This is a genomic window from Candidatus Poribacteria bacterium (assembly GCA_028820845.1).
GTDB lineage: Bacteria > Poribacteria > WGA-4E > WGA-4E > WGA-3G > WGA-3G.
This window is the reverse complement of the sequence record JAPPII010000013.1, coordinates 57,672-155,488: the sequence shown is the minus strand read 5'-3', so window position 1 is coordinate 155,488 and position 97,817 is coordinate 57,672. Positions and strand designations below refer to the sequence as shown.

Sequence of the window (97,817 nt, the reverse complement as noted above, 5' to 3'; positions counted from 1 at the left end):
TTACTTTCAACACATATATCACTCAATACCTGATGACAAAATATTTACACACCCGTATTTCAAAAGGAGTTGCTTTTTTTCTGCTATTTTCGGTATAATAGCAGCAGTGTTGTCTAAAGCAACTCAGCTTTGGATTTAAGGGGTGTTGGTAGCACCCCTTTTAACTGATAGTATTATACCATTTTCTCACATTTTAAACAAGTCAAAAACCCTTGTATTCACTGGGTTCACCGCACTCTTTCAACCAATTTTTCAAATCCCAAAACTACTTATTGCGAAAGAAAATACCTTTGTAGGAGATACAAAAGCTGCTATTATACAAAATATGTGTGGTGATATATTTTCATTGTATCGAAGTTTGGGAACCAGCAGATATCTGATTCGAGTGTTTTTCTTCCTCTAGGAGTCGTTGTATGCGTTCCGCTAACACGGTAGATTTTGCTGCTACCCGTTTCATCCCTTCTTCATAACCATAGTTAGCGATCATTTCTCTTGCCCAGAGTTCAAGTTCTTGTCGTTTTTGCTTTACTGCTTCTCTGAGATGTAGAGAAGTTTTCGTACAACAAGCACATTTTTTCTTTGATGTAGATGTCGCGATAGGGAGATCGCTCCCATGGGCGGAGGCATTTGTAGACTTCTGTGTTACAATAGAACTATTCTCTGAGTTTTGTCTGGAATCACTGGGTGTTGAAAGCGGGGTCGTTGCTGCCGAACGGACAGGACGATTATGAAAAATAAGGAAAAAAGTAATCCCACAAACAACAGCGATGCTAAAATCGTAAGAAACGATTTTCATTTTCTACTTTTCTCCTACAGAAATGTTGAAGGTAACTGTCGCCTTCCCCCCTTCGGCTTGAAATGCTTTGAGTTCGTACAAAAGTTCGAGTTTCTCAGACATTTGATCAATCACGATGGTCTGATCTGCCGGCATGATTTTTAAAGTGGATGTCACCATGGCAATTGCATCGTCAACTGTTAAGGTTCTCTCATTTGCACGTTTAATGCTTTCAACAATGATATCAATTTCAGGATGATCCCCATACATCTCTCGAAAGCCTTCAGCAAGCCGTGTGTAAGCAGAGGAGGAATCGACTGCCAGGAGATCGTTGTAATCCTGCCAAGCCTCCTTTGTTCTCCGAAAGTCAGTCGTTTCAAGGAGATTTTCTTCTGATATTTCCGGGAGTTCGACTGTAGAAACAGATAGGGGATCCACTTCCAAATCAAGTTCAGACATCTCCGTTTCCTCCAGAACTAGCTTTTCTGCTTCCATATCAGGCACTTCCGTGGCTATGTGCTGCCCTTCCAAACGCTGGGGTTCTACTGCTTCCGCAGGAGGGTCCAGCCCTGGAAGTTCTTTCCTAATCATCTCCCTTTGTTCTACGGTCTGTGAGGTAACCTCAAAGTTGGGTAATTGTGGAAGTTCTGACACAAAACGCTGATTATCCCAGCGAGCGTAGAAAAAAATACCAGCACAGAAGAGAAGTGTCAAAAGACTCCCTATACCTAATACTCTCAAATTATATTGCGTATTCATATAACGTTCCTTTCAGGGAAATAGGCGAAGCGTAACCGCTATTATCCATAAGAACAAAACGCCAATCACTTTGAAGAAAAAATACCTGGCATTTCATAAATTTCCAGATTTTCGCCTTGTTTTTCAAGCATTCTGCCTATGATTTCAAGTTGCTTTAGCCCGTTTTGTAAGTTTTCAATCGTTTTTATATCGTGTTCAATACGCTTTTCTGGGTCAATATCTGTTAGCATCTGAAGGTACCATTTCGTATAACGTTCCATATCTCGAAAGGTGCCTTTTTTCTCCGAAACGAGACGATGAATGAGCTTTAACCATTTCTCAGCAAGCGGATGGTCCTTGAATCGAAGCTTGGCATACTTGGAAAGTTCACTGATTGCTGCTTCCGGATCCGTTCCGCTGAGCGAAGCAAATGCATTATAATGTTTCTCGGCATCACTGATTTGGGTATCAATCTGCACATTACTTGGCACATCTCCAGCCCCCCCTTGTGCTTGATCTATACTGACAGCATTGTCAGTAGGTACAGGACCTTGCTCACTCTTGGTGGGCGACTGTACTTGACCTGGTTTTTTTATTTCACTTCCTGTACACCCAATAACAATCATCGATAAACATAAGAGGCCAATAATGATAAATCGCATCCTTATCTCCATAGTTATCGGAGGATTTGACATCTGTCTGTATTTTACCAAAGTTAGAGAGGTATCTTATTCTCCTGTAATGTTTTATAGAACTTGAATTGTGAAAATTACTTTTCTGCAGAAGGACTGTTTGTAATTATACACCTAAAAAGATTTTTTTGGTGAAATTAAAATTCAAAAAAATATATTTTTTTTAAAAATGCACAGATTTGATGAATTTTGCCGATGTTTTTACGGTGCCATCACCACAAGTCCTGCTTTGATTGTCTCAATCGTTACGGGTGTCTCGGACATTGGTTCGCCGTCGGCGTAAAGGCGTAGCGGGGTCTCTGCTTGAATGGTTATCCCACGGGTCTGATGTATGGAGACGGCTGGATGTGAAACGTGTCCGCCCCAGAAGAGTGTCACTAAGAGCCGAAGTACCGTCAACGAGGAGACCGGACGGATAATACAGACATCAAAAAGTCCGTCGTCCATACGTGCGTCTGGAACAATTTGAAATCCGCCGCCGTACCGGTTTGTAATGCCGGTCGCAGCAAGGAGCAAAGAGCCCTCGTAAGTCCCGAAATCGCCTTCGATATGCACAACAGGCGGGTCGTAGTAAAAGAGGGTCTCTACGGCGGCGAGGGCGTAGGAGGCTGTGCCTGCAAATACCGGTGTCCCTTTGGCAGCGCGGCGGCTGACTTCGGCATCGTAACCGCACGTGGCGATTGTGGTAAAATAGTGTTCATTGGCTTTCGGCTTTCGGCTTTCGGGAACCTTCAGTAAAGAGAGTTCCGGTGAAGTTCCACCTTCTTGCTGATGGCTGACCGCTGACTGCTGACCGCTATGATAGCACCGTCCTAAATCTACGTGGATAGGGGTGCCGGATAAAAGGGTTTGGATTGCTGCCTCCGGCTTCAAGGGTACGCCGATAGCGGCGGCGAAATCGTTACCGCGTCCACATGGCAGGACTCCGAGAACTACATCTGGAATGGTCGCTATGCCGTTCACTACCTCGTGCAGCGTTCCATCCCCACCGCAAGCAATTATGAATCGGACACCATCGGTGACGGCTTCGTGTGCGAAACGTTTTGCGTCGCCAGCTGCTGAAGTGAATACCAATTGCCCTTGCTGCCCGGATTCAGTGAGGGCGGCGTGTGCCTGTTCAGCAGTGCTTTTCGCTCTGCCTCTCCCGGAAATTGGATTTGCGATGAGGATGAAGTGGTTCATTTAATCACCGCGATTTTTCCTATTTTTTTTAGTGTATCAAATTCCAAGACGTAGATGTAGATACCGCTTGAAACATCCGCGGTGTTATTACTTGTAAGCCACCACTCTTTGCGGTTGTGATCCTGTTCGGTTACGTTCAGCGTTTCGAGCAATACACCTCTGACATCAAAGAGCTGGATACGCGTTCCGACAGGGAGCCTGTCAAAAGTAATTACGCCTTTATCAGTCCTGTTCGGTCGTACCGGATTTGGATAGACGCGCACCTGTGTCAGATCCGACACGGCTGCGCCGACAACATTGGGTGGAATTTCAAGGGGGCGCGTGGCGGCGCGGATCGGGTTCTCGTCAATATCGGTTACGTTAGAAACGGTAATCTCGTATCGGTCAGGTTCAGCTGTCAAGGGTTGCCCGAAGTGTGCAAGCAGGCTATCTGCGTCAAATACTAACAGTGCGCGTGTGCCCATCCGATCACGGATAGCAGATTTCGGGGTTACACCATCAATGCGTTTCGTTACTCGTAGGATATACCGGTTTTCGTCCCCAACATTGAGGTCCATCCGCCGGTCAAACGTCACAATCACCCAGACATTTCTCTGTAGAGATTCATCGGACATGTCAATTTGCGCGTCAACTTGTAAAGCGGACATCTCTCCTTCGGGACGGTGATAAACGGCGCGAACTAATTGCGGTGGTTCTCGCGGGGTCGCAGCGACAGCATCGGTGCGGCGGGTTTCGGACTCGTCAACCTGCGTTGTGACGGTGTACCAGTAGGTGTTGCCTTTCGTCACGCGGCGGTCAATGTATCTTGTGACCGTGAGATCTTCAGCGACTTTCTGAAAGTCGCTATCTGGCGGTGCTTTCTCTTTTTCGCCCTGTGCGCGGTAGACAGAAAAAAGGAGAGTTTGCTGCGAGAGCGGGCGGGGAGACCCCACCCCTACGGTTGTGTCGTCTGCCTGAGCGTCCCACGTAACTTGCACTGCCTTTTCAGTCAAGGGTCTCGCCTCAACGTTCCACGGTTTGCGGGTGTCAATAGAATTTGGATCTGTCGCGAAGATGGATTCAAAACGATAAATTCCATCTTCAAGGTTGACATAAAATTCGTTAAAGTCGTTCTGATTGAGTTCCGCTGTTAAAAGCATTGGGGTCTCTTCCATCCTTCGATGCCAGAAGGGTCGCAACGTTGTGCCGTTCCATCTCATAACATAGAGGTTTGGATAGGTAGCGACAATGAGCTCATTATAGCCGTCTCGATCAAGATCTGCGATTGCGAGACTGTTCCCATACAGGCGATGTGGTGCGACTGCGACAGTGGCATCACGCGCCCCGTCCGATAGCACAGCGTAGCCATTTGACGTGTGTGTAAAAACAAAGAATTTCCAGATCAGCGGTCCCGATGAGGGAAGATCGGGTAACGAGAGGAGTCCACCAACCACAAATTCCGGTTTGCCGTCTCCAGTGAGATCCCCCGAAGCGAATTGGGTGATGTCTTTGAGTGGGAGTTGCGTTTGCCATTCCAAGCGGAAGGTATTGCTGATAGTGGTAACTTCATAAAGAAAAAGTTCACCTTCGCTATCGCCTGCTACCAATTCTGTTCTCCCATCTTCATCGAAATCTGCAATAGCGAAGGTCTGCGCGAAGACATTAGAACCCGGGGACTCGTTAACTAGTACGGCTTTTTCGACATGCGCGTTTACGGTCGGGTCATATTCAAAAACGAGGAGCCGATCGTTGTTGTTATCCGCGCCAATGATCTCCTTTTGTCCATCACCATCTAAATCAGCGATAGTACCGCCAGAGAGAAAAGGGGATTCCCATATAATTCGGTTTGGATATCCGTGTGGTACCGTGCTCTCAACGAGGAAGGTTCGCTCATCGTCGGTAGCAAGGATTTCAAGGAGGGCATCACCGTCCGTATCATCTACCCTCCACGTGATGAACTTTTCGAGATTAGAGAGTCCATCTACACTTTCAACGGTGTGTGCCAACTCATATTTACCCGTCGGAAGCCGTTCATAGATTGCGAGGATAGCGGTTTGCAGGTCGGTGTCGGTTCCATTCTCTAAGTCGAGCGGACTCCCGACGAGTTCCAATAGCCCGTCGGCATCGAAGTCGGATGTGACACTTGCGATGTGGAGGGGTGGGATGTCGAGCGGTTTTTCAATGAACCCACTTGGTGAAACATATCCACCGACGACATCAATATCATAAAAAGCCCCGCCGTTGTCCTCCCGTGCTTTGAGGTTCGTCATATTCTCCGCTTCAACAAAGAACTGGTAAATCCCGGTCTCCAAGCCTAAGGAAAAGAAATGCTCTATGCCGAGATCGGTGGCTGTAACAGGTGCAAACGGAGCGAGGCTGCCTTTTCGGCGGTAATAGAGGGTGTTCTGAGTGATGTCGTCCGTTGCCCATGTGAAGACCGTAAGTCCGCGTTCACCATAAAGCGTCTCTGTTGCAGTAAGGGATATAATATGCGGAGGAGTGCGATCAACACTCAATACAACTTGGTCGTGTGTCTCTTGTCCATCCGTAGCAGTTGTCGTTAAACGGACGGTATAGATACCTTCAGGAACGGTCGTGGTATCCCAGACAGTAAGAATCTCACTGATTTTCTGTGCGACGGAAGGTTGGGTGAAAGGCGTAAAGACGGTTGGTACAGTAGATGCGCCATAGCTGAGTTGCCACGAGCGGAACTTATAGCCGCCAGCGGTGCCGATAACGGTAATAGCATCTGCGCCGCCGCTATTGGTTTCGGGGGCGAGAATGCGCGCTTGCAATGCGCCACTGGCGAGGAGCGCGCGTTCGGCATTGACAGTGCCGGCACCAACAAATCTCTCGTCTAATTCATCGCTATCTTCTCGATAAACTGGGTCGGCGGTGTTAATAAGTATATGTCGGACTTCCTCGTGTGTCAGCCCAGGTCGCTTAGCGAGCATCAATGCTGCAACACCAGCGACATGTGGGGAAGCCATTGAGGTTCCTGTAAGCAGCCGATACTGATTATTAATCTGTGTGCTGAGAATTACATTGCCAGGGGCACCGATGTCTATAGCAGCACCGAAATTGGATTGGTAGAACCGCTGCTGATTCTGTTCGGTAGACGCGACGGCGATGACTTTGCGATAGGCAGCTGGAAAGATTGCCTCTGGTTTCTGGGAGTTGCCTGCAGCGGCGACCAATACCACACCGCGTGCATAGGCATAGTCGATTGCGTCTTGAATAACGAAAGAGCGATGCTCACTCCCCCAACTCATATTGATGACGCTTGCACCGTTGTCAGCGGCATAGACAATTGCGGCAGCGGAGTCGTCATCCTGCATTCGTGAACTACCACCGAGTGAAAGTCCGGCGCGTATCGCCATAAGCGGGCATTCCCAAGCGACTCCAGCGATACCGATGCCATTATCGGGGAGGGCACCAGCAATACCAGCGACATGTGTGCCGTGTCCGCTTTCATCAATCGGTTCGTTATCACCCTCAATATAATCCCCCTCGGCTTGTAAGTTAGGAGCATCGGTAAAATCCCAGCCGTAGATATCGTCAACGTACCCGTTGCCGTCATCGTCAAGACCATTGTTTGGAGCCTCGCCGGGATTTATCCACACTTTGGGTGCCAAATCATCATGTCTGTAATCAATCCCAGAGTCGATGATAGCGATCACGACCTCCCGATTCCCTTTTTCAATTGCCCACGCCTGTGGTAATTTCATGAGTGGCAGACTCCACTGCTCAGGATATTTGGGATCGTTTGGAAAAACAGCGTCTGCCAGCGTTGGACGGAGATAGTTGTACGCGACGCCCTCAACGAAAGGGCTCTGCTCATAAGCGGCTTTCAGTGCTTCAAGAGGGACATCAAGGGCAAAACGCAACAAATAGATACGCTTCAAATTTGGATTAAGTGAAGGGCGTGCAAGGTAAGGGAACAACGGGTGCAGCGATTCGACGTTATGTTTTGCGTGGAGAGCAGTGATCGGAGCGTTGGCGTGTAACCGTTCAAGATCTGCCGCTGCCGCTGGTGTCAAACGAATTAGCAACTCACCGGGGGTTATTTCGGCAGCGACAGCAGTGAAAGGCAAATTCTCCGGTTTCATTTGAGAGAACACAGAACAGACTGCCATTATTAAAAGTAGGATGGTAATCAACAAAACCTTGCGGTGTTTCATAATGGCTGTCAGCAGAGAAGTCTGAACGATGAGAGCACCTGTCATCAGTGCACGCACGACTGATGACAAGGCTCCGGTTATGTTGATCTGACGATAGGCTATTCAAAGAGTTGGAATTCCCCATCTTTGACCCTCAGGACAATCGGATCATAGACCGCTTCCCCATTGGGATCGAAAGAGAAATTGCCCAAAATCGTTGGAAAATCCATCGTCTGCGCGAGTGCGTCACGAATCGCAGCGGCATCTGTCGCTTGCGCAGTATCAATGGCGTTTGCGAGAATATAGAGGGTCGCATACGACTGTGCTGCCCAGGGTTCGGGTTCAATACCGTATTTTGCCCGATACTTCTGGATGAAGTCTTGGTTCCTGTGGATATTAGACAGGGTTGTCCATCCTGTAAAAGTGATTGCTCCCTCAGCGGCACCGCCGGCATCTTGGACCTCTTTTGCAGTCAAATCCGGTAGAATAAGTTGAACAGTGTCGGGAATACCGAGTTCTCCGGCTTGAATGATAACCTGCGTCAACTCGACCGACAGTGCAGAGATAAAGAGGGCTTCAGGTGCCATCTCCATAATATTGGTGAGTTGCTCCGTAACATCAGTATCGCCGGTTTGGAAAGTTTCCTCTACCAGAATCTCAATACCGATGGCATCGAGCGCGTTTTTTATTTCAGTATTGCTGCTTGTGGAGTAGGTATCGGCGGCATCGTATATTAATGCCACTTTTTCATAACCGAGTTTCTCGTGCGTGAGCGTCACGCCACTGGGATTCACGATGTCTACAGCGAGCCCAGTGCGGAAGACAAAATCTCCAATCGAGCTTAGACCGGCAGCGGTGGAAACCGAACTAAAAGCGACCACGCCACTGTCTTGTGCAATCGGAAACGCGTCTTCAAGGTAATCTGAGATAGCGATGCCGACGATAGCAGGTACGCCTTGATCGACCAAGTGCTGGACGGCTGCGATCGCGCCTTCCTCCGAACTGTGATCGTCCGCGGGGACGAATGTGAGGGGCGTAGTCCTGAGCATGTTAAGCTCTTCTCGTGCCAATTCAAAGCCGCGCTGCATTGGAAGTCCATAAGGTTCGGCATCTTTTCCTGTGAGGGATACGACCATACCGATGGGAATCCCAGTATCCATCATTTCAGGTGCTGTTGCTTCAAAGGGGTGCAGCGTACCGTCTTTGACCATCAAGACGATTGGGGCATACATCGCTTCGCCGTTGGGGTCAAAAGAAAAATCGCCTAAGATCGTCGAAAAGTTCATCGTCTGGGCGAGTGCGTCACGAATCGCAGCGGCATCTGTGGATTGTGCGGTATTGATAGCATTTGCGAGAATATAGAGGGTCGCATACGACTGTGCTGCCCAGGGTTCGGGTTCGATGCCGTATTTGGCTCTGTAATTTTGAACGAAGGCTTGGTTTCCGGGGGCATCAGACGCGCTGGACCAGTTCGTGAAAGCTATCGCGCCCTCGGCAGCAGTTCCGGCTTTTTGTGCCTCGTCTGCGGTCAAATCGGGAACAATAAAACGAACAGAAGCAGGAATACCGATTTCTCGCGCTTGAACAATAATCTGCACCATTTCCGGTGCCAGTGCAGAGATAAAAAGTGCTTCAGGTGCACTGTTCATGATACGGGTTAATTGTTCCGTAAAATCCGTATCACCGCTTTGGAAGGTTTCCGCCGTCAGAATTTCGACACCGCTCGCTTGAAGTGCTTTGGCTATCTCCTCATTGCTACTCATGGCGTAGGTATCCGCGGCATCGTATATCGCCGCCACTTTTGTATAGCCGAGCTGCTGCTGCGTCTGGCGCACACCATTGGGATGCAATATATTCGTAGCGAGACCGGCGCGGAAGATATAATCCCCGAGTGCACTGAGCCCGGCAGCGGCGGAGATCGAACTAAAAGCGACCACCCCATTCTCTTGTGCAACGGGAAACGCCTCTTTGAGATGTGTTGAGACACCAATTCCGACGATGGCAGGCACGCCTCCATCGACCAATTGCTGGACGGCTGCAACCCCGCCCGCTACGGTGCTTTGTGCGTCTACAGTGACGAATGTGATGTTGGCGTCAGTATGTGCATTAATCTCTGCTTGTGCCAATTCAAAGCCGCGTTTCATCGGCAGCCCATAGGGTTCGGCGAAGGGGCCTGTCAGTGCTACCGCCATACCGATGGAAATCTCCCCCTCCATCATTTCAGGCATTGTGGTTTTGCTGTCAGGCATCATCGTAGCCATCTCGTCGCAGCCGGTAAGTCCGATAGCCAAAGCAGCAATTGCTAATACAAATGCGGAGGCTATAATTCCTTTTACTTTCATTTTCAACTTCCTTTATTTTTTTCGTAAATTAAGGGTAGTTCGTATGGTGTTCTCAAACTAACAGTTTACAGTACAAAAATACTGCGAATAATGAACCCCCTCAATAAATTGTAAAAATTAACTACACACCATAAAACAAAACTTAAATAGGTCACAGAAAATAAAAACGTTTCCACGGCTAATTAGATACGTTATTATTAACAGGATTTACGCAATTTTGACCATAGCCCGCTCTGTGAGATGGAGACCCCTGAAAAACACAAGCATTCTGGTGGCACAACCTAACAGGTTATGCTACAAAAGAGCATTCTGCGTAAGTCGTAATTAAAAATTAATACCTTAAAAACTGCTTCGAGATAAGTCTGCTGACCTAACGAGTGTAAAAAGTTTAACCGACATCCATTGTTTCATACTTGGAAGTTAGGGTCAACTCAAAAATAGGTTATCTGGTTAAAATACCTCCAATACTTTGGCAGTTTTTCCATCAACGATTGCGACTGCGATATTCCCTCGACTGTGATTAGAGAAATGGACTATCCACGCGAATCCTTGAAAGGTTGCATGAGAATGAACAGCACGCTGACCTGCCAAAACGACTTTGACTCGGGCATCCGACTTCGCGATTTGAAGGACGACTTCTGCTTTTTGCGGAGAGGGGTCATCCTGAATTGCGAGCGAATCCGCTATCCGTTTGCCTTGGTCTACCAGTGATGGCAATGCCTTAGGATCTTGCTGTGCGAGGCTTCGGAGATACGCAGCGTATTGACGATACGCGTCTCGATGTTTCTCGTAGTTTTTAAGTCCGTAAGCAACTGGAATTCGTTCATATTGTGCCGCACACATCTCCGCTGCGTCCGCTTCAAGTTGAAGTACTTTTACATAATCGCTTCTCTGCTCCACTAATTCCCGTTGTTTTCTGAAAAAGGTCGGATAGATACCAAACTCGTAGAATCGATCGGGATAGTGAGGGAGCCATGTTGTGATGAATTTTTTGATATTTTCGGATTCCGTATCCAGCACCGAATGGGAGTCGGAGTTGCGAGTCTCTTCTACAAGCTTCTGCCTCGCGATTTGGGCGCGTGTGCGGTGAAACTGAAACTGTTTCTGAATTTCCTGTGCTTCCTTTTTCGCCCGCGCTGCCCACTTTTCGTATCCATTTCGCTTGTAGTAGTCGTACGCAATCTCGTTCATCGGAACAGAAATGTGCTTAAGGCATTCGGCGGCGGCTGCGTGCCAGCGGGCGAGTCTCTCAAAGTCACCGGACTGCGTATAGCGTCTGATAAAGAGCTCGGTGGTGGCTGTGCCTTGACGGATTGCCAAACACGGCTCTGTAAACGTGAGCAGAGTTGGTAAAAGTAATAGGACGATAATTCTCATGGCAGAAGCATATAGACGGCAGAGCGGAGTCTGCCTACTACTTTAACATAAAGCGGACGGTTCCAGAGAAGGTTTCATTTGGTGCAAGCACGATCACGCCTGCCGGAATATCTCTCGCCTCTAAATTGATGGCATCCGTTGGACACGTGTAAGGTTCAAAACAGATAGCATCTCTACCGGGTGGTGTGTAGACGACGAGTTCTCTGAATATCGCGTCTGACTCCATCACCATGGTGTGTCCAGTGTCTTTATTCTCAATAAGGCATCGACTTACATCATTAACAAGTTTTACGTCCGTAAAGACATGATCGAGCTTTAGTTCTCCAAACGGCTGTCCGTTGCGTAGATCCAGCGTTCCAGCGACATCGTTCTGCTTACCGGTTGGAACGAGGACATCGTCCAATTCCCAATACTTCGCGGCGGGGACAGTAATCAGTGCTTGTGACGCATCGGCTGATCCGGTTAAGTTCGTACTAAAATAGGGGTGGATACCGAATCCTATTGGCATATTTCGGTCACCAGTGTTTTTGATGGAAATCCCCATCGTTAGTACTGCGTCTTTGAGGGTATAGGTAATCTCAATTGTGAAAGGGAACGGATACTGACGGATAACATCTGGAAAATGTTCGGAATTGAGCGAACAGACTAACGTTGCCCCGTTTTCGTCAGCGGCGTGTTTATCGACCTGATACGGTTGATTTAGCAACAAGCCGTGGATTGTTGTTGGCGACTCAGGTGCTTTGTCAAACTGATAGGTTTCACCCTCAAATTGCCATCTACCGTTGCGGATTCGATTTGGAAACGGAAACAGAATCGGGTTCCCGTAAGCAGTTGGACGTTCCTCCAGTGTAGCGAGATCAGGTGGTGGGTCTATCAGGTTAATCCACATCTCTCCATCCGCCACTTTAAAGACGTAGCAGTTATTTCCGAGTGCTGGCACGATCTCAGCAACGGCTTTTCCTTCTTGGTGTAGGGTGTAAACGTCGTATTTTGACTCAAGGGCATCAACTATTCTTCCATTGACTGCGTACCGTGTTTGCGCCATCGCTTTCCCCTTATCTGCGTTTGTGAGTATCGTTAAAAATAAGCAAAAAACACAAGTTATGCCTATATGGCGTGTGCGTTTCCAAGTCCCTCTAAATCGAGGGAGAAAAAAAATACAATGCATTGCTTTACCCTGTAAATTGGCACAAACTAACAGTTTGTACCACAATGCACAGCCTAACAGGCTATGCTACAAAATAGTTTTGGCGCACCAGTGAATGCCACGGCGGAGCACTTCTCGGAAGTTTGGGTTAGAAAAAGTAACATCGTCGTGTCCGCTCTGGAAGCAGAAGATGCGAGAATTACCGTACGCACGCGCCCAAGCGAGGACATTCATGCTGTTCGGATGATCAACGGTTAAGAGACAGGAGCTATCCTCATCTGCGGATTTCATGGTATAGGTTTCGTCACCCATCTCCCAATCCATCAGTCCTTCGGTAATCGGGTGGTTTGCATCAGCGACCTGTACGTGGAGTGTTTGCCGCGGATGCCATCCGAAGTCTCGGTCATGAATGCCGCACATATCGGAATAGACATCCCATTCGGGAAAGGCGAGAATGGCGTGATGCAAGATAACGATTCCCTGTCCGCGTTCGCTGAGACCGAGGATGGCGCGGGCCTGTGGATCTGTAGGATAAGGACGGTGGAAGTTGTAAAAGACGACGGTGTCGTAGTCCTTCTGGTTCGGGTCCGCTACAAAGGCGTCAAGGTCTTCACGGACGAATTGGATTCCATTCATACTTTTGAACACGGCATCAAATTCTTTTTCTTGAAATCCGTGTTCGCCGGTTACAACTGCGATTTTCATTATTGTTCCTCCTCATCTAATCAACAATTCCCTGATACGTGAGCACTCGGAATTGGGCATGGAATGGTGAGTCGCCAATCAATTGCGTCATCAGAATGCCGATTAACGCTTCGACAGGATCAATCCAGAAGGTTGTGCTTGCGAGGCCGCCCCAGCTGTAGGTACCTAAGGAACCGAGACTGTGCGTGTCAGCAACATCCGTGACAACAGCGAATCCGAGTCCGAAACCGCAGCCCGTTCTCTCAAGCGGTTGCCACTCGTCAGAGATATGATTCACTCTGATGAGTTCGACGGTTTTTCTGCCAAGGAGCCGCTCGCCGTCGAGTTCGCCATCGTTGAGTAACATCTGACAAAAACGGAGATAATCGGCAGCAGTTGATTGTAGTCCGGCACCACCGGAATGAAAGAAGCTTAGCGGGCCGCTTGAAACAGGGGCGTTTTCAATCACCTGAATACCGCCATCTTCCGCAGGTTCGTATAAGGTCATATATCTATCGGCTTTCTCGTCTGGCACCGAGAAAGCGGTATCGCTCATCCTCAAAGGATCGCAAATGCGGGTTTCCAAAAATTCCGCAAACGACATACCCGATACGACTTCTACGAGATAGCCGAGTACGTCAGTAGACATACCGTAATTCCACGCGCTACCCGGATGACAATAAAGTGGGATTTTTCCAAGTTCTTGCGCCATGTATGCGAGATCGCCGCGGTAGTAATTCGCGTCTCTATACCGCTGATTAATTGGATGCTCCCCGTCTCCGCCATAGATAAGTCCAGAGGTGTGTGTGAGCAGATGCTTTATTGTCATTTCGGTTTCTGCGTCAACAATATCCTCACCGTTTTCCGTGTAGACCTGCATATCTTTGAAAGCGGGGATAAGTTCGGAGACAGGTGTGCCGAGTTGAAAATGCCCCTCCTCATAGAGCATCATTACAGCGATGCTCGTAATCGGCTTTGTCATTGAGTAGATACGGAAGATGGTATCGAATTCTATGGGTTTGGCAGACGCTACATCTTGGGTGCCAAATTTTTCAAAATGGACAAGCCTGCCTTCACGAGCAATCATAGTTAGTGCACCGGGGATTTTTCCATTGTCAACCCAGCGTTGCATGATTGGTGCAATACGTCCGAGTCGCGATGTTGACATGCCGACATCTTCAGGCACGGCGCGTGGTAATCCTTCGTATAAGGTCATTAAAAAAACTCCTATATTAGCGGTCAGCAGTCAGTAGTCAGTAGTCAGCAAAGAGACCTTGTGACAAACACATGACGCGTGCCTGCCATATACCGAAAACCGACAGCCGATAACTATTATTCCGTGAGTGCTTGATAGGTTAAAGTTCGGAATTGGGCATGGAATGGACAATCGACATTAACCACTTGCGTCATCAGAATGGCGATTAACTCTTCCACAGGGTCAATCCAAAATGTGGTGCTTGCCATGCCGCCCCAACTGCAAGTACCTATGGAACCGAGACTACCTGTGTCAGCGACATCTGTAATAACCGAGAATCCGAGTCCGAAACCGGTACCTGTTCTTTCTGGGGCTAACCAATTGGGTGGAACGTGACTCATCTTAATGAGTTCGGCGGTTTTTCGCCCCAAGAGTCGCACGCCATCGAGTTCACCGTCGTTGAGTACCATTTGGCAGAACCGAAGATAATTCGCGGCGGTCGATTGTAGCCCTCCGCCACCAGAGTGGAAAAAGCTTAGGGGTCCAGTTGCAGCATGGACCTTCTCAATTCGCTTAAGACCACTACCCTTCACGTAATCATATATTTTTGAGTATCGGTCAGCATCTTCAACACGCACGGAGAAACCGGTGTCTTGCATACCCAATGGATCAAAAATACGGGTTTTTAAAAACGTCGCAAAGGGTATCCTCGATACGATCTGTACAAGATAGCCGAGAACATCGGTAGACATACCGTACTTCCATGCGCTCCCTGGCTGGTGAATAAGAGGGATACTTCCGAGTTTTTCTATCATGTTCGCGAGGTCACCCCCGTAGAGATCGGCATCTTCATATTGCTGATCAATCGGGTGATCATCCTTATTGCTATCATAGATGAGTCCAGTGGTATGTGTCAGTAAATGTTTTATTGTCACCTCGCGTTCTGCGTCTACAATATCCTTGCCATCTTTCGTGTAAACCTTCATATCTTTGAAAAACGGCACAAATTCGGAAACAGGCGTGGTGAGTTGAAAATGCCCTTCTTCGTAGAGCATCATCACAGCGATGCTCGTAATCGGCTTCGTCATTGAGTAGAGGCGAAAGACGGTGTCAAATTCTATCGGTTTGGCGGCGGCGATATCCTGCATACCAAACTTTTCAAAATGGACGAGCCTGCCACCGCGTGCTATCATCGTCAATGCGGAAGGGATTTTCCCATTGTCAACATAGCCTTGCATGACGGGTGTCATACGCGCTAATCGCGATGTTGACATGCCCATATCTTCAGGGATTGCTCGCGGCAGTCCATCATATATTGCCATTCAGGTCTCCCATGTTATTCTGTAAGTGCCTGATAGGTTAGGACTTTAAATTGTTGCTGGAAAGAGTAGCGGTTATTGAGAAGTTGCGTCATGAGCAAGCCAATCAATTCTTCCTCCGGGTCAATCCAGAAAGTAGTTGCGGCAGCACCGCCCCAACTGAAGTTCCCGACGGATTCAAGAATGTTAGGGGGTTCCTCATCTGTAACAACAGCGAAACCGAGTCCAAACCAATTATCGTGATGCGGATAGCGCATCAGTTCAACGGTTTTCTTTCCTAATATGCGGACACCGTCGAGTTCACCACCGTTGAGCAACATCTGAGAAAACCGCATATAATCTGCAGCCGTTGAGGCGAGACCGCCACCGCCTGACGGGAAAAAATTGATTTCACCGTTCGCGAGTCGGGTGCCTCTATCTTCTATTCGTTCCATACCATTTTTTTTGTTAGGTCTATACAAAGCTGCGAACCGGTCCTGTTTCTCTCGTGGGACTGAAAACCCGGTGTCTACCATACCGAGGGGTCCAAAGAGTCGGGTTTGGAGGAATTCTTCAAACGGCATACCGGATACAACCTCTACAAAATAGCCGAGTACATCAGTAGAGACTCCGTAGGTCCACTTCTCTCCCGGTTCGTGAACGAGAGGGATAGTGCTGAGTTTTTCCACCATATTGGCGAGTTTTTCACTCGGTGTCAAATCCATGACGGTATCAAAAATTTTCAGTTCCTTATAGCGTTCATCAACCGGTTTTTTGCCCCACCCGTAAGTGAATCCGGCGGTATGCATGAGGAGGTGCTTGATAGTTATCTTTTTCTTTGCATCCAAAACTTCTGTCTGATCTTCGTTGTAGACCTTCATATTTTCAAATTCAGGGATGAACTTGGAGACGGGTGTGCCGAGTTGAAAATGCCCCTCCTCATAGAGCATCATCACAGCGACACTGGTAATCGGTTTCGACATGGAATAAATGCGAAAGATGGTATCCGGTTCAACAGGTTTGTTGTTCTCAACATCTTGCATGCCGATGGTCTCAAAATGGACGATTTTTCCTTGCCTCGCTACGACTGTTAGGAATCCGGGTAGTTGTCCTGAATTGACGTACCCTTGCAGAAGAGAGCGGATGCGCTTTAGGCGTTTGGTAGAAACACCAACCGCTTCTGGTATCGCCGTGGGGAGTCCTTGGACCGCGGCACCATCAACATTTTTTAACGTTGCTGTCTGAATATCTTGTTCGGTGCCAAGGTTAACTGTTCCGCAGGCGAGTAGGGTGAGGCAAAAAAGCAGTAAAGATGCGGACGATAATTTTTTCAATCTGTGCTCCTTTTGTGTATGGTGACTGAGATTGTCATCTTTTTTTATTTTTATGGGGTAGGCACGAGATCTACCCCTACAGTGGCGTTGGTGTATCTAAATGTCCAGAATCTGTCAGGTAGCCAGTTGAACTATGGGACGTGTTTAAGATATGCCCAACGTGTTGAGAGTTTGCCGCCGGGTTCAATGCTGAGAATTTGTGCTAACCCGACATTCATTGCTTCTTGGATTTCTTCCTCGGTGCGTGCGGTATTGGAGATGCGTATCTCTTCAATGATACCCTTCAACCCGTTTGCGTTATTAAGATTTGGCACGCCAATAGTAATTGGGTCTGCGCTCTGGAATGTAGCATCGTTGGGTGCCTCGTTCTCCAATTCGCCATCAACGTAAACCCGTCCCATCTTGCCGTCAAAAGTAAAGGCGAGATGATGCCACTTATCGTCTGTAATATCGGTCGTGCCATCAATACTAAAGGCACATGCCCCATTCGCCCCGATCTGTGCGTGCAGAACACTCTGATCAACATGAACCCAGATGCCGTAGTTACGATTGCCACAGCCCGCTTGTTGTTTGCAAACCATTCCTTGCCATTTACCTGTGGACTCTTCGACTTTGACCCACGCTTCAATGCTGAGTTCCTCTAACTCCAGCTGCTTGGTAGAATTCACGACGACGTAACCACTGGAATCGCCTGGGAACTCAAGTCCTGTTCCAAATTTCCCTTTGACCCATTTAGGACTGCCTTCAAATTCGCCGTCATGACCGTTGCCAGAAGCGTCTTTCACGACGTTCCCGGCACCTTCTTCAAAAAGCCAGACGGCGACAGTATTTTCATCAACAGCGGCATCTGCTTGTATAGCACCAATGAAGGTCGAAACTATGAATACAACCAACAGACACAGAAAACTATAGAAAAGCTTCATACCAGTGATATGCATAGCCATTTTTCTTCCTCCTTTATTTTTTTATTCTATCAGAAAAGAGATTTTAAAGTCAATAGATGCATTCAGTTGGACGTACAGACAAAAATATTGACAGAGGACTGTGTATCACATATAATTTCGTGTATCCTGATGTAGGCGTACGGTGGACGTGCGCGAATTGTGAGTAGGATGCATAAGGAGGTCTACATGGCAGAACGGATTAAAATGGGTTTAGTCGGTTGTGGCGGGATGTCCGGCGCGCACATGAGGGCATACCAAGAACTCTGGTCTAAAGGGTTGCGGGACTATGAAATCGTAGGGGCGTGCGACATCGTATCCGAACATGCCGAAGAACGTGCCAATCAGGCACACGCGTTTCAAGGTGGTACGAAACCGGCAGTTTATACAGAACTTGATGAGATGCTGGAGAAACACCCGGATTTGGCGTGTGTTGACATCTGCGCGCTTCACAGTGTGCATCACACGCTGGCTGTGCCTGCGCTTGATGCGGGGAAGCATGTTATTATTGAAAAACCGTTTGGCATTACGATGCGGGCATGTAAACTGATGATGGAAGCAGCGGATCGAAACAATAAGATTGTCTCTGTCGCTGAGAACTATCGTCTAGCACGCATCCAGCGGACGAGGAGTTGGGCAATTGCGCAAGGGCGTATTGGTGACCCGCGGATGTTTTTCTGGATAGAGGCTGGCGAAAACTTGGGGAAATGGGGGTGGCGCAACTTCAAGATGGATGCAGGCGGGGGTTGGGCATTAGACGGTGGTGTACATTTCACTGATCTGATGCGCTATATTCTCGGTATGGAAGCTGAAGAGGTTTACGCCATTAACAAGGCTTATGAACCCTATCGTTACGATAATCCGGCAGAAAGAGAGGGGGGGTATGCCGTTGATGTTGAAGACGCGATGATTGCTACCATCAAGTTCGAACAAGGCGTTACAGCACAGTGGACATGGGTTGGTTCGGCACCAGGGCACCACTTCCGTCAGCACACCGTTTACGGCAGTGAGGGGGCGTTGGATTGGAACCTCGGGTTAGTACCACGTGGCGGCGAACCGATTTCTAACGACGATTTGATGAAAGAATTCACAGATAACCTCAGCGATTCGGAACAGGAATACTACTTCCCCGGCGGCGTTGAAGATACCGTGGCGATTGAGTTGAAATACTTCGCCGATGCGATTCGGAGTGGCGATAAACCTGAAGTGGACGCTGTCGAAGGCATGCGTTCTGAAGCCATCTGTATGGCAGTGTACGAATCGGGATGGTTCGGCCGCCCTGTGACAATCGCAGAGATTGAAAACTGCGAATTGGAAGGCTACCAGAAGGAAATTAACGATAAACTGGCGATTAGCGATTAGCAGTTGGCTTATGGCTGTCAGCCGTCGGCAGTCGGCAATCAGTTGTGAGTTATGGGTATGGGAAAGCGTGTTGATTGTTACTCCATCCCTTTTAACCCACTACCCAAAACATAGACTCATAATCCATTGCCAATAGCCAATAGCCAACAGCCAATTACCATTTATGATGGATTAAAACTATGGATCGATTGAACGGGAAGGTTGCGATTGTTACGGGTGCTGGCAAAAAGGGTGAAGTTGACGGTACCGGCTATGCGACATCCATGCTCTTTGCGAGAGAAGGGGCAAAGGTGCTGCTGGCTGACATCTCACCAGAGAACGCTAACGCGACCCTTGCAGAAATTGAGGCAGCGGGTGGTGAAGCCGCTATATTTATCGGGGATTTGTCAACAGAAGCAGCGTGTGCGGGGATGGTGGAAGCCGCGGTTGCACATTTCGGTAAAGTGAATGTGCTGTTTAATAACGTCGGACTCGGTGGCTCTGGAATGGTCACACAGGTTGACGCAGAGAAGTGGGACAGAGTGATGGATGTCAACCTCAAAAGCATGATTATGGCGTGCAAACACGCTATCCCGCGAATGGCTGAGGCAGGTGGTGGTTCGATTATCAATGTTTCGTCAATTGATGCATTGCGTGCGGGTTCATCAAGAAATGTACCTTATGCGGCTGCGAAAGGTGGGATGATCTCTGCGACAAAAGTCATGGCAGTTCACCACGGACGCGACAACGTCCGTGTGAATTGTATCGCGCCTGGACACCTCTATGCCTCGTTTCCTGCGCCGTATCTGAGTGAAGCAGAACGAGAACGACGGCGGCGCATTGGGCCGCTTGGAACCGAGGGAACCGCCTGGGATGTGGCGTGGGCAACCGTGTTTCTCGCCAGTGACGAATCGAAATGGATTTCTGGCGTTATCATTCCCATTGATGCAGGTTTACTCGCGGCGACCCCGCTTGCTGTTGTGCATCAACTTGATGAGTGAGGCCCTCTTAAGATGCGGTTAGAATGCACGTCGCATAAATCAAAATCAACGGTATGAATGCCGTATGGCATGAACCGGGGGCGAGTCCGCCGCAAAACTGCACCTAGGGGTCTTTGCGTGCACAAGTCCTATTAATCTTGAGATTTCAATCCTGCCCACCGAGTGGTGAGTTTGCCATTGGCAGAGATTGTCCCCTTGAGCCGACTGGTAACTAAGATTTGTCGTTCTCCGGCAAAAGATACGTCCTCAATCTGGTAATAGTAGACAACATTTGGCTTGGCAGTTGTGTCTGTCCAGATATAGATATTCCGTTCTGCTGTTGTACCTGCACCGGGGATCAGTTGTGTATTGATAATTTTGAACACACCCGTTTGGGTTTGACTCCGTAGGATATTGAATCCGGCGTTGTCCACCTCGGATTCGGTGGTCCACTTGATGAGAACTGTCCCCATCGCCGTGCGTTCGGGTCGGAAGTGAGAGAGTTGGACAGGAAGTGCCCCGCCGGCGTGGATACCGGGACTGCCGTAGTCGTTACTGAGACCGTACCAAGTTTCAATTTTCTTTTTAGATAGGTACGAGAAGTTGGTTTCCGCCGCGGGTATCCATCCTTTTCGCTGGGTGCCATCGCGGCCTATCCCGCTGCCCGAATATCTTCGGACGATTGAAGTGCGGTCGCCATCTTTTGTCCAGCCATTGGGCAGTTGCCATGTGGGTTTATCAGCAGTCCGGATTCTTCCATCCAGGTTTCCGACTTTGTCGGCGAGTTCATTTTGCCCATCAACGAGTTGGATGTGGAATCCTTTGGTTGGATGCAAAAAAGGGTCGCGCCGGCTGTTCATACCAAATTCAGTTGCAAGTTCTGCATAGACATCGAAGACGCGGGTAGATTTAAAGTGCGTGTTATCTGAATTCCTACCGCGTGCCGAGACGATTAGCATTGTCTGCCTCGGGGGAATGGTTTTGACGTTGCCCTTATTTTTAAAATTAATCGTCCCGAAGCGCGAAATCGTGGTCCACTCTGGATCGTTATAGTTTTCAATAATCAACTCCCAACCGTCATCAGCATCAAGGACAACAGTTTCGGTATCAGAGTTGTTAAAAATTTCGATCCACTGGATTTCGTTTACCCCTTCATCAGTAGCGAACATAATCTCGCTGATAGTTACTTTCCCATTGAGGTCTCTAACGCTTCCTTGCCGAATTGTTTGGGGGCCCACGGTATACGTGCCTTTCCGGAAAATATAGGTACCAGTAGGTGTCGGATCAATTACGACCACTTTCACATTTGGCCCGGGGACGATTGTCACCGTCCAGACTTTTTTCGTGGCATCGGATGAGAGCCCATCCGTTGGAATATATCCACCCTTGACATCAATATCTGTGCGCGTCAGCGTGATGGCTTTCGTTGAGGTTAAGGTAACGGTAAAGGGGCCCTGACCGCTAATAGACATATCGTCGGATAAGGTGAGGGGTGGTGCGGCACTCCGCACTATGTTGACGATTATTATGTCAGCGGGATCAGTAGCTTCCAGCCCCTCGACGCTCTCACCGACTAATCTACCAGGGGTCTTCGCAGCATTGCGTACCACCCCTATGCGGACCCTCTCAATATTTTCTTCGGCAATGATTGTCACTGTGTAGACACTACCATCAGCATTAGAGGAAACAGACGCGGCACTTGCTCCGCCCTCCACAATGTTGCCGCTGCTATCTGCGGCAAACAATTCGATATCATCAACACCAAAGCCGGTTACCTCAGCATTCGTACCTTGATCCTGAAACGTGACAGTTAACTCGAAGGGAACCGACTCAGCTCTGATGCCGTATACCTGTATACCCGTTGTGTCCTCATCCACATCTGTTACCGACAGTACTGGTGTCACAACTGCTGTTGCGGGTATTGCGAAGAAAGCGAGTCCGGAGATGAGTAACACAGCAAAAACGAAAGCGTACAGTGATTTATTAAAGAACACGATAATTTTCCTCCTCCAAGCAAGATCGACGCAGAAATGTGTTTTGGACTTTGGCTTGGTGGTCTTTTCTCGTTAAGGGCTGTTCTCAGTGAGTTACGAATTTGGAAAATCTTTCCTTAAGAGGAAACGTTATTTTTCGTAAGGGGGTTACAAAAAATGCTCCGATGGATGTGTTAATATTTTGTTGGAAGTTCGGAGGGCAGTGTGATAGAAAAGGATTATTGTTGCGATTTCCACAAGTAGTTTATGTTGAATTTTGCTGTCTCATCAGCATCGACTACCCCTTCGAGTCGCACTTTTAGGTCTAAAAGTTCTGCGGACTGCGTTGGATAGAAAAACTGAATGCCTGTTTCGCCACCGGTGCCGATGAATTGTGCGAAACCGGTTATATCGCTATCTGTTAACTGTTTTCCATTGATCGTAACCGTTACGCCGCTCTCGCTAAGGGTCGGTGGTGCTTCAGGATTCGTTCCCTCTGGGTAGTATACCCAGATAATCCATCCGTGTCCATCATCTGAACTCCCATTATTATCGTTGTTGTTATTATTGTTTCCATCGTTTCCGTTATTGCCGTTGTTATTACTGTTTCCATCGTTTCCGTTATTGCCATTGTTATTATTACCGACGCCATTATTATTGCCGTTGTTATTACTGTTTCCATCGTTTCCGTTATTACCGTTGTTATTATTGCCGCCGTCGCCGTTATTATTATTATTATTTCCATTGCCCCTGTTATTGCCGTTGTTATTATTATTATTTTCACTACTTCCGTTTGCGCCCGTTAACGCCTGGGTAATCGTGGCTCTCTCTGCGCGCAAAATAGGGTTCCCTTCATGATAGAAGACATAAACGCGTCTCTGAGGATAGATATGAACAGCATGCGGATTGATGGCATTCACGCCGTTTCCGGCTTCAGGTCTAAGTCTTATGCAGGTAGAGTCGAGGTCGTCCTGAAAGCAGACGACATTTCCATCCGTTGCGACAAGATAACGGTCTACCTCGTGATCCATCAGCACGGAACCTATATAAGGCATATCGGAGCAGCCTGTGATACTGAAAAGGGTAATGAGAATGCCGAGGCTGAATTTTAACGCTTTACGCATTTCTAACTTTATTTTTTCCATAACGTCACTCCCATTAGATATTATTGCAGTGGATATAACTTGAGGATATTTGTGGCACCGTTAGATTCTACACTCTCGGCGTTGATGTGGAATGTTGCTATATTGCCTGGAACTACCCCCACGACTTGAATCGTTATCTCAGGGGTCTCAGTTTCAGCAGAAAATTGGACACCGCGCTTGCCGTCATAAGTGTCAATTTGTGCGAAGTTGACGATTGGTATATCTCTTCGCCTATTTGTCCCAATTGTCGATCCTTCGACGATCCTGATGTCGAGTCCACTGGTTCGAAGGGTTTCCCCACGATTTGCTTCCCGGAATGTGTTTGGGTAGTATATTTGAAGAGTCCAGCCTTTTGGAACAGCGTTTCGATTAGTATTGTTCGGATTACTCACATTTGCGGGCAGTTGTGCTCTGCCGGATTCAACCAATTCCTGCACGATTTGGGTGGTATCCATGAGTCTCTTCGCTTCCAAAAGCGTGCGCCCTTGGTAATCAAACACATAGACGATGTTTGTTGGATGCACATGAACAGTAGGTGTATAGTCTATATTCATCGGATCAATTTCTGTCTTATCTAACAAAAGTTTTACACAGACGGTATCAAACCCATCTTGAAGACAGACGGTATCTTGTTCAATTGCGTTAAGATACTGGTCTACATGCCCGACAGTGAGCATTGGACCGGTATACGGGACATCGGAACAACCTATTATACTGACAAAAATAATTAAAATACTGCTGACAGAACTTAGAAGTGTGGCTAAGGTATGCGTGTGTACTTTATCGCAATCTTGAGAAAATACATTGCTAATTTTCATATCTATTTTTTCCATGATGCTGCTCCTTTATTGAACAATCGTATCTACACAAAAGGCACATAAGTGAACCCAAACGCTATAAATAAACGATGGATACCGATGTTAGGTTTCATTAAAACCAAGGGGGCGTTTTGTGCTTGACTTGACTCGTAAGGAGTTTTATACTGTATGTGAGGATAGACTCGACTTTAGTTGGCGAAACTTTCCACCGTGCTGGCACGGTGTAGTCAAGCAATGCCAACGTGAGTTTAAAAATAAAAATGCAAGAGGTAATTTTTTGTGAATAGCCGATTCAGATACACAGTAATCGTTGCCAGCCTGACGCTGTGCTTCATCGCGTCCGGGTGTCAACAAATTCAGAAAATAATTTCACCTATCCCCCCTGCAATGCGGGAAGCCGATGGGAGTGATAAACGGATTGTCAATGTCGGTTTTTATGCCCATTTCGCGCCAATCAGTTACAGCACTAACTCGGATCCAGTTTCTGACGGTTTCAATACCCACCTCGGTTATGAGTCAGATTTGTTAACGGCAATCGAAGCCATGGAAGGGACAGCTATCTGTTTTTCTCGAAAGGGGATCGCCGAGTGGTCAAACATCTGGCTGAAGGCTGCCGAGCCGGGATACGATCTGATTGCTGGCGGTATCACGATCTTGGATTCTCGGAGACACGATGTAACTGGTACGCCGCGAGTTGCGTTTACATCGGGACATATCGTGTTCCGGCAATCGCTGTTAGTTCGTGCCCAAGATGCGGATCGATTGTCCACCTACGCTTCACTTCGGCGGGATGTCAAGGTAGGGGTGCTTTCGGGGACAACAGGTGAATCCCGTTTACTTGAAATCGCTGGTATTGTTGATGTCAGAGGTGTTCTTGTCGCGGGGACACGTATCGAGACACTACAAGGCACCCTTATCGCCGATGGCACAGACGCTTACCAGATTACTGCAGCGGGTGCTTCCGCAAGTTTAGCGGGTAGACGCATGCTTTATCCACCGTCAGATAACATGCCGCAGGTGATTTATCTTGGCGATGCTGTCGGTGAAGCGGCATTATTTGAAGCCCTTGCAGATGGTAGCATTGACGCGATCGCGAGAGGCGAAATCGGTAATCGAGAAGGTGCCTCGGTGTCCGATGGTGCATTTGTTGTCACTGCGCTTGATGAGCAAGTAGAATACGGGGGGTTTACACTTGCGCACGGAGACACAGCGTTGTTGGCGGCTCTTAACACATGGATCAATTATCTCACCGATGACCAAAACATTGGATACGCGCAGTGGTCAACGGATCCGAAGGTGTTTCTCCGTCGCGCGGAGATGTGGAATGCTTCAGGGAAAGGTAAGGAAAACGAGAAGATAAGTGCGTAGCATGCGTTGCTATTTCACGCCGACCTGTCTTCGGAGCAAGTTTCGCGATCTCTCACTTTTGAATGGGTACAAGAAGACTCCAGTAAATTTCCGCATGAGTCCCGGTTCAAACACGGCTTTTGGATTTGAAAAAGTTTTATAGCCAATGAAACCGCCTTTATAGCGTCCCATGCCGCTATATCCGACCCCGTTGTTGCCTGCTCAGAACTGTGCGGGGAAGTTACCGCGGGCGGCATCCATAACTTCACCTGTAATTTCGTCATGCCCGTTTTCTTTTGCAAAACTTTCAATTCCCATCTTCGCCATCGGACGGACGAAACTCGGTATCCGCTCCAAACGTTCTAATGCCTCCACACTCCAGACGGGACCGGTCGATTCTTTAGGCGGGGACTCCTCCTCGAATGCCTCGGAGATGACGGAAGTGAAGGGACATTTTCCACCTTCAGCGGTTTCGCCTGAACTGGTTTCTGGCGAAAACATATTAGGCATTCGTTCACCCTTTGCCGTCTCTAATTGTGAACGCACCAACTGCATCGGTTGTGCTGCTTCATTGGAACCACCGAGTTGGAGGTCCAAGGACTTTAGCATTTGTGTCTCCGATGGATTGAGGAACATGGCGATCTCAGTAAAACAATCAGGACATTCAAAAAGTGCCGTCACAGAACCTTGCTCCGGTCGGGTTACGTCTTTAAATTTCATTGCTGTGTCACAGTCTGTACATAAAAATTTCATTTTTTATCTCCTTCAGCTACAACGGACAACCACAAGGGTTGCCTCTACGCAAAAAATTCTTGGATTTTTTTAGCGACTTGCAGGAGTGCCTTGCTTGCAGGTGCATCTGGATATTCATTAAGATAGACGGTTCCGTTGTCGTTGGCACGTGCGAGGCGTGGATCAAAGGGAATGTTGCCGAGGATCATTTTTTGCAATACGTTATCAAGAGACTTCTCGGTATCAAAGAGACGTTCCTCCTCGCCGCAGTGCTGACAGACGTAGGAAGCCATATTTTCGACAACGCCGATAATGGGAACCTTAAGAATATCCCTTGCCATCGTCACCGACTTTTTAACAATCAACTGTGAAACTTCAGAGGGGATTGTCACAACAACGACTCCGCCGAGGTTCGGGATAAGTTCTGCTACATTTGGAAGCCGGTCCGTACCGGGCGGCAGATCCAGGAGGAGATAATCTAATTCACCCCATTCGGTGTCAGCGATGAATTCCCTAAGTGCGCCAACCTCCATGGTGCTGCGCCACGTAAAAGCGTCCTTTTGGGTATGTGCATTCCAGAGTACAGGTGCATCGTCTTCCGCTAAGAGCAGGTCCATGGAGATAAGTTTGGTGCCGAGGGGGGTGATCGCCGGTTTGACCCCTGCAGGCGTGTATTCCACCGTAGCATCTCGGACCCCCATCATCTTCGCCAATGTCGGCCCATTGATGTCAGCATCAACCACACCAACTGTGTTCCTCTTCAATGTGAGCGCGGTGGCGAGATTGGCAGCGACTGAACTTTTACCAACTCCTCCTTTTCCACTCATAATCGCGATCGTGTGTCTGACAGCGGCGAGGCGTTTCTGGAGACGGTCTGCTTGTGCTGTGACTTGCCCGATAATATTGGAACCGGCATCGTTCGGCAACTCGTTATACGTCTTCATCTTGGTTTTCTAAAATTAGTTAAAGAACCTGCTTTAGGTTTGAAAAAGTTTCTTAATGATTGAACATCTGCAAGGACAACGGACGCAGCAGCTCATATTGAAACGTTAGAAAATCATTCGCCGCTACCGATTGCATAGAGTGCTTGATAAGTACGCAGATAGAGTGTCTCGTCAGTAATGACAGGAGATGCAGCAATAACTTCGTCCAGAGAATTGCTGGCGACGATTTTAAATTCCCGTCCGGTTTTGACAACAGTGATAACCCCATCTCGAGAGGTGAGGTAGATATATCCATTCGCATAGACAGGTGAGGCGCGGTGCCGATGTCGATGCGTTCGTTCGCGATAGAGTTGTTCACCGGTTTCGGCATCAAGGCATATCAGGTCTCCATTCTCTCGACAGAGATAAACCAAACCGTCGTGGATAACGGGAGACGGCACATCGGGTGTCCCTTGTCGGAGTTTCCAGCGTTGCCATTTACTGTTCGTGACATCCCCTTGTGCAGCCGGATCAATGCCGACAACGGGTCCATTTTTCGCCGATGGCACGACGATCAATCCTTCAGTTGCGACAGGGGTAGCGACGAATCGGAGCGAATAATTATAGCTGGCTTTCGGATTTAAGTCGCCACACCGCCAGATTTCGCCGCCGTCTTCAAGGCTGTGTGCGGTTACATAATCCGCACCGTGTACAACGAGGTATTCACGTTCTGCGTCCCGGTAGAGAATAGGGGAAGTATAAGCGTGTTCGCACTCCTCAGTTGCGTCGCTTTTGCGGTTATGTTTCCAGACCTCTTCACCGGTCATTTTGTCGAGCGCAAGGACAAGCCAAGCGTTGCTGTGAATGAGGTGCATATAAAGTCGGTCTTTGTCAAGGAGTGGCGTGCTTGCCATGACAAAATAGAGGTTGAACCTGCCATAACGTTTCGCAATATTGGTGTGCCATACCTCATTGCCTTGAAAATCATAACAGACGAGATCCCCTGTTCCGAAGAATGCCCAAACGTGTTCGCCATCGGTCACTGGAGAGGGTGCAGCAGAATTGCCTTCACCGCCACGGACAATCCGGTTGCCGTGTGCTATCGTCCGCCTCCAGAGTTCCTCGCCTTTGGTGCTGATACACATCAAAACAAGGGCATCGCCTTCTGCTGAAGTGAGAAAAATTTTGTTTCCCGAGACGACAGGCGTGGAACCGGCTTCACCGGGAAGTGGCAGTCGCCATTGGACATTTTCGGTTTGACTCCAATGGAGAGGCACCTCAGTGGCTTGGCTGATTCCGTCGTTGTTTGGGCCGCGCCACTGGTGCCAGTTACCGGCAAAACTGTTGGCGACAAAGACAAGAACCGCGAGTAGGCATATTAGCGTATTTTTTAACGTCTGATACATGGTGAGCCTCCATTTTAATGGCTTATGGTAGATGGTGATTAGCGGTTAGTAAAAGTTTTAATGACTCTCGTCCGTCCATAAGCCACGCTCGTGCCCGTTCCATTGGTATGGAACTATTTTCGATAAAGCACCTATATTGTATTCTGGAAATCGATAGCCTGCCTCTATCACATAGCCTTCGTTTGTGAAAACAGGAAATTCGAGTTTCGTGAGGGTATCAAAAGGTTCAATTTCCAGCCATACATCGAGTTCACCTTCCACTGTTTTGTAGATTAAGTCAGCGGAATGGCTTTCATGCTTGAGGATCATTATCGTCCCCGACTGTCTGACTTCTCCGTTAGACGAGCGGACCTTCAAAGCGACGACAAGATCTTCTGGTGGCGGCGGACTTGACTGGATTTTGAACCATAACCCTCGGTGTGAACCTTCTGCAGCACCTTCAATTGGGCCGAGAATTTGGAATGTGACCGTTGGAATTTCGCTCATCATTTATCTCCCGTTTTAAACAATAAATAATCTTGACTACACATCAATACCAAGAATGAGGACCGGGATATCAATATCAGCAACGCCTCGCTTTTCTAAATCCCACACGAACTGCTCAAAATACGAAACTCCGGTAGACATATCATCAGCAAAAGATTTCACTGGGACAATCTCAATTCCGGCATCAATGAAGCCTAAGTTACGAAAAATAGTCATTTTGGCACACACGTTATAAACCATAAATGCATACTTTCCAAACTGTACCTCTATCCCAAGACGCTCTTTTAGAAAGTCTATTTCTCGATATGCGGAGCGCATCTGTTTCGGTAAATATCCAGGGCGGTAGTAGTCTGTTGAATAGTGGCATGTTACGCGTTTCTTCTGCCACCCCTTGGATCCAAAACTGTGGGCAAAAGCACGATTAAGGTTAGCAGGACTATACAACATTTTACCCGGCATGGTGATCTCCTTACTTTCTTTAATCTTGTGGTGTGCAGCATCAACAGAAGCAATAATATCCTCAACCTCTTGTAACAGGTAAGGGTGCGTCCGTTGGATGGAATCTCCATCATTGAATGAATATTCAGCAGCAATAATCACGATCATTCCGCCCTTGCTATCTATTTCCAATCTAAAGGCAACTGTGCGACACGTTCTTTTCCTGTTGGCTGGTGAATGGGCTTTCCTAACGGACGGAGCGGTAATGTGCCTTGGGTAAACTTTTGTATTCTCTCACGAGTAATAGCCACATAGGTCGAATCCTGTTCAGCAGCAATCGCCCTTCTGTTATGTTGTAAGGCTCCGATGACCGTCGATCCGACACCACAATACGGATCTAAAACAACACCTTTTGGCTGTGTAAGTGCTAAAACACACCGCTGGACTAATTCAACCGGGAACTGGCATGGATGTTCAGTTTTCTCTGGGTGGTTCGCCTTTACGTTTGGAATATCCCAAACTTCATCTTCCCAATCCTGTTTGACCACATCCCAAATATCAGAAGGGTTCTTCCCAAGTGGGTTTCCCGAAAGCTGACCGCGTTTTGGACCTTTGAAGTGTCGTTTGCCGGGGTATTTCGCGGGAATTCGCACTGGATCAAGATTAAAGATGTATTCGTCAGTTTTGGTAAACCATAAGATGACCTCATAGCGACCCGAGAACCGCTTTTTGCAGTGTAAACCGTGATTAAATCGCCAAATAATTCGATTCCGCAATTTTAAGTCAAAGTGTTTAAAAATTTCATAAAAATAAATATCAAGCGGAAAAACCTCACCTTTTTGGACGTAATTGCCAACTTGCCAACAGAGACTTCCAGTAAGGGCAAGTACCCGCTCTATTTCCGCAATTATAGGTTCCATATCTTTTAGATATAACGCTAAGGACGTTCTTTTTTCGTATTTTTTTCCTATGTTGTATGGCGGGGATGTGATGACGAGATCCACTGAACTTGATGGAATATTTTTGAGGAGGTCGTTACAATCCCCATCAAAGAGGACAACATCCACATCCGCGTGATATGTGTCTGAAACTGTAATCTGACGGGGTTCATTTAAGAAGACATCCGTCGTAAAGTCAGCTGTCTTACTACGAGAATCTTGGGATCCCATGTAAATCTCCTAAAAAAGATGTATCAATCGACAAAAACTACTTATAACCCAAGTTGCTACTTACAAGAATTTAGACAGGCACACTTCGTTTTTCACTGAAAACTGCCGAGGATCCAAGCATTTTGTAGCGTAAACTTTTAGTTTGCGCCCTGAGATGCACAATCTATGAAGATTATGCTACAGAGTGGCAACCTGCGTTATTTACTAAAGTTTGGACACTTGTAGCATAGCCTATTAGGCTGTGCATCCGTGTTCCTGATTTTTTCGCAAGGTTGTTCGCAAAAATCAAACCCGTAAGAAAAGAACCCAAGGACACCCTCTCGGACCACAGCCTAACAGGCTATGGTACAAAAGAGATGATCTGTTTAACAAACAATCTGGGACATCTGCAAAAATTGTCCAAAGTTTAGTATTCAATATAGACTAACAAATGATTTAGAGGATATCAATCCTGATTTGATTGCTGATAGTACTGCCCAAGGACTTCATTTGCCAGACTTCTGCCGTCCTCAATGACGTGAGCGGCGAAATCAAGCGTAACTTCGGTGACATTGTTCTCTTGTGCTCGCTGTTCAATGCGCGTCTGGGTGATATTCCGCATGAATCCAGCAGGTACTAAGTTCAAACGTTCAATGGCTTCTTGAGTCCATTGCACTGGACTCTTAAAACTTTGTCCGACCTCAGCAGCGTTCTGGGAGTCTGCTGTCTGTGACTGCACGGCCCTGAGTTCAGGGGCATCCTCACGCACAGCTGCGGCTTCACCCATACTGTCGTTAATGATCTCGGTTGCAAAGGCGTTGGTAATCGTCCCAATCTTTTGGGAACGTGCCGACTTCTCGATTCGCGCTTTGACGTTTCGGCGCATATAGCCGCGGGGTACACGACGAAGTGCTTTTTTCGCTTGTTCTGACCACTGGAGCCGCACACCATCAAATGTTTCCTCTTCCGCAGCACCACCTTCATCCACAGCGATATTTTGGAGTGAACCTTTATCCACCATCTGGAACCGTTCTGGCGCAGCACTACAGACGGGACACTGGACGGGTTGTTGGTTGTGGGCAGCGTAGCCGCATTCGCCACAAATGTACGTCTGCACGGCCTCGGATTCCAAGACTTTCTGCTCGGCGATTTCCTTTGCGACGCGTGTCAGTCTCTCAGAGGCACGCTGTGGCATAATTGCCTCCATCGCCTTGTCAATGACGCTTTCGGTGATGACCGAATGCCCGCGTTCGATGGCAAACCGATGAACAGCGGTCTTCGCGATACCTCGCACGAGAGGCGGGGCTTTCTCCATTCTATCCAACGCTTCCTGCGTCCAGACGAGTATTTCCTCTGCTTTCACATCAATCTGTGGGAAATAACGTTGACTGACTAAAAGCACATTACAAGGTGCCAGGCGTAAGAGGTTCTCAGCGGTGCTACCGATGTCCGCATCCTCTTCACAGTGAACTCCGATTCTGCCTAAAACCAGAAGCCACGGATTTGTCTTTCGGGTGTATTGTAAAATCTTTTCGTAGCCTTTCCCATCGAGCAGCGTAATTTTTAGATTGTAGCCGTGTTCTTCTTTTGCGATAGAGCGAGCAACCTCAAGATGCGACTGATAGATTTTTGCCAATCCGGTATCAATAACCTCTTCGTGAAGCTGCTCCTGTTCCTTAAATCTGAAAGTCCGTGCGGCACGTTCTGTTAGCACATTGACGACGGAATTGAAAACGATATAGTGAAGATAGGGATCGTAGACCCCAACGGCTTCGACCTGTTTGTTGAATTTCTGTCCGAGTTGGATAGCGGTTTTCAAGCCTGAGAAAGACTCCGGACTTCCATCAATACCGACGAGGATATTTCCCTCATGTGCTTCAATGGGGTCAAGGTCTCGAACAACGAGTGTGTCGGTATTAATACGGCGGACAACGCGCTCACAGACCCCGCCGATGAGACTATCCTTGACGGCACCCATACCGAGCGCGCCCATAATTACGAGATCGTAGTCGCTCGCCTTGATGTCCTCAACGAGTTTGATGTAGTGCTTGCCTTCGGGCATTTTCGCTTCAAATGGGATGTCAAGTTCGATGCACTTCTGCTTCATAACCTCCAGATAGGAATCGGAGATGAGTTGTAACCCCATGGTAATGAGCGTATCGTGAATTCGGCGTTGTTTTTCGAGTTCAACTTCGTCTTGGTACTCCTCTGGAAGGGTGTACTCCATCTGTTTAAAGCGGACATCGTGCATCTTTGCGGCGTAGACATGCGACCCCACCAATTGAGATCCGAACTTCTTCGCGAACGCTACCGCTAAGGCGATACTGGCATCCGAGTAGTCCGAATTGTCAACGGGTACGTAGATTTTTTTTATCATGTTTTTCCTCATTTTTTATTTTTTAGAAGAAAGGAACTCAATCTGCCTCGCTCTGTTCACGCGGTTTGTAGCGGGTCCCCAGAAAACCACCAAGTATATGAGCAATCAGTGTTGCGGGCCATAAATAAACCATTGCCGTCTGCCACTCCCAATCGAGGACAAAACGGCGGGCGACGATGTTAATGACGATCGGAATGTAAAGACACCGACTCCAAGGACGGCTTAATCTCTTAAAACGGACGCGAAAAAATCCGAACGGAAAGTGAACAAGAAAAGCGGCAACAGAGATTAAGAGGTTCACATCCATCACTTCTGTAGGAGTGTTTTAATGTCGCGCCGGAGGCGTAACATCGCCGGTTTACTCCGACTGTCATAGTGATCATAGATCTGCCCGTCCGATGCTACAAGAACAAACCGTGTACTATGAAGGATTTCACTTCCTTTGTGTCCGGCGGCTAAACTAAAACCGTCTTTCGCTAATTCGTAAATACCTTCCTTCTTGCCAGTGAGAAAGTACCAGCGTCTGTCATCCGCACCGTATTCTTTCGCATAGCGAGAGAGAACTTCTGAGGTATCCCGTTCAGGATCGACGGAGAAGGAAACGAAATAGACCGGGTCTGCGACGAATTCGGATTGGAGGCGCGCCATTTCCGAGGTCATTGCGGGGCAAATCGTTGGACAGTTAGTGAAGATAAAGTCTGCCACCCAAATTTTGCCCACCATATCCGATAACGCTAACGGCTTTCCCTGCTGATTGGTTAAACTAAAGTCAGGAACACTGACAGCAGTCTCTTTCGCTACCGTCGTCGTCTCCGGTTTGGTGTCATAGGCTGACCACAGAGTGGCACCTGCAATACCGAGAATGATAACACCCAACGCTACCCATATTAAGGTGCTTTTGTCGAGTCGGCGTTCAATTCTACTGGCATTACCGGTTTGTGTTTCCATATTCGGAGCCCAACCAGTCTGTTAGTGCGCTGATGTATCAACGACTTCTGTGGGTATTTCTATTCCGTCGAGCCTGTCCCCTGCGGTAAGGTCAGGCATCAGCATGATGACAAGAAAAACGCAAATAAGGAACGGCGTTATCACGATAGCTGCCAAAGTTTTCCGCTCAAACTTCAGATGCATGAAATAGATAGCGACCAAAGCGGCTTTAGAACTCGCCAACCCGATGAGCAGAATAGCCTTCAGCACAATCGAGTATTCCGGTATCGCCACAGCCACCTCAATAATGGTGAGTGCAAGAAGCCACCAGAAAATTTTAAAGTATTTTGGATGCTCTTTGTGTCCATTCTGTGCCATTTTTATTCCTCCTCTTACAATAGATAGATGAAGGTGAAGACCATAATCCAGATAAGATCGACGAAGTGCCAATAAAGCCCGACAATTTCCACTTCATGGTTAAACTCAGCCGTATACCGACCTGACCACCCATTTCTCAATATAACGATCAGATAAATGACCCCGCCTGTTACGTGCAATCCGTGGAATCCCGTGATGGCGTAGAAAGTTGGACCAAACAGCGTTGAGCCGCTAATCGCTGCACCTGACAACCCGTGGTCAGGAATACCGGTAAGCGTCAACCCATGGTGAATCAGATGGTACCATTCATAAGCCTGTAGTCCGAGAAAGATGAATCCACCTAAAATTGTCAACCCCAGAAAATCGCACATCCTTCCAACATTGCCGTTCTGAATAGACTCCAATGCCTTCACCATAGTGACACTGCTGCATATCAGCAGGAATGTCATAAACGCGGTCAGGTTAATGCCGAGGATCTCGTCGGGTGGGACCCAACCGACGATACCGGCACCTGCCCGAACCGCCGCATAAGCCGCCAGCAAGGCACCAAAGGACATGGTATCCCCGACGAGGAAGACCCACATGCCGAGTTTGCCAAGACTGTCCGGCGTAAGCGAAGGTTCGTATATGTCTTCAGTGTGATCTAAAGTGGTAGCGTGTTCCACTATATTTAACTCCTTTATTCATTATTAGTTGTCAGTTGTCGGTTGTTAGTTGTTAGTTAAGGAGATTTCTGATGCGTAGCATACTTTTCTTTAACCCACTACCGATGACCGATAACTTATAACCATTCCAATGTAAGAAAATCGTGCCGCCGACGAGCCCGAAAACCGTAAACGGCATCGCCATCATGAAAAGAATGCTCCAATTAAAACCTTTATTAATAGGATCGTCAAGATTTTTACAGCCCGGACATGCCTCAAGATATGTCGGGACTATGAGCATGACGAGTATCAAGATGGAAGTCCATAGAAAAAACCTTTTCATTTTTAGTCTTCCTTTCACGACCTCTATAAGAGATATACTAACACGTAAAGAATCGGCCAGAGCGCGACAACAAAAATCCAATAGATGGTGCAGGTATCAACGCCGACGTAACGTTCGGCAGAGAAACGCCCTGCGACCGCCATACCGTAAACGACCAGTAGCCATATAACAGCCGTTAGCACATGAAGTGCATGGCATCCAATGAGTACATAAAAAATACCGCCGTATACACCCGATTGGAGCGTAAGCCCATTCCGAATGAGTTGCACCCATTCACTGCCCTGTACACCGAGAAATAGGACTCCCAACACACCTGTGATGAGAAGCCAACGCCGAAGCTGCTTCACCTGATCCCGCTGAATCGCACGATGCGCTTGGAACATTGTGTAAGCACTCAATAGCAGCAATGCAGTATTGATGCCGGTTATGACGCGTGGGAGCTCAATCCCGATATGCGACGGCGGGGGCCAGGTAACATTTCCGACCCGAAACACGAGAAATGCCCCGATGAGTCCCGAGAACAACATCGTCTCTGCACCGAGTAGGACTAAAACGGCTAATCGTGCGTTGCTTAGGGGTGGATGTTCACGAACTTCAACGTTATTCTGCGCCATTTTCACGTACCCGTCTCTTTACAATCCGAAGGACAATTTCAATGACCGCCACGAGAACAAGAAACGCCCCAATGATCCCCAGAACTGGCGTTTTAATGCTTTCCATCGCGCCTTCAACAGTAGGCGGTACTTTGCTACCCGTAATCATTACCCGCGTTGCGATGATAAATAGCGCAACAAATAGCAGAGATAAAATAATACCAAGGCGACGATTTCGTTTGCGATGCTCTGGCGCGTTCATTTTATGTCAATTCCTAAATTTTATCCAATGCCATCGTGATAAATACCACCGGCAGATAGAGCAGTGAGGCGTACAACACATAACGTGCGGCTTTCACCGAGCGTGTACGCGACAAATAGATACCAACTCCCAGAAACGCCAATCCAGATACCAGTGCCGTAAAGAAATAGATGCTACCAGCAACACCGTACGACGTCGGTAATAAACCTATGCCGAGGAGTGCGACGCAATTCACCACAATTTGACGACACGTACTCGCGCCATCGGGATGAATGACCGGTAATAGACGGAATCCGGCTTTTGCGTAATCCTCACGATAGATATAAGCGATTGCGAGCGAGTGTGGTAGTTGCCACAAAAAGAGTATCGTAAAGAGCACCCACGCTTCACCTGTCAACGAACCACGTGCCGCGACCCAACCGACCACAGGCGGAAGCGCGCCCGGCACTGCACCAATGAGCGTACACAACGAGGTCTTCCGTTTAAGCGGCGTATAGAGAAACAGGTAACTCACAACTATCAGCGAGATAACAAAGCCGCTCAGGACGTTGACAATAAACGTCAGATAAAGCATCCCGCTACCCGTAAAAACAGCCCCAATAAGCAGTGCTGTCAACGGACCCATCCTACCATCAGGGATTGGTCTTTCCTGTGTCCGTTCCATCAGTGCGTCCGCATCGCGTTCAAGGTATTGGTTAAGCCCTAAGACCCCCGCTGCTGTTAATCCTGCACCGATCAGCGTATGCAAGCACCGAAGCCACTCGAAAGTCCGTGCACCGAGATAGAAACCTGCAGCGGTGGTAATGAGTATCATCACGACCAGTCGCGGTTTGCTGAGTTCAATCACATCGGCGATGCGCTGCACAAAAGTTGCATGCTTGGACGATGGATTTGCTGTATTACTACTCTCTGGTAATGTCGCTGTTGTTGAACGCATGTTTTAAACTATTAAATCTGGTCACTATTAGGGCTATTCAGTTTCCCATATTTCAAATTCATTGGTTCGTAGTGGGGCAATTGATTGCCCCTTGTATGCCCTTCAGAACGTGCGATGAATCGCACTACTACAAACAGACTTACTCTGTAAGCAGTGCATTACTCGCGGGTGCCCTGACAGCTACTGAGGCCTCGGTGAATCTGTAAATCTTCAGGGTCAAGACAAAACTACTCACTAACATAAGGGCACCGACTGCGACGTGCGCGGTCGTGATTGTCACCGTGAGCCCAGTTGCGAACGTTTCTCCCAAAGCCGTAAGTTTCGCGAAGAACGCCCCAGTGCCGAGCATCAACTGGACCGCCAGCAGTCCGAGTAGTCCGAATACCATTGATGCAGCACTCTTCTGTGTCTCATCATTTGTGCCAAGGATACGCCTCGCCAACAAGAAGATATGTAGTGTGACCAAGAAGGCAAAAAGTAGATGCATATCAAGTCTGCTTCCGGTATGTCGTAAAACCGCTCCAAAGATGAGTTGCACATAGATGAGGCATGTCGTAATCAGGCTTAACCGTCTCAATTTCTGTGCTGCAACGATTGGGGCTGCAGGCTTCTCTTGCCACCAGTCGCGAGAAGTGAACCACGCAATCCCACAGAGGAGCGCGAAAAACGCTTGTGCGAGACAGGCGTGTACGATTGCGAAGTTGCGATTAATCTGCGTGACTCGAAGTCCACCGAGAACGCCTTGTACAACGACGGCGATGAGTGCAATGAGTCCGAGCCATTTCAGCCACTTACGGGAATCTCTTGCCAATATGAAGACTAACAACCCAACAGTTAATATCCCAACGAGGGATCCCATGAGGCGATGGCTATGTTCATACAGAATGCCGCCTACCATTTCCGACAACGGATAGAGGAACATATTGTACCCGAAGGTTGTTGGCCAATCGGGTACAGCCAATCCAGAGTCGGTGCTTGTAACGATCCCGCCGATAACAATCAGTAAGAACGTCGCGCCTGCGGTGAGGCGTGCCAATCTGTGTAGCCACGGACTATAGCTCACGTGTTGCTCCATGCCATATTCCCAGAAAACAAAAAATGGAAGATTCTTGGTTGGAAGGTCGGAAGAATGGGAGGTTGGTATGCCCATTCTTCCATTCTTCCATTCTTCCTTGATATCTTCTCTTAGTCTCCGCCTGTTGCGGGTGCATGTTCAGGTCGTGCTTGTGGAATCCAATCATCTTCTTCATCCGGGACGCTATATTCATAGGGACCGCGGTAGACAGTCGGAATTTGCCCGAAGTTGCCGTGTGGTACGGGTGTCGGTGCTTCCCACTCCAGTGTATTGACGTGCCACGGATTCTGTTCGGCGACTTTTCCTTTGTACATGCTCCAGAAGAAGTTAAAGACGAGTATCAATTGTGCGAAACCGAGCGTGAACGCACTCATCGTGATAAAGATGTTCATGCCCTCAAAGCCTTGGAGGAACTCGTACTGCATCGGGTTGGAGATGCGTCGCATGTGCCCACCTACACCGAGAATATGCATCGGGAAGAATGTGCAGTTGAACGCGACAAAAGTCAACCAGAAGTGAATTTTGGATAGCACATCGTTCATGTACCGCCCGTACATTTTCGGGAACCAGAAGATGATACCGCCGAAAATAGCGAACAGGCTTCCGCCGAACACAACGTAGTGAATATGCGCCACAATGTAGTAGGTATCGTGGATGAAGATGTCAACTGGCGTGTTTGCCATGTAGATACCGCTCAAGCCACCAATCACAAACATAGAGACGAAAGCGATACCGTGGAGCATCGGGGTTGTGAACCGGATGGAGCCTTTGAACATCGTGCCGAGCCAGTTAAATGTTTTGATAGCCGATGGCACAGCAATAAGCATCGTTGTTGTCATGAAGATAGAGCCGAGTCCGGGTCGCATGCCGCTCTGGAACATGTGGTGTCCCCAGACGATCCATCCCAAAAAGGCGATGGCAATCATAGCGTAGACCATCGAACGGTATCCGAAGATCGGTTTCCGTGAAAAGACAGCAATTAGCTCAGAAGCGATACCCATACCCGGTAAGATGAGGATATAGACCTCAGGGTGTCCGAAGAACCAGAAAAGGTGCTGCCACAGGAGCGGGTCGCCGCCACCTTCCGCCGTAGGCGTAAAAAACGTTGTCCCTGCAAGCCTATCAAAGACGAGCAGCACAATTGCGGACGAGAGTACGGGGAAAGCGAGTAGCAACAAGATTGCAACGATGAAAAGCGACCAAATCACCAAAGGCATCCGGAAAAATGTCATTCCCGGTGCGCGCATATTGATAATCGTGGTGATATAATTAATAGATCCGACGAGCGAAGAAAGCCCCTGAACAAACAGACTCAACCCCCAGAGGATTTGTCCCCATTCCACCCCCGTCCACTGCGCATCAGAAGAGAGCGGTGCATAGCCTGTCCATCCCGCTGCGGCGTGTCCACCCGGTACAAAGAATCCAATTGTCATGAGGACTGCGGCGAGGACTGCAAACCAAAAAGAGAGCATGTTGAGGATCGGAAACGCCATGTCGCGCGTTCCAATCATCAAGGGGATTAGGAAGTTTCCGAAGGCACCCACTAAAATTGGGACAACGACGAAAAATACCATAATAGTGGCGTGCATCGTGAACAGCATATTGTAAAATGCGGGTTCGATAACACCGTTGGGCATATTGACTTCAAGCCATTCCTCTTTCTCGGACTCATAGATGCGCTCCCACATCCTGTCGGCACCTGTGACGATTTCACCTTCCTCCATGTATTGTGTGGAAGCCCCGATAATCGGGAGCGGTCTTTCGGGATAGGCGAGCTGCCATCTAAAGAGGAGTGCCAACCCGCCACCGAGGAAGAACATAATCAGTCCATAGATAAGGAACTGTTTACCGATCGTCTTGTGGTCGAGTGAAAAAATGTATTTGCGAATAAAACTTTCTTCGTGATGGTGTGAAGTATGTTCATTATCGTGCATATTTATTGTTCTCCTTGCGCCTACTGAGGCCATCTTTCTTGTAGCCAGGCATCGTAGTCCGTTTGCGCATGCACATTGAGGTATCCCAGCATTCCAGAATGTCCGAATCCACAGAGTTCAGCACATGGAATTTCATAGCGTCCTGCCTTTATCGCCTCAAACCAGACATCAATAAACCGACCGGGCAATGCGTCTTGTTTGAGCCTTAATTCCGGCACAAAAAAACTGTGAATGACATCCACAGCGGTTAACCGGATATGCACGACCGCGTTGACAGGTACATGCAGCTCATTTTCCAATGTCAAGTCATCATCCGTACCAAATTCGTTATCGGGTCCAGGGTACGTCATATCCCAGTTGAACTGTTTTCCGCTAACTTGAACGACAACATCTGGATTCTCAGGAAATTGTGTGGGCGACTTAATATTATTCCACTGTGGGTAACTGAACATTGCAAGCCCAAAGACAATCACAGTCGTAGCAGCTGTCCAAGTGATTTCAAGCGTTGTGCTGCCTTCGATGTATTCCGCCTTATGACCTTCCCGATGGCGATATTTAATCAGGAAAACAATAAGGGTTCCAATCACAAGGATTAGTGTAACGAGCGTAATGTAATAAATTGCGTAAAAGAGGTTATCAACGCCTTGCCCGAACGTTGATACGTTATCAGGGAGCCATCGAAGCATTCAGTCCTCCTTTTAATGGCTATCGGCAATCAGGTCGCTGCGCTTTCGGCTTCCAGTAAAGAGGTTCCTGATAAACCGGAGTCCTCTTTACTGACGGCTGACTGCTATTTAATTCGTTTGTGTAGACGCGATAAGCGTTGCTCCTACGTACGTCAAAATACAAAATAGACTGGTAATCAGCATAGAGAGTATCCAAGATGGTCCGTCTCCAAATGCTTTTACAGTGGTGTCAAGGTAGAGGCTGTGCCGAAAGGCTGCGAGCCCATACGTTAGTGGATTGAATTTCATTGTCCATGCTAACCAACCGGGGACACCCGTACTCGGAAAAAACGCGCCGGAAAGGAGCCATATCGGAATTAGCAGGAGATTCATAATTGCATGGAACCCTTGCGTCGAGTCCATCCGCCACGCGATAAGCAGTCCCAAGTTTGTCAAGCCAAACGCTAAAAGCGTCATCACGCCGAGGGTGATAAAGAGCGATGCCACACCGAATCGAATGCCTGTTATGGGTGCGAGTATTAGGAGCAGCACGCCTTGTAAGAGGGCTAACGTTGTCCCCCCTAACGCTTGGGCAAGGACAATCCGCCACCTTGGGACAGGAGCGACGAGTACACCTTGCAAGAAGCCTTCACGTCGATCATTTACGACAGAAATTGTAGCGAAAATGGACGTAAAAAGCAAGACTAAAACGACGATACCCGGATAAAAGTATTCGATATAACCGGGTCCACTCACGACACCAGAAGGTTGAAAAGAAGCGCTCAAGCCGCTACCGATGAGAATCCAAAACACCAAGGGTTGTGCGATAGCACTGAAGAGCCGACTCCGTTGTCGATAAAACCTGATGATTTCGCGCCACCATATCGTTGCAATCGGTCTCATTAGCAGTCAGCAGTCAGCAGTCAGCGGTCAGCAAAGCGGCATTTAGTGTTGAAGATCCGTCTTTCAACTGATGGCTGATAGCCGATAGCCATTCCTCTATACGAATGGGTTTCCGGTCAACTTTATGAATACGTCCTCCAATGTCGGTTTTCCGAATCGCACTGTCCGAATCTCATTTGGAAATGCGGCAACGACATCTCGAACGAATTCATGTCCTCGTTCACATTCCACACGGAGGTGGTCGCCCGTTAACACCGGTGAAACGCCGAACTTTTGGGCAATTGCGGTGGAGAGAGTTTCGTTAGATTCACTCTCTATGAGAATAACATCACCACCGACTTGCGCCTTGAGTTCATCAGGTGCTCCGATAGCGACCAAGCTGCCGTTATTCAAGATACCGACCCGGTTGCAAGCCTCCGCATCATCCAACAGATGCGTTGTGAGGAGAACGAGGATATCTTCCGTATCTGCAAGCGCGCGGAGATCGTCGTTGAGCTGCCTACGGACAGTTACATCCAATCCACTGGTCGGCTCGTCAAGGAGCAGTACACGTGGGGAATGGAGCATGGCTTTTGCAATTTCGACCCGCCTTTGCAAACCGCCAGATAGGACTTCAACGCGGTCTGCTGCCCTGTCGGAGACATTGACCCTTTCAAGGAGTTCAACAATCCGACAGTTCAGGGTTTTACCCGAGCGTCCATAGAGATGCCCGTGATGCCGTAAATTCTCAGTGACAGTGAGTTTGACATCTAATCCCGGATGCTGAAAAACAACACCTAAGAGGTGGCGAATTGCCTTTACTTCGGTGCTTAAATCATATCCGAGAATCCGAACGGTGCCGGATGTTACCGGTATGAGTGTGGAAAGGATCCTAAAAAGGGTTGTTTTCCCACTTCCGTTTGGTCCGAGGAGTCCAAAAATTTCGCCAGCAGACACACTAAAACTCACATTATTAAGTGCGCGTCGTGTCTGATAGGTATGCGAAAGATTTTCGACCTCAAGTCTGTTTTTCACTTCTGAAGTTGGCGCGCTTTGTAAGCGCGCCTAAGAATAATTCACAACAGCGTGATGTGTGCAAATTTATTTTAATTTGAGTGCGAAATCTTGCGTGACAGTGCCACCCGCCTCTACAGTAACAGAAACAGGTGCTGCGCTATTCGTGCCACAAGCCTCATGCCAATAACCGAGTTTATAGGTGCCTGCGGGAACATCTTCAAGCGTGAACTCACCCTTTTCGTTCGTCACAGCGAAATACGGATGCGGTACGTAGGCAATCCAAGCGGACATCCAACCGTGAATGTCGCATTTTACCGACACAGGACCTTCCGCTTTCTTTACTGCGGCGAGAGGCATTCTCCGACGGTTTTTCGTCTGCTGTTTGTTAACCGGTTTGTTGACGCTACTGAAGATATGGACGTTGTGATTAACTCTATCGTTGTTGAGCATCGTTAACCGTACACCGAGCGGAACAATCTGGACATGCGGCGTGAATTTACAACCCTTTTGGTCCATTTCCAGTTTGGTAGCCTTGTCGAAATCTTTACCTTGCGAAATATCCATAAGATAAACGACGGTATTTTTTAGAACGTTGCCTTCACCGACAACCAGAGATTCATCGTACTTTTCGGTGGCGGCACAGACCTCTTGGTCCTTGGTGATTTCGAGCATTTTCATTTCAGGTACGTCTCCCTCAAACTTCACGACGCCGCTAATTGTGCCGCCATTGCTGACGCTCGAAGCGGTATAGGCATCTGGAAATACTAACATTTCCACTTCCGCATCGCCATCAGCCGCAAAAGCAGTACCGACATAACAGCACACGAGAAGTATCGCGAGACTTGCTAACAGATAGGTTTTCATTTTTTCTCCTTTATTTGTAGTTATCAGTTGTCAGTTACCAGTTGTTAGGTAAAGCCCTTTTCGTCTTGAACACTGATAACTGAGAATTGACTATTTGTTATCTATTTTCACTTACGAATTTCGCCGCTGCACGGCTGCGCGTAAACCAAGAAGCAATCCGAAAGAAAGAATTGCGATCAAAGGCGGATAAACGAATCGCCTTGAAGAGGGGACGGGTTCAAGAACGAAAGTATACCAACTCGTTATCGTCCGCTTTGTGTCAACGTCCCCGTTTGAACCATCCCAAGCAGAAAAGGCGATCGGGACAAAAACACCGGGATCAAGTTGTAAGTCTTTCTTGTCTTCGGTCTTCAAAGCACGTTTCACCCACAATTTATATTGACCGTCCGTGTAAGCACTTTTCACCTGCAGGTCGGCTTGGACTTCCTGGACCTCAGCACTGCTGATCCCCTTAGCTGTCAGCTCCGTTACCTGCTCAGGTGCGGAGGCTTTCCAGTGCCAGAGATAGACAGGGAGTCTACCGCCCCCTAAGAAATAAGGTTTCGGTGCGGTCGGTCCTTGTGGCACTTTAACAGGAAATTGGATTGCCAGCGCGTCTTCAAGGGTCTCACCTGTTTCCTCGTCTATTTCGTCAGTCGTATATGTTCGGTCGTCCCATATAAAGAGGAAGGCAACCTCTGTATCGTTATAAAACGATTTGACGTTTATGGCATCAATTGTCGGGTTAAACTGCCGAGGTTCAACGATGATTTGCCCAACGAGTGGAAAATAGCTGGCTTCGGACGTTTCCCAAACGGTATCATCAATTGTAGGCAATTCACCTTGAACATATTGCGATCGGAGTACGTTATTGCCAATCGCAGATTCCGGACGTTCTTCAGGCATAAGCGACTTCACATAGTTCGCCAGATGCCAACTCTTTTCATAAACGACCTTCATTGCGTTGTCATACATCTGCTGTTCCGCTGCGGTCAACTCTGTGCCTTCGGCTCGAGTGAGAGCGACGTTAACAGCCTCATCCATCTTTTCATAAAGCTGCCCGGATTCCTCCTCCTCCGCCTCAGTCATTTCATCTTTGTTCTCTAATTCAATGAGGCGGTCAGACTCACCTCCCGTTAGTCCGAAATTCAGGAAACTATCGCCTTCAAAGGCAGGCATTGGTGAACCGGCGATCCCGCCGATGAACCGTTTGAAGATGTCTTCGGCATCAGAACCACCCCGATAAGTCCAACCTTGCGTAAGATTTGCGGGCCAGGTTTGGAAATTCCAAGCATCTGTCAGTGTAGGCGCAGATGTGCCATCCCCACGTCCGATGTTACCGTGGCATTCCACACAACCGAGTTCTGTGTAAAGTCCTTTTCCAATCTCAACACTTTCTTGAGAATAGGGTATTTTCCCTTCCAAGCTAATTTCTCGGGGCGGTGCCTCACGTTCTTTAAATCCACCGTGAAATGTTTTAATATAAGCGACGACTTCCCAGCGATCATTAGCACTTAGAGCAGTTTCCCATCCGGGCATTGACGAACCCGGCATCCCTTCGGTAATAATATCGAAGAGATCCTGGTCAGTCGGAAGTTCCCCGCTTTCTGTAGAACGGATTTTATACAAGCCACGTGTGAAATCTCTGGGTTGCGGGAGCAAATTTTCAGCAGCGGCACCGTCGCCTCGACCTTCCGTGCCGTGGCAGTGTGCGCAGCTTTGCTCATAGACTTCTTTTCCTTTCTCGGAAGCCTCCGGCGCGTTCTGCGCGTCCACCACCGTAAGTATGGAGAACACTCCTAAAATCAGAAACAACACAACCGCAGCAAACCGACAACGGAGGTTTGCGGATCTGAAGTAAAGAACGTTGTCTAACCAACCGTGTGATTTAACGCTTTGCGTCAGACAAAAGATCATTTTTAGTGTGCCTCCCCAAAGGTACGGAATTGATAACCGGTGTAGTCAGACAGAAAGAGGATAACATCCCAAATTTCCTCCTTCGTCAAGTGGTCTTCCCAAATAGGCATTGCGGAATCCCAAGGCGTTCCAGCTGCGGGTAGCCCGGGTCCACCTTTGGCAATTCGCCAAAAGAAGAAAGATTCTTGGAAGTTAGGAATAATGCCCGGGTCTTGGAAATTAGCGGGTAGCGGCTGGAGATACGAGGCAAAATGTCCTTGCCCATCGAGATGATCTCCGTGGCAGGGGAAACAATTCTGATGATAGACGCGTCTTCCATTCTCGACGTGTGCCTTGAACGCCTCCGGATCGTCCTTTTCATAGTGCCGGAAGGGGTTCACGACATCTTGCATCGTGCCAATGACTTCATCTTTGTACGTTAATTCAAGGGGCGGCGATGGATGTGCGTCCCGCGGGCTTCCAGGCGGATTCGCGCGCTGGGCGATAATCGAGTAGGTATAGCCGAGCAGGAACAGCGGGATTAACACAGCGATAACGCGTCGGCGGAGCCGCCGTCTGTCATCGACCAGGGTTTCATGGATTGGCCGCAAGAACTCCCGAAAGAGCGAGTCTTCAACGGAGATATGCACCAAGATCGCGATGATAACCAACCCCATATACATCGCAACCACGCTACCCGGTATCGGTACGGATATGAGACCCCCAACGACAAATTCCAGAAAGACCCAAGAAGCGACCAGAATTATGAGACATATTGTAAAGAGCGACAATCTTTTCATTTTTTTAATTTTTAACTATTTGTTTAGTGTAAAAATAAATTATTCGGCGGAAGCGTCATCTGTCTCTGCTGGTGCTTCTTCCGCTGTGGCACCAGTGAGTGTGCTTAAGAAAGAGAGCAAATTGGTCATATCCGATACAGATAGCAGGAGCGGGAAGTTCTCAGGCATCGGTGAAGTAATCAGTAATTTTTTCCCAGAGGCGCGGGTAAAGGTAACTTCCTCAAGATCAAACGTATCGAATATCTCTTCACTTCCATCAACGATTAGGACGATTTCGTCATCGTCCATTGTGCCAGAAACGTGCTCACCAACAATTTCGTCACCATCAAAAGTGACAACGGTCATCATACTTTTGACATCCGTTTTAGAAAACGTTTTATCTTCGTCGTTTACTTTAAGAGTCACCGTCTCGTCAGTTTCAGAAACGATTTCCCCTGTTACCGGCGCCTCCGCATCCGCGGGTGTTAGCGTCAAGGTCAAATACCCTTTCGCTTGTAGATTGCTGAGTTCTTCAATTGGCTCCTCATCAAGATCGCTCAGTAAAATCGTGTGTTCTTCTTCCACGCCATCGGCAGTTTTCGTTCGAACGACGATCTGTTCGGTATCTTGCGAGACGAGCGTGCCTTGGTAGGTTATTCCGTTGGCGCGGACGGTGACCGCACCGTAACCACTCACAATTTGTGCGGCCGGCAGTAAGACTGACTCCTCAAGATACCGCATATCGTTAAAAGCAGCAATTTCGGAGAGGTCCGGGGCAGTGACAACTTCAAAGTCGGTCGTTGTTTCACCCGCTGCCGGACTTTCTATACCTTGAACCGCATGACACGAGATACACGCTGCACTCACAAAAACTTTTTTGCCGAGTTCGGGGTCGCCTGTAAGCAATGGCGGAAGTGCGGCGGCGGCTACTGCGGTGTCCGCCCTATCTATAGGCTCCTCAAATGGCGTCGGATCAATTTCGCCACCTTGACTCTGAAGGTAGGCAATAACGGCTTCAATCTCTAATTTAGAGAGCGCAATCGGCGCTTTCCAAACCGGCGGCATAATCTTGCCGTATCCGGTGACGAGATATTTTTCGGGTTCATAAAGCGACTCGATGAGATAGTCTTTTGCTGCCATGCCGGGGACGCGGTTTGCTGCGGTAATACCGATGTCCGTGAGATCCGGACATCTCCCAGGTGGTGCGGAGGGATCAACGGTATGACAGGCAGCACACTGCCCTTTGCCGTTAAAGACTAAGGCACCCTGTTCAGCAACTGCATCGGGGTCGCTCCAATCCAATTCAGTCAGGCTCACTGCTGTGGAACTTTCTGGCACAAGGCTTGCCACAAAAGCATAAAACCATATTACAGCAAGCGAGAACGTCAATAATTTCATGACGTTGGACCACAAGACGATGTTTAGAACCACCGAGATGAGGAACCACGCTGACCAAGGGAGCAAATTCTCCGAGGCAATTGGAAACGCAGATGCTCCAGCAATATAGGCGATGAAACTCACCACCATTAAGATTAGACTCGCGATTTTTATGAGCGTGTTCTTTGACATTTTTTAAACTATTACCTCTATGGCACTGTTCCACTTTATTGTTTCACGCTAATCATCACTTTCAGCAGCAACAACCGCTTCAGCGATAGCTGCCTTTTCTTCCTTCTTCTTTTCGCCCCACAAACCGAGCCAGAAGATAAATCCGACGAGGGCAAAGAAAGCGACCATGATAATCGCTACGATATTCACCGCTTCACTGAGGAGCGGCGTAAACGCGTCAGCGGATGTATCTTGCATAACTCCAAAGATATGCCACGCTTCTCGCAGACCCGATCGGGCATAACCCATGAGTCCCATAAGCGATGTAAATGTAATTGCGAGGAGGATCAAGACGTATTGTGAACGGTCTGTCATCTCTCCCCACTGAATGGTGCCGGATGTGGTTGCTTTGCGGTACATGAAGATGTCAACGACAGTAACAACCGCCATAACGGCAAGGGCAACCAGAACCTGATAGGGTGTTAGTACGTTGACGCGCAAGTCCGTTGGAACGGTAAATCCGACGATACCGATAACGACAATTGAGACAGTCGCGAGGAAGAAGATCGAAGAGATAGCGATATTCCCAACTTTTCCCCAACTCGCTGTTGGTGTCTTTCCGGAACGGCGATAAAACAGGAAACTCAAGAAAGTCGTAAGGATAATGATATTAACAGCCGTATTTTTGGCGGTCATCAACCCAAAGAGTCCGAGGTGTGGATGGTTTGCCCCGCCCATTGCGCTCAGTTCACTGGCAGTTGAGATTTTAGAGAGTGTGCGGGGTGTCATCCAGATTGCGACACAGATGACAATAATCGTAATCATGTACGGACGATAGCGCGCATAGATTTCCGCACCATCAATCCTTCCCATGCCTGACCAGAGATAGTAATTCGCGCCAATGAAAAGCACACCAATCATCACTGCCTGAATGATAAATAACCACGAAAATAGGCTTCCCATCATGTTAATGCCCATCGTGTTATTGAACATGTAGATTTCCCGACCGAGCCAATAGCCGAGGAAAGGCAGCGGTATGAGTCCACAAAGTGCGATAAAGTTGCCGGTATATCCCATCCAATCGTAATGCGCTTTGTCCTCTTTGGTCTTCGCGACGAGGAATCGGAACGCCGCATAAGCAGCGACAATAGAACCGCCGAAGGCAATGTTCCCAACGAGTCGATGGATGTTGATGGGCATCCACGTAAAGTTGTTGACGGCATCCCAAACGGTTCCCATGAACTCCCCTGTTGTCTCGTTATGGAGGGGTACCATTGTATGGCTTGTAACACCCTCCATGGCACTTTCAGGTGTTAGTGCTGGGTCAGCAGCCAACCGCTCTTCTATCCAAGACTTCCTTCGTCCTTCAGAGAGTACGCCGTATTGGGTTGCCGGGCTGGTTTGGTAACTCAGCCATGCGTTAGAGACAAACATAATCGCAGTGCCGAAAACATTGAGAAGTACACCGAGGAAAAGATGCCACCCTTTATGCCGTCCCTGCATCTTATCCCATCCGTAGGAGTAGAGGTAAAGCGTAAAAGTTTCGCCGAAGAACAGAACGACATAAAAGATCATCGTCGGTCCAAATATACCACTGAGTTTCGACATCACCTTCGGATAACACCATATCAGTATGAAGACGAGTACACCACCGAGTAAGGCAGTTGTCGAAAACGCGCCCATACAGAGTTTAATAAACTCTTGTGCCATCCGGTCGTATCGCATGTCCTTCGTCTTCCAGCCGATAAATTCAATGATAACGGCAAACATTGGGACACCGAGAATAAAGGATCCGAATAAGAGGTGGAGCTGCGCAGCGATCCATGCCGCATTCCGGCTGCCAATTTTTGGGAAGGGACGATATTCTGCCTCGGTTGCGTCTTGGGCAAACACGGGTGCAATCGCCAAGAAGACATAAACAACGAGGACGCAGCCAAGTATGAGATAGAGGTTCTTTTTTGATACTTTCATTTTTTATGGCTTATGGCTCATGGCTAATAGCGAATGGCAAATAGTAAAGAAAGGAGGTGTCTGATAACCCGAGAGTCTCTTTGCTAACAGCCAACTGCCAATAGCCAATAGCCAATTATCTTGCGCGTTTCTTAAAATCAGCACTTGTAAAGTTTACAGCAATATCACCACTCGCTGGGACTTCAATCGTCTTGTTTGCTGAACCGAGTTCTTCATGCCATGCAATGACACGGACCCGACCGGCGGGAACATCAGCGATCGAATAATTACCGGTATCTGCGGATTTCTCATAGTCATCCGAACTCATCCAAGCACCGTCAGCATTTTTGTAACCTGTGACCGTGAAAAAGTTGCTTGGGACAGCAACAATATAACCTGTCATCCAAGCATGAATATCGCAAGTGAATTTAATCTCTTCAGCTTTCTCGATTTTGTGCGGAATGATTTTGCCGGGCTGCGGAATCTGATAGTTTATAGCTTCATTCTTTGTCGCATGGGAATGGACGTTGTGTGCGATCGGATCGCTGGATGTCAGGTCAACAGTAGAACCTGCAACAACCGCCAGAACGTGCGGGTAATAAGCGCATCCCTTTTGGTCCATCACGGGATTCTTCTCCGGAATGGTAACTTTTGCGCCACGGACGCGTGCATAAAGGACGACGTTCTTGATACCTTTGCCCTTTGAGACAACGAGTGCTTCGGATTTTGTGCCTGTTACAGCGTCAATGCAATGCTGGTCCTTAGTCGCCGTTAAAGCGGGACGTGCGGGGGCATCGCCATCATACATAACGGTCCCCGTGATAGTACCGGCGAATGCAGTACTTGCAAGCATTGCGCACAAAACCAGGCTCACTAAAACTTTCATAATTTGGCTTCTCCTTATAAGGTTTAAATTTGTCCTGCAATATATTAACATTACAGAATTTCAGATTTCAACTAAAAAGACATAAACTTTTCCAGAGCAAGTTTTGGCTTATGGGCGCGTCAAAAAGCAGACGTTTGTAAGTTAATTAAGGACGAAATGTCTCCTTGATATAGTCAAGGATTTCCCGTTGCTCTTCATCACTGAGGTAGTAGTAGAACGCTGGCATATCGTCCTTTCCTGCGTTGATACTCTCTAGCAGTTGCTCATCGTCGTGCATTTCCCAGAGACTGTTATCAGTTAGGTCTGCCGGATCCAACTTTTTGAAACGACCAATACGGCCACTACCTTGTCCATTGTTTCCGTGGCAGCCCGCACAGTATCGGGCGTATTTGTATTCGACCGCCGATTGATACTTCGTACTCGGATCGATCTGATTGCCCAACCAAATTAACCCGTTGAGCCAGATAGCAATCATGACGATAACAACGGCAAGATGTTTCATTTTTTTATAGCGGTTTGTTACTGGCTATCTGCTCTTATGTCTTGCTAATTGCGAACCGCGAACCGCTAATCGCTACCCAAGGATATGAGGTACTCACGCACGAGTCGAATCTGTTCTTCAGCGTCATTGCCAGCATAACCATCAAGCGGCATATACTGGCCACCGACGAGGGGCCACGCCTGCGGCATTGCTGTTCCCGGTTGGAACGATTGGGGATCCTTCATCCAGTCAATAAGCCAGTCCGCTTTGAGTCGTTCCTTCGCCAAGGCGAGATCCGGTCGTCCTGCCTTATCGCTCCCTTCAGGAATAACTTCGCCCTGTGAAGGGTGACAGGAGATACACTGGAGTGCGTCAAAAATCTGTTTACCGACCCGCAATTCAGCAGTTGTTGGCGTCGGCACTTCAAGCGTCTCGTATGGGAACGGTTCATCATCAAGCGCAGAGAAATATTTAACGAGCGTTGTCGCTTCATCATCCGAGAGCTCAAATGTCGGCATTTTGACTTTCAGTCCGTAACGGACCTCCGATGGCACTTTAAGGAACGCGAACAACCAATCTGGATAGGTTCTGGCACCTTGCGCCTTCAAGGGTGGCGGTGCGAACTGCTTAGCGTTTGTTTCATTCAATCCCTCGTGTGCGACGATAACATCAACATAATCGCCACCCGCGCCTTCAATCACATGGCATCCGGTGCAGTTATATTTTTTCACGAGCCGTCTACCCGCATCAATGCGGTTGAGTTTCTCAGATCGGTTATGGATATAACTGAGCGGGTACTGCTCCGGCTGAAAACTCTTCAAAAGGACAGCAAGTGCTTTTGCATCTTCATCGTTAACCTGAAAAACAGGCATACGAGAGACAATACGTCGGGTTTGATAACGCCGCGGGTCGGTCACTTTCCCAAGCGTCCACCCCGTCCAGCTGTGTTCAATGTCAACCGTGTCCCCGAAATCAAGCTCATCAACCATCTTTGCCCCAAATTCGCCGAGGTCAGCCCCGACTTTCGACTCATTTTCAAAACCTGGGATTTCATGACAACCGAAACATCCGTAGGTTCTGACGAGTGCCTCACCCTCCGCCACGTCAACCTCGCCGATGGATTCGGTAGTTGCATTTGGGGTCGCCTGCTGTAAGCTCATCAGATACGCAACAACGTTACCAACTTCGGTATTGCTTAATCGCAAACTCGGCATACTCGTGTCTGGATCGTAGGCTTTCGGATCACGAATCCACTGGCGTAGGTAGTTTGGCGTAACCTTTGTGCCGACACTGTCAAGTGCAGGGCCAAAATCGCTGCCTAAACCATCAACCGCATGACATGTGAGACAGCCAACGGTTTTAACAGTCTCCTCACCCGCGTCAATAGCGCGCTGAGATTCGGAATAGGTTGCACTGGATTCATCGAGATTCGCATCGCTCATCTGTGCAAGGTAAGCCGCGATAGACTTCACCTCATCAACAATGCGAAGGACGTAACTATCGGGATACGGATATTCCGTGCCGTCATCGGTTTTAATAACAATACCGTTTGCGGTTTTGGTAACAACTCCTGTCCGTTTTCCACCATTCTTAAGGTAGACGACCTGCGTCATGCCCTCGACGGGGAAGAAGTTAGGCATCGTCGCGTTCGGTAGATACGCTTCAGGTTTCTTAATCCAACTCTCAAGCCAAGCAGTATCTTTTATTTTACTGCCGACTTTCGCAAGTGATGGACCAACTTTGGCGATATTTTCAATAGCACTATAACCTTCTACGGCATGGCAGCCGTGGCAGCCGAGGTCTTCAAAGAGTGCCAATCCCTTTGTGAGATTTGGCGCATAGTCTTTGGGCTGATCTGTTTCAGGATCCACGTCATAATCTAACATCATTACGCCATCGTGGCAGCGGCGGCAGTTAGATTCCATATATCCTTTTGTCTCTTCAGAGGTTCTATCGGTATGCTCATCCATTCCGAGTACAGGGGTGAGCCAATACTCCGCATGCGTCAAGGCGTGGGCGGCTTTGGCTGTAAGTGCCTGCCCTTGTCCACCGTGGCACGGTGTACAGCCGAATCTATCAATAGGGTGTTTGCCGAGAAGCACATCTCGCTCAGGGTGCGTTTGGAGGACGGACTGGTAGCCGGTCTCATAAGAAATCTCTACGTCCCCAAAGACATCTACATCAGTAAAGGTAAGGGTGCCGTTATCTTCCAATGTATACTCGTCGGGTTCGGCATCAAACCCATCAATTATAATTGACTCACTGCCGAGTTTAACACTTGCGTGCTTGAGATAATGAACAACAGGATTTTCGCCATCCCCTTCCACCTCAAACATCTCTTGTGCGGACTGTTCATAGCCGCTTCTATCAGCAGAGAAGTGGCATGTAGCACATCTGTCCGCGGTATAATCAAAATCCTCAAGATAGTGTTGAACAATGGTTCGGGTCTCACGGAATGGATTTTCTAAGAGGCTTCCAAGGAAGGTCCGTTTGATACCACCGACTGAATGTAGTTTTTCCTCAAGACGTGCGACTTCGTCATACTTTGCCTTGTCGGTTCTCAGAAACTCAAGGGCAGCTTGCGCTGTGGCAATACCTTCAGCAATTTCTGTATCCGTAGTGTTATATTTCTGTGCGATGAGGTAGGTGCTGAGCGCGCGCTGGGGATCGCTATTGTTTTCATAGAACTGTGCTAACGTTTTGTTTGCGTTTGCAAAGACAGCCTCTGCTGCCAAGACGGCTTCAGTCAGTGTGCCTTCAATCTGGGACTCATAACCTGCCAATTTTTCTTGCCACTTTTTGACAGTCTCAGTGTATCTACCCTTCGATTCGTGGAGGCTATGCTGATACTTATAGTTAATTGCATCCGATTCGCTCTGTCGGAACTTGCGTTCTTGCAGTGCCTCGTCAAGTGCGACCTGTGCGTTCTCCACCTCTTTTGTCAATTTTTGTAATTCTCTCGGGTCAGGCTCTTGAGGTGTGGGGAGTTCGGGCAAATCCGACAGTGCGTTTGCCAATTCTGCCTTGGTCTTGTCATATTCGTATTGATAAAATTGCTGCTGGATCTGCTTCCATGGACGGCGGGTAATCATCTCACTCCAGAAGCCCCAAATCGTTACCAGTCCTAACAGTGCGGACAAGATAAAGAACAAAGCAGAATACGATTTATTCTCAGCAGGAATTTCTTTTTTGCTCCTCACGAAACTTTCTACCTCCATTTATTAGCAATTAGGGCGTTCACTTCAAAACCCGAAGCCATTGTTAGCGATTAGTGGTTAGCGGTTAGTCCCTAACACCTAAGTGCTAACTGCTAATTGCTAAAGGCTATCTGCTAACTAAATATTAAACCACGGGGATACCCAGATATATTTCACATTGAAGAATATGCGCAAGATCATCTTTATCGGCAAAGCCATCATGGTTAAAAACAGAAATGAAACGACGACATATCGCACCAGTCCGAGTTCTTGTAAGAAACGGCTACTGTTCCGTTTCCATAGATAGAAAATCGGACCGATCGAGAAATAGCCAGCAACGACAACAAAGCCGAAGAAATTCGCAGTTGTTTCACTCCGAATACCGAAAAGATAGGACAGGTTCACATTCGTCAGCGGTACGACAAGGTGGGGATCCCAATACTCCCACGGTGCGAAGAAGTTCCACCCTGGACCCCTGAGGAAGGTTCCGACGATCATCAGGACGATCCATAGGACGATGAATCCGAAGCAGAACACCGCGAGCGCGAACGGACGTTCTTTGATTGTATAATAGCCTTTACCTTTCGGATTAATGTCGATGTAGGGAATAGCAATTAATCCGGCGATAATCAATCCGGGCAGCACCACACCTGCGATCCAAGGATCGAAGTAGACGAGCATCTCCTGTAGTGCGAGGAAGTACCAAGGCGCTTTAGAAGGGTTCGGCGTTTTCGTCGGATCGCTCGGTTCTTCAAGGGGGGCGTCAATCATAATCGACCAGACCCCCAACACTAACATAACGATAATCGCACAGATAAACTCATTTCGGCACAGGTAGGGCCAGACGTAGACTTTATCGTTAAGTGCCGCATCCGAGGGGACACCCGCTATGTCCGTCTGACGTGCCTGCCGGTATGAAAGCCACATGAAATAGGGTATTAAAAAGAGAATAGCAAGAATCGGGACATTGTCCGGCTTCGTCACGAGTGCTAAAAAATGCTCCATACTCTGCTCCTTTGAAGATTGGATTCCTTGCCCGTGCTAACAGAAACTGCTTCCGCCCACACAAAAGATTGGTTCCGACAATCTCTGTTTACAGCGGCCCGGAAATGCCGCCATCTTTACGCACCCGCCAGAAATGCAAAGCCATCAAGACGCTCGCCAACAGTGGAACCGCAACGCAGTGCAAAATATAGAACCTTAACAGCGTTGAGGGGCCTACGATTGTTCCTGCCAGCAGTGCAAATCGGACATCATTTGACTGTGTGATGTCCTGTGGCGCAAAGGGACCTTCGTGTCCCAACACTGGTGTTGCGCGTGCCATATTCGTCCCGACAGTCACAGCCCAAAACGCCAACTGATCCCACGGTAACAGATAGCCTGTGAAACTCAGAAAGAACGTCACGAGTAATAAAATGACCCCGACTGCCCAATTGAATTCTCGCGGTTTCTTATAGGAACCTGTTAAGAAGACTCTGAACATGTGTAGCATTACTGAAATGACCATTCCGTGGGCTGCCCACCGGTGCATGTTGCGGAGCAGCATGCCGAAGGGGATATCAAATTCGAGGTACTGTACATCGCGGAAGGCATATTCAGCTGTCGGACGATAGTAGAACATGAGGAGTACGCCTGTGACGGCGGTCACCAGAAACATCAGGAAAGTGATGCCGCCCATACACCATGTAAAGCGGAAATTCAGCGCGTGCCGAGAAACCCGAGGAGGATGGAGATGCAACCAGACGTTTTGGAGGATTTGTAAGGTGTAACGACGCCCCGTATCTTCATATCCGTGGCGGAATATAGAGCGCCAAATATCGGAATTGGTAATCTTCTCTTTTAGCCCTTTACGTTCTTCGTTCATACTTTCTATCGCAAGCCTCGGCACTCAGACGCGCCGAAATGCTTTTTCTGCCTAACCGGAGCCAGGCGCGAATGCTCTCCTTTCTTCAGACCTTCAAAAAGGAGCCTGGGTCCGTCCACTGCTCCTTCTCACCTAAAAACTTCACGGACTTATCAATTTCAATCTGACCGTCCTCTGCCAACGTAATCTTAACGCGTTCAAGGGGCCGTGGTGCGGGACCTTCATAGTTAATACCTTCTCGGTCGAAACCGCTGCCGTGACATGGACACTTGAATTTGTCCTCAGACGCGAGCCATCGCGGTGTGCACCCAAGGTGTGTACAAATCGTTAAAAGCGCGTAAAATTCGCCGTCTTGTTTCCGAACAATCCAAACACCGAACGGTTCTTTTTTGAACTTTTCGCTAACGCTGCCCGGTGGATATTCCGCGGGGAATCCTGCTTTAAAAATAGAGGACGGCTCAAACAGCACACGTGGATACAGATACCGAACCAATCCGGGTCCGAAAGTTAATCCTAATGCTGCAACGAAATTCCCCCAACCCAGAAATTTGAAAAATTTACGTCGAGATACCACTTACACCCCCGATTTTGTAGACAGATACCTAAGCATCAACACTATGAATTAAAGGTAAACTACCTATATTATACCCTAACTGCGAACAAATGTCACCAAAATCTTTTCGCGTTTGAAAGCCCGCCGATTACGGGCAAGATATATTTACTGATTCCAGATGAGTCCGATTAAAAAAGCGGAAAGTCTACTTCAAGTAATCTTGCATTTTGAGCGTTAATAATTATAACATGCTTTCAGAAGTTTGTCAACCGTTTTTTAATTTTTTATTAGGGTCATTTAGTTTTTCAGTTGTCTAAATCGCAGATTATCACAGATGACGCGGATTTCTGGATTTTGGCAAGCAACAACCTTTCAGTGATTTAGGGCATTTTGAGAGAATTGAATAGCACTGCGTAAGCTCTAAAATTCTATTTCATTTCTCAAAGATCTATGCTACAATCTACCTCCGAAAGATCTTTAGTTTCGAGAAGTTAATGCTGATGAACAAAGGAGAATAACAATGGTTCGCTTCACAATCAGTTTAATCACTATAGGTCTCATGTTCGCGCACTTCGGCAACGCTGAAATCGATCCGGGGACTATTGTCGGTGCGTGGTTGTTTGATGAAACAGGTGGGAAAGTCGCCAAAGATTCGTCTGACAATGAAAATGATGGCGACCTCGTCGGGGGTGCTAAATGGGCAAAGGGTAAATTTGGCAACGCTATTGAACTCAATGGTAAAGACGCTTGGGTGACGGTTCCAGAGATTGGACCGCTTGATGACTTTACGCTCATGAAATGGTTTAATGCAACAGGACGCGTCGGACAATGGAGATGCTTCTTTAACCGGAACGGTTGGACAGCTGGATACGTCCATTACCAATTTCGTCCAGACAACAAGATGGAGATGGCAATTCACTCTAACAACCCTGTGCGCCATCCGGGTTGGGACGGTTCAGATTTCATAGCAGACAAGGGTATCTTGAACACATGGATCCATCTCGCAGTTGCCTACAGCAGCAACGATGAATCGGTTCGCGTCTACTTCGATGGCGAACTCGATGTGGACGATAAATGGGGACCCTTGCCGGGAGAATTTGGACCCGGACGTATCGGTTCATGGGACGGCGGCGGCAGAGAGTGGGAAGGTTTGTTCGACGAGATGCTACTCTTTGATGTCGCACTGGAAGAAGATGACATTCTCTCACTCATGGAAAACGGATTAGAAGCTGCGCTTGCTGTTGAAGCAGTGGGTAAACTCGGAACGATTTGGGGAGAAATTAAGTCAGGACGGACGAAATAGGTAGGTGCAACGGTAAAAGAAAAGGTTTTTAACAAGTATACGGACGGATGCAAGAACCCGTCCGTATATTATTTTCATACTATGATTGAGACCGAAGCCCAAGAAACGATTAGTGGATAATCTTCACCTTAAGAACTGGACTATCCTGTATAAAGGCTTTGTCGTTAATCGTTGCAGTACCCCGGAACTTGAACTCATAGGTATCCGCCTTCAAAGAGCTAAGTGCCTTTAGCGGGACCTTGACTTCGGTTTCGTCCGATGGGATGGTCGCCGCTTCCGTCGTGAAGCCTTCCGGGACATCGATCGGTGTCAGCGTGAGTTCATCTGTAAATCCGCCCTGTCGGACGATTGCTAACGTCAATATCGCTTCCTTTGTAAGCGGTATTTCACTTTCGGTCGCTTCGGTATCCGCTGTCAGGTTCGCTGCGATGGCGACGGTTCCACTATCTTGCACTGTTGCTGTATTATCTGTTGCTTTTGCCGGAAAGACAATGCTAAAGCGTAAGGGGTCAACCGTTACAATGAACGGTGCCTCCACGATTGTCAAAGGAATAGCAGGTGTTGACTGTTTCACCGCCTCGCCATTAACAGTCGCTGTTCCAGTAACCGAAATGTAATTCGTGCCGGGTCTCGGTAAGACAGAAAACTCTTCTCTTCGTTCAAAAGTCCCTGCTTTCACCGTAAGTGTTGCTTCTGTTTCACCTTCAGCAAGCGTAATAGGTTTTTTGGAAACGGGATCAGGCAGTACAGAAACACGATTCGGAAGTCCCGATACCGATAGTGTAATGGGACCGACGAAGTCGTCACGTCGGTTCGCTGTCACGTGGAGCTCAGCCGTTTTGTTGTGGATGGCACTTAAACCGATCTCTGCGAGTGTCAGTGTAAACTCTGGCGCATCCATCACGGTGAGAAGGATTGGAGACGGAGTCGCAATACGTTCTATCTGGCGATTACCCACGGCATAAACGCCAACGATGGAGATCGGCATCAGCCCAAGAGAGGCATCCCAGGGAGCCGTTATCGTGAGCATTGCTCTGTTTTGACCCATTCCAATAATAGTGGGACTCACATCAAACGTTTTCGGCAGATCTGGACAAAGTAGACGGATTGGACCCGTAAATCGGTCAAGGCGAACAACGTCAACCTGCATTGTGACACTACTCCCTCTATTGACCCGCGGATTATCCATAGGAGAAGGAATGTTCCGATTGTCAAGCACAACTACTTTGAGTTCACAGTCGGGTTCCAGTGGACGAATGTGCAAGCGATAGGGGTAGGTCTCACCACCTTGATTATTCAGGTCTCGAATGGCAACAGAATATTCTCCCGATTTCTCAAAATTCCAGTCGATACGGGCATCGGCACCAGTAGTGGCATCATCGTTCACCATTAAGACCTGTTCTTTATCGTCACGCCATGCCATATCTTCCGAGGCATTCATGGGTTTTCCAGGTCCGTAGAGTGTAAGCAGTGCATCAAGTTTTGATGAAAGTTTCAGTGCCTCTACCTCGAAAACGAGAAGTTGCGGTTTCTCAATCTCAAATGAAAACCAATCAATATCACCAGATTTGTCAATTTTTCCATTCAGCGTTATCGGGGTCGTAACAGCAGTCGCATTTCCGAGTGAATTATTCGGTTCAATCTCCACCAACTCCGCCCAATTTCCGATAGCAAAGGGTCGGGCGTTGGTTGCCAATCCAGAGGGAGTCTGAACCCGCAAAGACTGTTCGCCTGCCGGCGTCTCAGCACCTATTGAGATCTGTATAGACTCGACCATTTCAAGATTCGCGCCCGTGACGGCGATCGCATTCTCAGTGCCGCGGCGTCCACCGAGCGGGAAAATTGTTTCCAGATACGGTAACTCACCGATGCTCAGTCGATAGCCATACCCCTTTCCACCTTTGTAACGAATATCCCGAATGTGGAGCGCGTACTTCCCTGTTTCAAGGACAGTATAATCCAAGACAGAGTCTAAGCCGTCGCCAAGTCCACTGTCGGCGACCTTAGTCCCATTAGCATCTCGAAGTACGAGGTATGAATCCAAGAGTGAACCTATCCGCTGTGCCGTTACCTCACAGATCAGCCGCGTCCCCTTTTTCACTTCAAAGGTAAAACTATCTTCATCGTCAATTGACGCGATTGTGCCATTTACAGTGACCGGCAGCGCGATCCAGTTGGTTTCCATCGCAGGAGAGGCTTCTGGGGAAACACCCAAGGAAAAACTCCCCGATTCCTCTTCAACGATTTCCCGTAGGTTTCCAACGACAAAGCTTCCGGCGTTAGAGACACCATAAGGCGTAACGACGCGTATCTGTTGTATGCCCAACGGGGCATCGGAGGAAATTATCAAGGATGCTACCAACTGCGCATCGGTAGGCACACGTCCAGAAACACCAGCACCATTGAAAAGGACAGCAGCCTGTCCTGTTTTCTCTTTAATCTCCGCAGTGATACCGTTACCACTAAACCACACCGCTGTTGCTTTGCCAAGATTTGTGCCTGTGATCGTGACTTCTACGCTGCGTCCCTGTTGACCGCCCTGCGGGAAGACACCCGTTAAGGTCGGTTGTACTTGCGCATAAGCGATGCTAATCGTTAGGAGGAAGACCGATAGGACGAGAAAAGACCGTTTCGTTAGGAGCGGAGAATGCGGCGATTTAACCCGTCTCTTCTGCCGAAATAACATGTTAGACATTGTCAATCACCCCAAATTAAAGTTGTCAGTTATCAGTAGTCAGCCAAGAACCGATTTGTAACAATCTTCTCTAACTTGGAATATCCCCAAGATAGATGAATTTTTACACGGAAACTTCTTAACTGACAACCGATAACTGACAACCGACAACTATTTAGAATATCCCCGCAATCGGTTCGCCTTTCACCAACTCGCGTGGCTGATCCAAATGGTTATAGACGATAGTGTGCGGGTCGATACCGAGTGTATGATAGACTGTGGCAAGGATGTCGCGTGGATGTACAGGATTTTCAAGCGGTGTCGAACCCGTTGCATCGGATTTCCCGTAAACCTGGCCACCTTGGACCCCTGCGCCAGCGATCAAGCCTGTGTAGCAATAGGGCCAGTGGTCGCGTCCATCAGGTGCGTTGCTATTACCGGAGGTGCTAATCCCCATCCGCGGCGAACGTCCGAACTCACCAATCGCTAAGACGAGTGTGTCCTCTAACATACCGCGTTGATGTAGGTCCTCCAGCAGTGAAGATACTGCGCTGTCTAACTTTGGACAGTGAAGGTTCTTCAATGGACCGAAGTTGGTTGCGTGCGTATCCCAGGCTGTCGTATTCGGATCACCGTTAGCAACAGAGGGCCAGTTCACCTGTACGAAACGGGTGCCTGCTTCCACCAAACGGCGTGCAAGGAGTGCGCTCTGTCCGAATGTGTGTCTACCGTACTTATCTCGTACCTCATCGGGTTCTTGAGATAGATCGAAAGCATTGCGTGCCCGCTGCGACAAGATGAGGTTGTACGCCTTTTCATAATACTCATTCAAAGCGTAGGAATCAGCGACCTTATCAATTTCGGGCATCCCTGCGTTAATCGTCTCAAGGAGGTCTTTCCGGCGTTTCAGACGCACGGGTGGCACCTCTGGCCGTAGACTCAAATCGTCGAGATTAATTTCTTCATTCGGGTCTTGAAAAAGGAAATACGGATCGTACGCCCTACCGAGGAATCCAGCGTTTCCACCTTTGCCGATGATATTACTCTCCTGCATCGGACGCGGGAGTTGGACTGCCGCGAGCATCGGTTCATCGGGTGGACGGTAATTAGCGATATGCGATGCAGCATTAGGATGGTCGGCTGGCGACGGTGGATCGAGCTGCCCTGAAGGCGCGACTTTATCCGGCGTTTCACCGGTTACCATCTGATACATCGCAGCGGTGTGGTTGAAAAGTCCCGCGGGTGTGTAACTCACGGAACGGATCAGACAAGCCTTATCCATCTGCTGCGCCAAACGCGGCATTGTCTCTGACAACTGAATCCCCGGTACGTTGGTCGGAATCGGATTGAATTCACCGCGAATGTTCGAGGGTGCTTCGGGTTTTGGATCCCAGATGTCAAGGTGGCTGGGACCGCCTTGCAAAAAGAGAAGAATCACCGAGTTTGCTTTCCCCCACCCGTTGAGCGGCTTAGCGGGATCGACTGTCGTATTGGCTTTTGCTTGGAGTGACAATACCTGTGGCAGACTAATGCCGAGCATCGCCGCACCACCGACCCGCAAAAATTCACGCCGTGAAAACCCGTCACATAAGCGTCCGGGTAGTTGTGGTAACGATAACATCTATTGTTTCCTCCGTTTAATGGCTATCAGCAATCAGCGGTCAGCGGTCAGCCAATCTTCCGGCTGACAGCCAACGGCTAACGGCTATGGCTATTTAGCGATTGAATAGGAAGGCGGGACTGTTAATCAACGCCCATAACAGGTCTTGCGCGCCTTCCTCTTTCGATTCGGCGTTCGCGAGATGTTCAATCGCTACTGCATATTCGTTCTTCTCTGGTAACCGAGAAAGCGTTGCGAGATAAAGTTCTTCAACGAGAGCCCGGTCGTCTTGATTCGTTTTGATAAGTTGTGCGATACGTCCTTCTGGATCAATGAGTGCTTCCGCAACCGTTGGTCCATTAATGAGATTCATTGCGTGTGCGAGGCTAACCTCAGTGGTGCGTTCACATTCACAGGAAGTTTCGCGTTCAGGTCTACCAAACAACTTCAAAAATCCATCATCTTTGACCTTGCTGTCTGGTAACTGTACGGCTCGGAAGTTTTTCGGTACCTCTTCAAACCGCGGTCGGCTTCCTGTTGCGACCCCGATAGCATCAAGTAGCTGCTCTGCCGTCAAACGTCTGGCAACGGCGTGCGAAAAGTTAATTGTGTCAGCCTTGTTCCACTCGTTTGTTTTGATGCTCTGCTGATAGGTGCGAGAACGTGTGATTGTTTTCATGATGTGCTTCATGTCAAATCCGCTGTCCACGAAATCCTTCGTCAACGCATCAAGCAACTCAGGGTTAGTGGGTGGATTACTTGTGCGAATATCGTCCACAGGTTCAATAATCCCACGTCCCATGAAGTAGCTCCAGATCCGATTCGCGCCTGCGCGAGCAAACATCGGATTGTCTTCAGAGGTGAGCCACGCCGCGAGCATCTGACGTTTATCATCAGTTTTTGCGGCAACTTCCCCGAACGGAACTGACGGCTCAACGACCGCTAAGGTTCGGGGGTGCTTCACCGGTTCCGTGGTGTAATTGGCATAGACGACTTCATCGCCGGGAAGCTGCCCCGGTTTGACCCTGACATCCGCGAAGAATGCGCCGAATTCGTAGTATTGATTTTGCGTCCATTTTTCAAACGGATGGTCGTGACATTTGTTACACGAGAATCGAACACCCAAGAAAAGCTGCGTTGTATTTTCCACTGCAGCGGTGTATTCACGAGAGACACGGAAATAACTCGCTGCAGGATTCGTGTAGGTACTACCCGTTGCGGTAATCAGATCTCGCACAAACTCGTCGTAGGGACGATTCTCGGCGATCGCTTGATGAATCCACTGTTGGAAGAGCCAGACCCCACGTTCACCGAGGAATTTACGGTTAGACTGTAACAGATCGCCCCATTTATGGGTCCAGTGATCAACAAACTCTGAGGTCTCAACAAGGGCATCAATGAGCTGCTCCCGTTTTACCTTTGATGGTGTTTTGTCAGTCAGGAAACCCCGAACCTGCTTCGGGGTGGGCGGAATACCTGTTAAATCGAAATAGATACGCCGCACAAATTCCTCATCCGTACAAAGTTCAGAAGGTAGAACCTTCATCCGCTTTAGTTTATTGTGAACGTGCGTATCAATGTAATTATACTCTGGGGTTTCAACCCACTTGTAGCCCCTCCGGTCGCCCATCACGATGATATTGTTTGTGCTATAGGCACCCTCATACCGAGTCAGGATAGCAGTTTCACCGCGACGTTCCGCGGTTACCACACCCTTGTCCGTGACGTTTGCCACTTCGTTGACGCTACTTGTGAATTTCGCCTCACGGGTGACATCTCGTGTGGTTCCATCTGGATAGTGCGCGATGACTATAAGTTGTTGCTTCATACCCGGCACCGCGAGTTCAGCAGAATCGGGTAAAACTTCTAACCTTTCCACGCGCTTAGTGGTTTCAACATCTGGAATAGCACCTTCCGTTATCCACTGATGAATGACACTGTAATCCCGCTCCCCTGGAACGATGACCTGCCCGCCTTTATGTGGCACTTCGGAAGTCGGTTTTAACAGCATTAGACTCTGTTCAGGAAACGCGCGGTTGAAGCGTCTACCAGATATATCTTCAATCAGCAGTTCATAATCAAAATCTGGATCGTAACCGCGAAGTGAGAGTTTGAACCCGTTTTTGCCTTTTGCTGCACCGTGACACGTACCGTTATTACACCCAGCATGGCTCAAAATAGGCATCACATCCCGCACAAAACTGACGGGTTCTGCCTCCATGCTCTTGACATTCACAGGCAATTCGGTAGTCACACCCTTGACGGTGACCGTAATTTTCGTTGTACCAACTGTCATCGGGAAGATATAACCATCTTCATGCACCTTCACACCCGCGCTGGTAGGCATCAGCACAGCCCACGGTGTTACATCTACCCATTTGCCATCTTTTGTCTTACCTGACACGAGCACGGTTCTACCATCACGGGCATGCTCCAATGTCAATGACTCCGGATGAACCCTCAACTCCGTTAAAGCGACGTTTGCAAGCCAATCTTGCTCCGTCGAAGCCTCTGCCCTTGTTGCTTTCTCTATCGGATTCCATCCAGTTAATTGGAACGCGAAACAGACAAGGCATGCAACAAAAAGCACTGTTACAAAGTTCAACCTGGGTTTCATCAAAAATTCGGCGTGGAAACGCCGTCCTCCTTAAATTGCTTTTTTAGCGATTAGGTTTTCGCTGAGCGTTTCTCCATTGTCGAAAATTGGTTTCTGTCTAATTCGTTGGCGAAGTTAAAGAACCTGACTCATACATTAAAAGCCTTGATTGTCGTTAGCATTCAGCAATTTATCCCAACTATCTGCGTTGATTCTGTATCAATTTAGTCTTATGTAAGATCCCAGAGCAGTACGGTGTGATCATCGCCGCCGCTGGCGAGAATACCCCCAGCCGGCGAATACTTAACACTCCTGACACTTCCTGTATGCCCTGTGAGTGTCCGTTTAGACGCACCTGTCTCAACATCCCACAAACGGATCGTATTATCGTTGCCCCCGCTCGCGATAGCCGCACCGTCAGGGGAATAAGCGACGCTCCAGACATAACCCGAATGTCCTGTGAGTGTCGTTATTAAGTCTCTTGTGTCTGTGCTCCATAACCGAACCGTGCCATCAATGCTACCACTGACAAGGGTTTCCCCATCAGGCGAATAGGCGACTGAATCGACAATATGGGTATGTCCTTCAAGTGTTGCTCTATGTTTTCCAGTGGCGGCATCCCACAACACCACAGTGTCGTTCCCAGTTCCTGCTGCGAGGGTTCTCCCGTTAGGAGCATACGCGACACATCTGATAGAGCCTGCGTGTCCTTCGAGCGTATCTTTCGCCGCTCCTGTGCTGGCATCCCATAACCGCACTGTCCCGTCAGGACTCCCACTTGCGACGGTAGCACCATCTGCAGAATACGCAACACTCCTAACAGCATCCGTATGTCCGACAAGCGTCGCTGTCGGAGATCCACTGATTGCGTCCCAGAGAACTACCCTATTGTCTATACTCCCGCTGGCAATCGCACTGCCATCAGGCGAATAGGCGACACATCTGACGTATTCCTTGTGTTCAACGAGAAGGTTAAGTCCGAGTCCGCTTTCAACATCGTAGACCCAAACGCCAATGTCACATGCGACAGCAAGTTGTGTGCCATCTGGTGAAAATGCTATATCTCCAGTTAGATTGCCTTGATCGAGACGTGCTTTGACTCCTTCAGGTAGATCTGATTGTGCGTTTAAATTTTCCAATGATATAGTATCCTTTTTCAATTCAAGCTAAAATTTGCTGCATTAATGTTATTTATGTTCTTATACTTGTATGACGTTTAAAACGTCAAAGTGACGTATAGATTTCAAATGATATGTGGAAATGGAACGTCCGTTGAACTTCTATCACCAATCAGGAAAATACCTCGCGCTATTTTTGACTTTTCAACTGTCCCCACACTATCGGTAGTTTTCCGATAGCAGCGACATCTGCAAATTCAGATTCACTTGCCAGCCAATTGATGACGTTTTCGGTAAGCTTCTCCAACTGCTCAATATCTTCATTATTCTTGTGGTAGTTCGGGAGTCGCCAGTTCATGTTGAAGACTTTACCGTCTCCAGCCTCCCAATAGCCGAACGCTGCAATCCGGTCAGCCCAATCGTTAGCAGGGGGTCCCCAAGCATTGGCAAGCGTAATAAATTCCGTCCAAATTTTGTCGTAATAGTCTCCACTCTTCGGATAGCCAGTAGAATTAACTTGAATTCTATCGTCCACTTGGGGTGTTTTTCCGTCGATATTTTCGAGCCCCTCTGTCAACCCTAACTTAATCGTCTCCTCCAACACAGTAATACCGACTGCGATACCATCTTCTGCGACGGGACCGAACTGACGCGCCACCGCTTTTTCAAGTCCGAAGTTAGTCGCGTGCCGAATTGCCCATCCCGGTAAGAGGACAGCCCCACCACTTTCGGCATAGTCCATAAATGCGTCAATCTCCGCAGGAGATAACTCACCCGGATCGGTATCCCCCTCATGCCACCAAATGACCCCGAACTGCTTGAATGTATTACTCTTCAAGTCTGCTTTACCAAGCAACTCCGTTTTGAATGTTTTTTCAGCAAATTCCAATGCGGGTGCGGTGAAGGGTCCCTCATCACCGAGATAGATAAACCCGACTTCCACTGCAGCATTAGTTATACTTATACCAAAAAAGAGAAGAAATGTCAAACAAAATACGATTTGACGAAACTTGTACGCTAAATTTTGCCATTTAAAAGTCCGTGCCATTGTTATCTCCTTGGGCAGAAGCTACTTCGTCTGTACCTTTTTGGATTTGTTTTCTGGGCCACTATTGCATTTGCGAAGCCGTTCATTCGCCGTTTTTACAAAACCCGGTTCACCCTCGAATCCGATGAAATCCCGCTGATGGCGTTTACACACAACAGGACAAGTACCCACACCTGCAAACGGGTCTAAAACCAAATCCCCCGGTGATGAACTCGCGAAGACAATCCGCTCAATCAACTTTTCGGGTTTCTGGATTGTGTTGAGTGCCTTTCGATTTACCAATTCCTTCGACTTATAGGTTAACTGTTTTATATCTCCCCAAACGTCGCCAGGATTTTTCCCTTTCGGATTGTATTTCGTCTTGCTAAATCTACCGTTGGTCACAGACGGCACATTTTCACACCGATTCCGATGCTCCAATTCAACAAGTTGTGCGACCCTAATGGCATCAAGGTTGTAGCACTGTGGTCTTTTCCCCTTGATGAAGTAACAGATGATGTCATAATTATTGGTGTAACTGATGCGTCCTTGTGCGAGCCGGCTCGGTTGATACCACACAATTTTTGAACGAAGGTTTAAAAACTGACGGTAGTCTATAAAGTCAATGCAGTCCGGTTTTCCAAATAGATAAAGTGCGCCACCGTCCTTAAGTTTCGGTGTAAAGCGTTCAATGAGTTTGAGATTAAATTCTTGAATTGAGGTAATCCTGTCCCCGGTTCATCCGTTATGCCATAAGGTCCATCACAGACAATCAGATCCACAGAGGCATCTTCTATCTCCTTGAGTAGACGAAACGTGTCGCCACAATGGATGGTGTCGTACATTCATCAATAAAGTTTCCAAATCTATAAGTCTGCTGGGGGTTCGTCAGCCATTTGTTCATAATGCTCTTTCATTTGTTCAGATTGTTGCATTAGGAGCCGACGGCGCTTCTCTAACGAAAGGCACATGAAAGCTGCTTGGGGCGACTGTTCATCTACCTCTCTGTTAACCAAATCAACCAACAGATGGTAGGCGACGGGCAACTTGGCCTTTGGGAGTTTCTTTACGAGTTGCTCTAACTGAGTATGTGTGACTGTTTTCATTTTTTTTCTCCTAAGTTTTGATACATATTCATAAACCACTTCTAATTTGATGGAACTATATTACCATTTTTGAAACCTTCGATTTGCGAAGGTTTTACATCGGTCCGACCCGCCGCGGTCCTATGTCCATAGCGAACATAGATGCATCAAAATTTCGTTTTAGCAATTCCATTTTGACCTCCTGTTTCGCAGGTATATGCCAGAGGTTGTTAAACTCGTCGGGGTCATCAATCAGGTCGTAGAGCTCGCCTTCATCGTGTCCGTGATAAACCACCACTTTGTAGTGCTTATCCCGGTACATAGTTGCGAGAGAGTGATCGGGCAGATCAACAGCGTCGTAATATTCGCATCGAACAAAGTCGCGATGGTGGTTCGGAGCCGCCTCGCCTCTCAGTATCGGTAGTAGCGAACGTCCGTGCATCTCTTCAGGCACCGTTAAACCTGCTAACTCCAAGAGGGTCGGTGCTTTATCAACGAGTTCAACGAGTGCGTCGCTTCTGAGACCGCTTGCAAACTGCCCCTGCCATGCGAAAATCAGTGGTACCCTAACCAGACCTTCATAAAACCGGCAGCCTTTTTGTATAAGTCCGTGGTCGCCGAGTGTCTCGCCATGGTCGCTTGTGAAAATGATAACCGTGTTCTCCCGCTGCCCTGTCTCTTCTAACGTATCAAGAATCCTGCCCAACTGTTCATCAATCAGTTGAATCATGGCATAGTAAGCGGCTTTGAGGGTTTTGGCATCCCTTGCGCCGACTGCCTCCGCTTCCTGACGTGGGGTCTGTGGCAAAATTGGGCTACGGATGTCTAATTCGTCTGGTGTCCGCACTTTGGACTGAAAATCAACTGCTTGTAACCGGGTCTGTTGTTCAAGATCGCTGTCTCGGAAGAGCGGTTTTGGCATTTCCGTAGGATTAAACCGTTCGCGATGCGTCTGTGGTGGATTGAACGGTGGGTGCGGGTCGTAGATGTTGACGCTCGCGAGCCACGGACACTCCCGCTCCTCACGAATGAATTCAATCGTTTTCTCGGCACACCAGGTCGTCTGATGCAATTCTGCGGGTACGCCTTCCGGATTCCGATTCAACTCACCGAGTATATAGCCTTTTGAACGAACCCAATCGGCGTAATCGTGTCCCTGTTCCCAATCATCACGGGGTGCGTGGCTGTATTGCCAGTAACGGTAGCCATCGTCCGTGCGCGGTTCCACACGACCATAAGCACTTGCGAGGTGGAGTTTGCCAATAAGCCCACAATCGTAACCGATGTCTGCAAGGGCGCGCGTCACAAGTGGATACGTCCCCGGATAGAAGTCGTTTCCGTTGCGATTGGCGTGTGTTGCGCTCGGGTACATACCGGTGAGAAAACTCGCTCGACTCGGTGTACAGATAGGACTTTGACAATAGGCATGCGTGAAGGCGACACCATCCGCTACTAAGCTATCAACGTGCGGAGTCGATACATACGGATTGCCCAATGCACCGATTGTGTCGTATCGTTGCTGATCTGTGCAAACCCAGAGAATATTCGGGGTATTAGTAGCCATATATCAGCCTTTGCGTTTCTGCAGATTAGAGAAAGAAACTCTTGATAAATGCAGCAAGGGCGATGAGCGTTGGGGTGAGCCACGCAGCATGCTTCCAAAAGCGCGCTGTAGACGCACGTTCCCCGTGTTGGATCGCGACAAGTTCTAACATTTTATCAAGTTTAACTTCAATACGATCCATGCGCGTTTCAAGGCGGTCCTGGCGGTTCTCTAATGCTTCAAACCGTTGAGACATTATCCTATCTTGTGCATCGAATCGCTGAGACATTATCTCTTTCAGTTCTTCTACTGTCATGAGAAACTCTTAATGTGCATCGCATGCTATTTAGTCGTCGCGCTAAATCCGGTCTCTTTAACAATATTTGCCAGGTCAGCGGCACTAACAGTATTTTTACGGACTTTAATGATTGCCTGGTCAGGGAGAGAAACTTCAACACTGATAACGTTTTGGTGATGCGAAAGTGCATCCTGCACTTTTGCGACGCAAGCCCCTCACGTCATACCCGTCACAACCAAAGCGACATCTTCGCTACCGGCTGGCTCAATCGGCACGGACATAAAGGCGTTCAGCAATTTTCCAGAAGCTGTGTCAAATACTCGGATTTTTCCATCAAAACCGCCTGTAGCGAGTTGCGTACCATCGGGATGGAAAGAAACAGCAAAAACAGCAACAGCATCCCCCTGCAGTGTAGCGAGACGTTTCCCATCAGTTACGTTATAAACACGAGTTTCACCACTGGCACATCCAGTAGCAAGCTGATTTCCGTCTGCTGAAAATGCGACACTCTCAATGGATCCCGATTGTGCTTCATAGGCTTGAATGAGGTTAAAATCGGTATTGCCGACATCTCTTCGGATTTCGCGAAAAATTCTGTAGAGGCGTGGTATTCGGTCTTCGCCACCGCTCAAAACTTGATCTTCGGTCGGATGCCGTGCGATGGTATTAATTTCGCCATAGCCTTTGTTACTGGAGTTGATGTCATCAACAAAAGAACCTGTATCGACCTCCACCAATTTGAGAGCAGTATCACGTCCACAGCTCACAAAATGTGATCCATCCGTGGAAAAAACCGTACCGAAAACCCAATCGCTGTGGTTGTCGAATTTAACGAGTTCTTTTTCGTCTGGAATAGATAACACACGCACAGTTTTATCAGAGCACCCAAAGGCGATACGGCTGGCATCTGGTGAGAAAGAGAGTCCATAGACAGTATCATAACTCGAACGCAGTGCTTTGATGAGAGTCTTCGTTGCGGTATCCCATAATTGCACTTCGCCAAACTGCCCCGGAGAGCCCCCTGCAACTCCCAATATCTTTCCATCTGCTGTATACATCAGCGATTGTATGCGATGTGCTTTACCGACCAAGCGCGCTTTAAGTTCAAAGTTGGTTGCGTCATACAATAAAACTTCACGGAATCCTGATACTGCAAGGGTACTACCATCGGGTGAATATGCAAGAGCCGAAACCACAGGCGGTACTGTGTAAGTCGGATAGTTTCCGTCCCCGAGAGCATCAATTTCGGTGGGTGTATCGTCGTGTGCGCCTTCAAGAATCCAACGGCGGAACAGTTCGACCTCTTCAGCGGAGAGCGGTTCCATGTTCTGTGGCATCGCTGGTTCGTCGCCAGAGATAAGTGTAATAAGGAGACTTTCATCAGGTTTCCCTGGGATGATTGCCTCTCCTGCCATGCCACCGTGCTTGAGATCGGCGTAGGTCGTCACAATCAGGTCGCCGTTCGGATCACCGGGGTGATGACAGCCTTGACAACTCCGCTTGAGAATCGGGACAATCTCTGAGTGATAACTGACTGCTGAGCCGCCCCCATGATTGTCCGCTGCTACCAAAGGGCTCCACACGACAAAACAGAGTAGATAGACCGCTAAATGCATAATAAACGCTGATTTCAATTTCTTCATGTTTCCTGAAATCCTCCCAGCCGTTACAATACCGTTCTATAGCGAATTGTGCAAGAAAATGCCACAATTAACATATTTTTCAACAATTATACTACAATTTCACAATGAAATTCAAGAAAAATCTTGCCCCCAATATTTCCTATTGACATCTCTTGCGAATTGCGCTATACTTCTTTTGCCTGATACAAGGTAATACACTTTACTATGAAACTTAATCACTAAACGAATTGAAGGAGATTTTTTCAATGAAAACAGACTTAGGACGCACCCGACAGATTTCCTATATCAGAGGTCTTGTTTTAGCTTTACTCATCACTGGTTTTACTGGCATCACACAACTTTCAGATGCAGCGGATACTTATGAAATAGACACGGCACACTCAATGATACTTTTCCGTGCAAAACATAACGGTATCACTTACAACTACGGTAGATTTAACGAGTTCACCGGCAAAATCACAATGGATGAAACCGATATATCCAAAAGCATGGTAGAATTTGAAGTAAAAACAGCGAGTGTTGACACTGCCAACGAAAAACGCGACCAGCACCTGAGAAGTCCTGACTTTTTCAGTGCGAAGCAGTTTCCCGTTATCACCTTCAAAAGCACAAAGGTAAATACGAAGGAAGGCGAAGAAGACATGCTGGAGGTCACAGGCGATTTGGAGGTACTCGGTGTTAAAAAATCTATCACAGTAGATGTCGCAATTACAGGAAAAGGCAAAGGGAGACAAGGCGAATCTCTGATCGGATTTGAAAGCGTCTTTACGATTAACCGCAGCGAATTCGGAATGACCTACGGCGTTGGCGGACCTGTCAGCGACGACATTCGTCTTATTGTCACCATCGAAGCGAAGCAAAAATAGACAGATACAACCCGATTTACTGTTGGCGCGCTTAAAGCGCGCGCCACTCCCACGCAGCAAACGAAAGGGGATCAGCGATGTTACTAATTAAACAACTTTTTTTCGGTCTACTCCTACCGGCGATGGTCGGTGGTGGGATTTTCGTCATCGCGAGATCTCTTTCCCCTAAAGCTTATGCAACTGCTCGATACGAAAAAGAACAAGACGGATTGGCAGGTTGGCTTATCGCTGCCGCACTGGGTGTTGGCTACATAGTTGGGTACCTCGGCTTAGAAAGGTTGCCAGCCTTTCCACCTAAGTTAGGCACCCATTGGCTCTGCTATCTTGCGATCATTGGTTTGATTGTTGGGAGGTTTTGGCATCGTGCCGTGTGGGGCCCGATAGCACAGATAGCAATCTCTATTATTATTCCGCGTCTCCTTCTAACTGCAACATTTAAACATACGTGGGGCCCCATTGAAGGGATTATCTGGTGGGTGTGCCTCGCTGTCGTTATTTTCATTATCTGGCATCTCGTGGAACAGAGTTTTAGTGCGTTACCCTCTGGTGCATCCGCCCCGTTTGTCTACTTTGGACTCTCTGGAGGGACTGCCTTGATTCTGGCACTTTCAGGAAGCCTACGATTGGCACAACATGGCGGGATCTTGGCGGCACTGTTCGCAGCGAGTTGGATCCTTACGCTCAGTCTACAGCGGGACAGGAAGCGGTTGGTTTTTCCGCGCGGTGCTTCGCCGGTCGTGACCCTCCTACTTATTGGCATCTGGATGAATGGTTACTTTTTTGCGGAAGTGCCAGCAATAAGCACTATTTTGTTGGTGATTTCACCACTGTTGGCACAAGTTGGGCGGATAGAAGAAGTTCGGGAACTTGGTGGGTGGCGTTCTAAGCTTGCCCAAATAGCAGCTGTTGCCCTCCCAGTCGTTATAGCTATAGGTATTGCTGTTATCCGTTCTGGTTTCTTCGGGGACAACAGCGGTTATTAATCAGCGAACAAACAACCATAGCAGTTTGTCTAAATATTTAAGGATGATTTTGTAAATCGTAGCACCTTCGGAGAGAAGCGGTTCGTTTTGCATTGTAAATAAAGAGTTGATCACCCTCTCGGTTGAAATAAAAGAACAAACATTTGGAGGCAAAAATGGGTTTGGTACGCAATTTAAACTTTCCTATCATAGCATTTCTGCTTGGCATCTTGATCTTGTTCAACGGTTGTGTGAAGATGGAAGCGACCCGGAAAGCGGATTGGGAGACACACTTCACAGACTTGCACTTCGTCAATCATAAACTCGGATGGATCGTCGGAGAACAAGGACTGATCATCCACACCGCAGATAGCGGTAAAACGTGGCAGCAACAAGAAATTGATACAACAAGCGTTGGATATCGCATGCCCGATGCTTCCTTAGACTTCAAGGCGGTCTACTTTACCAATGCAAACTACGGATGGGCGGTCGGTGATGAAGGGTTAATTGCGACAACCGACGATGGCGGCAAACATTGGACCTTACAACGGAGCGGCACTTCAGCGATGCTCCTCGATGTCTATTTTGCTAATTCAAAAGAAGGTTGGATTGTTGGAGAAGATTCGGACGTTCTTTATACCAAAAACGGCGGAAAAGAGTGGAAACGTTACGAGTACGTCAGCGAGTTTATGCTCAATGGTGTCTGGTTCGTTGATGATTCAAGAGGGTGGGTCGTCGGTACCCATGATAGGATTTTCCATACCCAAACAGGGGGTGAGACGTGGCGAGAACAGAGCAATCGCTTTGAAGGTGAACGCGATCGGATGATCAACGACAACAAACAGGTCTTCTTCGTGAGCGATAATGAAGGTTGGATTGTCGGCAGCGATGGCTCCATCTTTCATACAACCACGGGTGGTATAAACTGGGAACGTCAAGACAGTCGTATTCCACTTATTAACGGACACGTCCGAGATACCATCAATAGCATTCATTTCACAGATGAAAACTATGGGGTCGCTGTAGCGGATGTCGGCTTTATTACGCGTACCCAAGATGGTGGCGACAACTGGCAATTGATGGACAGTGGTACTGAAAATAATTTGACAGGTATCCAGTTCACTACACCCACAGAGGCATGGGCAGTTGGCTGGTATGGGACTATTCTTCGGACAACGGATGCCGGTGCGACCTGGGAGATGACCAGCGGCACGACTGCCAACGATCTACAGAATGTCCAGTTCACGAACGCAAATCGCGCCATCGCAGTCGGTAGGCGCGGGACAATGGCAGTGAGTGAGGATGGGGGTCAGACATGGAACGAAATTGAGACAGATATTTGGGATGGTATTTGGAACATCTATTTCGCGACCGACAAACATGGTTGGGCAGTCGGTGAACGCGGACTTGTGGTCCATACCAACGATGGCGGTCTCAACTGGGAACGTCAGCGTAGCAATTCGGCATTCACGCTCCGTTCTGTCCACTTTATTAGCCCTCAAGTCGGTTGGACTGTCGGAGACATGGGAAGCATTTTACACACAATTGACGGTGGGCAAACGTGGCTTCCGCAGACTGCCGTTGGCGATTTCCTCTCCCTTATGCTGAAGGGGGTATTTTTCCTTGACGACAAAAAGGGCTGGGCTATCGGATGGCCGGGGGTTTGTCTGGCGACTGAGGATGGCGGTCTCAGCTGGACGCAGCAGGATACTGGTACTTTCAACGAACTCTACGCTGTCTACTTCACAGACGAAAATACAGGATGGATTGTTGGACAGTTCGGGGAGATTCTGCATACAAAGAACGGCGGCAAAAAGTGGCGTTTCCAACGCAGTCGGACACAAGAGAACCTAAACAAACTCTATTTTGCCGATGCACAGCACGGATTAATCGTCGGTGATAACGGGGTGATGCTCACGACTGTCAATGGTGGCGAAAAATGGGAACTTCAAGAGAGCGGTACGGATAACGACCTCTACGGGTTAGCGTTATCCCCGGATGGCGTTGTAGCAGTCGGCAAGGGTGGAATCGCGATGCGTTACTCTGTTGAAGAGGCAGAATTGCCAGCGAAATTGCCACCAGTTGCCGAAGAGACAGAGGTTATTGTAACTGCTGAAGAAGATACCCCTATTGAACCTATTGTCTACCATTGGAATATCCTCCGACAGGCAACATGGAGAACTGACTTTACGGATGTCCACTTTATAGATGCCCAAAACGGATGGGCGGTCGGTTCGGACGGTGCAATCGCACACACCACAGATGGCGGAAAAACATGGCTCCCCCAACATAGTGGGGTCAGTGAAAATTTGCGAGACGTAGAGTTTGTTGATGAGAAACATGGACGCGTCCTCGGAAACGGCCTGCTACTCCAGACGCAAGACGGCGGTGAAACGTGGAAACCGATTCTCCAAGCAACCAAACAGAACTTACCACGCGTTAGCACAATGTACTTCCTAAATGCCGATGAAGGCTGGCTCGGTGGCACCATTGGGCAATTCTTGCATACAACCGATGGTGGCAAAACGTGGAAAATCCAAAAAACGGGAACCACTTTGGCGAACATCACCGACATTCATTTCATCAATAGTCAGGTTGGATGGGCAGTCACGCCGCAACGTCGAGATGGCGGGTTTATCCTCCACACTGTTGACGGCGGTGATTATTGGAAGATTCAGGCGAAGACAAACCAACCCGGTGTTGCTGTCTACTTTGCTGACGAAAACAGCGGCTGGGTGGTACTGGGGAACGGTAACTCTTTATTGACGGAAGACGGTGGCGAAACGTGGAGACTGCAAACCGCGACTCGAAGCACAAGCGGCTTGCGCCGTATCACCTTCCGCTCTAATACAGAGGCTTATGCACTCGGTGGTGGCGGTGCTTATGTTACTGAGGATCAGGGGTTGACTTGGAAAGCTGTTCCTATTGATACGGGAGAAAATGCAGCCGATAATATGGTCGCTATGGAAGAATTCAACCCGTTTTTACCCGAAGGAGCCGAGTTAGAATTCGAGGAAACAGAAGCAGCGGAAGAAGCGGCTGAAGAAGGACCGACGTTAACCTACGACGAGACACCAGAAGAAATTCAGAATCGGCTGCGGGCGCAGTGGCAACGTCCGGGACGGCTTGTTCCCGAGGGTGAACTCCCACCCAACGCCGAACGTGCTACACCGTCACCGGAATCCGCACAGCAACAACCGCCACCCCCACCGCAACCCGAAGGCCGCAGAAGGGGAAGGGGGAGTCGCCGAGTCGCCAGTGTGTATTTCCTTGATGCAGAACTTGCATGGGCGGTCGGCAGTGGCGGTAGTATTTTCCACACGACAGATGGTGGACAGACGTGGGAACGTCAACTCGGCGAAGCGGAACGTAACGACTTCCGAGAAGTCCTCTTCTACGACGACAAAAACGGTTGGATAGCTGGAGATGGTGGCGTTTTATTGGAAACCCAAGACGGTGGAGAGACGTGGGATTCACTTCCAAGCCGAACGCGTCAACGCTTGATCGGTATACACTTCGCCAGTCTCGAACCGAAATGGGGCTGGACGATGCAACGCGATGGAACTGTTCTCTACACGACAGACGGTGCAGCGTGGACAGCAGGCGACACCCCCGAACAACCGCCATTTATGGAAGGCGATTCGCCGGGGACATTCTCGCTGAACGATGTCGATTTCGGTAAGTTTTCTGAAGGGTGGGCGGTCGGTAGACTCGGATACATTATCCACAACAAAGACGGAGGTCCGACGTGGACACCTCAGCGCACAACTGCAAACGACACCCTTACGGATGTAGATATGAAATTCGCGCCGCTCGGGTGGTCGGTCGGACAAGCCGGGGTGACCCAACGCACCATCAATGGTGGTGAGTACTGGCGGCTCCACGAAACGAAAATTAAGTATGATCTCAATGCCGTCTCATTTATTGCGAAACGGACTGGCTGGGCGGCTGGTGAGGCTGGTATTGTCCTAAAAACGACGGATGGCGGCTTCAATTGGGAGCCGAAAACAACTGGCATTAATAAAACGCTCCACGGTATCCTCGCCCTCTCTGAAAAGGAAATTTATGCGGTCGGTGAAGAGGGTATAATTATCCGCTCGACCGATGGTGGCGAAACGTGGGAACAGGAACACACCGATATTGATAACCACCTCTATGTTATTACGCGTGCCAAAGATGGTAAAGCGTTGTGGGTTGTTGGACAATGGGGTGTCGTCCTCCGCCGGACGTTAGAGACACAGGAACAGATGTCCATGCGGTAATATGGAGGCGTGTATGTCATCTATTGCAGCCAGAACTTATCTGACCCCGGAAGAATACCTCGCCTTTGAACGCAAGGCGACGCTGAGTTTGCGTGACATCTACAACAGCGTTGAAATAAAATACAAACAAGACTTACGTAAAATTACAAAATTACGCCCGCAGTGCGGTTTCCTAACCGCACTGATCACGGAATTGCGTAAGTCGTAACAAAGAAGGCTTGATACAATCAATCAGATATGTTACACTCCATGCATAATGAACGACTTTAACTTCATCGACCTCTTTGCCGGCATAGGCGGGATTCGCATTCCGTTTGAGAAGTTAGGTGGAACATGTGTGTTCAGTTCTGAATGGGATAAATACGCCCAGCAGACTTATTCGCATAATTTCGGGGAAACACCTGCTGGTGATATTACCAAAATCAACGAAATTGACATTCCAGACCACGATATTCTATTGGCAGGTTTCCCGTGTCAGCCTTTCAGCATTATTGGGGATAAACAAGGCTTTGAAGACACGCGTGGCACACTGTTTTTCGACATCGTTCGGATTTTGAAGCAGAAACAGCCGAGTGCGTTCCTTCTTGAAAATGTTAAGCAGCTGCTCACACATGACAAGGGACAAACCTTCGCGGTTATACAAGAACAATTATCACGATTAGGTTACACTACTTACCACAAGGTGTTGAATGCGCTTGACTTTGGATTGCCACAGAAGCGAGAACGGATTTTCATCATCGGGTTTCGTGAACCTATAGCATTTGATTTTCCGAAACCTATCGGCGCGTATAAACCGCTTTCAGAGGTACTGGAACCTGACGAAGGCGTTGAACCGAGTTTATTTGCATCAGAACGTATCCAAAGATCGCGACGCGAGAAGTGTAAAGGCACACCCTTCTTCCCCTCTATCTGGCACGAAAACAAAGGTGGTAATATCTCGGTGTTACCCTTTTCGTGCGCACTAAGAGCGGGTGCCTCTTATAACTATCTTCTGGTAAACGGCATCAGGCGACCCTCTGGCAGGGAATTGCTGCGTCTACAAGGGTTTCCTGAAGACTTCGAGATTGTAGGGAATATGATGCAAATTAGAAAACAGACTGGAAATAGCGTCGCCATTCCTGTCGTTCAAGCGATTGCTGAAAAAATGTTGAAGGCATTGCAAGAACGTAAACCAATGATACTACCTGAGGAACAATTGCTTCTTTTTGAAAATAGAATCAATGCTTATGTTTAATGGAGAATAAAACAGCCAAAGACCATCTTGACACTGTTATCAGAAAAGCCAGAGTTCATTTTTACAAACCGATACAAATTGCAGAGATACTTCATAGAGATAGGATTGAGAAAGACATTGACCTCGGGGATTTAGAAACCTACCGAACGCCTTCAAGAAAATGGCGAGATGCGATTTCTCGTAGGTTTATCGGACGGATCTCTACATCAAGCGCAAGGTACCAAGACGACCTTTTTAATCCCAACGCTATACCACCATCAGTTTTAGTACAACTGGGAAAGATAAATCGAAGCAGCAACGGGGCAGTTGAGGCTTATATCTATACAGCGTTAAGAGACCGACTTTCCCAAATGTCATCGGGTTTATCTGCTGTTGTACAAGCAGATAGCGACTCTTTTGAACTAAGGAACTTCATAGATAGTTTTACGCGGAATCCCGGACTCTCACGAAGCATTGACAAGATATTCGAGATTGTAGTTTATGCCCTATTTTCCACGCTGTTGGAAGTCCTTGATGTCAAAATCGGGGTGCAAATTAACAATATTAATGATACGATTCTAAACGAGTTCTCTGATTTCACCGAAAAGGTTCTGGGATTGTCTGAAGATACACTGGAGATATATCAAGCAGCTAAAGTTTATCGAGTAGGTGTCACTAACGCGGCGGACAGAGGCCTTGATATGTGGGCAAACTTCGGGGTTGCTATTCAGATAAAACACATATCTCTCACACCGGCAACCGTGGAGGACATAAGTAGCGCGATTTCTGCCGATCGGATAATTATCGTCTGTAAGGAATCTGAAAAAGATATCCTCGTATCTGTCTTGAAACAATTTGGCAGTGCCAGTCGAATTCAGAGCGTAATAACCGAGGATGAACTCGATGAGTGGTATGAAAAAGCCTTGCGTGGGCAGTCGTCTGGGTTAATTGGTGGTAAGATATTACAAAAACTCGCAAACGAGATAAAGGTTGAGTTCCCTTCAACTACCTCAGAATTTGATGATTTTTTCAATACGCGTGGTTACCACCATTTCGCGTTTGTAGACTTTTGGCAAATTTAGATTTCTTAAAAGACAGGACTTACGCAAAATTGGATCAGAACGCCCATTTTGATATGATGAAGGCACTTTCTATCAGGGTTCGGTGCGGTTAGAAACCGCACCTACCAGGGGAGTGCGTAAGTCCTGAAAAGATAAACAAAAATGTAGCCTAAAACGTAGCGGAAGGGTTTTTGCGAATCAACACGGGATTTGGTCTGGGAATAGACCAAATCCATTCCTTGTATTACATTTGCGCGTGTGGCATTCCGTGGGGTGTTTCTTCAGATCTACGGAGAGGATCGTTGTTCATTCAATTCGCCTGACCGAACCGCAAGGAAAAATTAAAAAATGAAATCAAAATCCAGTAAAGCTTTACTCATCTCAGTTCTATTACACTTCGGTGCTGGAGTGCTTGGATTCTTCTACTGGTTCGGTACGAACCCGCAGCGAAACACCGACAGCATCAACGCGCTGCTGATCGCGGAAGAAAAGCCGAAAGTTAGGCGCGTGCAACGGCGAAAACGCGTACAAATGACCCAGAAAAGGACCCGCGATACCAACCAACCGCGACTGAAAATCCTTACGAGTAACCAACCTGCTACGACTCGTGGGGTCGTTTCCGCTGCAGAACCAGCACCCTTCCAACCGTTCGATATGGATAATTTAGGGGAACCCGTTGGACCCACAACAACAACGGTTGAATTTGACAATACGCCACGTGTGCAAAGGGTTGTTGAACGTCCTTCCAGGAAACGACCGAAGACCCAAGAACGTCCCAAAAGTAGGTTAGTGCGGTTCATTGAGGCACAAGAGGGTCCCCAGCGTATCGTCTACTGCATCGATCTCTCTACGAGCATGCAAAACCTTCCACCGCACAAACTCAAGCGAGTCATAGACCTCATGCGAGATTCACTCACCTTCCTTGAATCTCACGACAGTTTCAATATCGTAGCATTTAGTGCGGAATTGGTTGTCTACCAAGAAGGTTTCATTCCCGTAGATGAAGAGACGGTTGCAGCCTCGTCGAACTATCTCGCTAACATCCAATCTCATATCTATACAGACGGCACCGACCACGATATGCTAACGGCGTTGACAGAAATCGCAAAGACTGCACCCACGATTGTTGTCCTCTTTAGCGATGGTATTCCCACGACAATCGAAGGTCCCGATCTCACGCTCGTCGGTCAACACGCTGCGGGGAATGGACGTATTTTCGCGATGGGGACTGGAATGGCACCTAATTTCCCGGGGGCAGTGATGCTGAAGCAGCTCGCCACCGTCAGCAAAGGCGACCTCTGGCTGGTTGACAGAAGTAGAATGAGATAAAAGGGAAAAAGTGTTTGTGTTTATCATAGGACTTACGCAGGATGCTCTTTTGTAGCATGATTCACGTCGCATAAATCAACGGTATGAATGCCTGATGGCATTCCCCGGGGGCGAGTACGCCGCAAACCTGTTAGGTTGTGTCTTCCAAACGTTTATGTGTGTATAGGAATTTCCATCTCACAGAATGCATGACTGCCAAAATTGCGTAAGTCCTATATCATTGCAACACGGATTAAACAACGCGTGGCGTAAAAGTAGCAACATGAGTTAGATTAACAAGTGAGATAATGCACCCTAGTCAAGGCACACACTGTCTGCAAGCATGGACTTATGCTCCGTAGCAATGAATATTAAAGGAGAAAAATATGCTGTTTGATCCTAACAGAGTGTTAGTTGTCCTCACCTTTTGTTTATGCAGCCTGCCTCTACTCTTTATAGGATGCGACGAGGCAAACCCAGGAACAGTACTCTCTCAAATTGAATCCGCTACACAAACTCCCGACCTCTTTAGCCAAGAAGAATGGGAAGTCATAAGGAGCTTATCTCCTCTACCCGATAAACCACCACCGAATCCTACCAATTACGTCGCCGATGATCCTAACGCTGCACGCTTAGGTCAGAAGTTTTTCTTTGACTTCCGATTTTCAAAACACAGCACGATTGCTTGTTCAACATGCCATTCGCCATTTTACGCATTCGCAGATATTGAATCAACTTCATTCGCTACCGGCCGCGGTACAAGAAATACACCGACCGTGCTTAATGCCGCCTATAATACTTGGCAACTCTGGGATGGTAGGTCGGAGACGATGTGGACACAAGCACTCTTTGCCCTTGAAGGTGAAAGTGAAATGGCTGGTACACGCACTCAGTACGCGCATGTCATCAATGAACACTATAAAACCGAATATGAAGCGGTGTTTGGTCGGCTCCCCGAACTCGAAGATATCACCCGCTTTCCAACTGACGGTAAACCCGGAGACCCCGCGTTCGATGGCATGTCAGAAGCAGATCAGATCGCTGTGAACATCATCTTCTCAAACATCGGTAAGGCAGTTGAGGCATACCAACGCCTTTTAATTACCCCCGATGCACCATTTGATCGGTATATCGCAGGTGATGAGACAGCAATCTCGGCTGAGGCGAAGCGCGGCTTGAAAGTATTCATCGGCAAAGGCGGTTGTGTTGACTGTCATAATACACCGAGATTTACGGACAATGCATTTCATAACATCGGCATTCCACAAGACGGTTTGACAGAAGACAAAGGACGATTTCAAGGGATCCCGAAACTCTTAGCGAATATATTCAACAGTGCGGGTATCTATAGCGATTCCAGAGAATCGTCTGAAGAGATGCTGCGTCTTCTGGAAACGAAACCTGAGGATCAAGGCGCGTTCAGAACACCGACGTTGCGAAACTTTGCGATAACGGCACCTTATTTCCATACCGGTGAATTTCCAACACTTGAATCGGTGATCGCATTTAAGAATGCTGGCGGTCTCACCAACGGATTTCCGGGTATAGGTAGTGTGCCGATAGAACCCCTTCATCTCAGCGAACAGGAACAAAGTGATTTGATTGCGTTCTTAAAAACATTGACAGGCGAATTACCGCCCGCACATTTGCTTACAAAACCCAGATAGGACGGATTTCCAAATCCCGACCGCTTTCAATAATTTTTGTTCATCGGAATCAGCGGCAGAATCTGTTTCAATGCCCTTGATTTACCACCAGGGTACCGAAGCGGACTTTTTGCTAATTTAGGCATGACGATCTGTTACCCATATTTGTAGTCTGTGATTTTGACTCGCTTCTTGATTAAGCACGACAAGTCTTTTTTGATACGTTTGGGTGATGATTCGCCTCAAAAAATAGTTAGTTTTAAGGTGAAGTATAGCAGAAGTCGCTTGAAAAAACACGCGACTTCTGTTTTTCTGCCAGAGCCATTCAATTCTTCTGTAGGAGGGAACTCCGATTACCGACACATTCTTGTAGCGGCAAACTTTCAACTCGCGATGCCCTCGCAAAAATACGCAAAAAATCCGACAATTGAATGGCCCTGAGGGAACGCTATAAATTTTTGACAGAAAGTTGAAAATATGCGATAATATTCACGAAGACACTCGAAAATCGCAGTGTTTGTATCATTTCAACAGACTCCGTGCCGAAGCCAGCATCATGAAGGGCAGCCCAAACGCTGTCCTGCTGGCAGGCGAACTGAAAATACAGAGCCAAACGGAGAAAAAATGAATCAAGAAAAATTTGAAGAACTCCTGTTAGCTCAACTCTCTGAAATCGGTAACAGGATGTCGTCTATGGATGAGCGGATGTCATCTATGGAAAACAGGATAGATGAGCGGATGTCATCTATGGAAAACAGGCTCTCATCGCTGGAGCAAAGTATGGCATGGGTGCGCGGGAAACTCGAAGGACGGGGCGAATTCTGGGCGGACATCAAGTCTTGGGTTGCCCTCGTTGTTGCTGTCGCAGCGATCATTTTTGCGTGGTTGAAATAATGGCAATTTGCACACATCGCAAGGAGGGGCATCGTAACCGTTGGGAATTGAATTATCGGGTCGCTCATAGTGCTGTAGAAACCCTTATGTCTTCTGCTTTTAGCCCTCTGTTTATCTCTTTATCGCCTTTAACAATTATAAACGTCGCTCATAGAAAAGTCGTTTATCAAGGTATGTAGGGTAAGGCTTCCAAAGAAAGGTACGCCTTGAAAAGGAAAAGTATCTTGATTGCGAGATTGAAACATCTGCTTCTGGTTAAGGATTATGGGTCGGGAATGAATTGAAAAGGAAAAGTATCTCGATTGCGAGATTGAAACATGCATCATTGGGAATCCATGCATTGGATAACAACGAATACGCCGCCCCAGCTTTTCAGGCGTTGACCCAATCCCAAACTAAGACATTAGAGAGTTTGGAGAAATTATCTCCCAGTGCGCAACCTGTCCAAGGAACTATGGCTACACCCCAACTCGCCGGAATTCTGGAGAGATTGACGGTCGCATTGGAAGGACTTCAGCAGCCCACACATATTGCAGATGCCAACGCACTCGTTGAAGTCTTAGGGAAACTCGCCATCGCACACCAGCCCCCGCCGGAGCAAAAGGCAATTACAGGTGAAACCGATGACCGCTGATTGCTGACTGCTAACAAATCCTGCAAATCCTTCACCCCTGATAAGTCGGAGCACCCTCTCGGACCACAGCCTAACAGGCTATAGTACACAGGACTTACGCAAGTAGCATAAGTTGTTGGTTTGCTGTTACTCAAATTTTACACTTGACATCTATCTAAAAACCCTCTAAAATGGAAGCAGCTAAACCAAAATAGAGAGGAAAATAGAAACATGCCACAAACGGATACAAATCAACCCAATGTTATCGTTTTTTTCACCGACCAACAACGGTGGGATACCTCCGGCTTGCATGGCAACCCGCTCGACTTGACCCCCAATTTCGACCGGATGGCACAACGCGGCACACACGTCCATCGCTCCTTTACATGCCAACCCGTCTGCGGTCCTGCGCGCTCATGTCTTCAAACCGGATTATATGCAACCCGCACAGGATGCTTCCGAAACGGTATTCCGCTGTCCCCGAACCTCAAAACCCTCGCACACCACTTCGGTGAGGCAGGTTACGCCACGGGATACCTCGGCAAATGGCACCTCTATAGCGGCGGTACAGGACCGGGCCCCGTGCCAGAGGAGCACCGCGGCGGGTATGACTATTGGTTAGCGTCTAACGTCCTTGAGTTCACTTCCGACGCGTACCAGACAACGCTTTACGATAACGACAATAAACCCGTTGATCTCCCCGGCTACCGTGTGGACGCGCTCACCGATGCGGTGATTCGCTACGTTGACCGACACCAAAACGAGCCCTTTTATCTCTTTACGTCATACATTGAACCGCATCATCAAAACCATCTGGACGACTATCCACCGCCGGACGGGTATCGGGAACGGTATACTGGGAAATGGATACCGCCAGACCTTGCAGCACTCGGTGGCTCGACGCACCAGCACTTAGGCGGTTACTACGGTATGGTAAAAAGGTTAGACGAAGCACTGGGTAGAATTTTAGATGCGCTCAAAAGCCTCCATCTACTTGACAACACGATCATCCTCTTCACCTCCGATCACGGGTGCCATTTCAAGACACGTAACGGCGAATACAAACGCTCCTGCCACGAGAGTTCAATTCGTGTGCCGACTGCGTTCCACGGCCCCGGTTTCATCGGCGGCGGTCAGCTTCAAGAACTTGTGAGTCTCGTGGATATTCCACCGACACTCCTCGATGCAGCAGGTTTGGCGGTGCCGGGTGAAATGCAAGGGCGTTCCATTCTACCGCTCGTTCGCGGCGAGACAGACGACTGGCCAGAAGAGGTATTCGTCCAAATCAGTGAAGCACAAGTCGGACGTGCCGTCCGTACGCAACGCTGGAAATACGGTGTGGATGCGCCACATCAAAATGGCGGCAGAGATGCCGGATCTGACCGGTATGCCGAGCAATACCTTTATGATCTCGAAGCAGATCCGTATGAGTTACGGAATCTCATCGGATTGCAATCGCATGAACCAGTAACAGCGGTAATGCGGGAACGGCTCCTTCGGCGAATGCTGGAGGCAGGTGAAGAAAGACCGACAATCGAACCGGCACCCACACAAAGAAGCGGACAACGCAGTGTCTCTGAAGCAGAAGCGAGAAGTTAGTAGGTCATGAAACCTGGGGTAAGGAATTCGTGATAGATAAACTGCTCTATTTTAAGAATTTTGTACAGGATAATCGGAAACCTGCGCGAAACGAAGTGGAGCGCAGACCAGGAGCCTATAGTTAAAAAAATGAAAATTACAGATGTCAAAACACTGGTCATGGGTACCAGTTGGCGCAACTTAACGTTTGTCAAAGTTGAAACAGACGAAGGCTTGACAGGTGTCAGTGAGGTGCGGATGAATAACCGTACAGACGCGCTTGTCGCCTACATTGATGGTGCGAAAAAACGGCACGTTATCGGAAGCGATCCGTTCAACACAGAAGACCTCTACCAACGCCTGTTCCGCGACGATTACGGTCGCGCCGGTGAAATCGTCGCAACCGGCATTAGCGTTATTGAGATTGCGTGCTGGGATATTATCGGCAAAGCACTCAACCAACCGGTTTATCGGCTGCTCGGTGGTGCCTGTCGTGATAAGATTAAAGCGTACGCGAATGGCTGGTATCGTGTTGAACGCTCATCTGAAGAGTTTCACGCTGCCGCAAAAAGGGTACTTGAAAAAGGGTACCGGGCACTCAAGTTCGACCCGTTCGGTGCGGGGTACTATGAACTCTCTTACGAAGAGAAACTGAAATCCGTTGAACTCGTTGAAGCCGTGCGCGATGCCGTGGGACCCGATGTCGAAATTCTGGTTGAGATGCACGGTCGGTTCAGTCCTTATGTGGCGATTGAGATAGCCGCAGAACTGGAAAAATACCAACCGAGCTGGGTTGAGGAGCCTGTACCGCCCGATAATATCGCAGCACTCGCAAAAGCCGCTGAAAAGATTAATTTACCTGTCGCCACCGGCGAACGACTCCACAATAAATACGAGTATCGTGAGCTGATTAACCTACAAGCAGCAGACATATTGCAACCGGATATTACCCAGACGGGCGGTTTTTTGGAGACCAAGAAGATCGCAGCGATGGGCGACATGTGCTACATGACCGTTGCGCCGCACAATGTCGGCGGTCCCGTCTCTACGGCAACTGCCTTGCATTTTGCCGCTTGCACGACTAACTTTAAGATTCAGGAACATTTCAACGATTTCTCTGAGGCATGGGTGAAAGAAGCGGCAACCGGATGTCCGGAAGTTGTTGACGGCTATTTTAGTCTGCCCAATGGACCTGGACTCGGTATGGAACTCAATGAGGAGCTTATCGCCGAACATCCGTATCGTGAAGGTTCGTTCAACCTCTTTGAAGACGACTGGCACAAACGCGAATATTAGAATATGAGTAGGAGTTAATTAACACGCATGAGTTTTCACTATAAAGATGGGTATCTCTACTGCGAAGAAATGAGAGTTAAAGACATCCAGGAACAGGTACCCTACAGTCCATTTTATCTCTACAGCCTCGCGCAGTTGGAGGCAAATTACGCTGCATATCAGAAAGCACTTGACGGCATCGATTCGATTATAGGCTATGCAGTTAAAGCCAACAATAACCTTCACCTGCTCAAACGTCTCAGTGCACTCGGCAGCGGTGCAGTCCTTGTCAGCGGAAATGAATTGAAGGTGTCGCTCGCGGCAGGGTTCGATCTGAGACGGACAATTTTAAACGGGAACGGGAAAACGCTTGCGGAACTCAGTCTCGCCGTTGAACACGGTGTGCTCATTAACATCGACAGCGAATTCGATTTAGCACATATTCGGCAGACAGCAAAAAACCTCGGCAAACCCGCAGATGTGCTTATTCGTATCAACCCAGATGTGGATCCGGGAGTCCATCCCTATGTTTCCACAGGCATGAAAAATTCCAAGTTCGGCATCCGTAATGAACGGTTGGACTGGTTTTTGAACGAAATTCGCAAGGACAATCTACTGAATTTAGTGGGTGTGCACTGCCATTTGGGTTCGACAATTAAGGAGGTCCGAATCTTCCGAGATGCCACAGAGATTATGCTTGCCTTTATGCGTGCGATCCAAGCGGAAGGTTTCTCAGTGCGCTATCTCAATATCGGCGGCGGTTTGGGTATCGACTACGAACGCACGGGTGAGGAAATCCCGACTCCTTCTGATCTCATCGATTCTATCCGAGACCTGTTGTCTGAGGATATTACGCTTATTATTGAGCCGGGTCGTTCTCTTGTGGGCAATACCTCTATCTTTGTTAATCGCGTTACGGGCGTAAAGACCAACGGTAATAAGCACTTCATTGTTACCGATGGGAGTATGTCGGAATTGATCCGTCCGAGCCTTTACGATGCCTATCAACACATTCAGTTTATCGAACCCGTTGATGGGGTGGTCGAAACGTACGATGTCGTTGGTCCTGTCTGTGAATCTTCAGATTTTCTGGGCAAAGGACGTGCGCTTCCGACCCCGCACGAAGGAGCAGGACTTGTCGTTTGCGATGCGGGTGCCTATTGCCACGCCATGAGTTCCAACTATAATCTAAAGATGCGTCCACCGGAATACCTTGTTGACGGTGGTAGTTTTACATGTATCCGTCGAGTTGAAACATTAGACGACTATTTGCGCGTTTTCGACGTATAGCCTGTTTGGGCAGGTGCTCGCGCCTGCCCGTTGTCCCTACAAGCGTTCCTCCAAAAACGCAATCCCTGCCTCCAAATCAATTTCATGTTCACCTTGAAAATGATCCAGCACCAACCGATCAGGTTTCCCCGATGCTGTATAGATTTTCTCCAATTGTTCAAAGGCCTCTAATGCATCAGTCTCAATGAAACAGAGATCATCAGAGCCGATTTGCGCCATACACGCCCGCGGTGCTATTAATCCCGCCACGTCAGCAATATCGCCAGCTTTCCGAAGCCCGAACATAAACTGCGAGCCACACGTATTTCCGCGTCCGCGGTCGTTTAGCGCGTCTGTCAATGTGCTAAGATAACAGACGATAACAGCCGCCTTAATCCGCCGATCCAAGGCGGAAATGTACGTCGTCATCGTTCCACCAAAGGAACATCCCATACAGCCCAACCGCCGACCATCGACTTCAGAACGCGACTGGAGATAGTCCAAGCACCGTTGACCGTCTGCGATATTCAGCTGCAGGAGTTGATAACCGAAATATCCAAACGCGAGATAGGCGATATTGCACCCGTCGCGACTCGGACGACGCACCCACTCATCTCTATCTTTGCGTTCACCAAAGCATCGCCAATCCGGCGCGAGTGTCACAAAGCCGCGCTTTGCCAATTCTACGGCGTACTGTTTCTGATAGTCTTCTACAATCCCGACTGCGCCATCTTTACCAATGCCGTGTCCATGTGCACACAGGACCGCTGGTGCAGGATTCTCCGCGCTTGCGCCATCTGGGATTAAAACGTAGGCCGGAATGGAAGAGAACGGATCTGGATTGAAGATAATCTTCTCCCGTGTGTAGCCATCGTGTTGTGTTCGTTCAAGCGTTTCAACTTCCAATGGTACGGTTTCTGGTGAAGGTCCTAAGTCCTTAACGACATTACGCCGGAATTTCCTTCGCCATGTTTGCCATTCGGCTTTTGTTGTACCATCGAAGTGAAGGGGTGGCGTTGCCTTCAGAAGCTGTTCAACGCCCTGTTCTGCTGTCAAAAAACGCTGTGCTGTCATAATCTGTCTCCTCTCGCCTATGATGAATTCCTGTTATAGAAAATCACTTATCTTTCCTCTATCTATACCGCAAATCAAAGAAAAAATCAACTGTTATTTTCTTACAATCCGACCGCGTAAAAAAAGAAAAACGCGGTAATACACCGCGCTTTTCGGAGTTTTTGCTTATAGATGAGCTTGGAAAGCACACCTACAAACAGACGCTATTAACATCCTTGCATACAATGCAAATTACTTCAAAATGACCATTTTTCGCGTTGATAAAACTGTGTCTGCATGGAGTTGATAGAAATAGACACCGCTTGCGACGCGTTCACCAACATCATTTCTGCCGTCCCAATACGCCGCACGCTGCTGCTCGGTGTAATAACCTTCCGACTGATGTCCGAGCACCAAGGTACGCACCACGTTGCCTTTCGCGTCGTAGATGATAATTTTCACATCAGCTGGTTTTGCTAACTGATAGGGTATCCACGTCTCCGGGTTGAACGGATTCGGGTAGTTTGGCAACAATGCAGTTTCTACTGGCACTGCTTTGGTTTCCGTTGTCAGCGTTGTCAAGAGCTCTTCCAGTACTTTAACGCCCCTCTGGAAGGCTTCATCCGTATGGCTTCCGTACTGTTTAGCGTTGTTGATCCAGTGTTGAAGCCTTTCGGCTGTGAGTACCCCAAACATCTGTGAAGATACCGGTGGAGCCGCTGCTGCGGCCTCAAGCAAGGTAATAATTCGTAGCACGTCTTGACGATCAACGACACCATCACCAGTGACATCTGGATTTGGATGTACGTCATCAGCGACAGATTGCCCGAAGTAGCGTATAATCTCTATCAGATCGTCCACATTCACAACACCGTCAAGATTAATATCCTCGGGTACGGCTTTGGGCAATCTGTTCATATCCCACAGCAAAACGGTTCCACTTGATCCCAAGCTTACCAACGTATCGTCGGGTGTGAATGCTAACCAATTTGTGTCTGCCGAGGAACCAAAAAGTGTCCGCTGGACTTCGCCCGTGTGGGCGTTCAACAAGCGAATCACGCGCCATCCGCCAGCTGCCAACGTCTGACCATCCGCGGACAACGCCAGTGCTTGACCTGAAGTATTCTCAATAGTTCGCTTGAGTTGACCGTTCCGAGGGTTCCAAAAACGAATCTCACCCCAGTCCCCACTCACCAGTGTGTTGCCATTAGGCAAGAAAGCGAGGGACTGAACACCGTCTGTATGTCCTTCAAGGGTCTGTTGGAGTTGACCTGTCTGAGCGTTCCATAAACGAATTGTTCGATCCCAACTCCCACTCACTAAGGTTTTACCATCTGGTGAGAACACGAGGGTAATGATAGGTTCAGTATGTCCAGAAAGTGTCCGCTGAAGTTTGCCATTATTGGCGTTCCACACAAGAATTGTCCCATCCAAACCCTCACTCGCTAAGGTTTTACTGTCAGGTGAAAATACTATAGGCCCGACACCTATACCCTCCAAAGGAAGGGTCTTCTTGAACCAATCTGTGCGAGTATTCAACAAACGAATCCCAGGATCCCTATCCGTGGCGGCAATCCCCAGCGTTTTACCATTAGGTGAATACGCGAGGTTAACGCCTCGTCCCTCTATATTAAGCACCTTGTTGAATCGCCCATTCAGCGTGTTGTAGAAAAAAATCTCCTCCTCATTTGTAATCGCTACGGTTTTGCCGTTGGGTGAGAGTGTGGCTCCTCTAAAATTAAAGTGACTCCCAATAGTTAACTTGCGCGAGCCAGTTCTGGTGCTCCAGAGACTGATAGTCCCATCCCAACTGTTACTCACCAACGTGCTGCCATCTGATGAAAATAGGAGGGAACTAGCACTATTCGTAGCTCTAATAAGCGTCCGTTGGTGTTGACCTGTGTTCGAGTTTAAAAAAAGGATGTCTCCTCCCTGTGCAACTGCTATCTGCCTGCCATCAGGAGAATATGCAACGGAGTCGTTCCAGTACTCAATCGTTCTTGTGTTTTTCCCGGTGTTAGGATTCCATAAGCGAATTGTTCTATCTCGCCCCCCACTTACGAGTGTATTATTGTCGGGTGAGAATGTAAGGGAGTGAACGCTCTCTGTATGTCCAGTAAGCGTCCTTAGGAGCTTACCCGTGCGGGCGTTCCACACACGAATCGGTTGACCCTCGTGGACACTCATAGCACTCACCAATTTCTTGCCATCGGATGAAAACACAAGAATCGAGACATCCCCTGCAGGCCCAGAGAGGGATAATTTACGTTCCCCCGTCTGAGCGTTCAATAGATCAATGCCTTGCCATCGGCCCGCTGCCAGCGTTCGGCCATCTGGAGAATATGCAAGGGACCTGACTTCTTGCCCCGCAAAGGTTGTTTTGTGTGCTTGGGTGCTTGGATTCCATAACCGAATCTCTTTGCCGCTCCCACTTGCTAACGTCTTACCATCCGGTGAATATGCAACGGAATTGACCGGATCTGTATGTCCAGTGAGGAGGGCAATCTCGGTGCCAGTCTGAGCCTCATAAAGCCAAACCCCGATACTTGTTGCGGCGGCGAGCTGCATGCCATCAGGCGACAATGCAACATCATTCACCTGACCTTTGCCGATGCGCGCTTTGACACCTGCAGGTAGATGCCATTGTGGTGTGTCTTGGGCAAAACTGCTCGTCAGAAATAACATGGGAACAAACAAAAAGATAACGCTCAAAAAACTGATTTTTTTCATCAATTTTTTCTCCTTTGTGAATGTGATTCAATCGAGCACAAGTTCAAGGATCGGACGAAATCCAAGAAAAAGTCTGCTGCTGAGTCGTTGCCTCTTGACATACTCTCTGTGCTAAAGCACAGAGATTCTTAGAATTCTGCACTTTGTGTGAGATCGTGCGATCAACGACCACTGCTTGCGTAGCAAGTCTTACGAAGCCTACTGCAACAGTTAATGCCCTAACTGCGACACCGAAGTGTCCTCAAGAACGTTTTGAGTCGTATATTTCAAGTGGGATGTGCTTTTCAGCAAATTCTTTCCCTACTCACGACTGTCAAGCATATTTTAGATATTTATGAGTCGTGCAGGCTTTTACGTCGTTGTCTGAATATCAAGCAATATACCAGTGCATCAACGTACAACCAATGCCGAACACTCTACTATTTAGACGATTTAGAAAGAAAAAGGTTTAGGAAAAACTACGAAAAACATTGGCGGTGTCTACATCCCCCGCCTAAAGACTGGGGGTTTTGACACCGAAGAATTTGATAAAAAAAATATTTTGTCAGGCAATGATTTACAACTGTAGCAGGATCCCCGATTCCGATTCTACCTTGCGACTCCCTCCGAAAATCATAGATACAAATTCCGCTTGACTTTTACCAAATTCCGTGCTAAAGTAGTATTATGAACGACACATTGCTCAGCGTCCAGAATCTCAAAACCTATTTTCGCACGCCAGAAGGGGTCGCGCGTGCCGTTGATGGCATCTCTTTCGACATCAAACCGAACGAGATTTTCGCACTCGTCGGTGAATCAGGTTGTGGTAAAAGCGTCACTGCCCTCTCCATCATCCAACTCGTTGCGAAACCCGCTGGGTTCATCGCAGGCGGTGCTATTTCCTATAAAGGTCAAGACATCACACAACTCTCAGAAGTCGAGAAGCGGAAAATTCAGGGCAACGACATCGCCATGATATTCCAAGAGCCGATGACCAGCCTGAATCCAGTTTTCACGATCGGCAACCAGATTTCAGAAGCGATCCGACAGCATCAGCATCTGCGTGGAACGGCTGCACGGACTGCAGCGATCGAAATGCTTAATCTCGTCGGTATTCCAGAACCCGCTGCCCGTTACGATGAATACCCGCACCAGATGTCCGGTGGCATGAAACAACGCGTCATGATTGCTATGGCACTCTCCTGTCACCCAGGACTGCTCATCGCCGACGAACCAACGACAGCTCTCGATGTCACCATCCAAGCACAGATTCTCGAGCTCATCCAACGCCTCCAGCAAGAACTGCGGATGGCAGTGCTGTTAATCACACACGATTTAGGGGTCGTTGCGAACATCGCCGACCGCGTCGCTGTCATGTATGCGGGGAAAATTGCCGAGACAGGCACATGGGAACAACTTTACAAGACCCCACAACACCCGTATACCGTGAAACTTCTCGAATCAACACCGGCACGTGATAAACGCGGCACGCAACTCCGCACAATTACAGGCAGAGTCCCGAAAGCAACTGAATATAACGAGGGTTGTAGGTTCGCTGAACGGTGTCCGAAAGTCATGGACGGATGTGAAAATATCGTTCCGACGCTGCAGCGCGTCAATGGCAACGAACACAACGTCGCCTGTCATCTCTATAACTCTAATCCTCCGTTCAACGCCTCTGGAACCGAGGCAACAAAACTTGAACTTGAAACAGAGATAGACCGAGAAGATAGCGAAATTCCAACACAATTGACAGAAACCCACTCCCAACTTCAAGTGAAAGACCTCTGCGTCCACTATCCGATCCAAAAGGGAGTTTTAAAACGGACAGTCGGCTACGTTTATGCCGTTGACGATGTCACGTTCGATATTCCACGCGGTAAAACGCTCGCATTGGTCGGCGAGTCGGGGTCCGGCAAGACATCACTCGGAAAAGCCGTTCTCCGATTAGGGATACCTGTCGAAGGCGAGCTCACTTATGATGGCATTAACATCGCTACTGTGAAGCGTGAGCAGCTACATCCGTATCGGAAACGGATGCAAATTATTTTCCAAGACCCTTATGCATCCCTTAATCCACGGATGACCGTTGGGGCTATTATCCAAGAGGGAATGCAAGCACACAATATCGGTGGATCAACTGACGAACGCCACGAGCGAATCGCAGAACTGATGCGTCGCGTCGGCTTATCGCCGGATATGGTAACACGCTACCCGCACGAATTCTCTGGGGGTCAAAGGCAACGCATCGGTATTGCAAGGTGCCTCGCTGTCGATCCAGAATTCATCGTTTGCGACGAAGCCACCAGCGCATTGGATGTGTCCGTGCAAGCACAGATACTCAATCTACTAAAATCGCTACAAACGGATTTTAATCTCACGTATCTCTTCATCACACACAACCTTTCCGTCGTTGAGTATTTTGCGGACGAGGTAGCAGTGATGTATCTCGGTAAAATCGTTGAACGCGGGACAACAGAGGAGATTTTCGATTCTCCCAAGCACCCGTATACACGCGCACTCCTCTCTGCTGTACCGAAGATGGACGAGCAGACAGGTGTTAAAAAGATTAGATTAGAAGGGGACGTGCCTTCGCCAATCAATCGCCCATCTGGATGCCACTTTCACCCACGTTGCCCAGAAGTAATGCCTGTGTGTAAAGACACATATCCAGACGAATTGCATTTCACACAGACGCATTCCTGCCACTGTCACCTGTACCAAGAGGATTCCTGAGGGCCCAATCTGTATTCACCCCGGAAGGTATGATGAAAATTTCTAAAAGCAGTTCCAAAACCGTAAGAGAACGTAGATTAACCGGAAACCTGCAAGAACGAAGGACTTCGCCCCATACGCTATTCGCTATGGGGACCCCAGCCCAGGAGCGATCGTTAAAAAATGCCAAAAATTAAAATACTCTCTGCAGATGTCGCCAACAAAATCGCCGCAGGCGAAGTTGTCGAACGTCCTGCTTCAGTCGTTAAAGAACTTATCGAAAACGCTGTGGATGCTGAAAGCACTTCGATTCGCGTCGAAGTCCGTGCCGGTGGGAAACGTCTTATCCACGTCTCCGATAACGGCAGCGGCATGGAACGTGAGGACGCGCTCCTCGCCTTAGAACGCCATGCAACGAGCAAAGTCAACCGTATCGAAGACCTTACGCAGATTCAAACCTTTGGATTCCGGGGTGAAGCCTTAGCCAGTATCGCCTCGGTCTCACAATTTGAACTCCTCACCCGTACACCTGACGCACTCATTGGCACAAAGGTGAATGTTGACGGTGGTGTCTTCCGATCCGTGCAAGAAAGCGGATGTTCTCCCGGCACCCACATGTCGGTCAACAACCTGTTTTACAACGTCCCGGCACGTCTGAAGTTTCTGAAAACCGATACCACAGAGATGAACCACGTCACGCGGCAAGTAACATGGACAGCCCTCGCACATCCGAACATCCAATTTTCGCTAACACACAACAGCAGATCCATTCTTGATGTTCGCGCGTGTGATTCACACTTGGAGCGGGTACGCCTCATATACGGCAAAGAATTCGCTGACAATCTTATCGAATTTACAGAAGAATTGCCCGACTTGAAGATGTATGGCTTACTCGGGAAACCGGAATTTACAAAACCGAACCGTGAGTATCAACTCTTTTTTCTCAACCAGCGACCGATTCGCAGTCCCATCATAGCTGCAGCACTCACAGAAGCACTCAGTTCCATGATTGTCAAGGACCGGCAGCCTGTCGCCCTACTTTTCCTAACGCTCGATCCCGAAGCCGTTGATGTCAACGTACATCCCGCCAAAATAGAGGTGCGTTTTCGGAACGAACGTACAATTTACAGCGGTATCGTTCGGATGCTCCGTAACGCCATCCATAAAGCGAAGTACATCCCAAAAATCGAGACAGCCGTTGAACCTTCGCAATCCGAGGCAACCGCTAAGCACCGCGATATCAGTCTACCACAACGGGTCTCCACACCTATTACTGGGAAGGGACAACGCACACAATTTAGAGGTCAGCCATCAGCAGTCAGCAGTCAGCCAGAGAGTCCTGTGGAAGCGGAAAGCGGGAGTTCGGGGTTACAAACTTCTCACACATCGCCAGCAACCGACAACCAACAGATAGTTGCGCCTACTGAAATTGTTGTGCAACCCCCGCAGCAGCAGGTTCCTGAAGACACCGATCTCAGTCTGCTCGATTTTGAGCATATCCAACTGAAAACCAATCTTTTTAAGACCTACATTGTCGTTGAGGCGAGAGATAAAATCTTCTTTATTGATCAACACGTCGCTGCGGAGCGCGTCCTTTACGAACGCTTCGTCAACCAGATGAAAACCGATGGTATTCCTGTGCAAGGGCTGCTATTACCCGTCACGCTGGAAGCCACGGCGCAGCAGCTCGGTACTCTCAAGATTCACGGCGACATCTTTAAGAAACTCGGTTTTGATTTGGAGGAATTCGGTGGGAATACTATTTTGATTCGGGCAATTCCGGCACCTCTGCCGACACGTGTCGCTGCACAGACCGTTACGGACCTACTCGACAAACTCCCAACGCAACCACACACTGAAGTGCAAATCCCGGAAGCGATTGAGAACGCCTTGATAACCCTCGCATGTAAATCGGCTGTTAAGGCAGGGGATACACTGGATACGAAAGAGATGATAAACCTCCTCAAAGAGTTATCGGAGGCAAAGCTACCCTTTAATTGCCCGCACTCACGACCCATTATCGTCGAGATGGGACGCGATGAACTCGAACGGCGATTTCATCGGTAAAAAATGCAGAATGCCCTACAGTTACCCTAAATGAAACACTGCAGCGAGGGCACGCGGCTGTGCATTCCGCATGTGAGTTATCGAAAACGCCACTGTCAAATGTATAACAGCGTTGTAAAGCGGCCCCAGAGAGGGATAACCCATCCTCGTTCTTGTGCCTCTCGCGAAGATGCTCAATTGAGCGGAATTCGGATGACGATGCCTCCCATGACCGAACCCAACTCAAAATCAGATCTCGGACTATCTTGGTGAGCATTGTGGCATTCAATACAGGCTTGTGCAACTGCAGTATCTGCATAGACAGCGGTGAAGTAATTTTGTCCACCGAGTTTTTCCGCTGTGTAATAATTTTCGCCGGGATTATCAAAAACGTACTTTAGTCCCATTTTTTCTGCTTCCGTTTTGGGAGCATTCTGCTTGTTGATGGGCCACATAGATAGCAAGGCATAGGTGAACCCAATATTTTTCTCAGACACCATCTCTGCACCCATCCGAAATATCTGTGCTGGCAACGGTAATGCTTTGTCATCTTTCCAGTATTCACTCGCCTCAATAACCTGCTCTTCTTCCATCAAACGATTTACAACGTTCCGTGTGTAAACCGTTCTGTTAGCCTCCATGACTGCGTGGAGTGCATCCGCCATCTTCTGCGGTGAAATCCCACCTGATTCAGGCCCCTCAGCACTACAACCGGCAAAGGTAACCACCGAAAGTATAAATAGGGCGAGTAGATGAACCCCGTTTATGACAGCATGTTTCAAATTTTTCATTCTATTCTCCTTTTAAGCCGCTGTTTAACCATATCTAAACTTTCAATATGTTCGGAC

At 48.3% G+C, this 97,817-nt stretch carries 82 protein-coding genes and 1 pseudogene (1 of these 83 only partly in view); 19 read left to right on the top strand and 64 right to left on the bottom strand.

What is annotated here, in order from left to right; all coding sequences use genetic code 11:
- Nucleotides 1–343: 343 nt before the first annotated feature.
- The 13 genes from OXN25_03725 to OXN25_03665 form a co-directional block, all read right to left on the bottom strand.
- Nucleotides 344–796, bottom strand: coding sequence for a hypothetical protein (locus OXN25_03725; protein MDE0423963.1), 453 nt, complete (start codon nucleotides 794–796; stop codon nucleotides 344–346).
- A gap of 3 nt (nucleotides 797–799) precedes the next feature.
- On the bottom strand, nucleotides 800–1,534 hold the full coding sequence (locus tag OXN25_03720; GenBank protein MDE0423962.1) for a hypothetical protein: 735 nt from the start codon (nucleotides 1,532–1,534) through the stop codon (nucleotides 800–802).
- A 65-nt stretch (nucleotides 1,535–1,599) separates the two neighbouring features.
- Nucleotides 1,600–2,175: a hypothetical protein gene (locus OXN25_03715; protein MDE0423961.1), complete on the bottom strand. Its 576-nt coding sequence runs from the start codon at nucleotides 2,173–2,175 to the stop codon at nucleotides 1,600–1,602.
- A gap of 231 nt (nucleotides 2,176–2,406) precedes the next feature.
- Complete coding sequence (locus OXN25_03710; protein MDE0423960.1) at nucleotides 2,407–3,387, bottom strand: diacylglycerol kinase family lipid kinase; 981 nt, start codon at nucleotides 3,385–3,387, stop codon at nucleotides 2,407–2,409.
- On the bottom strand, nucleotides 3,384–7,604 hold the full coding sequence (locus OXN25_03705) for a S8 family serine peptidase (GenBank protein MDE0423959.1): 4,221 nt from the start codon (nucleotides 7,602–7,604) through the stop codon (nucleotides 3,384–3,386). Before OXN25_03705 ends, OXN25_03710 begins: the two co-directional genes overlap by 4 nt.
- Before the next feature lie 41 nt (nucleotides 7,605–7,645).
- The gene (locus tag OXN25_03700) at nucleotides 7,646–9,868 is read right to left on the bottom strand and encodes an ABC transporter substrate-binding protein (protein MDE0423958.1); all 2,223 of its coding nucleotides are present in this window, start codon (nucleotides 9,866–9,868) and stop codon (nucleotides 7,646–7,648) included.
- 450 nt (nucleotides 9,869–10,318) lie between these two features.
- Nucleotides 10,319–11,188 carry a hypothetical protein gene (locus OXN25_03695; GenBank protein ID MDE0423957.1) on the bottom strand — a complete coding sequence of 290 codons (870 nt, stop codon included), beginning with the start codon at nucleotides 11,186–11,188 and terminating at the stop codon, nucleotides 10,319–10,321.
- 94 nt (nucleotides 11,189–11,282) lie between these two features.
- Nucleotides 11,283–12,290: an aldose 1-epimerase gene (locus OXN25_03690; protein MDE0423956.1), complete on the bottom strand. Its 1,008-nt coding sequence runs from the start codon at nucleotides 12,288–12,290 to the stop codon at nucleotides 11,283–11,285.
- Between the two features lie 189 nt (nucleotides 12,291–12,479).
- A complete protein-coding gene (locus OXN25_03685; GenBank protein MDE0423955.1) occupies nucleotides 12,480–13,097 on the bottom strand; it encodes a ThuA domain-containing protein in 618 nt (205 codons plus the stop codon).
- A gap of 16 nt (nucleotides 13,098–13,113) precedes the next feature.
- Nucleotides 13,114–14,292, bottom strand: a complete 1,179-nt coding sequence (locus OXN25_03680; GenBank protein ID MDE0423954.1) for a serine hydrolase — start codon at nucleotides 14,290–14,292, stop codon at nucleotides 13,114–13,116.
- Between the two features lie 116 nt (nucleotides 14,293–14,408).
- Nucleotides 14,409–15,593 carry a serine hydrolase gene (locus OXN25_03675; protein ID MDE0423953.1) on the bottom strand — a complete coding sequence of 395 codons (1,185 nt, stop codon included), beginning with the start codon at nucleotides 15,591–15,593 and terminating at the stop codon, nucleotides 14,409–14,411.
- Nucleotides 15,594–15,607: 14 nt separating this feature from the next.
- A complete protein-coding gene (locus OXN25_03670) occupies nucleotides 15,608–16,903 on the bottom strand; it encodes a serine hydrolase (protein MDE0423952.1) in 1,296 nt (431 codons plus the stop codon).
- Between the two features lie 131 nt (nucleotides 16,904–17,034).
- Nucleotides 17,035–17,847 carry a LamG domain-containing protein gene (locus OXN25_03665; protein MDE0423951.1) on the bottom strand — a complete coding sequence of 271 codons (813 nt, stop codon included), beginning with the start codon at nucleotides 17,845–17,847 and terminating at the stop codon, nucleotides 17,035–17,037.
- A 186-nt stretch (nucleotides 17,848–18,033) separates the two neighbouring features.
- Between OXN25_03665 and OXN25_03660 the strand changes: the two genes are divergently transcribed.
- A complete protein-coding gene (locus tag OXN25_03660; protein ID MDE0423950.1) occupies nucleotides 18,034–19,206 on the top strand; it encodes a Gfo/Idh/MocA family oxidoreductase in 1,173 nt (390 codons plus the stop codon).
- A 179-nt stretch (nucleotides 19,207–19,385) separates the two neighbouring features.
- Nucleotides 19,386–20,186 (top strand): SDR family NAD(P)-dependent oxidoreductase, encoded by an 801-nt coding sequence (locus tag OXN25_03655; protein ID MDE0423949.1) that lies wholly within the window; start codon nucleotides 19,386–19,388, stop codon nucleotides 20,184–20,186.
- A gap of 131 nt (nucleotides 20,187–20,317) precedes the next feature.
- Here the strand turns inward: OXN25_03655 and OXN25_03650 are convergent, their stop codons facing one another.
- From OXN25_03650 to OXN25_03640, 3 genes are all read right to left on the bottom strand, one after another.
- Complete coding sequence (locus OXN25_03650) at nucleotides 20,318–22,159, bottom strand: lamin tail domain-containing protein (protein MDE0423948.1); 1,842 nt, start codon at nucleotides 22,157–22,159, stop codon at nucleotides 20,318–20,320.
- Nucleotides 22,160–22,377: 218 nt separating this feature from the next.
- Complete coding sequence (locus OXN25_03645) at nucleotides 22,378–23,283, bottom strand: hypothetical protein (protein MDE0423947.1); 906 nt, start codon at nucleotides 23,281–23,283, stop codon at nucleotides 22,378–22,380.
- 20 nt (nucleotides 23,284–23,303) lie between these two features.
- Complete coding sequence (locus OXN25_03640; protein ID MDE0423946.1) at nucleotides 23,304–24,116, bottom strand: hypothetical protein; 813 nt, start codon at nucleotides 24,114–24,116, stop codon at nucleotides 23,304–23,306.
- A gap of 264 nt (nucleotides 24,117–24,380) precedes the next feature.
- Here OXN25_03640 and OXN25_03635 point away from each other — a divergent pair, with 264 nt between their 5' ends.
- The gene (locus OXN25_03635) at nucleotides 24,381–25,469 is read left to right on the top strand and encodes a transporter substrate-binding domain-containing protein (GenBank protein MDE0423945.1); all 1,089 of its coding nucleotides are present in this window, start codon (nucleotides 24,381–24,383) and stop codon (nucleotides 25,467–25,469) included.
- A gap of 9 nt (nucleotides 25,470–25,478) precedes the next feature.
- On the opposite strand, the gene OXN25_03630 is transcribed toward OXN25_03635, so the two are convergent.
- The 32 genes from OXN25_03630 to OXN25_03475 form a co-directional block, all read right to left on the bottom strand.
- Complete coding sequence (locus OXN25_03630; protein ID MDE0423944.1) at nucleotides 25,479–25,640, bottom strand: hypothetical protein; 162 nt, start codon at nucleotides 25,638–25,640, stop codon at nucleotides 25,479–25,481.
- Between the two features lie 30 nt (nucleotides 25,641–25,670).
- The gene (locus tag OXN25_03625) at nucleotides 25,671–26,201 is read right to left on the bottom strand and encodes a PCP reductase family protein (protein ID MDE0423943.1); all 531 of its coding nucleotides are present in this window, start codon (nucleotides 26,199–26,201) and stop codon (nucleotides 25,671–25,673) included.
- A 44-nt stretch (nucleotides 26,202–26,245) separates the two neighbouring features.
- Nucleotides 26,246–27,124, bottom strand: coding sequence for a P-loop NTPase (locus tag OXN25_03620; GenBank protein MDE0423942.1), 879 nt, complete (start codon nucleotides 27,122–27,124; stop codon nucleotides 26,246–26,248).
- A 113-nt stretch (nucleotides 27,125–27,237) separates the two neighbouring features.
- Nucleotides 27,238–28,509 (bottom strand): PQQ-binding-like beta-propeller repeat protein, encoded by a 1,272-nt coding sequence (locus OXN25_03615; protein MDE0423941.1) that lies wholly within the window; start codon nucleotides 28,507–28,509, stop codon nucleotides 27,238–27,240.
- Nucleotides 28,510–28,566: 57 nt separating this feature from the next.
- Nucleotides 28,567–28,998, bottom strand: coding sequence for a hypothetical protein (locus tag OXN25_03610; GenBank protein MDE0423940.1), 432 nt, complete (start codon nucleotides 28,996–28,998; stop codon nucleotides 28,567–28,569).
- A gap of 33 nt (nucleotides 28,999–29,031) precedes the next feature.
- Entirely contained in the window at nucleotides 29,032–29,595 is a 564-nt protein-coding gene (locus OXN25_03605; protein MDE0423939.1) for a BglII/BstYI family type II restriction endonuclease, read from the bottom strand.
- A gap of 20 nt (nucleotides 29,596–29,615) precedes the next feature.
- Nucleotides 29,616–30,602 (bottom strand): site-specific DNA-methyltransferase, encoded by a 987-nt coding sequence (locus OXN25_03600; protein MDE0423938.1) that lies wholly within the window; start codon nucleotides 30,600–30,602, stop codon nucleotides 29,616–29,618.
- Nucleotides 30,603–31,047: 445 nt separating this feature from the next.
- Nucleotides 31,048–32,958: a universal stress protein gene (locus OXN25_03595; GenBank protein ID MDE0423937.1), complete on the bottom strand. Its 1,911-nt coding sequence runs from the start codon at nucleotides 32,956–32,958 to the stop codon at nucleotides 31,048–31,050.
- Nucleotides 32,959–32,995: 37 nt separating this feature from the next.
- Nucleotides 32,996–33,259 (bottom strand): hypothetical protein, encoded by a 264-nt coding sequence (locus tag OXN25_03590; GenBank protein ID MDE0423936.1) that lies wholly within the window; start codon nucleotides 33,257–33,259, stop codon nucleotides 32,996–32,998.
- Nucleotides 33,260–33,264: 5 nt separating this feature from the next.
- On the bottom strand, nucleotides 33,265–33,906 hold the full coding sequence (locus OXN25_03585; GenBank protein ID MDE0423935.1) for an SCO family protein: 642 nt from the start codon (nucleotides 33,904–33,906) through the stop codon (nucleotides 33,265–33,267).
- A 21-nt stretch (nucleotides 33,907–33,927) separates the two neighbouring features.
- Nucleotides 33,928–34,263: a cytochrome C oxidase subunit IV family protein gene (locus OXN25_03580; protein ID MDE0423934.1), complete on the bottom strand. Its 336-nt coding sequence runs from the start codon at nucleotides 34,261–34,263 to the stop codon at nucleotides 33,928–33,930.
- Between the two features lie 14 nt (nucleotides 34,264–34,277).
- Nucleotides 34,278–34,928, bottom strand: coding sequence for a cytochrome c oxidase subunit 3 (locus OXN25_03575; GenBank protein MDE0423933.1), 651 nt, complete (start codon nucleotides 34,926–34,928; stop codon nucleotides 34,278–34,280).
- A 52-nt stretch (nucleotides 34,929–34,980) separates the two neighbouring features.
- A complete protein-coding gene (locus OXN25_03570; GenBank protein MDE0423932.1) occupies nucleotides 34,981–35,250 on the bottom strand; it encodes a hypothetical protein in 270 nt (89 codons plus the stop codon).
- Between the two features lie 23 nt (nucleotides 35,251–35,273).
- On the bottom strand, nucleotides 35,274–35,864 hold the full coding sequence (locus OXN25_03565) for a heme-copper oxidase subunit III (protein ID MDE0423931.1): 591 nt from the start codon (nucleotides 35,862–35,864) through the stop codon (nucleotides 35,274–35,276).
- Nucleotides 35,851–36,105 carry a hypothetical protein gene (locus tag OXN25_03560; GenBank protein ID MDE0423930.1) on the bottom strand — a complete coding sequence of 85 codons (255 nt, stop codon included), beginning with the start codon at nucleotides 36,103–36,105 and terminating at the stop codon, nucleotides 35,851–35,853. Before OXN25_03560 ends, OXN25_03565 begins: the two co-directional genes overlap by 14 nt.
- 13 nt (nucleotides 36,106–36,118) lie before the next feature.
- On the bottom strand, nucleotides 36,119–37,042 hold the full coding sequence (gene cyoE / locus OXN25_03555; protein ID MDE0423929.1) for a heme o synthase: 924 nt from the start codon (nucleotides 37,040–37,042) through the stop codon (nucleotides 36,119–36,121).
- 139 nt (nucleotides 37,043–37,181) lie between these two features.
- A complete protein-coding gene (locus OXN25_03550; GenBank protein ID MDE0423928.1) occupies nucleotides 37,182–38,117 on the bottom strand; it encodes a COX15/CtaA family protein in 936 nt (311 codons plus the stop codon).
- A 110-nt stretch (nucleotides 38,118–38,227) separates the two neighbouring features.
- Nucleotides 38,228–40,051: a cbb3-type cytochrome c oxidase subunit I gene (locus OXN25_03545; protein ID MDE0423927.1), complete on the bottom strand. Its 1,824-nt coding sequence runs from the start codon at nucleotides 40,049–40,051 to the stop codon at nucleotides 38,228–38,230.
- Nucleotides 40,052–40,071: 20 nt separating this feature from the next.
- Nucleotides 40,072–40,737 carry a cytochrome c oxidase subunit II gene (gene coxB / locus OXN25_03540; GenBank protein ID MDE0423926.1) on the bottom strand — a complete coding sequence of 222 codons (666 nt, stop codon included), beginning with the start codon at nucleotides 40,735–40,737 and terminating at the stop codon, nucleotides 40,072–40,074.
- A gap of 108 nt (nucleotides 40,738–40,845) precedes the next feature.
- A complete protein-coding gene (locus OXN25_03535; GenBank protein MDE0423925.1) occupies nucleotides 40,846–41,619 on the bottom strand; it encodes an ABC transporter permease in 774 nt (257 codons plus the stop codon).
- Nucleotides 41,620–41,715: 96 nt separating this feature from the next.
- Nucleotides 41,716–42,633 carry an ATP-binding cassette domain-containing protein gene (locus OXN25_03530; GenBank protein MDE0423924.1) on the bottom strand — a complete coding sequence of 306 codons (918 nt, stop codon included), beginning with the start codon at nucleotides 42,631–42,633 and terminating at the stop codon, nucleotides 41,716–41,718.
- A gap of 66 nt (nucleotides 42,634–42,699) precedes the next feature.
- Entirely contained in the window at nucleotides 42,700–43,479 is a 780-nt protein-coding gene (locus OXN25_03525; protein MDE0423923.1) for a carboxypeptidase regulatory-like domain-containing protein, read from the bottom strand.
- Nucleotides 43,480–43,590: 111 nt separating this feature from the next.
- On the bottom strand, nucleotides 43,591–45,375 hold the full coding sequence (locus OXN25_03520; protein MDE0423922.1) for a c-type cytochrome: 1,785 nt from the start codon (nucleotides 45,373–45,375) through the stop codon (nucleotides 43,591–43,593).
- Between the two features lie 2 nt (nucleotides 45,376–45,377).
- Nucleotides 45,378–46,154: a cytochrome c gene (locus OXN25_03515; protein ID MDE0423921.1), complete on the bottom strand. Its 777-nt coding sequence runs from the start codon at nucleotides 46,152–46,154 to the stop codon at nucleotides 45,378–45,380.
- Nucleotides 46,155–46,193: 39 nt separating this feature from the next.
- Nucleotides 46,194–47,702, bottom strand: a complete 1,509-nt coding sequence (locus OXN25_03510) for a c-type cytochrome (GenBank protein MDE0423920.1) — start codon at nucleotides 47,700–47,702, stop codon at nucleotides 46,194–46,196.
- A 48-nt stretch (nucleotides 47,703–47,750) separates the two neighbouring features.
- Nucleotides 47,751–49,652 (bottom strand): cytochrome ubiquinol oxidase subunit I, encoded by a 1,902-nt coding sequence (locus tag OXN25_03505; GenBank protein ID MDE0423919.1) that lies wholly within the window; start codon nucleotides 49,650–49,652, stop codon nucleotides 47,751–47,753.
- 115 nt (nucleotides 49,653–49,767) lie between these two features.
- On the bottom strand, nucleotides 49,768–50,517 hold the full coding sequence (locus OXN25_03500) for a hypothetical protein (protein MDE0423918.1): 750 nt from the start codon (nucleotides 50,515–50,517) through the stop codon (nucleotides 49,768–49,770).
- Nucleotides 50,518–50,662: 145 nt separating this feature from the next.
- Nucleotides 50,663–51,019: a cytochrome c gene (locus OXN25_03495; protein MDE0423917.1), complete on the bottom strand. Its 357-nt coding sequence runs from the start codon at nucleotides 51,017–51,019 to the stop codon at nucleotides 50,663–50,665.
- A 65-nt stretch (nucleotides 51,020–51,084) separates the two neighbouring features.
- Complete coding sequence (locus OXN25_03490; GenBank protein ID MDE0423916.1) at nucleotides 51,085–54,198, bottom strand: c-type cytochrome; 3,114 nt, start codon at nucleotides 54,196–54,198, stop codon at nucleotides 51,085–51,087.
- Between the two features lie 135 nt (nucleotides 54,199–54,333).
- The gene (locus OXN25_03485) at nucleotides 54,334–55,200 is read right to left on the bottom strand and encodes a cytochrome C (protein MDE0423915.1); all 867 of its coding nucleotides are present in this window, start codon (nucleotides 55,198–55,200) and stop codon (nucleotides 54,334–54,336) included.
- 88 nt (nucleotides 55,201–55,288) lie between these two features.
- A complete protein-coding gene (locus tag OXN25_03480; GenBank protein ID MDE0423914.1) occupies nucleotides 55,289–56,059 on the bottom strand; it encodes a cytochrome b N-terminal domain-containing protein in 771 nt (256 codons plus the stop codon).
- An 85-nt stretch (nucleotides 56,060–56,144) separates the two neighbouring features.
- On the bottom strand, nucleotides 56,145–56,633 hold the full coding sequence (locus OXN25_03475) for a Rieske 2Fe-2S domain-containing protein (protein MDE0423913.1): 489 nt from the start codon (nucleotides 56,631–56,633) through the stop codon (nucleotides 56,145–56,147).
- A gap of 499 nt (nucleotides 56,634–57,132) precedes the next feature.
- On the opposite strand from OXN25_03475, the gene OXN25_03470 reads away from it, so the two are divergent.
- On the top strand, nucleotides 57,133–57,915 hold the full coding sequence (locus OXN25_03470) for a LamG domain-containing protein (protein ID MDE0423912.1): 783 nt from the start codon (nucleotides 57,133–57,135) through the stop codon (nucleotides 57,913–57,915).
- 109 nt (nucleotides 57,916–58,024) lie between these two features.
- Here OXN25_03470 and OXN25_03465 read toward each other — a convergent pair whose 3' ends face one another.
- The 11 genes from OXN25_03465 to OXN25_03415 all read right to left on the bottom strand — a co-directional run bounded on the left by OXN25_03465 (nucleotide 58,025) and on the right by OXN25_03415 (nucleotide 71,499).
- Entirely contained in the window at nucleotides 58,025–60,610 is a 2,586-nt protein-coding gene (locus OXN25_03465; GenBank protein MDE0423911.1) for a PPC domain-containing protein, read from the bottom strand.
- A gap of 154 nt (nucleotides 60,611–60,764) precedes the next feature.
- The gene (locus OXN25_03460) at nucleotides 60,765–62,210 is read right to left on the bottom strand and encodes a DUF1501 domain-containing protein (protein ID MDE0423910.1); all 1,446 of its coding nucleotides are present in this window, start codon (nucleotides 62,208–62,210) and stop codon (nucleotides 60,765–60,767) included.
- A 94-nt stretch (nucleotides 62,211–62,304) separates the two neighbouring features.
- Nucleotides 62,305–64,794: a DUF1549 and DUF1553 domain-containing protein gene (locus OXN25_03455; protein ID MDE0423909.1), complete on the bottom strand. Its 2,490-nt coding sequence runs from the start codon at nucleotides 64,792–64,794 to the stop codon at nucleotides 62,305–62,307.
- A gap of 221 nt (nucleotides 64,795–65,015) precedes the next feature.
- Complete coding sequence (locus tag OXN25_03450; protein ID MDE0423908.1) at nucleotides 65,016–65,924, bottom strand: WD40 repeat domain-containing protein; 909 nt, start codon at nucleotides 65,922–65,924, stop codon at nucleotides 65,016–65,018.
- Between the two features lie 169 nt (nucleotides 65,925–66,093).
- Complete coding sequence (locus tag OXN25_03445; GenBank protein MDE0423907.1) at nucleotides 66,094–66,951, bottom strand: hypothetical protein; 858 nt, start codon at nucleotides 66,949–66,951, stop codon at nucleotides 66,094–66,096.
- A gap of 21 nt (nucleotides 66,952–66,972) precedes the next feature.
- On the bottom strand, nucleotides 66,973–67,623 hold the full coding sequence (locus OXN25_03440; GenBank protein MDE0423906.1) for a site-specific DNA-methyltransferase: 651 nt from the start codon (nucleotides 67,621–67,623) through the stop codon (nucleotides 66,973–66,975).
- Nucleotides 67,545–67,775 carry a hypothetical protein gene (locus tag OXN25_03435; GenBank protein ID MDE0423905.1) on the bottom strand — a complete coding sequence of 77 codons (231 nt, stop codon included), beginning with the start codon at nucleotides 67,773–67,775 and terminating at the stop codon, nucleotides 67,545–67,547. The genes OXN25_03440 and OXN25_03435 overlap by 79 nt, the downstream gene beginning before the upstream one ends.
- A gap of 21 nt (nucleotides 67,776–67,796) precedes the next feature.
- Nucleotides 67,797–68,036 (bottom strand): hypothetical protein, encoded by a 240-nt coding sequence (locus OXN25_03430; protein MDE0423904.1) that lies wholly within the window; start codon nucleotides 68,034–68,036, stop codon nucleotides 67,797–67,799.
- A gap of 94 nt (nucleotides 68,037–68,130) precedes the next feature.
- On the bottom strand, nucleotides 68,131–69,579 hold the full coding sequence (locus tag OXN25_03425; protein MDE0423903.1) for a sulfatase-like hydrolase/transferase: 1,449 nt from the start codon (nucleotides 69,577–69,579) through the stop codon (nucleotides 68,131–68,133).
- A 25-nt stretch (nucleotides 69,580–69,604) separates the two neighbouring features.
- Nucleotides 69,605–69,874 carry a hypothetical protein gene (locus OXN25_03420; GenBank protein MDE0423902.1) on the bottom strand — a complete coding sequence of 90 codons (270 nt, stop codon included), beginning with the start codon at nucleotides 69,872–69,874 and terminating at the stop codon, nucleotides 69,605–69,607.
- Nucleotides 69,875–70,071: 197 nt separating this feature from the next.
- The gene (locus tag OXN25_03415) at nucleotides 70,072–71,499 is read right to left on the bottom strand and encodes a hypothetical protein (GenBank protein MDE0423901.1); all 1,428 of its coding nucleotides are present in this window, start codon (nucleotides 71,497–71,499) and stop codon (nucleotides 70,072–70,074) included.
- Between the two features lie 245 nt (nucleotides 71,500–71,744).
- Here OXN25_03415 and OXN25_03410 point away from each other — a divergent pair, with 245 nt between their 5' ends.
- The 8 genes from OXN25_03410 (at nucleotide 71,745) to OXN25_03375 (ending at nucleotide 82,838) form a co-directional block, all read left to right on the top strand.
- A complete protein-coding gene (locus tag OXN25_03410) occupies nucleotides 71,745–72,365 on the top strand; it encodes a YceI family protein (GenBank protein MDE0423900.1) in 621 nt (206 codons plus the stop codon).
- A 77-nt stretch (nucleotides 72,366–72,442) separates the two neighbouring features.
- Entirely contained in the window at nucleotides 72,443–73,348 is a 906-nt protein-coding gene (locus OXN25_03405; GenBank protein ID MDE0423899.1) for a hypothetical protein, read from the top strand.
- Between the two features lie 155 nt (nucleotides 73,349–73,503).
- On the top strand, nucleotides 73,504–77,589 hold the full coding sequence (locus OXN25_03400; protein ID MDE0423898.1) for a YCF48-related protein: 4,086 nt from the start codon (nucleotides 73,504–73,506) through the stop codon (nucleotides 77,587–77,589).
- A 13-nt stretch (nucleotides 77,590–77,602) separates the two neighbouring features.
- Nucleotides 77,603–77,797, top strand: a complete 195-nt coding sequence (locus OXN25_03395) for a hypothetical protein (protein MDE0423897.1) — start codon at nucleotides 77,603–77,605, stop codon at nucleotides 77,795–77,797.
- A gap of 48 nt (nucleotides 77,798–77,845) precedes the next feature.
- Nucleotides 77,846–78,823, top strand: a complete 978-nt coding sequence (locus OXN25_03390; protein MDE0423896.1) for a DNA cytosine methyltransferase — start codon at nucleotides 77,846–77,848, stop codon at nucleotides 78,821–78,823.
- Nucleotides 78,823–79,884, top strand: a complete 1,062-nt coding sequence (locus OXN25_03385) for a HaeII family restriction endonuclease (protein ID MDE0423895.1) — start codon at nucleotides 78,823–78,825, stop codon at nucleotides 79,882–79,884. Before OXN25_03390 ends, OXN25_03385 begins: the two co-directional genes overlap by 1 nt.
- Before the next feature lie 327 nt (nucleotides 79,885–80,211).
- Nucleotides 80,212–81,192, top strand: a complete 981-nt coding sequence (locus OXN25_03380) for a VWA domain-containing protein (GenBank protein ID MDE0423894.1) — start codon at nucleotides 80,212–80,214, stop codon at nucleotides 81,190–81,192.
- Between the two features lie 365 nt (nucleotides 81,193–81,557).
- Nucleotides 81,558–82,838 carry a cytochrome-c peroxidase gene (locus OXN25_03375; GenBank protein MDE0423893.1) on the top strand — a complete coding sequence of 427 codons (1,281 nt, stop codon included), beginning with the start codon at nucleotides 81,558–81,560 and terminating at the stop codon, nucleotides 82,836–82,838.
- A 38-nt stretch (nucleotides 82,839–82,876) separates the two neighbouring features.
- Here the strand turns inward: OXN25_03375 and OXN25_03370 are convergent.
- Nucleotides 82,877–82,963 (bottom strand): annotated as a pseudogene (locus tag OXN25_03370) (DNA adenine methylase).
- Between the two features lie 478 nt (nucleotides 82,964–83,441).
- Between OXN25_03370 and OXN25_03365 the strand changes: the two are divergent.
- The 5 genes from OXN25_03365 (at nucleotide 83,442) to lysA (ending at nucleotide 88,467) form a co-directional block, all read left to right on the top strand.
- Nucleotides 83,442–83,711 (top strand): hypothetical protein, encoded by a 270-nt coding sequence (locus OXN25_03365; GenBank protein MDE0423892.1) that lies wholly within the window; start codon nucleotides 83,442–83,444, stop codon nucleotides 83,709–83,711.
- Nucleotides 83,712–84,021: 310 nt separating this feature from the next.
- The gene (locus OXN25_03360; protein MDE0423891.1) at nucleotides 84,022–84,345 is read left to right on the top strand and encodes a hypothetical protein; all 324 of its coding nucleotides are present in this window, start codon (nucleotides 84,022–84,024) and stop codon (nucleotides 84,343–84,345) included.
- 210 nt (nucleotides 84,346–84,555) lie between these two features.
- Nucleotides 84,556–85,923 carry a sulfatase-like hydrolase/transferase gene (locus tag OXN25_03355; protein ID MDE0423890.1) on the top strand — a complete coding sequence of 456 codons (1,368 nt, stop codon included), beginning with the start codon at nucleotides 84,556–84,558 and terminating at the stop codon, nucleotides 85,921–85,923.
- Between the two features lie 129 nt (nucleotides 85,924–86,052).
- Complete coding sequence (locus OXN25_03350; GenBank protein ID MDE0423889.1) at nucleotides 86,053–87,198, top strand: mandelate racemase/muconate lactonizing enzyme family protein; 1,146 nt, start codon at nucleotides 86,053–86,055, stop codon at nucleotides 87,196–87,198.
- A gap of 27 nt (nucleotides 87,199–87,225) precedes the next feature.
- Nucleotides 87,226–88,467: a diaminopimelate decarboxylase gene (lysA, locus tag OXN25_03345; protein MDE0423888.1), complete on the top strand. Its 1,242-nt coding sequence runs from the start codon at nucleotides 87,226–87,228 to the stop codon at nucleotides 88,465–88,467.
- A 36-nt stretch (nucleotides 88,468–88,503) separates the two neighbouring features.
- Here lysA and OXN25_03340 read toward each other — a convergent pair whose 3' ends face one another.
- Together OXN25_03340 and OXN25_03335 are read right to left on the bottom strand one after the other, a co-directional pair.
- On the bottom strand, nucleotides 88,504–89,520 hold the full coding sequence (locus tag OXN25_03340; protein ID MDE0423887.1) for a dienelactone hydrolase family protein: 1,017 nt from the start codon (nucleotides 89,518–89,520) through the stop codon (nucleotides 88,504–88,506).
- A 231-nt stretch (nucleotides 89,521–89,751) separates the two neighbouring features.
- Nucleotides 89,752–92,229, bottom strand: a complete 2,478-nt coding sequence (locus OXN25_03335; protein ID MDE0423886.1) for a T9SS type A sorting domain-containing protein — start codon at nucleotides 92,227–92,229, stop codon at nucleotides 89,752–89,754.
- Between the two features lie 666 nt (nucleotides 92,230–92,895).
- Here OXN25_03335 and OXN25_03330 point away from each other — a divergent pair.
- Together OXN25_03330 and mutL are read left to right on the top strand one after the other, a co-directional pair.
- Nucleotides 92,896–94,944 carry an ABC transporter ATP-binding protein gene (locus tag OXN25_03330; protein MDE0423885.1) on the top strand — a complete coding sequence of 683 codons (2,049 nt, stop codon included), beginning with the start codon at nucleotides 92,896–92,898 and terminating at the stop codon, nucleotides 94,942–94,944.
- Nucleotides 94,945–95,106: 162 nt separating this feature from the next.
- Nucleotides 95,107–96,990: a DNA mismatch repair endonuclease MutL gene (gene mutL / locus OXN25_03325; protein MDE0423884.1), complete on the top strand. Its 1,884-nt coding sequence runs from the start codon at nucleotides 95,107–95,109 to the stop codon at nucleotides 96,988–96,990.
- 173 nt (nucleotides 96,991–97,163) lie between these two features.
- On the opposite strand, the gene OXN25_03320 is transcribed toward mutL, so the two are convergent.
- Nucleotides 97,164–97,760, bottom strand: a complete 597-nt coding sequence (locus OXN25_03320) for a DUF3365 domain-containing protein (protein MDE0423883.1) — start codon at nucleotides 97,758–97,760, stop codon at nucleotides 97,164–97,166.
- Nucleotides 97,757–97,817, bottom strand: partial view of a cytochrome c3 family protein gene (locus OXN25_03315; protein MDE0423882.1) — the end only. 1,277 nt of this gene lie beyond the right edge of the window; 61 of the gene's 1,338 nt are visible here — the last part of the coding sequence; its start codon lies beyond the right edge, outside the window; the stop codon is at nucleotides 97,757–97,759. Before OXN25_03315 ends, OXN25_03320 begins: the two co-directional genes overlap by 4 nt.

What these genes read in the sequence shown, in the direction of transcription:
- OXN25_03725 (MDE0423963.1), bottom strand. Translation starts at nt 796, where the DNA reads ATGAAAATCGTTTCTTACGATTTTAGCATCGCTGTTGTTTGTGGGATT.
- OXN25_03720 (MDE0423962.1), bottom strand. Translation starts at nt 1,534, where the DNA reads ATGAATACGCAATATAATTTGAGAGTATTAGGTATAGGGAGTCTTTTG.
- OXN25_03715 (MDE0423961.1), bottom strand. Translation starts at nt 2,175, where the DNA reads ATGCGATTTATCATTATTGGCCTCTTATGTTTATCGATGATTGTTATT.
- OXN25_03710 (MDE0423960.1), bottom strand. Translation starts at nt 3,387, where the DNA reads ATGAACCACTTCATCCTCATCGCAAATCCAATTTCCGGGAGAGGCAGA.
- OXN25_03700 (MDE0423958.1), bottom strand. Translation starts at nt 9,868, where the DNA reads ATGAAAGTAAAAGGAATTATAGCCTCCGCATTTGTATTAGCAATTGCT.
- OXN25_03690 (MDE0423956.1), bottom strand. Translation starts at nt 12,290, where the DNA reads ATGGCGCAAACACGGTACGCAGTCAATGGAAGAATAGTTGATGCCCTT.
- OXN25_03685 (MDE0423955.1), bottom strand. Translation starts at nt 13,097, where the DNA reads ATGAAAATCGCAGTTGTAACCGGCGAACACGGATTTCAAGAAAAAGAA.
- OXN25_03680 (MDE0423954.1), bottom strand. Translation starts at nt 14,292, where the DNA reads ATGACCTTATACGAAGGATTACCACGCGCCGTGCCTGAAGATGTCGGC.
- OXN25_03675 (MDE0423953.1), bottom strand. Translation starts at nt 15,593, where the DNA reads ATGGCAATATATGATGGACTGCCGCGAGCAATCCCTGAAGATATGGGC.
- OXN25_03665 (MDE0423951.1), bottom strand. Translation starts at nt 17,847, where the DNA reads ATGGCTATGCATATCACTGGTATGAAGCTTTTCTATAGTTTTCTGTGT.
- OXN25_03660 (MDE0423950.1), top strand. Translation starts at nt 18,034, where the DNA reads ATGGCAGAACGGATTAAAATGGGTTTAGTCGGTTGTGGCGGGATGTCC.
- OXN25_03655 (MDE0423949.1), top strand. Translation starts at nt 19,386, where the DNA reads ATGGATCGATTGAACGGGAAGGTTGCGATTGTTACGGGTGCTGGCAAA.
- OXN25_03645 (MDE0423947.1), bottom strand. Translation starts at nt 23,283, where the DNA reads ATGGAAAAAATAAAGTTAGAAATGCGTAAAGCGTTAAAATTCAGCCTC.
- OXN25_03640 (MDE0423946.1), bottom strand. Translation starts at nt 24,116, where the DNA reads ATGGAAAAAATAGATATGAAAATTAGCAATGTATTTTCTCAAGATTGC.
- OXN25_03630 (MDE0423944.1), bottom strand. Translation starts at nt 25,640, where the DNA reads ATGGGACGCTATAAAGGCGGTTTCATTGGCTATAAAACTTTTTCAAAT.
- OXN25_03625 (MDE0423943.1), bottom strand. Translation starts at nt 26,201, where the DNA reads ATGAAATTTTTATGTACAGACTGTGACACAGCAATGAAATTTAAAGAC.
- OXN25_03620 (MDE0423942.1), bottom strand. Translation starts at nt 27,124, where the DNA reads ATGAAGACGTATAACGAGTTGCCGAACGATGCCGGTTCCAATATTATC.
- OXN25_03615 (MDE0423941.1), bottom strand. Translation starts at nt 28,509, where the DNA reads ATGTATCAGACGTTAAAAAATACGCTAATATGCCTACTCGCGGTTCTT.
- OXN25_03610 (MDE0423940.1), bottom strand. Translation starts at nt 28,998, where the DNA reads ATGATGAGCGAAATTCCAACGGTCACATTCCAAATTCTCGGCCCAATT.
- OXN25_03600 (MDE0423938.1), bottom strand. Translation starts at nt 30,602, where the DNA reads ATGGGATCCCAAGATTCTCGTAGTAAGACAGCTGACTTTACGACGGAT.
- OXN25_03595 (MDE0423937.1), bottom strand. Translation starts at nt 32,958, where the DNA reads ATGATAAAAAAAATCTACGTACCCGTTGACAATTCGGACTACTCGGAT.
- OXN25_03585 (MDE0423935.1), bottom strand. Translation starts at nt 33,906, where the DNA reads ATGGAAACACAAACCGGTAATGCCAGTAGAATTGAACGCCGACTCGAC.
- OXN25_03580 (MDE0423934.1), bottom strand. Translation starts at nt 34,263, where the DNA reads ATGGCACAGAATGGACACAAAGAGCATCCAAAATACTTTAAAATTTTC.
- OXN25_03570 (MDE0423932.1), bottom strand. Translation starts at nt 35,250, where the DNA reads ATGAAAAGGTTTTTTCTATGGACTTCCATCTTGATACTCGTCATGCTC.
- OXN25_03565 (MDE0423931.1), bottom strand. Translation starts at nt 35,864, where the DNA reads ATGGCGCAGAATAACGTTGAAGTTCGTGAACATCCACCCCTAAGCAAC.
- OXN25_03560 (MDE0423930.1), bottom strand. Translation starts at nt 36,105, where the DNA reads ATGAACGCGCCAGAGCATCGCAAACGAAATCGTCGCCTTGGTATTATT.
- cyoE (MDE0423929.1), bottom strand. Translation starts at nt 37,042, where the DNA reads ATGCGTTCAACAACAGCGACATTACCAGAGAGTAGTAATACAGCAAAT.
- OXN25_03550 (MDE0423928.1), bottom strand. Translation starts at nt 38,117, where the DNA reads ATGGAGCAACACGTGAGCTATAGTCCGTGGCTACACAGATTGGCACGC.
- OXN25_03545 (MDE0423927.1), bottom strand. Translation starts at nt 40,051, where the DNA reads ATGCACGATAATGAACATACTTCACACCATCACGAAGAAAGTTTTATT.
- coxB (MDE0423926.1), bottom strand. Translation starts at nt 40,737, where the DNA reads ATGCTTCGATGGCTCCCTGATAACGTATCAACGTTCGGGCAAGGCGTT.
- OXN25_03535 (MDE0423925.1), bottom strand. Translation starts at nt 41,619, where the DNA reads ATGAGACCGATTGCAACGATATGGTGGCGCGAAATCATCAGGTTTTAT.
- OXN25_03525 (MDE0423923.1), bottom strand. Translation starts at nt 43,479, where the DNA reads ATGAAAACCTATCTGTTAGCAAGTCTCGCGATACTTCTCGTGTGCTGT.
- OXN25_03520 (MDE0423922.1), bottom strand. Translation starts at nt 45,375, where the DNA reads ATGATCTTTTGTCTGACGCAAAGCGTTAAATCACACGGTTGGTTAGAC.
- OXN25_03515 (MDE0423921.1), bottom strand. Translation starts at nt 46,154, where the DNA reads ATGAAAAGATTGTCGCTCTTTACAATATGTCTCATAATTCTGGTCGCT.
- OXN25_03510 (MDE0423920.1), bottom strand. Translation starts at nt 47,702, where the DNA reads ATGTCAAAGAACACGCTCATAAAAATCGCGAGTCTAATCTTAATGGTG.
- OXN25_03505 (MDE0423919.1), bottom strand. Translation starts at nt 49,652, where the DNA reads ATGAAAGTATCAAAAAAGAACCTCTATCTCATACTTGGCTGCGTCCTC.
- OXN25_03500 (MDE0423918.1), bottom strand. Translation starts at nt 50,517, where the DNA reads ATGAAAGTTTTAGTGAGCCTGGTTTTGTGCGCAATGCTTGCAAGTACT.
- OXN25_03495 (MDE0423917.1), bottom strand. Translation starts at nt 51,019, where the DNA reads ATGAAACATCTTGCCGTTGTTATCGTCATGATTGCTATCTGGCTCAAC.
- OXN25_03485 (MDE0423915.1), bottom strand. Translation starts at nt 55,200, where the DNA reads ATGGAGCATTTTTTAGCACTCGTGACGAAGCCGGACAATGTCCCGATT.
- OXN25_03480 (MDE0423914.1), bottom strand. Translation starts at nt 56,059, where the DNA reads ATGAACGAAGAACGTAAAGGGCTAAAAGAGAAGATTACCAATTCCGAT.
- OXN25_03470 (MDE0423912.1), top strand. Translation starts at nt 57,133, where the DNA reads ATGGTTCGCTTCACAATCAGTTTAATCACTATAGGTCTCATGTTCGCG.
- OXN25_03465 (MDE0423911.1), bottom strand. Translation starts at nt 60,610, where the DNA reads ATGTCTAACATGTTATTTCGGCAGAAGAGACGGGTTAAATCGCCGCAT.
- OXN25_03460 (MDE0423910.1), bottom strand. Translation starts at nt 62,210, where the DNA reads ATGTTATCGTTACCACAACTACCCGGACGCTTATGTGACGGGTTTTCA.
- OXN25_03445 (MDE0423907.1), bottom strand. Translation starts at nt 66,951, where the DNA reads ATGGCACGGACTTTTAAATGGCAAAATTTAGCGTACAAGTTTCGTCAA.
- OXN25_03435 (MDE0423905.1), bottom strand. Translation starts at nt 67,775, where the DNA reads ATGTACGACACCATCCATTGTGGCGACACGTTTCGTCTACTCAAGGAG.
- OXN25_03430 (MDE0423904.1), bottom strand. Translation starts at nt 68,036, where the DNA reads ATGAAAACAGTCACACATACTCAGTTAGAGCAACTCGTAAAGAAACTC.
- OXN25_03425 (MDE0423903.1), bottom strand. Translation starts at nt 69,579, where the DNA reads ATGGCTACTAATACCCCGAATATTCTCTGGGTTTGCACAGATCAGCAA.
- OXN25_03420 (MDE0423902.1), bottom strand. Translation starts at nt 69,874, where the DNA reads ATGACAGTAGAAGAACTGAAAGAGATAATGTCTCAGCGATTCGATGCA.
- OXN25_03415 (MDE0423901.1), bottom strand. Translation starts at nt 71,499, where the DNA reads ATGAAGAAATTGAAATCAGCGTTTATTATGCATTTAGCGGTCTATCTA.
- OXN25_03410 (MDE0423900.1), top strand. Translation starts at nt 71,745, where the DNA reads ATGAAAACAGACTTAGGACGCACCCGACAGATTTCCTATATCAGAGGT.
- OXN25_03405 (MDE0423899.1), top strand. Translation starts at nt 72,443, where the DNA reads ATGTTACTAATTAAACAACTTTTTTTCGGTCTACTCCTACCGGCGATG.
- OXN25_03400 (MDE0423898.1), top strand. Translation starts at nt 73,504, where the DNA reads ATGGGTTTGGTACGCAATTTAAACTTTCCTATCATAGCATTTCTGCTT.
- OXN25_03395 (MDE0423897.1), top strand. Translation starts at nt 77,603, where the DNA reads ATGTCATCTATTGCAGCCAGAACTTATCTGACCCCGGAAGAATACCTC.
- OXN25_03390 (MDE0423896.1), top strand. Translation starts at nt 77,846, where the DNA reads ATGAACGACTTTAACTTCATCGACCTCTTTGCCGGCATAGGCGGGATT.
- OXN25_03385 (MDE0423895.1), top strand. Translation starts at nt 78,823, where the DNA reads ATGGAGAATAAAACAGCCAAAGACCATCTTGACACTGTTATCAGAAAA.
- OXN25_03380 (MDE0423894.1), top strand. Translation starts at nt 80,212, where the DNA reads ATGAAATCAAAATCCAGTAAAGCTTTACTCATCTCAGTTCTATTACAC.
- OXN25_03375 (MDE0423893.1), top strand. Translation starts at nt 81,558, where the DNA reads ATGCTGTTTGATCCTAACAGAGTGTTAGTTGTCCTCACCTTTTGTTTA.
- OXN25_03365 (MDE0423892.1), top strand. Translation starts at nt 83,442, where the DNA reads ATGAATCAAGAAAAATTTGAAGAACTCCTGTTAGCTCAACTCTCTGAA.
- OXN25_03355 (MDE0423890.1), top strand. Translation starts at nt 84,556, where the DNA reads ATGCCACAAACGGATACAAATCAACCCAATGTTATCGTTTTTTTCACC.
- OXN25_03350 (MDE0423889.1), top strand. Translation starts at nt 86,053, where the DNA reads ATGAAAATTACAGATGTCAAAACACTGGTCATGGGTACCAGTTGGCGC.
- lysA (MDE0423888.1), top strand. Translation starts at nt 87,226, where the DNA reads ATGAGTTTTCACTATAAAGATGGGTATCTCTACTGCGAAGAAATGAGA.
- OXN25_03340 (MDE0423887.1), bottom strand. Translation starts at nt 89,520, where the DNA reads ATGACAGCACAGCGTTTTTTGACAGCAGAACAGGGCGTTGAACAGCTT.
- OXN25_03335 (MDE0423886.1), bottom strand. Translation starts at nt 92,229, where the DNA reads ATGAAAAAAATCAGTTTTTTGAGCGTTATCTTTTTGTTTGTTCCCATG.
- OXN25_03330 (MDE0423885.1), top strand. Translation starts at nt 92,896, where the DNA reads ATGAACGACACATTGCTCAGCGTCCAGAATCTCAAAACCTATTTTCGC.
- mutL (MDE0423884.1), top strand. Translation starts at nt 95,107, where the DNA reads ATGCCAAAAATTAAAATACTCTCTGCAGATGTCGCCAACAAAATCGCC.
- OXN25_03320 (MDE0423883.1), bottom strand. Translation starts at nt 97,760, where the DNA reads ATGAAAAATTTGAAACATGCTGTCATAAACGGGGTTCATCTACTCGCC.